Source organism: Polaribacter irgensii 23-P (assembly GCF_000153225.1).
GTDB classification, from domain to species: domain Bacteria; phylum Bacteroidota; class Bacteroidia; order Flavobacteriales; family Flavobacteriaceae; genus Polaribacter; species Polaribacter irgensii.
The window spans coordinates 833,683-949,025 of sequence record NZ_CH724148.1 but is presented as its reverse complement, the minus strand read 5'-3'; the positions used below and the strand labels follow the sequence as shown (position 1 = coordinate 949,025).

Annotated in this window: 99 protein-coding genes (2 of these 99 only partly in view); 46 read left to right on the top strand and 53 right to left on the bottom strand. The window is 34.3% G+C overall.

What is annotated here, in order from left to right:
- A protein-coding gene (gene gldD / locus PI23P_RS04195) for a gliding motility lipoprotein GldD (RefSeq protein WP_004569500.1) crosses the window boundary here: on the top strand, window positions 1-142 show its 3' end. The gene continues 419 nt to the left of window position 1, outside the view; the window shows 142 of its 561 coding nt (coding positions 420-561); its start codon lies beyond the left edge, outside the window; it ends in the stop codon at window positions 140-142.
- An 84-nt stretch (window positions 143-226) separates the two neighbouring features.
- Here the strand turns inward: gldD and PI23P_RS04190 are convergent, their stop codons facing one another.
- The 11 genes from PI23P_RS04190 to rplU all read right to left on the bottom strand — a co-directional run bounded on the left by PI23P_RS04190 (window position 227) and on the right by rplU (window position 10,288).
- Window positions 227-1,996, bottom strand: a complete 1,770-nt coding sequence (locus tag PI23P_RS04190) for a MutS-related protein (RefSeq protein ID WP_004569499.1) — start codon at window positions 1,994-1,996, stop codon at window positions 227-229.
- A 5-nt stretch (window positions 1,997-2,001) separates the two neighbouring features.
- Window positions 2,002-3,093 (bottom strand): HesA/MoeB/ThiF family protein, encoded by a 1,092-nt coding sequence (locus PI23P_RS04185; RefSeq protein ID WP_004569498.1) that lies wholly within the window; start codon window positions 3,091-3,093, stop codon window positions 2,002-2,004.
- A complete protein-coding gene (locus PI23P_RS04180; protein ID WP_004569497.1) occupies window positions 3,093-4,214 on the bottom strand; it encodes an NTP transferase domain-containing protein in 1,122 nt (373 codons plus the stop codon). The genes PI23P_RS04185 and PI23P_RS04180 overlap by 1 nt, the downstream gene beginning before the upstream one ends.
- The gene (gene moaC / locus PI23P_RS04175; protein WP_004569496.1) at window positions 4,207-4,683 is read right to left on the bottom strand and encodes a cyclic pyranopterin monophosphate synthase MoaC; all 477 of its coding nucleotides are present in this window, start codon (window positions 4,681-4,683) and stop codon (window positions 4,207-4,209) included. The genes PI23P_RS04180 and moaC overlap by 8 nt, the downstream gene beginning before the upstream one ends.
- 150 nt (window positions 4,684-4,833) lie before the next feature.
- Window positions 4,834-5,091 carry a GIY-YIG nuclease family protein gene (locus tag PI23P_RS12330; protein WP_081439180.1) on the bottom strand — a complete coding sequence of 86 codons (258 nt, stop codon included), beginning with the start codon at window positions 5,089-5,091 and terminating at the stop codon, window positions 4,834-4,836.
- A 208-nt stretch (window positions 5,092-5,299) separates the two neighbouring features.
- On the bottom strand, window positions 5,300-6,493 hold the full coding sequence (locus PI23P_RS04165) for a molybdopterin molybdotransferase MoeA (protein WP_004569494.1): 1,194 nt from the start codon (window positions 6,491-6,493) through the stop codon (window positions 5,300-5,302).
- On the bottom strand, window positions 6,490-7,026 hold the full coding sequence (locus tag PI23P_RS04160) for a GRAM domain-containing protein (protein WP_004569493.1): 537 nt from the start codon (window positions 7,024-7,026) through the stop codon (window positions 6,490-6,492). Before PI23P_RS04160 ends, PI23P_RS04165 begins: the two co-directional genes overlap by 4 nt.
- Window positions 7,027-7,121: 95 nt before the next feature.
- Window positions 7,122-8,114 (bottom strand): GTP 3',8-cyclase MoaA, encoded by a 993-nt coding sequence (gene moaA / locus PI23P_RS04155; protein WP_026288387.1) that lies wholly within the window; start codon window positions 8,112-8,114, stop codon window positions 7,122-7,124.
- Window positions 8,115-8,156: 42 nt separating this feature from the next.
- Complete coding sequence (locus PI23P_RS04150) at window positions 8,157-9,404, bottom strand: 3-deoxy-D-manno-octulosonic acid transferase (protein ID WP_004569491.1); 1,248 nt, start codon at window positions 9,402-9,404, stop codon at window positions 8,157-8,159.
- A gap of 93 nt (window positions 9,405-9,497) precedes the next feature.
- Window positions 9,498-9,758 carry a 50S ribosomal protein L27 gene (gene rpmA, locus PI23P_RS04145; RefSeq protein ID WP_004569490.1) on the bottom strand — a complete coding sequence of 87 codons (261 nt, stop codon included), beginning with the start codon at window positions 9,756-9,758 and terminating at the stop codon, window positions 9,498-9,500.
- Between the two features lie 29 nt (window positions 9,759-9,787).
- Entirely contained in the window at window positions 9,788-10,288 is a 501-nt protein-coding gene (gene rplU, locus PI23P_RS04140; RefSeq protein WP_004569489.1) for a 50S ribosomal protein L21, read from the bottom strand.
- A gap of 260 nt (window positions 10,289-10,548) precedes the next feature.
- On the opposite strand from rplU, the gene PI23P_RS04135 reads away from it, so the two are divergent.
- Window positions 10,549-11,862, top strand: coding sequence for a M16 family metallopeptidase (locus PI23P_RS04135; RefSeq protein WP_004569488.1), 1,314 nt, complete (start codon window positions 10,549-10,551; stop codon window positions 11,860-11,862).
- Between the two features lie 44 nt (window positions 11,863-11,906).
- Entirely contained in the window at window positions 11,907-13,955 is a 2,049-nt protein-coding gene (locus PI23P_RS04130; protein WP_004569487.1) for a M16 family metallopeptidase, read from the top strand.
- Between the two features lie 230 nt (window positions 13,956-14,185).
- Here PI23P_RS04130 and PI23P_RS04125 read toward each other — a convergent pair whose 3' ends face one another.
- Window positions 14,186-15,064, bottom strand: coding sequence for a DMT family transporter (locus PI23P_RS04125; protein WP_004569486.1), 879 nt, complete (start codon window positions 15,062-15,064; stop codon window positions 14,186-14,188).
- Window positions 15,065-15,156: 92 nt separating this feature from the next.
- On the opposite strand from PI23P_RS04125, the gene PI23P_RS04120 reads away from it, so the two are divergent.
- On the top strand, window positions 15,157-15,474 hold the full coding sequence (locus PI23P_RS04120) for a heavy-metal-associated domain-containing protein (RefSeq protein ID WP_004569485.1): 318 nt from the start codon (window positions 15,157-15,159) through the stop codon (window positions 15,472-15,474).
- 125 nt (window positions 15,475-15,599) lie between these two features.
- Here PI23P_RS04120 and PI23P_RS04115 read toward each other — a convergent pair whose 3' ends face one another.
- Together PI23P_RS04115 and PI23P_RS04110 are read right to left on the bottom strand one after the other, a co-directional pair.
- On the bottom strand, window positions 15,600-17,564 hold the full coding sequence (locus PI23P_RS04115; RefSeq protein ID WP_004569484.1) for a beta-helix domain-containing protein: 1,965 nt from the start codon (window positions 17,562-17,564) through the stop codon (window positions 15,600-15,602).
- A 129-nt stretch (window positions 17,565-17,693) separates the two neighbouring features.
- Window positions 17,694-20,444, bottom strand: coding sequence for a TonB-dependent receptor (locus PI23P_RS04110; RefSeq protein WP_004569483.1), 2,751 nt, complete (start codon window positions 20,442-20,444; stop codon window positions 17,694-17,696).
- Window positions 20,445-20,780: 336 nt separating this feature from the next.
- On the opposite strand from PI23P_RS04110, the gene PI23P_RS04105 reads away from it, so the two are divergent.
- Together PI23P_RS04105 and PI23P_RS04100 are read left to right on the top strand one after the other, a co-directional pair.
- Window positions 20,781-21,989 carry a porin gene (locus tag PI23P_RS04105; protein ID WP_004569482.1) on the top strand — a complete coding sequence of 403 codons (1,209 nt, stop codon included), beginning with the start codon at window positions 20,781-20,783 and terminating at the stop codon, window positions 21,987-21,989.
- Between the two features lie 80 nt (window positions 21,990-22,069).
- Window positions 22,070-24,322, top strand: coding sequence for an inorganic phosphate transporter (locus PI23P_RS04100; RefSeq protein WP_004569481.1), 2,253 nt, complete (start codon window positions 22,070-22,072; stop codon window positions 24,320-24,322).
- A 59-nt stretch (window positions 24,323-24,381) separates the two neighbouring features.
- Here PI23P_RS04100 and PI23P_RS04095 read toward each other — a convergent pair whose 3' ends face one another.
- Together PI23P_RS04095 and uvrC are read right to left on the bottom strand one after the other, a co-directional pair.
- The gene (locus PI23P_RS04095; RefSeq protein ID WP_004569480.1) at window positions 24,382-26,580 is read right to left on the bottom strand and encodes a patatin-like phospholipase family protein; all 2,199 of its coding nucleotides are present in this window, start codon (window positions 26,578-26,580) and stop codon (window positions 24,382-24,384) included.
- Window positions 26,577-28,373, bottom strand: coding sequence for an excinuclease ABC subunit UvrC (gene uvrC / locus PI23P_RS04090; protein ID WP_004569479.1), 1,797 nt, complete (start codon window positions 28,371-28,373; stop codon window positions 26,577-26,579). The genes PI23P_RS04095 and uvrC overlap by 4 nt, the downstream gene beginning before the upstream one ends.
- A gap of 807 nt (window positions 28,374-29,180) precedes the next feature.
- On the opposite strand from uvrC, the gene PI23P_RS04080 reads away from it, so the two are divergent.
- Window positions 29,181-29,837, top strand: a complete 657-nt coding sequence (locus PI23P_RS04080) for a response regulator transcription factor (RefSeq protein ID WP_004569476.1) — start codon at window positions 29,181-29,183, stop codon at window positions 29,835-29,837.
- A 41-nt stretch (window positions 29,838-29,878) separates the two neighbouring features.
- Here PI23P_RS04080 and PI23P_RS04075 read toward each other — a convergent pair whose 3' ends face one another.
- From PI23P_RS04075 to PI23P_RS04060, 5 genes are all read right to left on the bottom strand, one after another.
- Window positions 29,879-30,496, bottom strand: a complete 618-nt coding sequence (locus tag PI23P_RS04075) for a lipoprotein signal peptidase (RefSeq protein ID WP_004569475.1) — start codon at window positions 30,494-30,496, stop codon at window positions 29,879-29,881.
- A 43-nt stretch (window positions 30,497-30,539) separates the two neighbouring features.
- On the bottom strand, window positions 30,540-30,716 hold the full coding sequence (locus PI23P_RS12665) for a hypothetical protein (RefSeq protein ID WP_004569474.1): 177 nt from the start codon (window positions 30,714-30,716) through the stop codon (window positions 30,540-30,542).
- Window positions 30,717-30,763: 47 nt separating this feature from the next.
- Window positions 30,764-31,141 (bottom strand): TraR/DksA family transcriptional regulator, encoded by a 378-nt coding sequence (locus PI23P_RS04070; protein ID WP_004569473.1) that lies wholly within the window; start codon window positions 31,139-31,141, stop codon window positions 30,764-30,766.
- A 4-nt stretch (window positions 31,142-31,145) separates the two neighbouring features.
- Window positions 31,146-34,553, bottom strand: a complete 3,408-nt coding sequence (gene ileS, locus PI23P_RS04065) for an isoleucine--tRNA ligase (protein WP_004569472.1) — start codon at window positions 34,551-34,553, stop codon at window positions 31,146-31,148.
- A gap of 120 nt (window positions 34,554-34,673) precedes the next feature.
- The gene (locus tag PI23P_RS04060; protein ID WP_004569471.1) at window positions 34,674-35,432 is read right to left on the bottom strand and encodes a TerB family tellurite resistance protein; all 759 of its coding nucleotides are present in this window, start codon (window positions 35,430-35,432) and stop codon (window positions 34,674-34,676) included.
- Window positions 35,433-35,776: 344 nt separating this feature from the next.
- Here PI23P_RS04060 and PI23P_RS04055 point away from each other — a divergent pair, with 344 nt between their 5' ends.
- The 3 genes from PI23P_RS04055 to PI23P_RS04045 all read left to right on the top strand — a co-directional run bounded on the left by PI23P_RS04055 (window position 35,777) and on the right by PI23P_RS04045 (window position 37,160).
- The gene (locus tag PI23P_RS04055) at window positions 35,777-36,187 is read left to right on the top strand and encodes a BrxA/BrxB family bacilliredoxin (protein WP_004569470.1); all 411 of its coding nucleotides are present in this window, start codon (window positions 35,777-35,779) and stop codon (window positions 36,185-36,187) included.
- 119 nt (window positions 36,188-36,306) lie between these two features.
- Window positions 36,307-36,501 carry a hypothetical protein gene (locus tag PI23P_RS04050; RefSeq protein WP_238299971.1) on the top strand — a complete coding sequence of 65 codons (195 nt, stop codon included), beginning with the start codon at window positions 36,307-36,309 and terminating at the stop codon, window positions 36,499-36,501.
- Window positions 36,501-37,160 carry an HD domain-containing protein gene (locus PI23P_RS04045; RefSeq protein ID WP_004569468.1) on the top strand — a complete coding sequence of 220 codons (660 nt, stop codon included), beginning with the start codon at window positions 36,501-36,503 and terminating at the stop codon, window positions 37,158-37,160. Before PI23P_RS04050 ends, PI23P_RS04045 begins: the two co-directional genes overlap by 1 nt.
- Before the next feature lie 48 nt (window positions 37,161-37,208).
- Here the strand turns inward: PI23P_RS04045 and PI23P_RS12660 are convergent, their stop codons facing one another.
- Together PI23P_RS12660 and PI23P_RS04040 are read right to left on the bottom strand one after the other, a co-directional pair.
- Window positions 37,209-37,382, bottom strand: a complete 174-nt coding sequence (locus PI23P_RS12660; protein WP_018941880.1) for a hypothetical protein — start codon at window positions 37,380-37,382, stop codon at window positions 37,209-37,211.
- Between the two features lie 25 nt (window positions 37,383-37,407).
- On the bottom strand, window positions 37,408-38,271 hold the full coding sequence (locus PI23P_RS04040) for an AraC family transcriptional regulator (RefSeq protein ID WP_004569466.1): 864 nt from the start codon (window positions 38,269-38,271) through the stop codon (window positions 37,408-37,410).
- 208 nt (window positions 38,272-38,479) lie between these two features.
- Here PI23P_RS04040 and PI23P_RS04035 point away from each other — a divergent pair, with 208 nt between their 5' ends.
- Complete coding sequence (locus PI23P_RS04035) at window positions 38,480-39,067, top strand: hypothetical protein (RefSeq protein ID WP_004569465.1); 588 nt, start codon at window positions 38,480-38,482, stop codon at window positions 39,065-39,067.
- 78 nt (window positions 39,068-39,145) lie between these two features.
- Here the strand turns inward: PI23P_RS04035 and PI23P_RS04030 are convergent, their stop codons facing one another.
- From PI23P_RS04030 to PI23P_RS04000, 7 genes are all read right to left on the bottom strand, one after another.
- Window positions 39,146-39,928, bottom strand: coding sequence for an enoyl-CoA hydratase/isomerase family protein (locus PI23P_RS04030; RefSeq protein ID WP_004569464.1), 783 nt, complete (start codon window positions 39,926-39,928; stop codon window positions 39,146-39,148).
- 76 nt (window positions 39,929-40,004) lie between these two features.
- Window positions 40,005-41,414: a sensor histidine kinase gene (locus tag PI23P_RS04025; RefSeq protein ID WP_004569463.1), complete on the bottom strand. Its 1,410-nt coding sequence runs from the start codon at window positions 41,412-41,414 to the stop codon at window positions 40,005-40,007.
- A 413-nt stretch (window positions 41,415-41,827) separates the two neighbouring features.
- Complete coding sequence (locus PI23P_RS04020; protein ID WP_004569461.1) at window positions 41,828-45,181, bottom strand: leucine--tRNA ligase; 3,354 nt, start codon at window positions 45,179-45,181, stop codon at window positions 41,828-41,830.
- A 136-nt stretch (window positions 45,182-45,317) separates the two neighbouring features.
- Window positions 45,318-45,866 (bottom strand): DUF2911 domain-containing protein, encoded by a 549-nt coding sequence (locus tag PI23P_RS04015; RefSeq protein ID WP_004569460.1) that lies wholly within the window; start codon window positions 45,864-45,866, stop codon window positions 45,318-45,320.
- Window positions 45,867-46,054: 188 nt separating this feature from the next.
- Window positions 46,055-48,163, bottom strand: a complete 2,109-nt coding sequence (gene feoB, locus PI23P_RS04010) for a ferrous iron transport protein B (protein ID WP_004569459.1) — start codon at window positions 48,161-48,163, stop codon at window positions 46,055-46,057.
- Window positions 48,163-48,393: a FeoA family protein gene (locus PI23P_RS04005; protein WP_004569458.1), complete on the bottom strand. Its 231-nt coding sequence runs from the start codon at window positions 48,391-48,393 to the stop codon at window positions 48,163-48,165. The genes feoB and PI23P_RS04005 overlap by 1 nt, the downstream gene beginning before the upstream one ends.
- Before the next feature lie 52 nt (window positions 48,394-48,445).
- Window positions 48,446-49,126, bottom strand: coding sequence for an SCO family protein (locus tag PI23P_RS04000; protein ID WP_004569457.1), 681 nt, complete (start codon window positions 49,124-49,126; stop codon window positions 48,446-48,448).
- 169 nt (window positions 49,127-49,295) lie between these two features.
- Here PI23P_RS04000 and rseP point away from each other — a divergent pair, with 169 nt between their 5' ends.
- Window positions 49,296-50,642, top strand: coding sequence for an RIP metalloprotease RseP (rseP, locus tag PI23P_RS03995; protein ID WP_004569456.1), 1,347 nt, complete (start codon window positions 49,296-49,298; stop codon window positions 50,640-50,642).
- Window positions 50,643-50,936: 294 nt separating this feature from the next.
- Here the strand turns inward: rseP and PI23P_RS03990 are convergent, their stop codons facing one another.
- Window positions 50,937-51,776: an AraC family transcriptional regulator gene (locus PI23P_RS03990; protein WP_004569455.1), complete on the bottom strand. Its 840-nt coding sequence runs from the start codon at window positions 51,774-51,776 to the stop codon at window positions 50,937-50,939.
- Between the two features lie 75 nt (window positions 51,777-51,851).
- Window positions 51,852-53,132, bottom strand: a complete 1,281-nt coding sequence (gene brnQ, locus PI23P_RS03985) for a branched-chain amino acid transport system II carrier protein (RefSeq protein ID WP_004569454.1) — start codon at window positions 53,130-53,132, stop codon at window positions 51,852-51,854.
- A gap of 44 nt (window positions 53,133-53,176) precedes the next feature.
- On the opposite strand from brnQ, the gene PI23P_RS03980 reads away from it, so the two are divergent.
- Complete coding sequence (locus tag PI23P_RS03980) at window positions 53,177-53,962, top strand: alpha/beta fold hydrolase (RefSeq protein WP_004569453.1); 786 nt, start codon at window positions 53,177-53,179, stop codon at window positions 53,960-53,962.
- Between the two features lie 17 nt (window positions 53,963-53,979).
- On the opposite strand, the gene PI23P_RS03975 is transcribed toward PI23P_RS03980, so the two are convergent.
- Entirely contained in the window at window positions 53,980-55,140 is a 1,161-nt protein-coding gene (locus PI23P_RS03975) for an MFS transporter (protein WP_004569452.1), read from the bottom strand.
- A 37-nt stretch (window positions 55,141-55,177) separates the two neighbouring features.
- Window positions 55,178-56,227 carry a thiamine-phosphate kinase gene (gene thiL, locus PI23P_RS03970; protein WP_004569451.1) on the bottom strand — a complete coding sequence of 350 codons (1,050 nt, stop codon included), beginning with the start codon at window positions 56,225-56,227 and terminating at the stop codon, window positions 55,178-55,180.
- A gap of 429 nt (window positions 56,228-56,656) precedes the next feature.
- Here thiL and PI23P_RS03965 point away from each other — a divergent pair, with 429 nt between their 5' ends.
- From PI23P_RS03965 to sufD, 8 genes are all read left to right on the top strand, one after another.
- A complete protein-coding gene (locus PI23P_RS03965; protein WP_004569450.1) occupies window positions 56,657-57,880 on the top strand; it encodes a choice-of-anchor B family protein in 1,224 nt (407 codons plus the stop codon).
- Between the two features lie 13 nt (window positions 57,881-57,893).
- On the top strand, window positions 57,894-59,222 hold the full coding sequence (locus PI23P_RS03960) for a hypothetical protein (protein WP_004569449.1): 1,329 nt from the start codon (window positions 57,894-57,896) through the stop codon (window positions 59,220-59,222).
- Entirely contained in the window at window positions 59,219-59,950 is a 732-nt protein-coding gene (locus PI23P_RS03955; protein WP_004569448.1) for an MbnP family protein, read from the top strand. Before PI23P_RS03960 ends, PI23P_RS03955 begins: the two co-directional genes overlap by 4 nt.
- Before the next feature lie 16 nt (window positions 59,951-59,966).
- Window positions 59,967-61,025: a cytochrome-c peroxidase gene (locus tag PI23P_RS03950; RefSeq protein ID WP_026288386.1), complete on the top strand. Its 1,059-nt coding sequence runs from the start codon at window positions 59,967-59,969 to the stop codon at window positions 61,023-61,025.
- 106 nt (window positions 61,026-61,131) lie between these two features.
- Complete coding sequence (locus PI23P_RS03945) at window positions 61,132-61,461, top strand: HesB/IscA family protein (protein WP_004569446.1); 330 nt, start codon at window positions 61,132-61,134, stop codon at window positions 61,459-61,461.
- A 13-nt stretch (window positions 61,462-61,474) separates the two neighbouring features.
- Complete coding sequence (gene sufB / locus PI23P_RS03940) at window positions 61,475-62,923, top strand: Fe-S cluster assembly protein SufB (RefSeq protein ID WP_004569445.1); 1,449 nt, start codon at window positions 61,475-61,477, stop codon at window positions 62,921-62,923.
- A 104-nt stretch (window positions 62,924-63,027) separates the two neighbouring features.
- Entirely contained in the window at window positions 63,028-63,780 is a 753-nt protein-coding gene (sufC, locus tag PI23P_RS03935) for a Fe-S cluster assembly ATPase SufC (protein WP_004569444.1), read from the top strand.
- Between the two features lie 84 nt (window positions 63,781-63,864).
- Window positions 63,865-65,178 carry a Fe-S cluster assembly protein SufD gene (gene sufD, locus PI23P_RS03930; protein WP_004569443.1) on the top strand — a complete coding sequence of 438 codons (1,314 nt, stop codon included), beginning with the start codon at window positions 63,865-63,867 and terminating at the stop codon, window positions 65,176-65,178.
- Window positions 65,179-65,232: 54 nt separating this feature from the next.
- Here the strand turns inward: sufD and PI23P_RS03925 are convergent, their stop codons facing one another.
- Window positions 65,233-66,540, bottom strand: a complete 1,308-nt coding sequence (locus tag PI23P_RS03925) for a serine hydrolase domain-containing protein (RefSeq protein ID WP_004569442.1) — start codon at window positions 66,538-66,540, stop codon at window positions 65,233-65,235.
- A gap of 108 nt (window positions 66,541-66,648) precedes the next feature.
- On the opposite strand from PI23P_RS03925, the gene PI23P_RS03920 reads away from it, so the two are divergent.
- Window positions 66,649-67,863 (top strand): aminotransferase class V-fold PLP-dependent enzyme, encoded by a 1,215-nt coding sequence (locus PI23P_RS03920; RefSeq protein WP_004569441.1) that lies wholly within the window; start codon window positions 66,649-66,651, stop codon window positions 67,861-67,863.
- A gap of 77 nt (window positions 67,864-67,940) precedes the next feature.
- Here PI23P_RS03920 and PI23P_RS03915 read toward each other — a convergent pair whose 3' ends face one another.
- Window positions 67,941-70,790 carry a TonB-dependent receptor domain-containing protein gene (locus PI23P_RS03915; RefSeq protein WP_004569440.1) on the bottom strand — a complete coding sequence of 950 codons (2,850 nt, stop codon included), beginning with the start codon at window positions 70,788-70,790 and terminating at the stop codon, window positions 67,941-67,943.
- 193 nt (window positions 70,791-70,983) lie between these two features.
- Here PI23P_RS03915 and PI23P_RS03910 point away from each other — a divergent pair, with 193 nt between their 5' ends.
- From PI23P_RS03910 to mgtE, 6 genes are all read left to right on the top strand, one after another.
- Window positions 70,984-71,916 carry a bifunctional riboflavin kinase/FAD synthetase gene (locus tag PI23P_RS03910; RefSeq protein WP_026288385.1) on the top strand — a complete coding sequence of 311 codons (933 nt, stop codon included), beginning with the start codon at window positions 70,984-70,986 and terminating at the stop codon, window positions 71,914-71,916.
- Window positions 71,917-72,053: 137 nt separating this feature from the next.
- Entirely contained in the window at window positions 72,054-73,328 is a 1,275-nt protein-coding gene (gene serS / locus PI23P_RS03905; protein ID WP_004569438.1) for a serine--tRNA ligase, read from the top strand.
- A gap of 194 nt (window positions 73,329-73,522) precedes the next feature.
- The gene (locus PI23P_RS03895) at window positions 73,523-75,340 is read left to right on the top strand and encodes a tetratricopeptide repeat protein (RefSeq protein ID WP_004569436.1); all 1,818 of its coding nucleotides are present in this window, start codon (window positions 73,523-73,525) and stop codon (window positions 75,338-75,340) included.
- Window positions 75,341-75,393: 53 nt separating this feature from the next.
- Window positions 75,394-75,723 (top strand): DUF4286 family protein, encoded by a 330-nt coding sequence (locus tag PI23P_RS03890; RefSeq protein WP_004569435.1) that lies wholly within the window; start codon window positions 75,394-75,396, stop codon window positions 75,721-75,723.
- An 84-nt stretch (window positions 75,724-75,807) separates the two neighbouring features.
- Window positions 75,808-76,611 carry a 16S rRNA (adenine(1518)-N(6)/adenine(1519)-N(6))-dimethyltransferase RsmA gene (gene rsmA / locus PI23P_RS03885; RefSeq protein ID WP_004569434.1) on the top strand — a complete coding sequence of 268 codons (804 nt, stop codon included), beginning with the start codon at window positions 75,808-75,810 and terminating at the stop codon, window positions 76,609-76,611.
- Window positions 76,601-77,950, top strand: a complete 1,350-nt coding sequence (gene mgtE / locus PI23P_RS03880; protein ID WP_004569433.1) for a magnesium transporter — start codon at window positions 76,601-76,603, stop codon at window positions 77,948-77,950. Before rsmA ends, mgtE begins: the two co-directional genes overlap by 11 nt.
- 546 nt (window positions 77,951-78,496) lie before the next feature.
- Here mgtE and PI23P_RS03875 read toward each other — a convergent pair.
- The gene (locus tag PI23P_RS03875; RefSeq protein WP_004569432.1) at window positions 78,497-79,024 is read right to left on the bottom strand and encodes a TrmH family RNA methyltransferase; all 528 of its coding nucleotides are present in this window, start codon (window positions 79,022-79,024) and stop codon (window positions 78,497-78,499) included.
- A gap of 88 nt (window positions 79,025-79,112) precedes the next feature.
- Here PI23P_RS03875 and mutS point away from each other — a divergent pair, with 88 nt between their 5' ends.
- Complete coding sequence (mutS, locus tag PI23P_RS03870; RefSeq protein WP_004569431.1) at window positions 79,113-81,725, top strand: DNA mismatch repair protein MutS; 2,613 nt, start codon at window positions 79,113-79,115, stop codon at window positions 81,723-81,725.
- Window positions 81,726-81,734: 9 nt separating this feature from the next.
- Here the strand turns inward: mutS and PI23P_RS03865 are convergent, their stop codons facing one another.
- Window positions 81,735-81,998: a hypothetical protein gene (locus tag PI23P_RS03865; protein ID WP_004569430.1), complete on the bottom strand. Its 264-nt coding sequence runs from the start codon at window positions 81,996-81,998 to the stop codon at window positions 81,735-81,737.
- 69 nt (window positions 81,999-82,067) lie between these two features.
- Between PI23P_RS03865 and PI23P_RS03860 the strand changes: the two genes are divergently transcribed.
- Entirely contained in the window at window positions 82,068-82,343 is a 276-nt protein-coding gene (locus PI23P_RS03860) for a Sec-independent protein translocase subunit TatA/TatB (RefSeq protein ID WP_004569429.1), read from the top strand.
- 4 nt (window positions 82,344-82,347) lie between these two features.
- Here PI23P_RS03860 and PI23P_RS03855 read toward each other — a convergent pair whose 3' ends face one another.
- Window positions 82,348-82,989: an O-methyltransferase gene (locus PI23P_RS03855; RefSeq protein WP_004569428.1), complete on the bottom strand. Its 642-nt coding sequence runs from the start codon at window positions 82,987-82,989 to the stop codon at window positions 82,348-82,350.
- Window positions 82,990-83,372: 383 nt separating this feature from the next.
- Window positions 83,373-83,939 (bottom strand): sigma-70 family RNA polymerase sigma factor, encoded by a 567-nt coding sequence (locus tag PI23P_RS03845; protein WP_004569426.1) that lies wholly within the window; start codon window positions 83,937-83,939, stop codon window positions 83,373-83,375.
- Between the two features lie 211 nt (window positions 83,940-84,150).
- On the opposite strand from PI23P_RS03845, the gene panB reads away from it, so the two are divergent.
- From panB to PI23P_RS03830, 3 genes are all read left to right on the top strand, one after another.
- Window positions 84,151-84,969, top strand: a complete 819-nt coding sequence (gene panB / locus PI23P_RS03840; protein WP_004569425.1) for a 3-methyl-2-oxobutanoate hydroxymethyltransferase — start codon at window positions 84,151-84,153, stop codon at window positions 84,967-84,969.
- 11 nt (window positions 84,970-84,980) lie between these two features.
- Complete coding sequence (locus PI23P_RS03835) at window positions 84,981-85,922, top strand: 2-hydroxyacid dehydrogenase (RefSeq protein ID WP_004569424.1); 942 nt, start codon at window positions 84,981-84,983, stop codon at window positions 85,920-85,922.
- A gap of 103 nt (window positions 85,923-86,025) precedes the next feature.
- Window positions 86,026-86,424 carry a DoxX family membrane protein gene (locus PI23P_RS03830; RefSeq protein WP_004569423.1) on the top strand — a complete coding sequence of 133 codons (399 nt, stop codon included), beginning with the start codon at window positions 86,026-86,028 and terminating at the stop codon, window positions 86,422-86,424.
- Window positions 86,425-86,564: 140 nt separating this feature from the next.
- On the opposite strand, the gene PI23P_RS03825 is transcribed toward PI23P_RS03830, so the two are convergent.
- From PI23P_RS03825 to PI23P_RS03810, 4 genes are read right to left on the bottom strand one after another with little or no spacing between them, the layout of a single operon-like run.
- Window positions 86,565-87,416 (bottom strand): class I SAM-dependent methyltransferase, encoded by an 852-nt coding sequence (locus tag PI23P_RS03825; protein ID WP_004569422.1) that lies wholly within the window; start codon window positions 87,414-87,416, stop codon window positions 86,565-86,567.
- Between the two features lie 59 nt (window positions 87,417-87,475).
- The gene (gene mnmG / locus PI23P_RS03820) at window positions 87,476-89,353 is read right to left on the bottom strand and encodes a tRNA uridine-5-carboxymethylaminomethyl(34) synthesis enzyme MnmG (RefSeq protein ID WP_004569421.1); all 1,878 of its coding nucleotides are present in this window, start codon (window positions 89,351-89,353) and stop codon (window positions 87,476-87,478) included.
- Window positions 89,354-89,395: 42 nt separating this feature from the next.
- Window positions 89,396-89,809, bottom strand: a complete 414-nt coding sequence (gene ybeY / locus PI23P_RS03815; protein WP_004569420.1) for an rRNA maturation RNase YbeY — start codon at window positions 89,807-89,809, stop codon at window positions 89,396-89,398.
- Window positions 89,806-93,174, bottom strand: coding sequence for a DUF4175 family protein (locus PI23P_RS03810; RefSeq protein ID WP_004569419.1), 3,369 nt, complete (start codon window positions 93,172-93,174; stop codon window positions 89,806-89,808). The genes ybeY and PI23P_RS03810 overlap by 4 nt, the downstream gene beginning before the upstream one ends.
- A gap of 324 nt (window positions 93,175-93,498) precedes the next feature.
- On the opposite strand from PI23P_RS03810, the gene gltX reads away from it, so the two are divergent.
- Both gltX and PI23P_RS03800 read left to right on the top strand, forming a co-directional pair.
- Entirely contained in the window at window positions 93,499-95,019 is a 1,521-nt protein-coding gene (gene gltX / locus PI23P_RS03805; protein ID WP_004569418.1) for a glutamate--tRNA ligase, read from the top strand.
- 193 nt (window positions 95,020-95,212) lie between these two features.
- Window positions 95,213-96,139, top strand: a complete 927-nt coding sequence (locus PI23P_RS03800) for an SPFH domain-containing protein (protein WP_004569417.1) — start codon at window positions 95,213-95,215, stop codon at window positions 96,137-96,139.
- 84 nt (window positions 96,140-96,223) lie between these two features.
- On the opposite strand, the gene PI23P_RS03795 is transcribed toward PI23P_RS03800, so the two are convergent.
- From PI23P_RS03795 to rnr, 3 genes are all read right to left on the bottom strand, one after another.
- Window positions 96,224-96,415 carry a Sec-independent protein translocase subunit TatA/TatB gene (locus PI23P_RS03795; protein ID WP_004569416.1) on the bottom strand — a complete coding sequence of 64 codons (192 nt, stop codon included), beginning with the start codon at window positions 96,413-96,415 and terminating at the stop codon, window positions 96,224-96,226.
- A 66-nt stretch (window positions 96,416-96,481) separates the two neighbouring features.
- Window positions 96,482-97,174, bottom strand: a complete 693-nt coding sequence (locus PI23P_RS03790) for a head GIN domain-containing protein (RefSeq protein WP_004569415.1) — start codon at window positions 97,172-97,174, stop codon at window positions 96,482-96,484.
- A gap of 81 nt (window positions 97,175-97,255) precedes the next feature.
- The gene (rnr, locus tag PI23P_RS03785; RefSeq protein WP_004569414.1) at window positions 97,256-99,478 is read right to left on the bottom strand and encodes a ribonuclease R; all 2,223 of its coding nucleotides are present in this window, start codon (window positions 99,476-99,478) and stop codon (window positions 97,256-97,258) included.
- A gap of 234 nt (window positions 99,479-99,712) precedes the next feature.
- Here rnr and PI23P_RS12325 point away from each other — a divergent pair, with 234 nt between their 5' ends.
- From PI23P_RS12325 to PI23P_RS03775, 3 genes are all read left to right on the top strand, one after another.
- On the top strand, window positions 99,713-99,946 hold the full coding sequence (locus PI23P_RS12325; protein ID WP_081439179.1) for a diacylglycerol kinase family protein: 234 nt from the start codon (window positions 99,713-99,715) through the stop codon (window positions 99,944-99,946).
- A gap of 1,168 nt (window positions 99,947-101,114) precedes the next feature.
- Window positions 101,115-101,552, top strand: coding sequence for a ribose 5-phosphate isomerase B (gene rpiB / locus PI23P_RS03780; RefSeq protein WP_004569412.1), 438 nt, complete (start codon window positions 101,115-101,117; stop codon window positions 101,550-101,552).
- 39 nt (window positions 101,553-101,591) lie between these two features.
- Window positions 101,592-102,032 (top strand): GNAT family N-acetyltransferase, encoded by a 441-nt coding sequence (locus tag PI23P_RS03775; RefSeq protein ID WP_004569411.1) that lies wholly within the window; start codon window positions 101,592-101,594, stop codon window positions 102,030-102,032.
- Between the two features lie 2 nt (window positions 102,033-102,034).
- Here PI23P_RS03775 and PI23P_RS03770 read toward each other — a convergent pair whose 3' ends face one another.
- Genes PI23P_RS03770 through PI23P_RS03760 form a run of 3 tightly spaced genes read right to left on the bottom strand, consistent with a single transcriptional unit; the run spans window position 102,035 to window position 106,028 of the window.
- Entirely contained in the window at window positions 102,035-104,566 is a 2,532-nt protein-coding gene (locus tag PI23P_RS03770) for a TonB-dependent receptor (RefSeq protein ID WP_004569410.1), read from the bottom strand.
- On the bottom strand, window positions 104,556-105,470 hold the full coding sequence (locus tag PI23P_RS03765) for a FecR family protein (protein WP_004569409.1): 915 nt from the start codon (window positions 105,468-105,470) through the stop codon (window positions 104,556-104,558). The genes PI23P_RS03770 and PI23P_RS03765 overlap by 11 nt, the downstream gene beginning before the upstream one ends.
- Window positions 105,471-105,518: 48 nt before the next feature.
- Window positions 105,519-106,028: an RNA polymerase sigma factor gene (locus PI23P_RS03760; protein ID WP_004569408.1), complete on the bottom strand. Its 510-nt coding sequence runs from the start codon at window positions 106,026-106,028 to the stop codon at window positions 105,519-105,521.
- 180 nt (window positions 106,029-106,208) lie between these two features.
- On the opposite strand from PI23P_RS03760, the gene PI23P_RS03755 reads away from it, so the two are divergent.
- The 3 genes from PI23P_RS03755 (at window position 106,209) to PI23P_RS03745 (ending at window position 108,727) form a co-directional block, all read left to right on the top strand.
- Entirely contained in the window at window positions 106,209-107,261 is a 1,053-nt protein-coding gene (locus tag PI23P_RS03755; RefSeq protein WP_004569407.1) for a hypothetical protein, read from the top strand.
- A 79-nt stretch (window positions 107,262-107,340) separates the two neighbouring features.
- A complete protein-coding gene (locus PI23P_RS03750; protein ID WP_004569406.1) occupies window positions 107,341-108,123 on the top strand; it encodes a hypothetical protein in 783 nt (260 codons plus the stop codon).
- A 16-nt stretch (window positions 108,124-108,139) separates the two neighbouring features.
- Complete coding sequence (locus tag PI23P_RS03745) at window positions 108,140-108,727, top strand: porin family protein (RefSeq protein WP_026288384.1); 588 nt, start codon at window positions 108,140-108,142, stop codon at window positions 108,725-108,727.
- A gap of 59 nt (window positions 108,728-108,786) precedes the next feature.
- Here the strand turns inward: PI23P_RS03745 and PI23P_RS03740 are convergent, their stop codons facing one another.
- Window positions 108,787-109,332 (bottom strand): pseudouridine synthase, encoded by a 546-nt coding sequence (locus tag PI23P_RS03740; RefSeq protein WP_004569404.1) that lies wholly within the window; start codon window positions 109,330-109,332, stop codon window positions 108,787-108,789.
- Between the two features lie 25 nt (window positions 109,333-109,357).
- Window positions 109,358-110,149: an aldose 1-epimerase gene (locus PI23P_RS03735; protein ID WP_004569403.1), complete on the bottom strand. Its 792-nt coding sequence runs from the start codon at window positions 110,147-110,149 to the stop codon at window positions 109,358-109,360.
- A 112-nt stretch (window positions 110,150-110,261) separates the two neighbouring features.
- On the opposite strand from PI23P_RS03735, the gene recA reads away from it, so the two are divergent.
- Window positions 110,262-111,269 carry a recombinase RecA gene (recA, locus tag PI23P_RS03730; RefSeq protein WP_004569402.1) on the top strand — a complete coding sequence of 336 codons (1,008 nt, stop codon included), beginning with the start codon at window positions 110,262-110,264 and terminating at the stop codon, window positions 111,267-111,269.
- A 153-nt stretch (window positions 111,270-111,422) separates the two neighbouring features.
- Window positions 111,423-111,959: a GNAT family N-acetyltransferase gene (locus PI23P_RS03725; protein WP_004569401.1), complete on the top strand. Its 537-nt coding sequence runs from the start codon at window positions 111,423-111,425 to the stop codon at window positions 111,957-111,959.
- 25 nt (window positions 111,960-111,984) lie between these two features.
- Here PI23P_RS03725 and dut read toward each other — a convergent pair whose 3' ends face one another.
- On the bottom strand, window positions 111,985-112,416 hold the full coding sequence (dut, locus tag PI23P_RS03720; RefSeq protein WP_004569400.1) for a dUTP diphosphatase: 432 nt from the start codon (window positions 112,414-112,416) through the stop codon (window positions 111,985-111,987).
- Window positions 112,417-112,513: 97 nt separating this feature from the next.
- Here dut and PI23P_RS03715 point away from each other — a divergent pair, with 97 nt between their 5' ends.
- The 3 genes in view from PI23P_RS03715 to PI23P_RS03705 are tightly spaced (at most 48 nt apart) and all read left to right on the top strand, a layout consistent with a single transcriptional unit that may run on beyond the window.
- Window positions 112,514-113,509 (top strand): NAD(P)H-dependent glycerol-3-phosphate dehydrogenase, encoded by a 996-nt coding sequence (locus PI23P_RS03715; RefSeq protein WP_004569399.1) that lies wholly within the window; start codon window positions 112,514-112,516, stop codon window positions 113,507-113,509.
- Between the two features lie 43 nt (window positions 113,510-113,552).
- Window positions 113,553-114,212: a hypothetical protein gene (locus PI23P_RS03710; protein WP_004569398.1), complete on the top strand. Its 660-nt coding sequence runs from the start codon at window positions 113,553-113,555 to the stop codon at window positions 114,210-114,212.
- A gap of 48 nt (window positions 114,213-114,260) precedes the next feature.
- Window positions 114,261-115,343, top strand: partial view of an MFS transporter gene (locus PI23P_RS03705; protein ID WP_004569397.1) — the 5' portion only. The gene runs 186 nt beyond the window's last position; 1,083 of the gene's 1,269 nt are visible here — the first part of the coding sequence; the start codon lies at window positions 114,261-114,263; the stop codon falls past the right edge of the window.

Below are 115,343 nucleotides of genomic sequence, written 5' to 3'. Positions count from 1 at the left end.
CAGCACCCACCACTTCTTGAAAGGTTCTTTATATTTTTACGCAAAACCAAATTACGATTCTATTTTACCCGCTGTAAACTATATCCAAAAAGATATTCTACACTTGATAGAGACTTTCTCATGGGAAAAAGAATCCCACTAATCCACCCAGAAAAAACACAACGCTGTACCTCAGAAACGATTTAAGTTACCTGCGCGCGTCACTGCAAAATCAAGCTTGTTGCAACTATATAATCTCCATTTTCTTTAACAAAAAAGAGGCGTTCATATTTTCACAGATGCCCTTTTTTAAAGTGTAATCAAAATGCAACTCGTCATTGTTAACTTCTGCATCAAAATAATAATTCTTGATTGCTGCATCCTCTTTTTCCAATTCACATAAGCTCACATCATGAGTTGCAATAATTCCAGTAGATTTGGATTTTGATAACTTTTCTATGAACTTCTTCGATCCAATAGCCTTGTCTTTACTATTAGTTCCCTTTAATATTTCATCTAAAATAATGAAGTAATCTGTCTCTTTAATTGCCTCCACAATATACTTTAACCGTTTTAATTCTGAATAAAAATAAGATTCATCTTCCGCTAAAGAGTCTGAGGTTCGCATGCTGGTAATGAGCTTTATTGGAGCGTATTTAAAAGAGGTTGCACAGACAGGTAAACCACAATTTGCCATTACTATCGACAAAGAGATCGTTCTTAAAAAAGTGCTTTTCCCTGCCATATTTGCCCCTGTAACAATAAAAAATTCTTCTTTATTTATTTTGAAATCATTATCGATTCGCTTTTCTGTTTTTAATAAAGGATGTCCTAAAGCAACCCCACTTATAACATCTTTCTCTGCGGTAATCTCGGGAAAAATAAATTTTGGATGGTTGAAATGAAAATTTGCTAACGAGTTTTGAGTGTCAAAAAAAGCGACGACTTCAAACCACTTTTCAACAGTGTGTTTATACGTAGCAATCCACTTCTCTGTTTTGCAAACATTGTATACTTCACTTAGAAAAAGACCGTTTCCAAAAACTGCAATTACAATATTATTTCGCTGATCATATGTATCTAAAATTCGCGCAAATTCCTTGAAAATAGCGGATGCCTTTTTTGACTCTGAGTTTATAATTTCTTGTTTTTCTTTTAATCTTTTTGAGCTAAAAGAAGTGCGCTCAATCTCATTCAATAAAGGATGGTATTGTCGAAATGTTTCTCTTACGGTATTGGCCTCGACATATAAGTTATTCGTCTTTTTCACAAATCTGGTGGTTATAAAAAGTCCAATAAAAAACCATATTGTAAGGTATGTAAAGGAAATAACACCAAAAGAAACCAAACCAATTAAAAGCAAAGAGCATACTGAAAACCCCAATTGGATGGTAGCTAAATATTTTGGAAAAACAGATACATAATTAGAAATCCAAGTCACAATTGCTTTTGAACTGTCTTTCACAGCAACCGCACTTGCCAATGCAGCAAAATGCTGTCTCCAAATTACCTTTTCAGACAATTCTTTTAATGCCTTTTGTTTTCCTACAATATCTGCTATTTTATTTTCGGTTAACACCCCCGCCAACGCTACTTTTCCTTCATTTGTTGTGGTTCTATTTAAATATTGAAAAAAAGAGCCTTTTCCAAATAAATCGATATCATTACTGTAATAATGTGCAGGATTTATAAATGCCGCACCGGTCTCTAAATGATGGAAATCGCGATTTAGAACTTGAATTTCTGTGCTATTTATTTTAATTTTGGCATCGACAATACTTCTTTTAGTTTTAAGATTGATGTGTTTTACCACTAAAAAACCAAACAACAACACCCCTAAAAAAGCAATGACAAAAACCGCTAGATAGCTGCCGAAAGTGATATATATTAGAAAGCAAATCCCAAAAAAAAGGGCGAACCGAATTATACTTAAATATAAAGATTTAGTTTTTAAAATAGCAGCTTCTTGTTCTAGTGCTTTTATTTGTTGCGCGTAAAATGCAAAAGGATTTTTCATTGATTTTATTTGTAGCTGGAAATTCCGCCAGTTAAACTTAGAACTTTTAAATTTGGATACTTTGCTTTTAAACGCACTGTGGCGCTGTAACTATTCAATCCCCTTTGACAAACAAATACATAGGTTTTTTTTTCATCAATCACTATTTCCTCTGCATTAAAATCGGCTATCGGGATCACTTGTTGCACCACAAAAGGGCACTTTACCTCTTTTAAAACAGCAATAATTTCTAAGCTCCTTGCCGACACCTCAGATAATAGCTGCTCTTTTAATTCTAGTGGAGAAATCTGAAAAGCTGGATTTTGCCCTGCAAAATCTGCGTTTGAATACGTTTCTAGCGCAAATAATTTTATAATTTCTTCTTTTAAAAATCGCGGTTTTAATTGTATTTTCAACTGATTATTTTGAAGTACATTGTATATTAATAATTCATTTACTAAAGGGCTTCCAACTCCTGTAACCAGCTTTAAAACCTCGTTCACCTGCTGTGTCGCAATCATTCCTGCAATAGCATTTAATGTGCCCGCCTCTTCGCAGTTAGCCACCTCTGTGGCCATTTCTGGAAAAGCATCTCTTAAATTTGACGAATACGTTCCATCCTCCTGCGCCACATTAAATGTAGCAACATAGCCATCGAACTTATACAAAGAACCGTACACCAATGGTTTCTGTTTAAGAACACAAGCGTCATTTAATAAATATTTAGTTGGTAAAGAATCTGTTCCGTCAATAACGATATCCACCGCATCTATGCACTCCAAAACATTGTCCTTGGTAATTGCTTCGCTAGTAAAACGAATGTCTGTAAAAGGTGCTCTTTTTGTAATAAACGTATATAAAACCTCGGCTTTTGGTTTTCCAATATCATCTAAAGAAAAGAAAACTTGACGATGTAAATTAGAAATTGCCACGGTGTCAAAATCTACCAAATGGATTTTTCCAATTCCGCTAGCAGCAAGATACACTGCAATCGGACTTCCCAAACCACCACAACCTACAACCAATACAGAAGCGTTTTGTATTTTTTGTTGCCCAACTTCCCCAATTTCTTGTAAAGTTATTTGACGTTTAAAAAGTTGATTTTTTGTGGGCACCATTATCTTTTTTGAATCTCTTTTTTAGCTGCTTCAAACTCCTCTGCTGTATTTATATTTCTTATCAGATCGTCATCAATTTCTACAATTTCCACGTCAGAATTAATTAACATTTTTCGCGGGCAGGAATACCCTTGCGCTAAATACTGTAGCAAGATAGGATATGCTTTTGGTTCGTAAATTGTGATCAAAGGCTCTGGAAAATCTTTTCCTTTTCCTTTAATTGCGGTAGCTACTTTACTGGGATTTCTTTTCTCTAAGACCCGGTTTATCAATTCATCATTGACAAAAGGAAGATCTGTTGCCAAGACAAACCAAGCGGCATTTGGGTCTTTCTGAAAAGCCGAACAAATACCTCCAAAAGGACCTAAATTTAGAAATGTATCTTGAATTTCTTTCGAAATTGCTACCTCTTTTTCTGAGAATTTTTGAACAGCGTAGAAGGTTTCCACATTCCTGTTTTCCAACAATTCTTTGGCCACTTCTTTTTGAGCTTTTCCAAAATAATTCAATTCAGATTTGTCACGCCCCATTCTTGTGCTTTTCCCTCCCACTAAAACCAATCCTTTTACTGGCGCTATTTTTTTTTGAATTAGGCTATTGACATGCTTTGCAATGGCGTCAATTTCATCAATAGTATAAGAAATTATATTTTTTATCTGTGGATATTTCTCCTCTAAAAAAGAAAAATACGCAGTATCCTTGGTTAATTTTATTACGAACTCAATGTTTTCTAGCTGCGCGACTCTTTTTAAAACAGAGGCTTCTTTCGCTGGATCTAAAATTAAAATTTGTTTCGTCCCTGGATAATGATTTCCATTAATAAATACGCAATCAAATTGCGCAAAATCTAAACGCTGTTGAAACTTGTTAATAATACCAGTAGTTGTTATTTGTAAATTCCCTTGGTGATGAAATACAAACTCAGACAAGGCGTTTCCTTCAGTATTTTTTGCATGAGAGGCATCAAAATACGCCAATTTGTATCCCGTCAATTTTTGAGATACCTTAGAAACTAAATCAGAAATAGTATTGCAATTTGTACCCAAAATCGAAATTTCGTTGGGTGCAAAATTGTCATTATTTCTTCTTTCTAAATTGGTGTGTTTTGTGTGATTACCCATTTTTAATTTCAGATTTTCCTCCTGTTTTGGCTACTAACCTCACTTCTTTAATTACCATCTTTTGATTGATGCTTTTACACATGTCATAAATGGTTAAACAGGTAATGTTTACACCTGTTAGCGCTTCCATTTCTACACCTGTTTTTCCTTCGATGGTTACTTCGCAAAACACTTCTATATTTTCAGAATCGACAATTTGTATGTCGATATCGATACCATTAATTAATAATGGATGACACATCGGAATTAATTCCGAGGTCTTTTTCACCCCTTGAATTCCAGCAATTATTGCCGTTTGGAAAACAGGTCCTTTTTTGGTGATGAACTCCTCATTTTTAAAATTAGAAATTATTTCTGTTCCTAAGAACATCATTGCCTTTGCAATGGCCGTCCTTTTGGTTATTTTCTTTTCAAAAACATTGACCATTTTAGGGATTCCCTTTTTGTTGATGTGCGTAAAATTTGTCATTACTTATTTTTAATTGCGCTTCAGACAGTTTCGCCTAAAAGCGAAAACACTCAAATTAACAGCAACTCATATTTCTATTTATAAAAACAAGGTTGCTTAGAGTGAATTTTATTTTTTGTAAATTTTGCATCGAAAAACACTTTTTAAGGCTTAAAATACGTACTTAAAATTCTTCTTCGCTAAATTAGGAAGTTTTTCAGACTCCTTATTCATTAAAGCCTCTTTTTTCGTCTTAACCCACATTTTTATTTGCTTTTCAACCTCAATTGCAAAACCTAAATCAGAAAATTCTGGATAAAAAACCAATTTTAAAGACCTTTTGTAATGGATATAACTTCCTTTATATTTTCCTTCTTGATGTTTAAAAAACAGTTCTTCAAAATTTGAAGTAAATCCTACATAATCGATTTAATCAAAACATTTTGAAATATAAACCTAGCAAATTTTCACTGTATTCGCTGCGCAGTACTCGATACAAGTTTTTCGTTTCTCAAAATGCACTCGAACTGATAAAAAGCTACTTATTGATGCTCTTTTAGTGCACTCATCTAAAACGATTCCGACCGATAATATGTTATTTTCTATCTGAAAAAATTTAACTTTACGCAGTCTTAAACTAAAATTTACGGTATCTAATTATCTTAAAAATTTCTCCTTTTTTCAACTCGCTTTTATCGTCTGGAAATTGAATAAACGCATCTGTATTTACCAGACTCGCCAAGTCTCCGGAACCATTTCCTGAAATTGGAGAAGCCACAATACGACCCTTTTTATTTTCTAATTTTACTTGTAAAAAATAGGTTAAATTTGGTCTAAAATGCACGTCCTCTCCTAAAACAGCCGTTTCTTCCTCAACTTCGAATCCTACGGATTTTTGATACCAAGGATAAAAATATACCAAACAGTTTACAAATGTAGAAATGGGATTCCCAGGGAATCCGAACACGCTACACGTATTCGTCTGTCCATAGAAAAAAGGTTTTCCTGGCCTCTGTGCGACTTTGTGAAATAATTTTTCAACACCTAATTCTTCAAAAACCTCTGGCAAAAAATCATATTTACCTTTACTCACTGCACCACTAAAAAGCAACACATCATATGCTTTTAAATAGCTTTTTATTTTAGACTTTAAAATTGATTTGTCATCTGTAATATGGGCGGTTTTGGACGAAATATGGAGTCTCTCTAACAAAGAAACCAAGGTGAACACATTGCTCCGTCTAATTTGATGCTCTAACGGAATTTCAGCAACCCCCACCAATTCATCTCCAGTAGAAACAATCATTACTTTGGGTTGCTTAGCCACTTTTACAAACGATTTTCCAACCGTTGCTAAAACACCAATTTCGGCTGCAGATAATACTGTGTTTTTATGTATTAATAAATCTCCACACCTCCCATCTTTTGATCTTGCATGCACGTTCTGCCCTTCCACGATAGCCTCAATAGTTATCGTTGCTATTCCGTTTTCAAGCATTACATCTTCATATCTAATGACTGTATTCGTGTTGTTAGGAAGCACGGCACCCGTCATAACTTCCATGCAGCCTAGAGGATTTTGAAGCGTAATTTGCACACTTCCTGCAGCTTGAATTCCTGCGATCGTGAATGCTCTTTGCCCCTTCTTAAATTGAAAAAAATCAATTGCAATTCCGTCCATAGCAACCCTGTTAAATGGTGGGAAATCTCTATCTGCAAGAACCTCTTCTTTTAAAACCCTGCCTACAGATTTTAGAAACGGAATCTCTTCAACACCGAAACGTTGGGTTGAATTTAATACTATTTGCAAAGCTTTTTCTACTGAAATCATTCAACGAATTTATTTTTAATTTTTTGAATTTGAACATCTCTGTCATTTACTAGAAAAGAATACTGCTTCCCTTCTTTCGTTGTTATTTTTATTCCATTGTCAACAATTTTAATTGTTTTTCTTTTTTCAATATTCTGAATTTGAATGTACTCAATGTTCGTTTGACCTTTCTGAAAATTCAAAGAATGAGTTTTAAAAATTAATCTTTGGTTCGTGAAAAATATTTTACCTCCAACTACTTCTACTTTTCGAAATAAACTCGCAAGAATTTCCGCTTCTACTTTTTCGTTTTCAAGAAGTTTTGGAACTATATTATCAATACGTTTTCCAAGCAGTTTTTTCATAAACCAAGGAAATAATAGAACAAAAAACAGATTAAATAAAACGCCCCAAATTATAGCTTGAAAAGCGATGGTCTTTACACTTTCATCAGAACCCATTAAATACACAATTAAACCATAGGTAGCGGTTGAAAAAATTACAAGAAAAGTTATTTGTTTCCAACTAAATTCTATTTTAAACCCTTCCTTCATATTTGATTCTTCTGTTATTTAATTTTCTAAAAATAAATAGTCCTGCGCTGAAAAGAAAATAATGTTTCCTGAGGGAGGTAAAATTGAGATAAAATTTAGCCTCCAATAGTACTCATACTTTCAGAAGCACCGCCATCTTGACGGTTTGCTTCTGCGATAAAACCATTCTCTGGCTTCTCTTTTACTAAAGACAAAAAGAGTTCTTTTAAATCGTCGTTAGAAGCGCCTTTTCTAATAAAATCACGCAAATTAAAAACACCGTCATCAAACAGACAATTCTTAAAAGTTCCTGTGCTTGTGATTCTAATGCGATTGCAATTGTTGCAAATAGTCCTTGTAAACGCCGGAATAATTCCAACGGTTCCTAGATGGTTGTCAATTGCATAATTTCTTGAAGTGGAAGATTTTTCTGAGATGATGTCTTTGACATCAAATTCGGTTTTAATCTCGTTTAAAATTTTGTTAAACGTCCAATTTTCTTCCATTTTACGTTGTCCTTTTCCGTTAAAAGGCATTTCCTCTATAAAGCGTACAGCCAGTTTTTTGTCTTTCGTAAATCGAACGAAATCGACGATCTCATCCGTATTAATACCAGATTGCACGACGACATTTAATTTTAAATTTAAACTACTTTGTTCAAGCAATTCCAATGTTTTGTACACTTCAGCAAAAGCATCTCTTCTCGTAATTTTGGCAAATTTCTCTCTGTTTAAACTGTCAATACTCAAGTTGATATCTTTTACTTTTCCCAGTTTTTCAATCCGATCAATGTGCTGAGAAATCAAAGCACCGTTTGTTGTAATATTGATGGCTTCTAGCAAATCATTATGAGACAACATTTCTAAGAACCCAACAAAATCTTTCCGCACAAAAGGCTCCCCGCCAGTTAACCGTACTTTCTGAACACCCAGCTCGGTTAAAACACGAATTAAACGATACATTTCTTTAAAAGTTAACAGCTCTTGTCTTGGTACAATATCGATTCCTTGTGCAGGCATACAGTATTGACAACGCAGGTTACAACGATCTGTAACTGCTAAACGGACATATTCCATTTGTCTCCCAAAATTATCTTTTAATTTATGCATTCAGTAGGGTGATTTTAAGGTTTTACGATTTCTAAACTGTCCTTAGTTTACAACCGTTCTTATATAGTTCATTACTAATTTTGTCGCTCCGAGATGGGCTTCGATATATCTCTTATTGATGACTCCTGTTTGATTTCTAAAATGGATATCTTCTCTTAAATGAAGAAAGCTCTCCGTAAATTCATCTTGATTTTTTACAGAAATACAACCTCCTATTTTTACTAAATCCACTGCTTCTTTGAATTTGTCAAATGTATGCCCAATAACTACAGGAATCCCAAAAGTTGCGGGCTCTAGAATGTTGTGCAATCCGGTTTTTAGAGCTCCACCAACATATGCCACATCTGCAGCAGCATAAATTTTGGTTAAAAGACCAATTGTATCTATAATAAAAACTTGGTAACTCTTCAAGTCACCCACAAATTGAGCCTGCTTAAATTCTGAATATAAAATTGTCTTTGTATCAATCTGAGCACGCAAGTCTGCAATGCCGTCACTTTTAATATTGTGAGGTGCTATGATAAATTTTTCTGCTGCTGTTGCTTGGGAATTGATGTAGTGTATAAAGAATGCCTCGTCCTCTTTCCAAGTGCTTCCAGCGACAGTTGTATACCTATTATCTTTAAACTCCTGAATGAAATCCAAAAAATTGTCTTGTTTTAAAATCTCAGACACGCGATCAAATCGCGTATCTCCAGCGACGGTTACATTTTTAAATCCAATAGACTTTAACAGCGTTTTAGAAGTACTGTCTTGGACAAAGAAGTGATCAAAGGCCGTTAAAGACTTCCTCATAAAAGCACCATAACTTTTAAAGAATAAATGTTCTTTTCGCAAAATACCGGAAACCAAAATGGTTTTAATTTCTTTCTTTTTAAGCTCTTTTAAAAGGTTTGGCCAAAACTCGTATTTTATAAACACAGCCAAGTCGGGATTCACTTCTTTAATAAATTTTCTCGCATTATTACGCGCATCTAAAGGAAGATAGCAAACCACGTCTGCCAATGGATAATTCTTCCTCACTTCATAACCAGAAGGGGAGAAAAAAGTAACTAAAATTTTATGTTTTTTGTAGTGGTGTTTTAATTCCTCGATAATCGGTCTTGCCTGCTCAAACTCACCTAAAGAAGCAGCATGAAACCAAATTGTTTTTTGGTTTTTAAGTACTGCTATTTTAGTAAAAGTCTCCCTTCTTCCCGCAACAAAAAATTTAATTTTTTTACTGAACAAAGCTATTAGGGGCAAAGTGGTTGCTGCTAAAAAAACCACGAAATTATAGACAATTTTCATACGAGTAAAAGTACAAAACGGAAAGTTCTAAACGAAAAAAAGCACTGACAAATAAATGTTAGTGCTTTTTAATATTTTATAAAACTTAAATTACTAAGCTTCAAAAGGGGTGATAGAAACATAAGACCTGTTGTCTTTTTTCTTTCTAAACTCAACTAATCCATCAACTCTTGCATGTAAAGTGTGATCTTTACCCATGTAAACGTTTTCTCCTGGGTTGTGTGTTGTACCTCTTTGACGAACAATGATATTCCCTGCAATTGCAGCTTGTCCTCCAAATATTTTTACTCCTAGTCGTTTCGATTCTGATTCTCTACCATTCTTCGAACTTCCTACTCCTTTTTTATGTGCCATGATGTTATGGTTTTAAAATTTGTAAATTCTTATTTAGTTAAAGCGTCTATTAACTCGGCTTTCTTTAAAGAAGTATATCCCGCGATACCTTGTTCTTTAGCTAAAGCTTTTAACTCAGATACAGTCATTGCACTAAAATCGCTAGATGCTGCTGGTGCTGCCACCTTCACTTCTACTTTTTCTGAAGCTACTGCTTTCGAAGCCGTTTTTTTAGAGCCTGAAGCTGCAATAGATTCGATTAGAATCTCTGTTAGAGCTTGCCTATGACCATTTTTCTTAATGTACCCTTTTCTTCTTTTCTTTTTGAAAACAATTACCTTGTTTCCTTTCAGATGACTTAAAATTTGAGCTGATACTGATGCTCCTTCTATAGCTGGGGCGCCAACAGACACATTTCCATTGTCATCCAATAAGAAAACATTATCAAAAGTAACTTTTGATCCTGCCTCTCCTGGTAAACGATGAACGTATACTTTTTGGTCTTTTGCAACTTTAAACTGCTGCCCTGCTATCTCTACGATTGCGTACATACTATTTGTTTTGCTTATTATTACTAGTTATACCATTTTCTCTACTGAAAATGAGAATGCAAATATACATCTTTTTTAGAAAGCCACAACACGGTCAACAAAAACAAGTAAACAAGACTCCTATTAAAAAAAAGGCTTTCTATTATTACTTTCATTAGATTCTCACTATTTTTGGTTTGACCCTTTTTGTTAAACCTTGTAACAAATTCTATTCTAAAGCGTCAAATAAAAAATTGAATATTAATTAAAAAAATGAAAAAATGAAAAAAAGTATTTTAACACTTGCTTCAGCACTATTTGTTGCATTTTATTCTAATGCCCAAAAAGTTGATTTTCAAGAGTATGATTTAGACAACGGCATGCACGTTATTTTACACAAAGATACGGCTGCCCCGGTAGTGGTAACCTCTGTAATGTACCATGTAGGTGCAAAAGATGAACAACCAGGAAGAACAGGAATGGCACATTTCTTTGAACATTTATTGTTTGAGGGCACAAAAAACATTGGAAAAGGCGAATGGTTCAAATTGGTTTCATCGAACGGTGGAAAAAATAACGCCAATACTACAGATGATAGAACCTACTATTATGAAATATTTCCGTCGAATAAACTAGAACTAGGCCTCTGGATGGAATCTGAGCGTTTGTTGCACCCGATTATTGGACAAGATGGTGTGGATACACAAAATGAAGTTGTCAAAGAAGAAAAAAGATTGCGTGTAGACAACCAGCCTTATTCTCGTTTTTTAGAGTTTGTAAAAGAAAACATCTTTAAAAAACACCCATACAAAGGAACTACTATTGGTAAAATGGCAGATTTAGATGCCGCTACTTTAGAAGAGTTTCTTGCTTTTAACAAAAAATTCTACGTCCCAAATAATGCAACACTTGTAGTTGCGGGCGACATTGACATTGCTTCTGCAAAAATAATGATTGAAGACTATTTTGGTCCGATCCCAAGAGGTGCTGAAATCGAAAAGAGTTTTCCTCAAGAAGAGCCTATTACCGAAACAATGAATGCCAAAGGATATGATCCAAACATTCAAATTCCAGCAATCATGGCTGCCTACAGAACTCCTTCAATGAAAACAAAGGACTCCCGTGTTTTAGATATGATTTCCTCTTATTTAAGTACAGGTAAAAGTTCTGTACTTTATAAAAAACTAGTCGATACTAAAAAAATGGCAATTCAGGCAGGTGCAATCAACGCAAGCCAGGAAGACTACGGAACGTATATTTTATACGGCCTACCTCAAGGAGAAACAAAACTAGACGACCTGATCAAAGAAATTGACGAAGAGATTGGAATCATGCAAACAGAATTAATTTCTGAGCGGTCTTATCAAAAATTACAGAATCAGTTTGAAAATAATTATGTCAACTCCAATTCAAGTGTAGAAGGTGTTGCAAATTCTTTAGCGCGTTACCATGTGCTATATGGCGATACAAATTTAATTAATTCAGAAATTGACATCTACAGATCTATCACAAGAGAAGAAATTCAAGCGGTAGCAAAAAAATATCTAAATCCTAATCAGCGATTGATCTTAGAATATTTACCTGAAAAAAAATAATATAATTAAACCGTTGAAGGATTTTTTAAAATAAGATACAAATTATGAAAACAAAAATTTTAGCATTCATTGTACTTTTTGTAGCAACAATTAGTTCAAATGCACAGATCGATAGAAGTACAATACCAAAGGCAGGTCCAGATCCAGTTATAAAACTAGGAGTGCCTGTAAAGTTCAACATGTCTAATGGCTTAAAAGTAATTTTGGTAGAAAACCACAAATTACCAAGAGTTTCCGCAAACTTGTCCATTGACAATACTCCTTATTTTGAAGGTGAAATTGCAGGAGTTTCAGGTATGATGGGAAGTCTACTAGGACGCGGTACCGCGAACATAACCAAAGACGAATTCAATGAAAAAGTTGATTTTTTAGGAGCAAATATCAGTTTCTATAGCGCTGGAGGTTTTGCTTCTTCTTTAGAAAAATATTTTCCTGAAATTCTTAGTCTTATGGCAGACGGAATCAAAAATGCAACATTTACCCAAGAAGAATTTGACAAAGAGGTGCAACTTTCTTTGGATGGATTAAAATCTAACGAAAAGAGTGTTACCAGTGTTGCAAGAAGAGTAGAAAATGTTTTAACCTATGGTAGAAATCACCCTTTTGGCGAATTTACTTCAAAAGAGAGTGTGAAAAAAATCACCTTAGCTGATGTAGAAAATAATTACAATACTTACTTAAAACCGAACAACGCAATTTTAGTAGTCGAAGGAGACATCGATATTAAAGAAACAAAAAAACTTGTAAAAAGCTTGTTTGCAGATTGGAAAGCTGGAGAAATTCCTTCGTATACCATGCCTGAGATTACAACGATCGCAACTGCAGAAATTGACTTTATAAATATGGATAATGCTGTGCAGTCTGAAATTGCAATTATCAATACAGTAGACATAACTTTAGGAGATGCCGATTATTATGCTGCTTTGTTAGCTAATAAAATTTTAGGTGGCGGTGGAACAGCACGTTTGTTTATGAATCTTAGAGAAGACAAAGGATATACTTATGGGTCTTACTCTAGTCTTAGCCAAAGTAAATATGTAGGAACCTTTAGAGCAAGTGCTAGCGTTCGAAATATGGTAACAGATAGTTCTGTTGTAGAATTACAAAAAGAAATTAATAAAATTAGGTACCAAACAGTAAGTGCAGAGGAACTTGAAAACGCCAAAGAATCTTATATTGGTAGTTTTGTAATGGATGTTCAAAAGCCGAGAACCGTTGCTAATTTTGCTTTGAATATTGAACGGTATAATTTACCAGCAAACTTTTACGAAAGCTACATCCAAAAGATTAAAGCAGTCACCTTAGAAGAAGTTCAAAATGCTGCTATTACTTATTTTACAAGCGATAAAGCTCGAATTATTATTACTGGAAAAGGAATTGATGTACTTGCCAATCTAGAGAAAACAGATTATGTAATTAATTATTTTGATGTAGAAGGAAACCCAACGCAAAAGCCAGCAATGACATTGCCAATTCCAGAGGGAATGACGGCATCCTCTATTGTTGATAAATACATCGCTGCTATTGGAGGTAAGGATAAGGTGATGGCAGTTAAAACTACCATCATGACAGCAAATGCTACCATTCAAGGGACTCCTTTAGTAATGACCATGAAAGCTGCTGCGCCGAACAAAACTTCGCAAGAGATTTCTGTGATGGGTAATAGTATGCAAAAAACTGTTTTTAATGGATCTATAGGATACACCAATGCAAGAGGTCAGAAGAAAGACATGACTGAAGCGCAGGTGAACGAAGCAAAATCGGGAAATGCGATTTTCAATGACCTAGAATACAGCTCTGGAGAATTGCTCCGAATTGAACCTCTAGAAGGAAAGAATGCTATTGTTTTAAAATTTAATGATACCGAGGTGTATTATGACATGACTTCTGGGCTAAAAGTGAAAGAAGTGAAAACCGAAAAAACACCAGACGGCCAAGAAGTAAAAATACCCACTGTATTCTCAAATTATAAAGAAGTCGATGGGGTTAAGTTTCCTTACTCCATCGGTATAAAATCAGGTCCGATGAACTTAGATTTCGTTGTCAAAGAAATTAAAGTGAATGAAGGAGTTTCTGATGCAGATTTTGAATAATTAAAATAAAAATACTTTTTTAAAGTCAAGGGTCAAGACAGTACGTTTTGACCCTTTTTTTTGTTGCAATAAATTTGAATAAGAATACCACGGCTTACGAATGCTCTACTAGACGCGCTGTTTCATTCATGTAAAAAACTCGATCGGAACGATACACCATAGGGTATGTTTTAACGGTTGAAGATTCCCCGAACTACTGAAAACGAAGCACGAAAAATAGGTCATTGCTTTTACTTCTTTTTCTTATTCACCAAGTAAACACCAAGGAGAATAATAAGACCTCCAATTATTTGAAGCAGACTTAGTTTTTCACCATCTAGAACTCCCCAAAACACAGCCACTAATGGAATTACATAGGTTACAGAAGATGAAAAAACAGGATCTGAAATATGTACTAATTTATTATAAATGGTCTTTGCAATGCTGGTACCAACAATCGATAAAATTGCAATGTATCCCAAAGATTGCACAAATACCTCATTTTTTAAGTCGAAAGTACTAAAGAAATCTGTGCAACTTAGAACAATAATTGCAGGAACCAACAACAATAGAAAATTACCCGTTACAATAGAAAGCGCATTTAAATCGTTTAAATATTTTTTAATCATGTTTGCATTAAGCGCATACCCAACAGACCCTATAATTATAAACACAGCATACCAATAGTTCTGATTTGGATTTAAATCTGCACCTTTTAAGATGAGTAGTAAAGTTCCAACCAAACCAACTAATATACCGTATAACTGTCTTCTTTTAAAAGCAAATCCAAAAATTAACGCACCAAAAATCAAGGTATTAAAAGGTGTCAGTGAGTTGAGTATCGCCACAATAGAGCTGTCGATATTGGTAATGGCAAAAGCAAATAAAAACCCTGGAATAAAAGTCCCAGAAATCGCAGTGTAACAAATATATTTATAATGTTTCTTTTTAATTTTCTTTAACGAGGGAAATGCCACTAAGAGTAAAAAAACAGCAGTAAATATCATTCTTAGCGCACCTAATTGAATCGGGGTCACGCCCAATAAAGCCTTTTTCATTAAAATAAAAGAACTCCCCCAAACAAGGCAGAGTATCGTAAAATAGAGCCATTTTTCCTGCTGATCTTTCATAGATATTAATTCGAATTGCAAAAGTCTTCTATTTATTGAAATATCAACGCGATTATTAATAAATTTGTACAATCATTTAATCGTTCAAAATTATGACACTTAAAAAAATATTTTTATCAGTCGCAATTGCCTGTTTCGTCTTAACAGGTTGCAAAGAAAATAAAGTACCAAAAAAAGAAAAAGTTTCCCTAGCTATTTCGGGCATGACTTGCGAGATTGGCTGTGCAAAAACAATTCAAGCGAAACTCTCTAAAAAAGAAGGTGTTTTAGATGCAAAAGTGGTTTTTAAAGACAGCATTGCCACTATTGATTTTGATGCAAACACCACCTCTAAAAAAGAATTAATTGGATACATAAATGGAATTGCTGGCGGTGCTTTATACAAAGCAACTGAAAACCAATTGAAATAATAGCATTTCGATCTGTAGTTATTTTGTAGTACTTGTAAAATAAAACCGATTTTAAAGAGAATACAAAAGTAAAAAGCAGGCGTATCGCCTGCTTTTTACTTTTTCCTACTCAATGATGAGTGCTGTTATAAACCTGCACTTTTCCAAGTCCAAGCTGCAACAGCAACTTTAGTTCCTGTTTTATATTCTGCAGTTGTAGAAGCAGCAACACCGTCTATAATTACATTTTCTAAAGGACCTCCGTCTTTCATATCGATGTTCTTTTCATACCCTTCCAACCATATATTTGTAATGGTTGCACCTGAAGTCTTTTTAAACTGCAAGCCAGTACCACCTGCTGTAGAAATAGCTGTTAAGTTTATAAATTTTGGATTCCCATTATTCTTGTCCCCCTCAAAAGCAGTAGAAAAACCAGAAACTGTGTGAGAAATATAAGTATTCGTTACTGTTCCATTCCATCCTTCGGTCCAATCCACAGCATCATCTTCGTTATTTTCTAAATAGATATTTGTTGCAGAAACCGTGCCTCCAAAAAATTCTATACCGTCGTCAGCACCATTAATTACCGAGATATTTTCTATGGTAGTTCCAGATCCAACCCCGTATAACGAAATTCCGTTGTACTGAGAATCCGCATTAATTTGTGCGCCTGTTCCTTTAATCACTAAATAAGTAACAGATCCAGAATTGTCCGCATCATTGGTTCCTCCGTAGATAAAACCACCAACCTCTGCTACTGCATCTTCACCTGCAGTTGTTGTTGCATCTCCACAGATTGTTAGACCTCCCCAATCTCCAGAAATAGCTGAAGCCGAGGAAATTACAACAGGATTATTTTCGGTCCCTTGAATGTCAATTTTTCCACCTTTTAAAACCGCGATGAATACACCGGTGCCTCCATCTCTCGCCTCAATTTTTGTTCCTGCAGGAATGACTAATTCACCTCCAGCTTCCACAATATAAGAAGAATTCAAATTGTATTTAACAGCAGCATCTAAAGTAACTTTTCCAGTAATTGCGCCCTGTAATACCGATGTTGGAATCGCTGTACTTGAATTTACCCACATAAAATCTGCGGCACTCACTGTTTGTGCATTTGTGTAAGACAATAAAGGATTCGCAGCAGCACCGTCAATAAGAACGTTCGCTAAAGCTCCATCATCTTTCATGTCGATAGATATATCATAACCTGTCAAAGACAACCCTGTTATTGTAGCACCAGATTGTTTTTTAAACTGTAGCGCTGTACCTCCAACAGTTGACACTGCAGTAACATTGTCAAACTTGGGATTTCCATTTGCTTTATCTCCTTCAAAAACTGTTGAAAATCCTGAATTTGTGTGCGTAATGTATGTATTTGTTATGGTTCCGTTCCAGCCTTCTGTCCAATCTACAGAATCATCTTCATTATTTTCTAAGAATAAATTTGTTGCGGATACCGTTCCTCCAAAAAATTCAACACCGTCATCTGAACCGTTAATTACAGCAATGTTGCTAATTGTCGTTCCAGAACCAACTCCGTAAAAAGAAATACCATTGTACTGTGATTCTGAATTTATTTGTGCTCCTGTTCCTTTAATTATTAAATAATTAATAGCTCCAGAATTGTCTGCATCATTTGAACCTCCATAAATGAATCCACCAACTTCTGCTTCTGCATTTGCGCCTGCAGTTGTTGATGCGTCTCCACAAATGGTTAACCCTCCCCAATCTCCTGAATCTCCCGCAGCAGATGACATATTTACCGGACGAGATTCGGTTCCTTCTATGTTAATTTTAGCTCCCTTGAGAACTGCGATATAAACACTTGTTCCTCCGTTAAGAGCTTGAATTGTTGTTCCCGCAGGGATTGTTAACGTAGCTCCTGACTCCACAATAAAAGAACCATTTAAATTATAAATTTGGTTTGAATTTAATGTATAATCTTCATCGAGATTTCCATTCATAATTCCAGAATTTAAATTCCCTATTACTTCCGAAGCAGGCTCTTCTATAATAATAGAAGGCTCTTCACTACCACAATTTGTGAATGATACAATAGCTAAAGAAAAAGCTACAATGTTTAAAATTTTAGAAACTGATTTTTTCATTTTAGTTTAGTATGATTATTAATTTCAAGCAAAGTTGCTATCTTATTGTTGAATCTTCTTTATCTAAATATTAATAGTATGTTAGGTTTCAGCAACTTTACCCTCTTTTGTTAAGTAATCGTTAATTCCCTAGAATGTATATTTAATACTAAATGTCAATTGGCTTCCTTTATGATAAGCAGAAACTGTCTCGTTGGTTTCTATGTTTGTAATTAGATTTCTTACTTTTTGAGTTTGTCTTATTTCTGGGTTCAAAAGGTTTCTACCTACAAACTTTAACAATATGTTTTCTGATAGTTTTTTACGAACCACAAAATCTAAGGATACAAATCCTTTTTCTATAATCTCATCATTATACAAAGCAGCACTATTTGCAAAATCTTCGGGAGACCCTAACGCAAAAATTTTGTCTGACGAATAATTTCCCGTTACAGTTGCTGTCAACTCTTTTTGTTTTTGATTGGAATAACTTAAAGAAGTATTTGCAATAAAATCAGAAGCTCCCTGCAAGCTCGATTTTGTAATGTCTTTGTATTGAAAATCTGCTAATAAATCCTGCTCAAGCCACATCTTGGTTATATTCCCCGTAATATTAAAAATACTTTCATCTTCTGAATTTTTTAATAAATCGGTTTTTGCTTCGAACTCAACTCCATATACATTTGCTTTTTCTCCAGTATTTGAATAGATAAAATATCCCGAAGAACCCCTTGTCTGAGATAAGTTAATGGGATCATTAATTTGCTTGTAAAAACCTGCTAGAGAAAAAAGTTGTCCTCTCTGAGGAAAAAGCTCGTATTTTAAATCAAAATTATAAATTTCTGATTTTTGTAAATCTGGATTTCCTTTGGTAACACGCCCTGTTGGAGACACATATTCAAAAGGTGCTAATTCCTTAAACTCTGGCAATGTCTGCGTAATACTCGCTGCAAATCGCAAATAATTATTCTGCGCCAATTCGTATTTTAAATTTACACTCGGATAGAGACTTTCATAGGTTCTATTTAAAGTACCCAATCTCCCTACAAAATTAGCAACATCCCAGACAACATTTATTTCATCTCTCTCAAAACGAAATCCTAAAGTACCCGAAAATTTGTCCTTTATTTGGAAATCAAAATTGATAAAACTGGCCATAATATCTAATGTCGCTTCATATCTATCTGCCTCTCTCAACCTTAAAGTAAGCCCATTGTTGAAATTTGTTGCTGTAAATGTTGATGACAATTCATCTACGGAAGCTGCTCTGTAATCTTTTGACTTTACACCTACAAATAACGATTTAAACGTTCTCTCTTTATGTCTGTAGTTAACTCCATAATTTAAGGAGAACGGCTTCTCATCATTCTCGTTTTTTGCACCAAGTGCCCATTTATTTTCGAACGTAGCGTTGTATTCTGTATCCTGAATTTTCTGGCTAGATTTTCGTTGCTGAAAATCACCTACATGTGCATATTGAATTTCTGGAGCCGTAGCAACTTCTAAAATATTTACTTCATTTCTAATTCTATTTGGCTCTTCTGCCAAAACGAAATTAAAGCCTCCTGCCCAGTTTGCTGTGTTGTTTTCACTCCACTTGTGTTCTCCTAAAAGTTGATTGACAAACAAAGTTGTTTGTCTAAAATTTTGATCTCGCACAAAAGCTCCAGTCTCTTGAGGGTCTTGATCAAAAACGTATCCCAAACCGTTTCTACCTTGCTCATATAAATTATCGACACCCGTATTTACAAAAAGCGTATTGTATTTGATGTTATTAGAGTCGTTTAGCTTTAGGCGAACATTGATATACCCTGTGGTATTTGCATTGGATGCATATTGTTCTACATCTGTAAACTCCCTATCCAATACATTAGACCGATAGGCTCTAAAAACTCCTTTTTGGTACTCAAAAGTTTTAGCGTGAGAACCTGCAAAAAAAACAGCAACCTCTTTGCCAAAAAATTCAAATTTCTTTGCCGCTGAGAAAGACCCATTAAAATTTATTGGTGTTGCTAGGGTTTCCGTATCCCAACCTTGTAAAGTGATTAGATTTTGCAGTGCAAATTGTTTTTGGTGAAAACCAATCGTAACATCTTGATTTGTAATGGTTGTTCTAAAATCATCAGAAAGACCAGCAACATTTGTATTTGCTCCTCCTGACATGGAGATTGAAACTCCTTTTTTTGAATACTCTTTAGAATTTATGTTTACTTTACCCGAAGCTTGATCGGCATACCCTCCTGTGCTATACGTCTTACTAATTCCTACATTTTCTATGATGTTGGTTGAAAATAAATTTAAATTGATATTTTTATTCTCAACATCATCAGAGGGAATTGGAAGACCATTCATCGTGGTTGCTAAATAGCGGTCTCCTAAGCCCCTTATATAGATGCTCCCTGAACCTTCACTTTTGGTAACGCCCGCAATTTTAGTGGTCGCATTTGCTGCATTTGAAACCCCTACTTTTGCCAATGTTTGCGCTCCAATACTCTCAATGATAACAGATGCTTTCTTTTGCTCTAATAAAAGTGCATTTGCAGACTCCTTTCCTATCGATGTCTTTATTACAATCTCATCTAAAGCAACGCCTTCTTCAGCAGACATTATTTGATTCAGAATTATTGTTTGTCCTGAAGCGATGGTAAATGTTTTTTCAACTGTTTTGTATCCTAAAAAACTAAATGAAACTATATGGGTACCCTCGGGAACTTGAAAAGAATAATTTCCGTCAAAGTCTGTAGTTGCTCCTATATTAGTCCCTTTCACAAACACATTCGCAAAGGGCAAGGTCTCATTATTTGCTTCCTTATCAGTTAACAATCCTTTCAAGATTCCTTTATCCTGACTGATAGCTATTTGACTGAATATAATAAAAATTATAAATAAAAATTTCTTCATTATTGTTGATTATTTTCTAGTGCAAAAGTCTTGTGTTATTGTTAATTCTGTGTTAGGAGTAAATTATGATTGTATTACAGAAACATTAACTTAAGGTTAAATTGAAGAAACTGTTAACCTTTTATTAATTTAAATTCAACAAAAAAACGATAGAATACTTTCATCTTTGTAGTAATCTTTAAAGAGATAGCGTCATTATAAAAATATTAGTTTTTGTCAACTATTTTATAGGGCATTCTGCCTTCGGCCAAGGCAGTTTTTTGTTTTTTAATGTTCTCATACCGTTTATCTGACATTATTGTTATTTATTTGCTGCGACAAAAGCTAATAATAATAATGAAACCAACTACACTGCAAAAAGCAGCAGTACTGCTGTGTATTTGTGCTTTTCTAAGTGCAAACGCTCAAAAAACCAACACTCAAAAATTTGGTAAGGGGCTTTTCAATCTCATCGGAAAAGACAGCACATGGTCAATGAAAATAGGGCTGCGCTTCCAAACACTTGCAACTAGTAATTGGGAAATACACCACGGACTCTCAAATCCAGCGTCCTCTATGATGATTCGACGTTCTCGTTTGAAATTTGATGGATTTGCATATTCTCCAAAACTAAAATACAAAGTAGAACTTGGCTTGTCTAATAGAGATTTGTCCGGAGCTTCAAAATACACAGGAAATGCCCCAAGGTATATTTTAGATGCCGTTTTAAAATGGAATTTCTCTGGTAACTTTGTTGTGTGGTTTGGACAAACCAAACTTCCAGGAAATCGAGAACGAGTAATCTCATCTGCCAACTTACAACAAGTAGACCGCTCTTTATTAAACAGTCGGTTTACAATTGATAGAGATATGGGGGTGCAACTAAGACATCATTTCAAACTTACAAATCGTTTTTTGGTAAAAGAAGTATTTTCGATCTCCCAAGGTGAAGGAAGAAATATCACCACTGGAAATATTGGAGGCCATCAATATACCACAAGAATAGAACTTTTCCCTTTCGGTGACTTTGCAAATAAAGGAGACTACAAAGGAAGTGACCTAAAGTTTGAGCCTTCCCCAAAATTATCCTTAGGCTTTGTGTATGACTTCAATAACAATGCCTCTAAAACAAGAAGCAACCAAGGTTCTTATATGACCAATGACACGGGATTTTATGTAACGAACATCGCTACTTTGTTTATAGATGCCATGTACAAGCACAATGGCTTTTCTTTGATGGCAGAATTTGCAAATAGAACTGCTGGAGATGCTTTTGCAAAAAATGCTGATGGCTCTTTAACCGGAGATGTCGTGCAAGTTGGAAATGGTTTAAATCTACAAACAGGGTATTTATTATCTAAAACGCTCGAAATCTCTGGGCGGTACACAAATATTTCTTTAGACAAAGTAATTACTGGAAAAGGCGCCGAAAATCAATATACTTTAGGATTGTCTAAGTATATTTCAGGACATCAATTAAAAGTTCAAACAGATCTAAGCTATACAGACATTGGTTTTAAAACGAATCAACTGCTCTATAGATTGCAAGTAGATATTCATTTTTAGTACTAAGAAATATAACATAAACATAACATTCACCTCTAATGGTGTTTGTAGATTTGCGCAACTTAATTTAATCAACTGAAATGGGAGATCCATATATTTTAATGTTAGTCGCTTTAGCAATATTAGCTATTGTAGATTTAGTCGTAGGAGTGAGTAACGATGCTGTAAACTTTTTAAATTCAGCAATTGGCTCTAAGGCAATTTCTGTAAGAAATATTATGATCATTGCTAGTTTAGGAGTGTTCTTTGGAGCAATTACCTCTAGCGGAATGATGGAAGTTGCGCGAAAAGGGATTTTTAACCCTAGAATGTTCATGTTCCAAGACATCATGATTATTTTTATGGCAGTAATGATTACAGACATTCTTTTATTAGACATCTTTAACTCTCTAGGAATGCCGACCTCCACAACGGTCTCCATTGTATTTGAATTGTTAGGCGCTGCTGTATGTATTTCTTTGTTAAAAATATCTGCAAATGATTCGCAATCTTTTTCTGAAATCTGGAACTATATCAATCATAAAAAAGCAGTTGAAATTATAAACGGAATATTGCTATCTGTAGTCGTCGCATTTTCGGTTGGTGCAATTGTTCAGTTTGCATCTAGGATAATTTACTCATTTAATTTTGAAAAAAGAGCCGTTTATATCAACGCGCTATTTGGTGGTTTTGCAATTACTGCAATTACATATTTCATCATTATAAAAGGAATGAAAGGAACTCCTTTCTATACAGATATTAAGCACTTAATTGAAGGAAAAGCACTTTTAATTATTGCAGGAAGTTTTGTAGCTTGGAGTATCATATCGCAGGTATTGATAAAATATTTTAAAGTAAATGTTTTAAAATTAATTATTGGAATTGGTACCTTTTCTTTAGCCATGGCATTTTCAGGAAACGACCTGGTAAACTTTGTTGGTGTGCCTATCGCCGCTTGGAATTCTTATGAAGCTTGGAATGTTTCTGGGGTGAATGCAGATGCGTTCTCTATGGAGATTTTAGCCGAAAAAGTACCTTCTAATGTTTGGTTATTGTTAATCGCTGGTGCGGTAATGGTAGTGACCTTGTGGACTTCTAGTAAAGCTAAAAACGTAATTAAAACAGGGATCGACTTGTCTAGACAAGGAGATGGACATGAGAAATTTAAACCAAATCCGCTGTCTAGAGTTACCGTAAGGGCTGCAATGACCATAAACACTGGAATTCGGTTTTTAGTACCAGCGCCTACTTTAGCATACATAGATTCTAAATTTACCAAACCAGTAATTTCATTACCAAAAGACAAAACATATGAACTGCCCGCTTTTGATTTAGTAAGAGCAGCGGTAAATTTAATAGTTGCTGGTATCTTAATTTCTATTGCAACATCAATGAAACTACCACTATCTACGACCTATGTAACATTTATGGTTGCCATGGGAACTTCTTTAGCAGATAGAGCTTGGGGAAGAGAAAGTGCTGTATACAGAGTCGCTGGTGTTTTAAATGTAATTGGAGGTTGGTTTCTTACGGCTATTACCGCATTTTTAGCTGCCGCTCTGGTTGCATACTTAATTAGTTGGGACATGGTTATGATTCCTATTCTTCTCGCAGTAGTTGCTTTTTTAATCGGTAGAAATACTTTAATTCACAGAAGAAAAACAAAAGAAGAGAAAAAGCAAGTGTATATAGAAAGAGCCGAGTTGATTACTATTAACGGTGTTATTGAAGAAAGTGCTGACCATATTTCTGGAGTTGCAAATAGAGTAAACAAATTGTACACCAATGTGGTAGATGATTTGGCAAAACACGATCTGAACAAACTGCGCAAAACGGACAAACATGTTGGTAAATTAAATGATGAAATTGACTCTTTAAAAGATGGTGTTTTTTACTTTATTAAATCTTTGGATGAAACATCTGTACAAGCAAGTAGGTTCTATGTAATGGTGTTAGGACATTTACAAGATGTAGCACAATCTATTAGTTATATTTCCAGAGCAAGCTACAAACATGTAAATAACAATCATAAAAATCTAAAAAAAGGCCAATTAAATGACCTAAAACAAATAGATGAAGAATTGTCTGATCTGTTATTGAAGGTTGCGGATGTTTTTGAAAAGAGATCTTTTGATACGTTAAGTGAAATTCTAGTTGAAAAGCAAGAATTGTTGAAAAACGTCTCTCTATCTATAGAAAATCAAGTCTCAAGAATTAGAACAGATGAAACAAGTCCAAAAAATACCACGCTTTATTTTAGCTTACTGCTAGAGACCAAAGATTTAATTTCTGCTTTAATGAGTCTTTTAAATACGTATGAAGAGTTCTATCTCAGTACAAAACAAAACAATTAAAAATTTAAAGCCACACACTTTTAAAAAAAACCATGGACAACTTCATGGTTTTTTTATGCTTAAAACCAAAAGCCTAAATTGAACAACCAAAAACCTTTTTTATTATCGGGTGTCCAACTATATTTTAACTCTATAGGCCCAATAAAAGAGTTGTAACTATAACCTACCGCATACCCAGACTTTATATTGTCAAATAGCTGTAAGTCTTCAAAGACGTTGTTTTCTAACCGCGCATAGTTTGCAATGAATGAAAAATAGTGTGCAGTGCCCAACTTATATCTCAAATCAAATTGCGACTTTATAAAAGAGCTGTTAGACAATTCCGCAAACTCATATCCATAAAAAGATACAAAAGTGTTTATATAGTTCTGATTGTATCCACCGAGATAAAAATCAAATAGATTAGACGCTGGATTTTCAATAGTAAAACCTATCTCATTCGTGTTTTGAAACGTAAGCCTGTCCACGAAAGTAGTTGCAAAACCAAGCGTCCCTCGCACCTGAGAAAACATCTTAAACCTGTTATTATTCTGAGAAGATGCAGTATACCACTTAAAATTAAAATCGGCAAAATACCCTTTTGTGGGAAAATACTTTTTATCATAGGTGTCTAATTTCAAATACCCAAAAGCACTCCAATAATTATTTTCGTCTATAATTGTTACAGGTGCCGTTGTAGCGGCTAAAGTAGCGGTAGAAGCTCTAATCCATTTATGTTCTATCCCAATACCCAAAGCAAATTTCCTGCTATAGGTCGTCTGGAAAAAAGCTTGATTGGTAATGTCTGAATACCCAAGGTTGATGCTATTTACCTTTGGCAAATCAGAGACTTGATTGAACTTAGAGTTGGTTCTAAAGTGATTGTATCTCGATCTAAAGCCATAGCTGATATAAAAACCGTTGTCTACAAAATAATTTAAATTGTATCTTATATTGTCACCTAAAATCATATCTACAGATAACAAATCATTTTTTTTAAAGAGGTGTTTCTGACTGTAAGTTGCCAAAATACTAGATTTATACAATAAATCATAGCGCACTCCCAATTTCAAGTTTGCACTCTCATTGGCTTCTTTTACCTTGAAATCTAATCGGTAACTTCCATGTACGTTTTCACTTAAATAGTATTCGATACGGTTGTAGTTCCTTGTTGCGGACAGCGAATGTATTTTTGCCGTTATCTCTTTCCTAGAAAGACGATCTCCTACTTTCATTTTAAGCTTTCCTAGAATATACGCCCGCGTGTAATTTTGAATGCCTTGGACACCAATTTCAGATATCAATAATTTTTTAATGGGAAATATCTTCATTTTACGGCGCTTTTTTTCAACTTGCCGCATGGCAATTTCTTCAAAAACGGCGGTAAATTTTTTTGCTGCAACCACCCCTTTCTCTAAAATTTGAGCTTTCTTATCAAAATCGACTACTGTATACTTGTATATTTCTGGATGAATATAAACATCTAATTTTTTTATTTCCTCGTCTGTATTGCGATACATTGGATAGCTCATAATTTGATTGAGCACTGACACAACAGAATTTAATTTTTCTTTTTGAAATAACTTTCCTTCTACATTCACCCCGATTACAATATCCACCCCTTTGTCTTTCATGACACTTGCAGGTAAATTATTGGCAATTCCGCCATCTGTTAGTAGTTTGCCATCAATGGCTACTGGATTTAAAAGTGATGGAAATGACCCACTTGCCCTTAGTGCCAGAGGCAAAGAACCTTCTTCTAAGAGCACAGGAGCACCGTTTTCTAAATCAGTGGCAATACAAAAAAAAGGAATTGGAAGTTTCGAAAAGTCTTGGTAAGCTTCTGTAGTGTCAAATAATTCTAACAAAAAGTTCAATACGTTTTGTCCTGTAGAAATGGCCCTTGGAAGTCCAATTTTACCCTTATCTACCGGCAGTGTAAAAAACGTTTTCTCTCCGTACTCTTTCTCAAAAAAAGTTTCTGCTTTTCTTGGCAATTTATCCCGTAACAAAGCTAAAAAGTTGGTATTTAGCATTATCTCTTCTATCTGGTTTCCAGAATACCCGACAGCATAGAGTCCGCCAATGATAGCCCCCATGCTCGTACCTCCAATATAATCCAGTTGCAAACCTGCCTTGTCAATTTCCTTTAAAACACCAATATGCGCAAATCCTTTTGCACCACCACCACTTAAGACTAGCCCTACTTTAGGCTGCTTCTTTTGTGAAGAAGCTCCCAAAGCAAAAAGGAAAAAGAGAATGGTTATTTTAAATTTCATACGGGTTTTTTATGATAGTAATCATAGACTTTCATTGCTCTCGCGTGCCCAATTTCAACTTTTAAATCCTCTAAAGAGGCCTCTTTAACGCGCTTCGCAGACTTGAATTTACGCAATAATGTTGTAATTGTTTGCACCCCAACATTCGGAATTTCTTCTAACTCTGACTTTACGGCTGTTTTACTGCGCTTATTTCTGTGGAATGTAATTCCAAATCGGTGCGCTTCGTTTCTTAAATATTGTGTAATCTTTAAAGTTTCTGATTTTTTATCTAAATATAAAGGAATCGGATCGTCTGGGTAATAAATCTCTTCGAGTCTTTTTGCAATTCCGATAATCGCTATTTTACCTCGCAAGCCCAAAAGTTCTAAACTTTTTAAACCGGAAGACAACTGTCCTTTTCCACCGTCTACAATAATCAATTGAGGCAAGGGCTGCTTTTCCTCCAACAATCGCTTGTAACGCCTGAAAACAACTTCCTCCATAGAACCAAAATCATCTGGACCCACCACTGTTTTTATATTGTAATGTCTGTATTCTTTTTTACTCGGCTTCCCGTCTTTGAACACAACACAAGCAGCAACAGGATGCGTTCCTTGAATGTTAGAATTATCAAAACATTCAATATGTCGAGGCTCTACAGTAAGTCGTAAATCCTTTTTCATTTGTGCCATGATTCTTTTTACATGCCTGTCGGGATCTACAATTTGAACTTGTTTTAACTGTTCTAATTTATAGTATTTTGCATTTCTTTCCGAAAGTTCGACAATGCGTTTTTTGTCGCCTAATATTGGAACCGTTACTTTTAAACTTTCGCCAACATCTACTTTAAAAGGCGTATAAATCTCAGGAGAGATCGAATTAAAACGCTGCCTTACTTCAACAATGAAAAGCTCTAATAACTCCTTATCTGTTTCAGCCAATTTTTTCTTTATCTCTGTGGTATGCGACTGAATAATCGCACCATTGGAAATCTTTAAAAAATTAGCATAGCCATGGGTTTCATCGGAAATTATAGAAAAAACATCTACGTTGTTTATCGCGGGATTTATAATGGTGCTTTTTGACTGGTAATTGCCTAAAAGATTTAGTTTCTCTTTAATTTTTTGTGCTTCTTCAAATTCCATTTTTTCCGCAAAAAGAAACATCATTTCTTGAAACTTATCAAGACTCTCTTTAAAGTTACCCTTGATAATGTTCCGAATTTCTTTAATGGAATTATTATAGTGACTTTCAGTTTCTAAACCTTCACAAGCTCCTTTGCAATTTTTTAAATGATATTCTAAACATACTTTGTGTTTGCCCTCACTCACATTTTGATAACTTAAATCAAAATTACAGGTTCTTAGTGGATACAATTCCTTGATAAGATCTAACAACACTCTTACCGTCTTTATAGAAGTAAAAGGACCAAAATACTCTGAACCATCTTTGATAACCCTTCGCGTCATAAAAATTCTGGGGAAGCGTTCTTTTTTTATGCAGATCCAAGGATACGTTTTATCGTCTTTTAATAAAATATTGTATCGTGGTTTGTGCTTTTTTATAAGGTTATTTTCTAATAACAAAGCATCCGTTTCTGTCTCAACGACAATGTGTTTTATGCTGACAATTTTTGTGACTAATACTTTGGTTTTACCATTTTCATGGGTCTTAGAAAAATAGGAACCAACTCTTTTCTTTAAGTTCTTCGCTTTCCCGATGTAAATAATAACTTCATTTTTATCAAAATATTGATATACACCGGGTTCATTTGGTAAGGTTTTTATTTGGAGTTCTAAAGATGGAGTCATACTGCGAATTTAAGCAAATTGTAGCTCTTTTAAGATAGGATAGGGAATCGTTATTTTAAGCAAAAAAAATGCGATCCCTTTCTGAAGATTTTTCTGACTTTTCTTTTTTGCCTTTCTAGTTAAAAAAAGTAATTAAAATATTTTTTTGATCCCTTTTGTAGTTCCAACAAAACATCCCGCTATCCAAGTTATCAAACAGGGATTTAAATCCACCTCGTTTTTTATTAAACTTTTATCAAAAACCTAATGCATTTTAAAATATTCATGTAAGGGAGGTTTGCCTTTTTTTGATCCTAAAAAGAAGTTTGAGAAGTTTTTAATATATAGGCCTGTTGTGCGTCTAAACAAACTTTCAGTACCCAATACAAAAAAATAAAACTGCTGTCGATACTACGATATTTACTTCTTTTATAAACAGACATTAAAAGGAAAAGACAACCTGTTGTCACTTAAAATACTCACAAACAATAAAATATCTTCTTAATTCTCTAAAATCATACTATTTTTTCTATATTTGAATTGTATTTACCACCCCCAATGGAAAAACTCTTTATTAAAAAAAACCGAACAAGGTCTCTGCCTGCAATAAACACTTTGTTGCAGCTCTTTGCAGAAATTAACCGCTCTCTACCTACAGCTTTATTAAAGAATAATCACCACATTATAAGTTTTATAAACTTTAGTATAAACTTAAAACGACCAGGCCTCGCCGCAAAAAAAACGGGTTATTTTTTAAAACTAACCGTACCTTTTTAATACAAAAACATGCTATTTTAAAATCAATCGTATCATAAATCCCCCAAATCTATGAACACTATTCACATTGTTATTGCCCACCACGAAAGACTTTTTCGCAGTGGAATTCGAAGTTTACTAAATAAAGAAAGCAACTTTAATGTTATTTCTGAAGCTGAAAACGGTAAAAAGCTACTGGCTGTTTTACAAAAATCAAAAAGCATTCCAGACATTATTCTTTTGGATTTAAGAATCCCTAAAAGAGAAGGCATCACCGCAATTGAAGAAATTCACAGAACACTTCCAAATGCAAAAATAATTGCATTAACAAGCGCACTAAGTGGTACTGTTATTTCAAATATGTTAGGAGCAGGAATTTCTTCTTGCCTGCTTAAAAACACAAGTCCTGAAACACTTATTCGCACCATAAATGAAGCGTACACAAAAAGTACTTTCTGCAACGAAAAAGAAATACAAACGCAGTCTGCAACGCATAAAATCCCTAAAAGAGACCTAAATAAAATAGCACACACACAACTGTCTAAAAGAGAAATTGACGTTTTAGCGCTTATTTGTGCACAACACACCACCTCTGAAGTAGCTGACAAGCTTTTTATTAGCCCGAGAACAGTGGATGGTCATAGAAATAACTTATTACTAAAAACACAGTCTAGAAACATCGCAGGTCTCGTCCTTTACGGAATAGAAAAAAGTTTGATTAAAATTTAAAACAGGCCTTTCGTAAAAAAGATCTTTTACTGAGGTTACAACTATTCTTTTAATACTTCCTCTTCTTTAGGAAACGCTTGTTTGCTATATATAAATAGCAAGGCAACGCCAATGCTTATAAAGGCGTCTGCAGGATTAAATATATATTGAAAAAAAGTAAAGAAATCTCCTCCAATAAAAGGAATCCATTCCGGCAAATTTCCCTGCCACATTGGAAAATAGAACATATCTACTACTTTCCCGTGAAATAAAGTGCCGTAAGGAGTGTCTGAAAATAAGGTTGCAACGCTGTGATTGGATGCGTCAAAAAGAACACCATAGAAAATTGAGTCTATAATATTTCCAACTGCCCCAGAAAAAATCAAAGAGATGGCTACAATTACGGCGTTGTGTACGTTGCGTTTTAACATCCCTACAAGCCAATAAATAATAGCTGATACTGCAACCAATCTAAATAAAGTTAAAAAAAGCTTCCCTGCTTTCCCTCCAAATTCAAACCCCATTGCCATTCCATTGTTCTCAGTAAAATGGATTTGAAACCAACTAAAAACCTCAATTCCGTCTCCCAAAGCATAATGTGTCTTTACATATACTTTTATCACTTGATCTAAGAGTATTGCAGTAATTATGGTAAGAATTGCCAGCTTCTTTTTAGACATTTATTTCGAATTTATAGCGACAAAAATAGCACTATTATTGCGTTTATTCTCCAGTTAAAAATATATTCCCATTTTCCGTAAAAATTGATAATTTTTTAGATGCATAGATTTTAATCTTTCTTTCGAAAGAAATCAATACCCACTCTGGAAACAGTACCAAAATAGAGCTTCTTGGAGCTGTCTTTTTTAAAGTATTTCGGAACTGAATACCTTTTGCCATTCTTTGTTTAACGTAAAAAAGCTTCCGAATGGAAGCTTTCTAAACTGTTATTGTTTGCGCTTTGCTTCAATACTTAAAGTAGCGTGCGGAACTAAAATTAAGCGCTCTTTTTGAATTAACTTACGTGTAACTCTACAAAAGCCATATGTTTTATTTTCAATGCGCATTAGCGCATTTCTAAGGTCTCTGATAAACTTTTCTTGTCGAATTGCCAATTGTACGTTGGCCTCTTTACTCATCACGTCAGAACCTTCGTCAAAAGACTTAAAAGAAGGTGAAGTATCTTCTGTCCCGTTATTTGCATCGTTCTTATAGGCGCTTTGCAACAATGCCAAATCTGACTGTGCTCTTTCTATTTTCTTGTCTATAATTCCTTTAAACTCTTGAAGATCTTCATCCGAATATCTTAATTTGACCTCTGACATATTCTTAAACTTTTTCTATTAATATTTTGCTTTTAATGGTGTCAAATTCAATTTCTGTACCATTGCTTAATTCGTCTACAAACACCAATTCTTCGGTAAGTGTTTCACTCATAATGTATGCTTTATTCTCTGAAATAGACTGTTGTAGATTTTCAAAATTCAAGACTGTTAACTTGATTTTATCAGTTACTTCCAAGCCCGTATCTTTACGTGCATTTTGTATTCTGTTCACCAATTCTCTAGCCACTCCTTCTTTGCGTAAATCTTCTGTTATGGTCACATCTAAAGCGACCGTTATCGAACCTTCATTTGCAACCAACCAACCTTCAATATCTTTCGATGATATTTCTACATCTGAAAGTTCTAAAGTAATATTTTTCCCGTTAATATCGAGCAAAATGCTTTTATCTTTTTCAATTTTACTAATCTCTTCTGGAGTGAAATTTTTTACTGCTGCTGCAATAAAACGCATGTCTTTGCCAAACTTTGGCCCAAGTGTTTTAAAGTTTGGCTTTATTTGCTTGATTAAAATTTCTGAAGCGTCTTCTAAAATCTCAATTTCCTTAATATTTACCTCATTCTTAATTAATTCTTGCACCGCCAAGATTGCCTCTTTTTGTTCCTCGGTATCCACAGGAATCATTATTTTTTGAAGTGGCTGTCTTACTTTTATTTTTTCTTTTGCTCTTAAAGACAACACCAAAGACGCTATTGTTTGCGCGCTTTCCATTTTTCGCTCTAAATTTTTATCCACAAAACTTTCATTGTAAACAGGAAAATCAGACAAATGAATACTTTCTGACGCTTCTTTTTTTGTTACCGAGTTTAAATCTTGATACAATCGATCCATAAAAAAGGGTGCAATAGGCGCCGCTAATTTAGCAATTGTATTCATACAGATATACAATGTTTGATAGGCAGAAATTTTATCCGCTTGGTAGTCCCCTTTCCAAAACCGCCTTCTGCTCAATCGAACATACCAATTACTTAAATAATCTTGCGTAAAATCTGAAATTGCTCTTGCCGCCCTTGTGGGCTCGTATTCTGAGTAGAACGTATCTACTTTATGAATTAACGTGTGCAGTTCTGATAAAACCCAACGATCTAATTCTGGTCTTTCCTCTAGAGGAACGTCTGCTTCTTTATAAGAAAAACCATCAATATTTGTATACAAAGTAAAAAATGAATACGTATTGTATAAAGTTCCAAAAAACTTTCGTTTTACCTCTTCAATACCCTCCAAATCAAATTTTAAATTATCCCAAGGGTTTGCATTTGATATCATATACCAACGGGTAGCGTCTGCACCGTAGGTTGCTAATGTTGTAAAAGGATCCGTAGCATTTCCAAGACGTTTGGACATTTTATGCCCATTCTTATCTAAAACTAATCCATTAGAAACAACATTCTTATAAGCTACCGAATCAAAAACCATTGTTGCAATTGCATGCAAAGTATAAAACCACCCACGCGTTTGATCTACGCCCTCCGCAATAAAATCTGCAGGAAAAGATTCGTTACTATCAATTTTTTCTTTGTTTTCAAAAGGATAATGCCACTGTGCATAAGGCATAGACCCTGAGTCAAACCAAACATCAATCAAGTCATTTTCACGTTTCATTGGTTGCCCAGATGCGGATACCAAAACAATTTTATCTACAATATTTTTATGTAAATCTATTTTCGCATAATTTTCTTCAGACATATTTCCAACTTCGAAGTCTTCAAAAATATCTGCTGCTAAAACGCCAGCTTCCACTGCTTTTGACATCTCTGCTTTCAACTCTTTTACAGAACCAATACAAATTTCTTCTTTACCATCCTCTGTTCTCCATATTGGTAGAGGAATCCCCCAGTATCTAGAACGGGATAAATTCCAATCGTTCGCATTTGCTAACCAGTTTCCAAAACGTCCAGTCCCTGTAGATTCTGGTTTCCAGTTTATGGTTTTATTCAAGGAATGCATTCTGTCTTTTACCTCTGTAACTTTGATAAACCAAGAGTCTAAAGGATAGTATAAAATAGGCTTGTCTGTTCTCCAACAATTCGGATAACTGTGCTTATATTTTTCAACCTTAAAGGCTTTATTTTCTATTTTTAATTTAATGGCCAACTCAACATCTATAGACCTTTCAGGAGCCTCACCCTCATTGTAATACTCGTTCTTTACATATTTACCAGCAAATTCGCCCATTTCTGGCCTAAACTTTCCTTGTAAATTTACTAACGGAACTAAATTATCATTTTCGTCTTTCACCAGCATTGGTGGAATTTCTGGTGTTGCCTGTTTACAAACGATTGCGTCATCTGCACCAAAAGTAGGAGCTGTGTGCACAATTCCAGTTCCATCTTCCGTTGTCACAAAATCTCCAGAAATCACTCTGAAAGCGTCTTTTGGATTGTCATTCGGAAGACAATAGTCTAAGAGTTGTTCATATTTAATACCCACTAAATCTTTACCAATAAAATCTTTTACAATGTAAAAAGGAATTTTCTTATCTCCAGCCTGATAATCCTTTAAAGCGGATGCATCTTCTACTTGAAAGTTATTTTTACCTGCAAATTGTTTTCCAACTAGTTTTTTAGCTAAAATTACTTTTGAAGGTTCAAATGTATATTGATTGAAAGTGTCTACTAACGCATATTCAATTTTAGGCCCTACTGTGAGTGCTGTATTACTTGGCAAGGTCCAAGGAGTGGTTGTCCATGCAATGAAATACACAGTTCCCTCGTTTTTTAAAAATGCTGGAAGGGTGTTTTCTATCGCTTTAAATTGCGCAACAACCGTGGTATCCGTTACATCTTGATACGTTCCTGGCTGATTTAATTCGTGAGAACTCAATCCAGTTCCTGCTTTTGGCGAATACGGCTGAATTGTATAACCTTTGTAAATTAATTTTTTATTGTAAATTTCTTTTAATAGCCACCAAACAGATTCCATATATTTAGGCTCATAGGTAATATATGGGTCTTCCATATCTACCCAATAACCCATTTTCTGAGTCAAATCGTTCCAAATATCTGTATACCGCATCACTGCTTTCCTACAGGCTGCATTGTAATCTTCAACAGAAATCTTGTTCCCAATATCTTCCTTCGTAATACCCAATTCTTTTTCTACTCCCAATTCTATTGGCAAACCATGCGTGTCCCAGCCTGCTTTACGCTTTACTTGGTAACCTTTCATTGTCTTGTAGCGTGGAAAAATATCTTTTATTGCGCGTGCTAAAACGTGGTGTACTCCCGGGAGTCCGTTTGCGGAAGGAGGCCCTTCAAAGAAAACATACGGTTCTGCACCCTCTCTTGTTGTGACACTTTTTTCAAATATGTTGTTCTCTTCCCAATAATTTAGAATTTCTTCTGCAACTTTTGGTAAGTCAAGGCCTTTATATTCAGGAAATTTCGCGCTCATTATCTGTCTTTTCTTATAAGAAGGCGAAATTAATCAATTTCTTGTGATTTTTTGAGTTTGTGTTACAAGAAGTTACTGCAAGAAATAAAAAGTAGAGAAAGGAGGGCATTAAAAGGCGCTTTAAATTCCTCTTTCTTTTTTAATTCTATCGTTAGCCGTTTGAATACTTTGAAATTTTTCATTGGCTCCTTTCAAATGCTCTTCACCCAAATCTTGTAACTTATCAGGATGGTATTTTTTTACCATCTTACGGTACGCTTTTTTAACCTCTTCATTAGAAGCCTCTTTTGTGATCTCTAAAATTTGGTATGCGCTCTCAGAGGCATCGTGAAACATGGCTTTTATAGAGCTGTAATCGCGCTCATTTATATAAAGATATCCAGCTATTTTTCGTATTTCTTCAATTTCACTTTCCGCAACAAACCCATCTGCCTTAGCAATGCCAAACAAGAAGTGTAACAACTGTAAACGCGAGGCGTGTGGCATATTCGTTCGTATCTGCAAACACACCTGACGTGCTGAAATTTCTTTCTTTACAATTCCTTTAAAAAGCTTAAAGGCATTGTTCGCCCGTTCTTCTCCATACATACCTATAAATTGTATGCGCACAAAATCCAACTCTTTTTGATCTACCTTCCCATCAGACTTGATAACAATAGCGGCAAGAACCAATAAGCTCATTTCAAAATCTACCGATTGTGTGTTTGTCGCATTTGCGTCGCTACCAACTCTTTGCTGATAAGCCCGTTGTTCTTCGCTTAGATCATTATTCGATAACCCTCCTACAAAACTACCAATTGCAAAACCCAATGCTGCTCCTATTGGACCTCCAAATGTAAACCCTAATCCCGCTCCTAACCATTTTGTGAAACTTGCCATACCTCTTTATTTTTAAAGGAAACAAAGATACACGTTTTGGTATTGCAAAGCTTAAAATCGTCTGCTTTACATAAAGGATTAAAAGACTAGCTTCTAGCTTATTGTCTGTATTCATTACCAAAGAAAAATATTTCATATTCCTAGATTAAGGTTAAAGCCGTTGCGAGTTAAATTAGTCAGCTCTCAGGATCATTCTATTCAGATATAAAATTACCAAAAAAAACAAGGGTTAATAAAATCAAGATCTCTATAAGTTTTATTGATATTTCTATTGATACAAGTATTTCTATAAAGTTGACTTTTCTTGAACTTATTAGTACCTTTGTATTTTAAATTTAGAAAATATGTATCCAGAAGAATTAGTAAAACCAATGCGAGATGAGTTAATTAACGCAGGTTTTAAGGCATTATATACTAGTGAGGACGTTGATAACGCAATTGCTAAAGAAGGAACAACATTGGTAATGGTAAATTCAGTTTGTGGCTGTGCTGCTGGTACTGCAAGACCGGGAGCAATTGCTTCTTTAGGAGCTGAAAAAACACCTACAAACCTAACAACTGTTTTTGCAGGTGTAGAGAAAGAATCTACACAAAAAGCAAGAGAGTTTATGATACCATTTCCTCCATCTTCACCTGCAATTGCATTGTTCAAAGACGGGAATCTAGTTCATATGTTAGAGCGCCATCATATTGAAGGTAGATCTGCACAGATGATTGCTCAGAACCTAGCGCAAGCGTATGATGAGTTTTGTTAGTAGCATCTCAAATAAATACTTTTTAAAAAATCCACTCTAATTAGAGTGGATTTTTTATTTTTACTAAAATTAACATCATGGCTTTATCCACCTATACCAAAGTAGAATTATTAAAAAAATTGAAAAATCAAAAAATAATGTTCGCTGTAAAAAGCGTAATACTTATTTCAATGGTTGTTTTTGCCGTATTTTCTACACTGGAAAAAGGAATTTCTTTTCATACTTTTCTGCCATTATTTTTTATTCCAATGGGTGTTTACATGTTTATAGAATTAAAAAAAATAGAAAAAGAATTAGCACAAAAAAAAGAGTGATGAACAAAGAAAAAATCATTTCCGCTACCATTAACTTTGTAAAAAGAGAACTAAAGGATGCAGAAGGAGGACACGACTGGTTTCATATAGAACGTGTTTTTAAAAATGCTGTTTTAATTTCTAAAGATGAAAAAGCAGATGCTTTTATCGTTTCCTTAGGGGCACTTTTACATGACATTGCAGACCCTAAGTTTTATAATGGTGATGAAACTGTTGGTCCAAAAATAGCTACTCAATTTCTAAAAGAACAAGAGGTGGATACTTTGATTATCACCCATGTTGTAAATATTATAAAACACATCTCTTTTAAAAACTCTTTTGAAAAAGATGCTAAAAAATTTTCTTCCATAGAACTAAAGATTGTGCAAGATGCAGACAGGTTAGACGCCATCGGTGCTATTGGCATTGCACGCTGTTTTAATTATGGGGGATTCAAAAACAGAACGTTATATGATCCTGAAATACTTCCAAATTTAGAGATGACAAAAGATGCCTACAAAAAATCTACAACACCAACAATTAATCATTTTTATGAAAAGTTACTATTATTAAAAAACCAAATGAATACGACTTCTGGAACAAAGATTGCTGCGCAAAGACACGATTTCATGGAAGTATACCTCCAGCAATTTTATGGTGAATGGAATGGAGTAAAGTAAGACTAAAAACAACATTTTCTTTCCTAATGCCAAAACGGCCTCTTCTTTTTAATTATCATTCGCTGCCTCAAGCGCAGTAATTTTAAACTCAAGAGCAGAAAGCTCTGCTGCCTTCTCTACAATTTCATCTACCGTTAGATTTGTGCTTGCATTCATATAATTGTGTATTTCTGAACTTTTAAACCTATAGTAGCTCAGTGCATCCTCAATCTTATCGCTCATAGTTTTCGTTTTTTGGAATTTGTATTTATTGAACAAGGTTTAACATTTGACTTCTATACTTTGATGCGGGATTCCCTGTAAATTCTTTGAACAATTTATTAAAGTGAGAAAAATTATTAAAACCACACTCAAAACAAATATCGGTAATACTCATATTACTTTCCGTCAACAACTTAGTGGCATGCACTACCCGGTATTCATTTACCAGCTTTGTAAATGTTTTTGAAGTTGTCTTTTTAAAAAAACGACAAAAAGCCGGAACGGTCATACTTACCAAATTGGCAATTTCATCTAAACTTATATGTTGCTTAAAATTCTCATTTATATGTTTAAAAATTAAATCAATCTTACCGCTATCTTGCGGCTGAGTCTCAAAAGCAAAACCATCCGCATTTAAAATTGTATAATCATCTGTCTGTGCCAACTCCTTTAAAATGTGTAAAAAAGAGATAATCCTACTTGGGCCCTCCAACTCCACAAGCTCTTCGATTTTAGCTCCAATTCTTCGCTTTATTTCAATATTAAACCGAATGCCTTTTTTCGCCCGTTCAAAGAGGTTGCTAATTGCCAACATCTCGGGAATTTTAAAGAAATCTATCCCCAAAAACTCTGGAGTAAACTGTATTAATGTTTCAGAACCATTGGTAGTTAAGCGATCCATAAAACCTAAATGTGGCAAGTTTGAACCTATTAAAATTAATTGACTGTTGTTAAAATAACTGATATGATTGCCAATATGTCTTTTTCCTTTTCCTTTATTCACATATACAATTTCAATTTCTGGATGAAAATGCCAAAAAGCTTTATTTGTTTTTAAAAATTGAACGTGTTTCTTAACTAACAAAGAACTACCAAAACTTGGTGTAACTTTTTCTAATGTTGGTTTCATTTTCATTTGCGGAGCATTTACTGCAAAATTACAATACTACAAAGTAATAAAATATATAAAATTAACTTTATTATATGCTATTTTAACTTAACGATAATTTAACTCTAAGTAATGTGATAATTTAGCACATATACTCGTCAATTTAGGTGTTTTTATAAACTGAATTCTAGGCTAATTTTATGTTGTTGATAACCCTTAAAATAAAACCATGAAAACATCCATTAAAAAGTATCTGATAATCGCGACATTAATGTTCGGAACATTGATAGGTCATGCAAATGAAAACGATACCCGTTTTAGTCTTTTGAAAGAAAGAAAAATAAAGGTTGAATTTAAAACTGTAAAAAAAGGGGAACTTATATCTATTAAAAATGAAAAAGGAGCCATAATTTATAGTGGAGAAATTAAAAAATCTGGAAGTTTTGCACGCATCTTTGATTTGTCTTCACTAAAGGAGGGAAATTATACAACAGAACTAGAGAAAGATTTCGAAATTATTATAAAATCATTTTCTGTACTTAAGGGAGATATTACCTTTGGAAAAGAGAAAACAATTTTTAAACCCGTAATTAGAAATGAAAAAGATCTGATCTTAATTTCTAAATTAAGTTTTGAAAAGAAGACTGTTAAAATAAATCTCTATTATAACAATGATCTAATATTTTCTGAAACGATAACAAATAGTGATACTCTATTGAAAAGAGTTTATAAATTATCTAAAAAAGAAAAAGGAAACTACAGCGTTGTGATGCATTGTGATGACAAAAACTATACAAAAAACTTTAATATCTTTTAAGGATATAAAATTTTCTTATAAATCAACACAAAAAATATTTAAAAAAGCGAGCTTGTTTAGCTCGCTTTTTTTTGCGTTTTAATTTCCTGGAAAAATAGGCTTTCTTTTTTCTAAAAAAGCGCGCGTTCCTTCTTTAAAGTCCCCGGTACCAAAGCAGATCCCAAAAGCTTCAATTTCTGCGTCAAAACCATCTACACCCTCTTTAAAATTTGCATTGATTGCCATAATCGCTGCACTAATTGCGATAGCAGAATTCCTTGATATTTTACTTGCAATTTTCTCTGCCAAAGGCAATAGCTCCTCTAAAGTGGTTACATGGTTTACCAACCCACAATCTTTTGCATCTTCAGCTGAAATCATTCCTGCAGTCATAATCATCTCCATTGCTTTTCCTTTACCTACTAATTGTGGCAACCGCTGTGTGCCTCCGTACCCAGGAATTACCCCAAGAGAAACTTCTGGTAGACCCATTTTTGCATTCTCTGAAGCAACTCTAAAGTGACAAGCCATTGCTAATTCCAAACCTCCACCCAAAGCAAAACCATTAATTGCTGCAATTACGGGTGTTGCCAACTGCTCAATAAAATTAAATAATTTTTCTTGCCCTTCACGTGCTAATTGTTTTCCTTCTTCAATAGAAAAGTTTGAAAACTCGGAAATGTCTGCACCCGCAACAAAAGCTTTTTCTCCACTACCTGTTAAAATTATTGATTTTATATTCAAATCACTTTCTAAACGATCAAAAGCGATGTGCAATTCTGCAATAGTTGCCTTATTTAATGCATTTAACTTTTTTGGCCTGTTGATTGTAATTCGAGCCAATCCTGTAGTTTTTTCAACTAAAATATTCTCAAAATTCATTTTTTATTTATTTAAAATTATTCCTATAAACCAAAACCCAGCTTTATAAATTCCCAAATCTTGTACTATGATCTCCTTATTTTTTTGGTAAGACTACGGTAAAAACAGTCCCATAACCTTCTGTAGAGGTAAAATAAATTTCACCATCATACGCTTCTATAATATTTTTAATCATTGGCAAGCCTAAACCCATCCCACTCGTTTTTGTGGTAAATTTAGGCTCAAAGATTAAATCCTTTACCTCACTAGCAACCCCTTTTCCATTATCTGAAACAATTATTTTTATGGCATCCCCTTCAGAAAATACATCTACATTTACAAACGGACTTTCTTCATTTTCTGTGGCCTGAAGTGCATTCTTAACTAAATTTGTTACCACCCTAATTAATTGTGTTTTGTCTAAAAAAGCATACAATTCATGTTCCTCGGTTTGATATCGTACCGATTTATCGTTAAAAATATCCAATGCTAATTTCACAACACTTATAATTTCAATTTTCTCTTTTTTCTGAATTGGCATGATTGCGAAATCTGAGAAAGCAGAAGCAATAGAACTCATTACATCTATCTGTTGAATTAAAGTCTGGCTATACTCTGCCAGTTTACCTTTTATATTTTCGTCTGTTGGATCAAATTTTCGCTCAAAATTTTGAACCGTTAAGCGCATTGGTGTAAGCGGGTTTTTAATTTCATGCGCTACTTGTTTTGCCATTTCTCTCCAGGCCTGTTCTCGCTCACTTTTTGCCAATCTCGCAGCACTTTCTTCTAGCTGATCGATCATATTGTTATAGGCATCTACTAAAATCTTAATTTCTGAGCTGGCCTCTACTAAAATAATTTTTTCGTTTTGTTCATTTAAACGTGTCAGTTGCATTTTATCTGAAATTATTTTTATAGAACGTGTGATATAACTTGACAAAAAATAAGCAATTGAAATTGCCAACAAGAACATCAACAAATAAACCACCCCTAAACGGTACATAAATTCTTCAAGTTCTTGCTCAATTTCGGTGTTGTCTTGAGTAAATTGTAACTCTAAAATACCAATTCTTTTAAATTTAGCGTCCTTTATGTAGGAGTATGAAGTTTGATAACTCGTGCCATCAACTTGTTTGTTTTTTAAAATTCGATGGTTGGAATTTTGCAATAACTCAGAAACGATATACTCCGTTAAAGCTACTTTATCAATTTTTTCGAAAGCGTTCCCAAAAGAAGTTTTTAACAAGGTACCCTCTAAATTGTAAAGACTAATATTTAACTTATTTATAGAAGATATTTCATAAATTCTATTTTGAAAAATCTTTGCTAAATTTTCGGTATTTGCTACATATATTGTCTTATTCGCAAGCTCTAATTCAATCGTCTTTATAGAGATCGCTTCTTTACGCTCAAACCGCTGGATATTATAATCTTTTGTCTGCTCATCGTATTGATACACGGTGACCACCAGAATTAAAACAGATGCCAACAGCACCAACAATATCATGGATAAAAAAATACGAATTTTTAAGGAAATATTTTTAAAACGGCTCAAAGTAATTTTCTTCTTTTATTATTTAGCTAAAGGTACCCAAATAAGAAAGCCATTACAAGTAACGCCGCAAGTTTTACTTTTAAACGCCTTATATCTGCAATTCTCTTCTTATCAAGTCTGTTTCAAAAAAAAGAAATTTCAACACTTCCCTCTTTTGGTTTGTATGCGATTTTCACGAAAGTGTTAAGATGTAAATTTATGTATCAGGTACCTAAAGTTTCTTCACAGACATCATCCACTTTATACTCTTAGTATGAACGCCTACAAACCTATAGTACAAGGATGGAAAAAAGCTTCTCTTCTACAGAACGCTGCTTTCTCACGCCAAGTGCAAGAAAAAAAAGCACTTTGCAGTGCTATGATTCTCATGCAACAATATTTATAATTTTACCTGGAACAATAATTACCTTTTTAAGTGATGCACCCGCTAATTGCGCAATTGTTTTTTCATGTTCCAAAACCGTCTTTTCGATCTCCTCTTTTGACAAATCTAAAGAAAGTTCTAACGTAAAACGCATTTTCCCATTAAAAGAAATGGGGTAGTTTTTTGTGCTTTCTACCAGGTGTTTTGCATCAAACACAGGGAAATCTGCTGCAGAAATAGACTCCTTGTTCCCTAATTTTCGCCACAGTTCTTCTGAAATATGAGGCGCATATGGAGATAATAATAACAATAACGGCTCTAAAATAGACCGCTTATTACACTTTAAAGCAGTGAGCTCATTTACAGCTATCATAAAAGTAGACACCGATGTATTGAAAGAAAAACTCTCAATATCTTCTTGAACTTTCTTAATTGTTTTGTGTAAAACCTTAAGCTCCTCTTTTGTTGCTTTCTCTTTTGAAACCTCAAAAACAGCTTCGTTAAAATAAAGTTTCCACAACTTCTTTAAAAAAGAGTACACTCCAGAAATCCCTGAAGTTTTCCAAGGTTTCGCTTGCTCTAGTGGGCCTAAAAACATTTCGAACAAACGCAATGCATCTGCACCGTATTCGGCAACAATATCATCGGGATTTACCACATTGTATTTCGATTTAGACATTTTTTCTACCTCGCGCCCTACCTTGTAAACACCCGCTTCTAAAATAAACTCGGCATTTTTATATTCTGTATTTAAAGCATGATTTTTAAAGGCTTCAATCGCCAAGTCATCGGATGCATTTACCAAAGACACATCTACATGAATTGGAGTCTTTACCAGCATTACTAAATCTGCAAAATTTGGATTCAAAAACCCTTTATCTAATAAATAATTTTTAACAACTGCTTCAAACTCATCGTCAGAATTAAATAAATTTTTAGAAACAAGCACTGTTGGTATTTTATCCAAAACATCATCATTGGATTTTTCTGTAGAACAGCCATTTTTAACAAAAGCCGTTGCTCTGTAAACAAACGCAGAGGTTCCTAAAATCATTCCTTGATTGATCAACTTTTTAGCAAACTCGTCAACAGGCACTATCCCTTTGTCGAACAAAAACTTTTGCCAAAAACGCGCATATAATAAGTGCCCTGTTGCGTGTTCAGAACCTCCGATATATAAATCTACTTCTTTCCAATACTCTAAAGATTCTTTACTTGCAAAAGCTCCTGTATTTGTAGCATCCATGTACCTGTTAAAATACCACGAACTTCCTGCCCACCCTGGCATTGTATTCAATTCTAAAGGGTATACAGTTTTATTTTTAAGTTTCTCATTCCCCACAACTTTCTTCGCTCTAGAATCCCATGCCCAAGCAATTGCATTTCCTAAAGGTGGCTTCCCGTCTTCAGTAGGTAAGTATTTCTCTACTTCTGGCAGCACAACTGGCAAATATTTCACGTCGATCATTTGAGGCATTCCGTCTTTATAATAGACGGGAAATGGTTCTCCCCAGTACCGTTGTCTGCTAAAAACAGCATCCCGCAAACGGTAGTTTATTTTTCCATAACCAAAACCGCGCTTCTCCATTTCAAAAATGGCTAATTTTATCGCTTTCTTATATTTTAATCCACTTAAAAAATCTGAATTTGCAATTTTTGTTCCATCCTTACCTGCATGCGCAGCCTCAGAAATATCTACATTTTCAAAAATATTAGGAATTGGAATGTCAAAGTGTTTTGCAAAATCGTAATCTCGCTGATCTCCACATGGAACTGCCATCACAGCCCCTGTACCATAGTTTGCTAAAACGTAATCCCCAATCCAAATTTGGACTTTCGCTCCCGAAAAAGGATGGATTGCATAAGCCCCTGTAAAAGCACCAGAAATGGTTTTTACGTCTGCCATTCGATCGCGCTCAGATCTTTTTGCAGTTGCTTTGATATAGGTTTCAATCGCTCCTTTTTGAGCAGCGGTCGTAATTTTAGACACCAACTCGTGTTCTGGAGCTAATGTCATAAATGAAACACCAAAAATAGTATCTGGTCTTGTTGTAAATACATCTATCTTAAACGGATCCGCTACAAGTTTAACCGCTGCTATTGTAGCTGATTTTTCAATCGCCTTTGGAAATTGAATTGCTGCATTAATTTTAGAAACTACCTGAAGTACATTTTCAATAACGGCTTCGTTTGAAAAACGAACCACATTAAAACCTTCATTTGCAAAATAAGTAGTTCTTGCTGCCTCGTCTTCTTTACCAGAAAAATCAACAATAATATTCTTTGCCAAACAAACATAGTCAACAAGAAAAGAACCTATTGTGTATTTTTTTCTAAACTTTGCAGCTCCTTTTTTATTTTTTAATTCATCCCAAAGCACGGTTTCTGCCTTTGATAAATTTTGTCTCAACACTTTTAAAGACTCTAATTCTTTGTATGACAACTTTATTTCAGCAGTTGTTTTTTCAACTCCGTTCGCAACCTGAAAAGACACCATTGCTCCCTGACTTCTCCCAATCCAATTGGTTTGAGAATCCTTCAAGGGCTGCGGCCAATCAATGGTCTCTAATCCATCTAACAAACGTTGTGCATATGCAGAGATTCGCATAGACCATTGAGTCATTTTTTTACGCACCACCGGATGGCTTCCTCGCTCTGAAACTCCGTTTACAATTTCATCATTTGCTAAAACGGTTCCTAAACCAGGACACCAATTCACCTCTGTATCCGATAAATATGTCAGTCGATATTGCAGCAGAATCTCTTCTTGTGTTGTCTTTGAAAACGCCTGCCATTCTACTGCAGAAAAAAGAAGTATGCCTTCATCGGAAACTGCATTTACTGCAGTATTCCCCGAAATATTGAATGTTTTTTCTAGCGTAGCAATGTCTTCCGCCTTTTCTGTGTCTCTGTTATACCAAGAATTAAAAAGCTCAGTAAAAATCCACTGTGTCCATTTATAGTATTCAGGATTTGAAGTGCGAACTTCTCTGCTCCAATCAAAAGAAAAACCAATTTTATCTAATTGTTTTCTATACGTTGCAATATTTGCTTCCGTAGTTTTTGCTGGATGCTGACCCGTTTGAATCGCATACTGTTCTGCTGGCAAACCAAAAGAATCGTATCCTTGAGGATGCAATACATTAAAACCTTTGTGACGTTTGTAACGTGCATAAATATCGCTTGCAATATAACCCAAAGGATGCCCAACATGTAACCCCGCCCCACTTGGATAAGGAAACATATCTAACACGTAATACTTTGGCTTTTTAGAATTATTTTCAGCTTTAAAAGTTTGATTTTCTGCCCAAAATTTTTGCCATTTTTCTTCTATTTCTTGATGGTTGTATTGCATTTCTATATACTTGATTAAGCCGCAAATTTACGTTTATTCTTTCTAAGTGAAAAGTTGATTTAATTTAAAATAAGAGAGGCTTTCAAATTGTTTTGAAAGCCTCTCTTAAAAGTTAATTTCTGTGTTCTTAAAAGCGTTACTCTTTTAAACCCATTAGCGTGATCGGTACAGAAATAACAGTATTCGCCCAACCCATTTTTAAGGTCATATCCTCATCGAAAAGCATCGAAAAAGCTTCTATGTTTTCTGTTGAAGAAGAGACAGCTCCTACTACCCTTACAACATCCTCTTCTTGTTTGTAACTATAATGTCCCCAAACATTTCTCGCTGTACTTAAAATAACAATCCAGTCCTCTGCTGATGGAATTGTAAACAAAGAATAGGTTCCAGACTTTACCTCTTTCCCACCAAAAAGCACATCTTTATAAAATGTAATCTCTGCAGCTTCATTGGCTCCTGTTCTCCAAACTTTATCTAGCGGCGCAAGCTTCGTTAAGTCTCTCCCTTTCAATTGCGGGCGACCATAAACAACCTTTAAAACCTTGTCTGAAATTCTATAATTATCTGGGAAAGTTGCAGCATCCATTGGACTTGCATCCATTTTTTTCCATTTTTGTGAAAAAGTGTGGGTGGTACTTACTAGTAAAATTGTAAAAATAATAACGGCTAAATTGACTCTTTTCATTGTTTTTTGTTTTTAAAGTGCTTCTAACAATAAAATCACTGTTAGAAAATTATATTAAATTTGTGTAGACTCCTAATGACAATCACAACCTTTATTACAGCTTCCTTTTGACTTCGATGGAAACAGGTATTTCTTTACCAGAAAAAAGGAGGCAAAAGTCAATAATATATAAACGAATATTTCTTGCATTATTTAAGAATTTGAAATACTATTAATGAACAAACATAAGCCAATCCAGTCATTCCAAAAAGCTGAATTAAAGGCCATTTCCATGTTTTAGTTTCTCTTTTTACAATCGCTAAAGTTGCCATACACTGCATAGCGAACGCATAAAAAACAAGTAAAGACATCCCTGCGGGAAAATTAAATATTTTTTCACCTGTTGCTGGATTTACTTCTGAACGCATTTTTTCTTTAATTGTTGTGGTATTTTCATCATCTGATCCCACACTATAGATAGTTGCTAAGGTACCAACAAAAACCTCCCGCGCAGCAAAAGAAGTAATTAAAGCAATTCCAATTTTCCAATCATAACCAAGCGGCTTGATTACGGGCGCTATAGATTTCCCCATAATACCGATATACGAGTTCTCTAACTTTGCTGAAGCTATTTTTTGCAAAAGCTCATCAGGACTTACATTGGAATTTTCAGCTTTCGATATCGTATTTTTTTTAGCATCCTTATAGGATTCTGGACCATTAGAAGCTAAAAACCACAAAACAACAGAAAGTGCTAAAATAATTTTTCCTGCACCTAAAACAAATGCTTTTGTTTTTTCTAAAACATCAAAAAGTACATTTTTTACAGAAGGGAGTTTGTAATTAGGCATTTCTACCACAAAGAAAGAATTGCTTTCTGTTTTTAATGTTTTCTGCAGTATATACGCAGCTAAAATAGCCGTTACAAAACCTAAAGCATACAGCATTAACAGCGTAAACGCCTGCAAATTATAAAAACCAAATATTTTTGTCTCTGGAATTATCAATGAAATTAAAATCGCATATACCGGTAATCTTGCAGAGCAAGTAGTGAAAGGAACTACTAAAATAGTAATGAGCCGCTCTTTCCAACTAGAAATCGTTCTTGTTGCCATAATGGCTGGGATTGCGCAAGCTGTTCCAGAAATCAAAGGAATTACCGACTTCCCATTCATTCCAAATCGGCGCATAATCTTATCCATTAAAAAAACAACACGACTCATATATCCAGTTTCCTCTAACACCGCAATAAACAAAAACAAAATTGCAATCTGTGGAATGAAAATAATAACGCCGCCAATACCTGGAATAATTCCTTCCACAATTAAATCAGAGAGCACCCCTGCGGGTAAATTGCTTCGCGCAAAATCTGACAACTGTGCAAACGTAGTGTCAATCAAATCCATTGGCAGCGAAGACCAATCGAAAATTGCCTGAAAAATAAGTAGTAACACAAGCAAAAAAATAAAATACCCAAAAATTTTATGCGTAAATATTTTATCTAACTTTGACCGAACATCCGTTGCCTTACTTTTATCAACAATATAGGTTTTCTTTAAAACTTTATTTATTTCTTGATATCTATAAATGGTTTCTTTGTGTTGATATCTCCTTAATTTAGAAACATCTTTATTAAAAGAAAGAAGTTGCTCCTTTTCTTCTTTTGAAATCCCCTCTGGGAAGTTTTTCTGAGTGACCATTAACCACAACTCGTACAAACTATAGTTTGGGTTGATTGCTTTTAACTGATCAAAATATGCAGGATCTATCTTTTTATTGTCGCACATAGGGGACGCTTTCGCCGCAATATGACACTTTATGATTGCATCTTTTACGGCGTCAATTCCTCTATTTTTTCGAGCACTGATTAAAACAACTTCTGTATTTAACTCTTCTTTTAATGCCGTTAAATCTATAGAAATTCCTTTTCTACTCATTTGGTCTACCATATTTATAGCCAAGACAGTTGGAATTTCTAAATCTTTAATTTGAGAAAATAACAGTAAATTCCTCTTTAAGTTTTCTACATCTGCAACAACTAAAATAACATCTGGAGACTCTTTAATATCTTTTTTAAGTAATGTTTTTAAAACAATGCTCTCGTCTACAGAAGTAGGGTTGATACTATATGTTCCAGGTAAATCTGTTATAATGGCGTTTTGTGTTGCAGAAAGTCTACAGGTACCTTCTTTTTTATCTACCGTTACTCCAGGGTAATTGCCAACTTTTTGAGTTAGCCCAGTTAATTGGTTAAAGAGTGAAGTTTTCCCCGTATTTGGGTTTCCAATTAAAGCGACTTTGATATTGTTTTTAAACATTACAAATTTACTTTTAGAATTTTTATTTGTGCCGCAGTTTCCTTCCTAATCGCCAAGTGACTTCCGTTCACACAAATGTACAAAGGATCTTTTAGCGGTGCTATCTGAACCAGCCGCACTTCCGCTCCTGGCAAACACCCCATTTCTAACAACTTTAAAGGAATCACGTCTAAAGACTCTTCAGAAATATATCCCATTTCGCCAATACGTAAAGATGCAATTGTGCTCAATTTTTTTTATTTTGAAGGCCAAAGATAATCATTTAGAATGATTCTAAACAGCTTATTTAGAAGCATATTCATCCTTCAACAACGCAATATCTTTCTTCAACTTTACCATGTCCTCTTTTTCAGTACCATCATAATAACCACGGATGCGTCTCTCTTTGTCTACCAACACAAATTGTTCTGTATGAATAAAATCATCTTCATCCCCGTTTCCTTCATCTAATACCGCAAAATAACTTTTCCTTGCCAACTCATAAATATGTTTTTTAGACCCTGTAGTAACATTCCACTTGCCATCCACAACACCCTTTCTCTCGGCATAGTCCTTTAATACAGAAACACTATCCATCACAGGGGTTACAGAATGGGAAAGAAACATGATATCGGCGTCATTTTTATAAAAGTCTTGCAATTCACTCATATTATAGGCCATTGCAATACAAATGCTTTGACAGCGTGTAAAAAAGAAATCTGCGACATAAATTTTATTGGCATACGTTTTATTCGTAATAATTTCTCCGTTCTGATTGCTTAGTTTAAAATCTGCAATGGTATGGTCTTTTGTAATGTGTTTCACTGAAAAATCTACCAACCTCGGGTTTACATCTGCTGGACTGTATACTTTCAACTTGGTCTCTACTTTTAATAAATTGTAAAAAATAGGGATGACCACCGCTGAAAAAATGACTAAAAAAATAAATGTGGGAAGTGATTTTCTAAAGAACTTTGACTCCATAATCGTCTTTTTTCTACAAAAATACGACTTAATAATACCCGAGAGAAGCAAACAAAAATAATACGTACCCAAAATCTTTGTTAAAATAAAAAGCAAGGAACAATAGTTCTTTTACAACTCTCTTGAAAATTGTACATTTGTTCCTTTTTTAATTAAGATTAGACCTCGAATGGAAATATTAATAAAAGCTTCTCAGTTTATACTAAGTTTATCTTTGCTCATTGTTTTACACGAACTGGGACACTTTATCCCTGCAAAATTATTTAAAATTAAAGTAGAAAAATTCTACCTCTTTTTCGATTATAAGTTTTCAATATTTAAGAAAAAAATTGGAGACACCGTATATGGTATTGGTTGGATTCCTTTAGGAGGTTATGTGAAAATCTCTGGAATGATCGATGAAAGTATGGATACTGAGCAAATGGCTTTACCTCCACAACCTTGGGAGTTTCGCTCAAAACCAGCTTGGCAAAGGCTTATTATCATGCTTGGTGGCGTTTTTGTAAACTTCGTTTTGGGAATCTTTATTTATGTCATGTTAATGTGGGTCTATGGTGAGCGCTATTTACCCAATGAAAATGTAAAAGATGGTATTTGGGTTACCAATAAGCTTGCAGAAAATTTAGGCTTACAGACTGGAGACAAAGTATTAACCGTTGACGGTGAAAAGGTGAAAAAATTTGGAAGCCTTTCCTTAGAGTTTATCAATGGAAATAGATATCAAATTGAAAGAGATGGCCAAGTAATAGACAAAGAAATTCCAGAAGATTTTATCTCCCAATTGATGGATCGTGGAAAAGAAGCGGGTGCTTTTTTAGCTCCGAGATACCCTTTCGTCATTGCTGCAGTTTCTGAAGACTCTCCAAACAAGGGGTCCGATTTACAAACAAAAGATATCGTTGTCGCGATCAATGGAAATGCAATAAAATATTTTGATGAAGCAAAGGCGCAATTGAATATCTTTAAAAATCAAGAGATTCAGGTGACCGTAAAAAGAGGTGACAAAATAAAAGAAATTCTTGTAAAAATTACAGATGACGGAAAATTAGGTGTTGCTACTTTACAATTACCTTTTAGTGATTTAGAGAAATTAGGCTATTACAAATTAGCGGATAATGAATATTCGTTTGCAGAGGCAGTGCCTGCAGGTTTAAATAAATCTTGGAAAACCCTTACTGATTACGCAAAGCAATTAAAAAAGATCTTTAACCCCAGCACCGGAGCCTATAAAGGCCTGGGTGGCTTTATCTCTATTGGAAGTGTTTTTCCTGAAGAATGGAGCGCAGAATCTTTCTGGAACATTACTGCCTTCTTATCAATTGTACTTGGTTTTATGAACTTATTACCAATTCCAGCATTAGACGGTGGACATGTAGTTTTTACGCTTTGGGAAATGATTACCGGTAGAAAGCCAGGAGATAAGTTTCTAGAATATGCGCAGGTGGTTGGCTTTGTTCTATTAATAACCCTATTACTTTTTGCAAACGGAAATGATATTTTCAGACTTTTTAATTAAATAGGAATGCTACAAAAACTAACGGCACAAATATTAATTGTGCCGCTAGTTTTACATTTTTAAAGAACAATTGATGTAAGGAAACCAAGCATATCGTGTATTACATTTATCGCAAGCATACGCTTTTGCTCCTGGTATTAGTCTAGCAAACCCTTTTCTTATCATCCTTTTCCTCGAGAGAGATTTACATTTCGGACATGCTTTCATGGTGCATTAATGTTTTAGTTATCAGCAGTTAACAAAATTTAAAGCTACTGAAAACTTACGAAACAAAAACCCGTATATCTACCCGTTTTAATATTGCTTTTTAAACTGCAAAGGGGATTTTAAAGTTGCTTTAGTAAAGAGACGCGTAAAATAAGCAGGATCATTGAACCCAAGTTCAAAAGCAATTTCTTTCACCGATTTATCGCTATAAATAAGCAAACGCTTTGCTTCTAAAAGAATGCGGTTTTTTATAAAGCTAGAAGGCTTTACTGCTCCTAACTTTTGAAAATGTTTGGCCACTGACTTTGGCGAAATCCCCAATCTATCTGCGTAAGACGTTACCGTGTGCAACGTTTTAAAATTTTGTTCAACCAACAAACTAAAGTCCTTAAAAAGGCGTGTTTCTATGTCTTCTCGTGTGGGATATTTCTCTTTCTTCACACGCACTGCACAAATCATAAATTGCTTGAGATAAGACTGCAACATATCGTATTGGGCCGTTTCGCTTTGCTGAAACTCCTCAATAAGCTGTTCTAAAATAAAATTCAATTTTACAACATCCTTTTCACAAGGTGTTATAAAAGGTGTTTCGTAAATATTATTAAAGAGCACACCATTGCAAGCTACTTCTTTGTCATGCGTCTGTATGCAGTAAAAATCTTTTTGAAATGTCAGTTTATAAGCTGTACTTATCTGTTCTGAATCCACTGTAAAGACTTGACCTGGAGATAAAAAAAACAAGACATTATCACTAAAAGCGTGCTGTTCAAAATCGATGTTATAAACACCTTTTCCTTTCTCAATCCAATAAATAGTATATGCATTTTGTTGCTTTTCATGCGGCATAATGCAGCCTTTTTCAAAGTCTACAATACTTAACGAAAAAGATTCTTTAAATGTATATTTTACAATCTCTTGAACTGCCATTATTTGTTTGCTGTGATTTAATAGTATTGAAAGCCGTTATTAAAAGCTAAAAACGAAGGTGTTTCCGATGTGCTTTTATGCATTCTGTTTCTTGTTACGGATTCCAAAGTTAATCAAAATAAACACCAATATTGCTGGAAACACCCACCCCAAACTACTATTTGCCAAAGGAATGCTATTTTTTATACTTGTTAAATTCTCTCCTGGAACAATAAACCCTAAAAAGTCAGGAATACTGAAAATAAAAGTAACCAAAACAACCCCCCTAAAAACTAGTTTTGAAGCATAGCGGTCGGAAATATTATTCAAGACAATTAGCACGATGGTGATCGGATACAAAAACATCAGCGCTGGAACTGCCAATGTAATAATGGCCGCTACCTGATAACTTCCGATAGCAACTCCAATGACAGCAGCAACTGCCGCCGTAATTATATACGCTTTTTTAGAATTATTACAAATTCCTTTCATGTAATCAGCGGTTCCTGTAACAATACCCACAGCCGTCGTAAAACAGGCCAACGAAACTAAAATACTTAAAAAGGTGGTTCCAAAAAAGCCTAAAGTCTGCGTACTTATTCCAGACAGCACTTCTGTTCGCGTTGGGTTTTGAGCAAATATTGAAGCGAACAATGCACCACTTAAAATTAAACCTCCGTAGATGAGCAAAAGACCCGTTCCGGCAATAAAACCAGCTTTCCTGATAAGAGCTTTTTTAGCATCAAAGGTACTATCGTTGCGATAGTTTAACGAAATGAGAATTACAGCGCCAACCACCACACCCGCAATGGCATCAAAAGTCTGGTACCCTTCCAAAATACCGTCTACAAATGGATTTTTAAACGAAGAAAGGCCCACACTTGCTGGTGCTACAAAAAATGAAAGGCCTATAATTGCCAATAAAATAAAAACAATGATTGGCGTTAAAAAACTACCAATGAGACTGACAATTTTAGAACGATTTATCGCAAATAAAAAGACAAAAAGAAAATAAAAAATACTTGTTAAAATGGGAGGCGTATCAAAAAACGGCTGAATTGCCATTTCGTGGGTTACCGCCGCAGTTCTAGGAGAAGGAATTGCCACTGCAATCCCGTAGATTAAAAAACAAAATACCGTGCTAAAAGTAGGAGACACTTTTTTTCCAAAATCGTATAAAGTACCCTGCAGTTTTGCGTGTGCAAAAATTGCTAAAATTGGAATAACAACAGCTGTTACTGCAAACCCCAAAACCACAATCCACCAATCTATTCCAGCTTTAAGGCCTAATGTTGGTGGTAAAATCAGGTTTCCTGCACCAAAAAAAAGTGAAAATAATGCAAATCCTGCAACCCAAATATCTTTTTTTTTGTTCATAATAATTCTTGTCTAAGTATTAGAAATATACATATTTTTGTGTGATGCAAAAATCAATTACTTTTAAAAATGCTAACATTTTTTTTTCTGATCAAGGAAAAGGAACTGCCATTATTTTGCTGCATGGGTTTTTAGAGAATAGCACTATGTGGAAGCATATAATTCCCATCATTTCCCAGAGAAATAGAGTCATTGCAATTGATTTGTTAGGACATGGAAAAACAGACTGCCTAGGATACGTGCATTCTATGAACTTATTTGCAGAACCAATTGAAGCTGTTTTAAAACATTTACAAATTCGGAAATATGTTTTAATCGGGCATTCTTTGGGGGGATATGTTGCCTTGGCTTTTGCTGAAAAATACCCTCAAAAAATAAAAGGTCTGTGTTTGATGAACGCAACGTCTAATGCCGACGATGATGAACGCAAAGCACTGCGACTGCGAGCAAACAAAATGATTCCAAACAACTTTTTAAACATAATACGCATGTCTTTTACCAATTTGTTTAGTGCACAAAATAAAATCCTTTTTAGAGAAGCACTTGAAGAAGCTTTAACCGAAGCTTTAAAAACACCTCTTCAAGGATATATTGCAGCACAAGAAGGAATGCGAATTCGCCCAAACCGAAATCACGTATTGAAAGGAAATAGTTTTAGAAAACTACTTATCATTAGTGAAAAAGATCCTGTTTTAGATTTTAAAACAGCACTGCTAGAAGCGAAAGAAACGGATTCTAAGTTCATCATTTTCCCTGATGGACACATGAGTCACATTGAAAATTCAGCAATCCTTGTGGAAACTCTAAAAAGCTTTATAAGAACGTGTTAAATGTATTACTTAAAAAATTAAACCCTCTTTCTTGACACCAACAAAGCCAAGCAAAAAGCGACACAAATAAGCACCGCTAAAAAAACATAACTCGTCACTAAGGAACTCCATGTTGAAATTGTACCTAAGATGACGGGGCCTACTAAAAACCCAACAAAGCCAATTCCCGAAACAATAGAAATTGCAAGTGAAGTTTCTAAATCTTTTGTTTTACCTGCCACTCTATATATCTCTGGAACAATTACTGACAATCCAAATCCGAGGAATCCAAATCCTAACACCGTTAGATATAAGTTTGCTGATACCACGAACATATAGGAGATAAGTGCCACTACACACCCGTAAATAATCGTTTTCATGGACCCTATTTTGTTGCTAAGACCGTCTCCAAGAAACCTTCCAATAGTCATCGTTAAAGAAAAGATAATAAAACCAAGACCCGCCTTACTTTCTGAAACCTTCACAATCTCAAAAAGAAATAAATTACTCCAATGCTCTACAGCACCTTCATTAAACATAATAATAAAGGCAATTACAGAAATCACTAATAAGGGTTTTATCGTTTTTAAAAATCCAAGGTCATTCTTCAGTTTCTCTGCATCCGCCCCTTTTACTTTTTCATAATTTTTAGCTAAAAAAAAGGTGGTAAGAATAATAAAAGAAGACACTCCTAACATATGTATGTATGGGTTCGAAAACTGGCTAATGTATATACTCCCAATACCTGCTCCAATAAAACCACCCAAACTAAAAAAACCGTGTGCAGCAGACATAAAGTTTTGTGCTTCTTTCCGCTCTATAACTGCAGTTAAGGTATTTAAAGAAGTACTTGTAAATCCTGAAAAAACACCCACACAAAATAAGGCACCACAAAGAAACACATACGTAGGGGCAATTAATGGCAAATTATAGGCGATCGCAAGTAAAATAATGCCAATTTTTGTTGATTTTCCAACCCCTATTTTTCTATTGGTTACTGGCACAAATGGAAGTGAAATTAACAGGCCTAGCGCAACAAAAAACAACGAAAAACCAATCTCGGCGTCATTTAAATCAAATTTCGCTTTGATATAGGGCAGGTATAGAACCCAAGTTCCAATAAGAATGTTAATGGATAAAAAAACCCAAGAAGGCGCAAAATAAGTTGCTTTGGAGAGTATTAAGCGCAAAGATTTCATTAAAAAAAGTTGGTATAGGTGTTAAATTTTCGTGTTTTTACTGCTCTCTTTTTGTATTCCAGCCCTGTGCTTTTAATTCAATTTCTTGACCTGCTCTCGTAACCAAATTTAACCCTTGACTTTCTGCTGTTATATGACCAATAACAGAAAAATTAGGATTTCCTTTAATTTTATCAAAATCTGCAATTGCCACTGTAAAAAGCAATTCATAGTCTTCACCACCACTTAAAGCAACCATCGTAGAATCTAACTCAAATTCTTCACAAGCAGAAATTACTTGCGGATCTAATGGTAATTTCTCCTCATAAATTTTACATCCAACTTTAGATTGCGAACAGATATGCATAAGCTCTGACGAAAGTCCGTCAGAAATATCAATCATTGATGTAGCTTTTATTTCCATCCCCTTTAGCAAACTTGCAACATCTTTTCTTGCTTCTGGTTTTAACTGACGCTCTATTAAATAAGTATAATTTTCAAGATCTGGTTGGTTATTAGGATCTACCTGAAAAACTTGTTTTTCTCTTTCTAGAACTTGTAATCCTAAATATGCAGCTCCTAAATCTCCAGAGACAACCACTAAGTCTGTTTCTTTTGCACCACTTCTGTATACAATGTCTTCTTTCTCTACTTTTCCAATTGCCGTAATAGAAATTAACATTCCTTTCGTAGAAGAAGTTGTATCTCCCCCAACTAAATCAACTTTATAGGTTTCACAAGCCAATTGAATTCCTGCGTATAATTCTTCAATTGCCTCCAAAGAAAAACGATTAGAAACCGCAATTGAAACTGTAATTTGCTCTGCAACACCATTCATTGCGTACACATCAGACAAGTTTACCATCACTGCTTTATACCCTAAATGCTTCAACGGCATATAGCCTAGATTAAAATGCACTCCTTCAATCAACAAATCTGTAGTAACTAGTGTTTGTTTTTCGGAAGCCCCTAAAACTGCAGCATCATCTCCAATTGCTTTGATTGTAGAGCTATTTTCAATATTAAAATATTGTGTAATATGATTTATCAAACCAAATTCGCCAAGATCCGCTAAGGATGTTTTTTGTGTGTTTTTATCTTCTAACATGTTGCAAATATAAGCACATTCTTGAAGGTTACAGAATAGATTTCGCAGAGATGTATCTCACCGAACGTTTTTTTATGCGTTCTGTGAAAAACCCTAATTTATGTGTAGAAAATTCGCTTCCTTTTCTATTCTTAGCACAACCAATACTTTTGCTACTCTCAAAAAATATAAATAATATTGGAGAATGCACTTACACTGCTAAGTATTTAATATCAAGGTTACTTATATCAGTACTAACAAACATAAAGACCTATCACAACCGGGTATTTGAGAATAAACAACCTATATGACTTCGCTTTTTAAAGCGGGAGAAATCAAAAAAAAGTTTACAAAAACTTAATGGACACGGCTAAAAAAGACAAAACCACTTAAAGATCTCGCTGTGAATACTTCGTTTTTAATTTGGTATTTTTGAATAAATTTATTCTGATGTTTAAAAAGACAATTTTATTTTGCTGCTGCTTAATTATTCTTAATTGCAGCAATAACAATGATACTTTAAGTATACACTCTCAGCCAACTTACGTCCCTATTGCTGCTTGTGAAAACGGATTTGCAGGAGAGTACCCTTGCAATGACTATGATTTACTAAACCATTACAGCTTAGCAGAATTAGCAGGCCCTGGCACTGAGGGCAATGATTCTTGGGGATGGACAGATAAAGAAACGAACAAAGAATATGCCTTAATGGGCACCAACAAAGGCATTGTATTTATTGATATTACAGATACTTCAAACACTGTAATTTTAGGTATTTTAAAAACGGCCACAGTAAATAGTGCTTGGAGAGATGTAAAAGTATTTAATTCTCACGCATTTATTGTAAGTGAAGCTAGAAACCATGGTATGCAAGTTTTTGACCTGAAACGCTTAAGAGATGTTTCAAACACTCCAGTAAATTTTACAGCAGATACCCATTTCACCGAATTTGGAAGCGCTCATAATATTATAATTAACGAAGATAGTGGCTACGCATACATTGTTGGAGCTGCTAGAAACTCAACCTTTGGCGGTGGTCCTATATTTATAAATATTAAAAACCCTTTAAACCCGATAATTGAGGGAGGATTTCGCGAAGGGGGATATTCACACGATGCACAAGTACTTATATACACTGGTCCAGATAAAGCATACACCGGAAAAGAAATCTTAATTGGCAGTAATGAAAACGAGGTAGTACTTGCAGATGTTAGTGATAAAAAAAATCCGATAATAATTTCTACCATAAGTTACGCCAATGTAAAATATGCGCATCAAGGCTGGTTTACTGAAGATTTAAAATATTTTATTCTCGGAGATGAACTGGATGAATTGCAAGTGGGAAACAAAACCCGATCTATTATTTTCGACTTTACCGATTTGGACACTCCTGTTTATCATTTTGATTACCTTGGAAGTACAAATGCCATAGATCACAACGGATATGTAAAAGACAATATTTATTACCAAGCCAATTATACGGCGGGTGTGCGAATGATTGATGTATCCAACGTTGCAAACAAAGTATTTTCAGAAGTTGGTTTTTTTGACACGTACCCCGAAAATAATAATGCAAATTTTAATGGTGTTTGGAACGTCTATCCATATTTCCCAAGTGGTAATATTATCATTAGCGACATTAATAATGGTTTTTTTATAATTAGAAAAAAATAATTACGCACTACAAATGAAACAATATGTGCTCATATTTACCTTAGCTTTTTTAAGCAGTTGCTCAAAAAAAGACGTGTTTGAAATTCCTGAAATTATCCAAGTTGGTGCCAATGTTTCTCTTGTAAAAACTTTTGGAGGCTCTAAAAACGAAGCTCTTTCATCTGTGACAAAGACCACAGACGGTGGATATATTGTCGCTGGTTTTACGCAAAGTAACGACTTTGATATGACTGCAAAAACAAACGCCTCTTTTGATTTTCTAGTCTCAAAATTTTCTTCGGAAAACACTTTAGAGTGGCAAAAAACTTTTGGAGGCACAGAGGACGATAGAGCGGCAGATGTGATACAGACGCTAGATGGTAATTTCGCAGTCTTGGGGTACCGTAAAAGTTCAGACAGCAACGTTTCAGAAAATGCTGGAAATAAAGACTTTTGGTTGTTAAAAATCTCTACTGAAGGAAATCTTCTCTGGGAAAAAACCTTCGGCTTTTCTGGCGCAGATTTTGGAACTGCTTTGCTAGAAACGAAAGACGGTGGTTTTCTAATTACTGGTGTGCTAGATGTCTCTAGTTCTGGCGGCCAAGGAAATGCAAAATCTACAGCAATACAGCATGCAGGTGGAGATTATTGGGCAATAAAAACAAACCATGTGGGCACCTTAGAATGGCGTCGGTTTTTTGGTGGATCGTTTACAGAAATCCCAGCAGGCGTCATAGAAACTGACGATCATAATTTTATAATTGCTGGCTCTTCAGACAGCAACGACTTTAATATTTCTAACAATAAAGGAAGTTACGATTTTTGGGTAACAAAAATAAGTCCAATAGGAAATTTGCTTTTAGAAAAAAGTTTTGGAGGGTCTGCAATTGACCAAGCCTATGCAATTACAGCAACCAGCGATGGCAACTTCATTGTTGTTGGAGATACCAGAAGCTCAGACGTTGATGTTGCACTAAATTACGGTGCTGCAGATATTTGGATTGTAAAATTTTCGGCAGAAGGAAACGCAATTTGGGAAAAAACAATTGGAGGGTCCAATTTTGATGTTGGACGCGCTATTTTTAAAACACAAGACCCTGGTTTTTTAATTGCAGGAAGTTCCCGAAGTTTAGACAATCGCTTTGAAAATAAAGGTCAGAATGATGCCCTCATTTTAAAAATTGATGAAAACGGAAATCTTTTATGGCAAAAAACAATTGGCGGTTCCGAAATAGACTTTTTATATGATGTTGTAGAACTCAACAATAAATCGATTATCGCTGTTGGAGAGAGTAGCAGTTCCGATCAAGATATTTCTGAAAACAAAGGATTTACAGATGCCTTAATACTTCAACTTAAATGAAAAACAACATTGCTTTTTTATGTTTCTTAATGCTTCTTTTTTCGTCTTGTAGCCCTAAAGAAGAGGATATCAGTGTGGTCGTTAATTTCACTCACCATTGGAACGGCAAGGTTCTTTCCAATCAAGACCTCAACCAATTGAAATTCACGACAGAAAATGGTGAAAATATAAGTGTTGAAAAATTGCGTTATCTTATTTCCGACCTGAGTCTGACTGATTTCAAAAACTATCATTTGATAAATTTTCATGAAAACACGGGTACTTCCCTCTCTATTTCCGGACTTGCCGAAAATCGATACCACCTCACTTTTAGATTTGGTTTTTCCGATCAAGACAATACAGATGGAATTTACAAAGATTTAAATTCTGTAAGTTTTGGGGTTCCTACAATGCTAGGCGGTGGTTACCATTACATGCAGTTTGATGGAAAATACCGGAACGATAACAACGACGCACTTGGCTTTAATTACCACGCCATTAGAGCTGTTGACAATACTGACCCTGACAATTTAAAATTTGAAGATACTTCGTTTGAAGTAGATTTAGGTTCTGTACTTATTACAAATAATGCCAAGATTGAAATAAAAATGAACTTAGCAGAATGGTTTAAAAATCCAAATACTTGGAACTTAAACGAACTAAACACTGTTTTAATGCCAAATTTTCAAGCGCAAAAAATAATGCGAGACAATGGAAAAACGGTGTTTTCTTTGGGTATCGTAAACTAACACCAAAAACTTAAAAATGGTACAAAAATATGTATTCCTCTCCTGTTTTTTCCTTTTGATGCACTGCACATCAAAAGAAGACGAACGCTACGCGCCCACTCCGTATCGTTTAAAAATTCCAACCCTTTTTTCAGACAAATTAATTCCACCAATAATTCCAGCAGACAATCCATTAACCATTGAAGGAGTTGCCTTAGGTAAAAAGTTATTTTTTGACCCCATTTTGTCTGGAGACGAAACACAATCTTGTGCTTCTTGTCACAATCCACAAAAATCATTTACAGACCAACAGCCGTTTAGCACGGGAATTGAAGGTAATTTAGGATCGAGAAATGCCATGCCTTTATTTAATTTAGCTTGGAATTTTGATGAACGCTTTGCTTGGGACGGAAAAGAATTCGGCCTTGAAAGACAAGCTTTAGAACCTGTTTCAAACCCGATAGAATTGCATTCAAACTGGCAAAATATTGGAGAAAAATTGGAAAATAATGCGATATACAAAGATCTTTTTCTTAACGCGTTTGGCTCCTCAAAAATTGATTCTACTTTAATTACAAAAGCCATTGCACAATTTGAAAGAACACTGATCTCTGGCAATGCTAAATTCGATAAATATGTACGTGGCGAAACAACGCTAACAATAGAAGAACAAAATGGATTCGACGTTTTCATGGACGAATCAAAAGGAGACTGTTTTCATTGCCATGGAAGTAATAATAACCCACTTTGGACAGATAATAAATTTCACAATAACGGCTTAGATACTCATTTTAGTGATCTTGGCCTGGGAGCTGTTACAGGAGATCCTAATGACAATGGAAAATTTAAAACACCCTCTATTCGCAATTTAAATTTTACAGCACCCTACATGCATGACGGTAGATTTGCAACCTTAGAAGAAGTGATCAATCATTATTCTGAAGGCCTGAAAAAATCGCTTACAATAGACCCGCTTATGAAACAAGTGAACGAGGGAGGCGTTCAATTATCTCCTCAGGAAAAAACAAACTTAAAAGCCTTTTTACGGAGCTTATCAGACTCTGAATTTGTGCAAAATCCTGACTTTAAAAAGTGATCAATAAAACCAATTGACATATTGTGTTTCGTAATGAGGGTTCTTCGTTTTTCATCTACTTATATTGTATATTTGTAAACAATTTAGTTTTAATCTACTTAATCATATGATAAAAGTTTCAGACATAGCGAAGAAGAAGGTCGTAGAGTTGATGACTGACGATGGCTTTAACGCAGCTACAGATTATGTTAGAGTTGGCGTAAAGAGTGGCGGCTGTTCAGGCCTATCTTACGATTTAACTTTCGACAATAAAAAAGAAGAAAACGATAAAGTTTTTGAAGAGAATGACGTAAAAATTATTATCGACAAAAAAAGTTTTTTATATTTAGTTGGAACAACCTTAGAGTATTCCGGAGGATTAAACGGAAAAGGTTTTGTTTTTAATAACCCAAACGCAAGCAGAACTTGTGGTTGTGGAGAATCATTTTCACTTTAAAATTTAGAAAAAGATGTCAAAATATACCGAAGACGATTTAGAGCAAGAATTAAAAACCAAAGAATATAAGTATGGTTTTTACACAGAAATAGAAAGCGAAACCTTTGCAAAAGGGCTAAGCGAAGAAGTTGTTATTGCAATTTCTAAGAAAAAAAATGAGCCAGACTGGATGACTGACTGGCGTTTGGAAGCGTACCGCGTTTGGAAAACAATGAAAGAGCCAGAATGGGCCAATGTTCACTATGAAAAACCAAAATTTCAAGAGATCGCCTATTATTCAGCGCCAAAAGCAAAACCAAAGTTAAACTCTTTAGACGAGGTAGATCCAGAATTATTGGATACGTTTAAACGTTTAGGTATTTCCTTAGATGAACAGAAAAAATTAGCAAATGTTGCCGTAGACATTGTAATAGACTCTGTTTCTGTTGCGACTACATTTAAGAAATCTTTGGGTGAAAAAGGTATTATTTTTATGCCAATTTCTGAAGCAATTCAAGAACACCCAGAACTAGTAAGAAAATATTTAGGAACGGTAATACCTACCACAGACAACTTTTACGCAGCATTAAATTCAGCGGTCTTCTCCGATGGATCTTTTTGTTACATTCCAAAAGGAGTGCGATGTCCAATGGAATTATCTACTTATTTTAGAATTAATGAAGGTGGAACAGGACAGTTTGAAAGAACTTTAGTAGTTGCAGACAAAGGAAGTTATGTGTCATATTTGGAAGGTTGTACCGCACCAAGTAGAGATGAAAATCAGTTGCACGCAGCCGTTGTAGAATTAATTGCAATGGATGATGCAGAAATTAAATATTCTACCGTACAAAACTGGTATCCTGGAAATAAAGAAGGAAAAGGTGGTGTTTACAATTTTGTAACTAAGAGAGCTCTTTGTGAAACCAATGCAAAGGTTTCATGGACACAAGTAGAAACGGGCTCTGCTATTACTTGGAAGTATCCTTCTTGTATTTTAAAAGGAAATAACTCTGTGGGTGAATTTTACTCAATTGCAGTAACAAACAATCATCAGCAAGCAGATACTGGAACAAAAATGATTCATTTAGGAAAAAACACTAGATCTACCATTATTTCTAAAGGAATTTCTGCAGGAAAATCACAAAACTCATATCGAGGATTGGTACAAATAAGTCCAAGAGCAGAAAACGCACGTAATTTCTCTCAATGTGATTCCTTACTAATGGGAAATGATTGTGGCGCACATACTTTCCCTTATATCGAAGTGAAGAATAAAACAGCACAAATAGAACATGAGGCAACTACCAGTAAAATTGGAGAAGAGCAGCTATTTTACTGTAATCAACGTGGAATTGACACTGAAAAAGCAATTGCGTTAATTGTAAACGGATTTAGTAAAGAGGTTTTAAATAATTTACCGATGGAGTTTGCTGTAGAAGCTCAAAAACTATTGGAAATTAGTTTAGAAGGAAGTGTTGGATAAAGTTCCTAGAATTTTAACTGTATAATTGCTGAGCCAACAAAGAAAAAGTAGATAGAATATTAAAAGCGAATCGCGTAAAAACGAAGAGAAAATAGCAAAAGACAATGTTAAAAATAGAAAATTTACAAGCAAGTATAGATAATAAATTAATCTTAAAAGGATTAAATTTAGAAGTAAAAGCTGGTGAAGTTCACGCAATTATGGGACCTAACGGTGCTGGAAAAAGTACTTTAGCAAATATTATTGCTGGTAAAGATGATTACGAAATTTCATCTGGAACTATTGAGTTAAATGGCGAAGATTTAAGCGAACTGGCTCCTGAGGAAAGAGCACATAATGGCGTGTTTTTATCTTTCCAATACCCTGTAGAAATTCCTGGAGTTTCTGTAACTAACTTTATAAAAACAGCGATTAACCAAACTCGTAAAGCAAAAGGCTTAGAAGATATGCCTGCAAAAGAGATGTTAAAAATGATTCGTGAGAAATCTGAATTATTAGAAATAGATCGTAAATTCTTGTCCCGTTCTCTAAACGAAGGTTTTTCTGGAGGAGAAAAAAAACGTAACGAAATATTTCAAATGGCCATGCTAGAACCAAAACTAGCAATTCTTGACGAAACTGATTCTGGTTTGGATATTGATGCTTTGCGTATTGTTGCAAACGGCGTTAACAAACTAAAGTCTAAAGACAATGCAGTAATAGTAATCACGCATTATCAACGATTACTGGAATATATTGTACCAGATTTTGTACATGTTTTATACGATGGAAAAATCGTAAAAACTGGTGATGCCTCTCTAGCGCTTGAATTAGAAGCAAAAGGATATGATTGGATTAAAGAAGAGTTAGTTCAGTAAAGAAGTTTAACAATTGAACCAGTGATAAAGCTGCGTAAAAGCAAACTTTCAAAACTTGCGATTTTAAACTTTAAAACAAAAAAAATGGAATTAAAAGATAAATTAATAGCATCATACGTAGCGTTTGAAAACGATATAGATACAAGTTCTGATATACATGAAATCCGTTCAAAAGCCTTTCAAAATTTTGAAGGTTTAGGTTTTCCTACGAAAAAACTAGAAGCTTGGAAATACACTTCTTTAAACTCAATTTTAAAGCAAGACTACAGTCTATTTCCTAACAAAGAAAATTCAATTCAATTAGCAGACGTACAAAAGTATTTTATACACGATATAGATACCTACAAGCTCGTTTTTATTGATGGAAAATACAGTTCTTTTCTTTCGGAAACTACACACGATACTTTTGATGTTTGCTTAATGTCTTCAGCATTAGCAAAACCAAAATACAAGGCTGTTATTGAAAACTACTTCAATAAAATAGCGAGAAAAGACAATTTAACGTCTTTAAACACTGCATTTGCAAATGAAGGGGCTTACATCTATATTCCTAGAAATGTAGAGGTAGAAAAGCCTATCCAAATTATCAACTTTACTACTGGTTCTGAAGCTGCAACCATGCTGCAACCAAGAAACTTGATTGTAGTCGAACAAAATGCACATGTTCAGATTATAGAACGTCACCAAAGTTTAACGTCAAACCCTGTTTTGACAAATGCAGTTACTGAAATTTTTGCTGCAAAAGATGCTACGGTAGACATTTATAAGATTCAGAATGACCACAAAACAGCTTCATTAATAGATAATTCTTACATCGAACAAAAATCAAACAGTGTTGTTTCTGTGCATACTTTCTCTTTCGGAGGAAATATCACTAGAAACAATTTAAACTTTTATCAAAGAGGGGAGCACATTGATTCAATTTTAAAAGGAATTACTATTATTGAAGGAAAACAACATGTAGATCACCACACCATGGTACAACACATTGAGCCAAACTGCGAAAGTCACCAAGACTACAAAGGTATTTTTGACGAACGTTCTACAGGTGTTTTTAATGGAAAAGTAATTGTAAATAAAGAGGCTCAAAAAACAAATGCATACCAGAAAAATAACAATATTTTGGTAAGTGATCGTGCAACAATCAATGCAAAACCTCAGCTTGAAATTTTTGCTGATGACGTAAAATGTTCTCACGGATGTACAATTGGTCAATTAGATGATGAGGCCTTATTTTACATGCAACAGCGGGGTATTCCTGAAAAAGAAGGAAAAGCACTGTTGATGTTCGCCTTTGCCAATACCGTTTTAGAAAGTGTGAAAATACCGGAGGTAAAACAACGCATCGCTAAAATTATTGCAAACAAACTAAATGTAAAAATGGGATTCGAACTATAACAAAATAGCTTCTTTGGACATTCAGTACAAACCACGCTTCCTTGCGTGGTTTTTTTATTGAATACTTTCAAGAATACCCTTTAAGAATCTATTTTCCTCAAAACCTGCCAATCCAAAACGAACGACTACCACATCCTGATCTGGTAAAACATATACGCGCTGCCCCTGATAGCCGTCTGCAAAATACATGTTTTTTGGAACATCTTTTAACTGCTGCTGCGAATTTAACCAAAACTGAGCACCATACGTTCCGTTAGAACCTGGGGTAGGAGTCGTGATATAGGTTACCCAATCTTTCGTAAAAAGCTGCTCACCATTCCAACTTCCATTGTGTAGATATAGCAACCCAAATTTTGCCCAATCTCTAGCTGTTGCCCACGCATAAGAAGAAGCCACATAATTGCCTGACAAGTCTGCCTCTACAACCATAGAATTCATTCCAATTTTATCGATAAAATCAGAATACCAAAAGTCTAAATACGCCTGATGCGAAACAAACTGCTTTCTTAAAATTTTAGACAATAAGTTCGAAGTCCCCGAAGAATAATTCCAAGAAGCATTTGTTGTGCCGGTAAGTGGTTTCTCCTCTTGCATCTTGGTCATGTCTCTTTCTAAGAACAACATTTTTGTAGCATCAGAAATTTCGTCATAATTTTCGTCCCATTCCAAGCCCGAGTTCATTTGCAATAAATTATGAATTGTAATATTCTTGCGTACATCTTTTTGCCACGAAGCAATAGGTGCTCTGTTCGATATGTTTATCTTATTTTGATGCTGTAAAACTCCGAAAACGGTGCTCATTACACTTTTTGTCATAGACCATCCCAAAAGACGAGACTCTTTATCAAAACCATCCGCGTATTTCTCTGCGATAATTTGATCTTTATACAACACCAGAACTGCTCTTGATTGATCTACCCCAAAAATTGAACTCACCGTCTGCTTCAATTTTTCATAGTCTATATTTTTAAATACCGTATCTTTTTGCGCTGCATTTCCAAACGGAAAAGAAATGTTATGGTCTACCGCAGTTCTTTTAGGAATCAAGTAAGAGGCATTTTCATCACTTTTATTTAAAGTTAATACAGCACCTAATCCTTCCCTATAAATAGCCCTTCTCGTTAAAAGACCAAACGCAGAGGAGCTCGCAACCTTACTTTCAAAGTCAACTTTATCAGTGGCCAAGTCTACCGGTGAAAAATTATTATCTGTAGTATCCGTAAAAATTAAAGATCTACCTCCAATAAAAATAGAGGATGCTGTATTTTTTGCTGAATAACCAGCTAAAATATTCAATTTCGGATAGTTATAAATCACTAAAATTAAAATAGCTACTACTGTAATCAGTAAAAATCGTTTCATTATTTTCATAGGGAATATCATTTATTGATGTAAAAATAAGGAAATCATCTTCAGTTTGTGAAAACTTTAAGTCTTCTTGCTTTATCTTTGTATTTAAATATAATGTATATGATTAATGTTGATAAAATCCGTGAAGACTTTCCTATTTTGAAAAGGACAGTGCACGGAAAGCCACTAGTATATTTTGACAATGCTGCAACCTCTCAAACACCGCAGGCGGTGATTGATACGATTGTAGATTACTACAGCAATTACAACTCTAACATCCACAGAGGTGTGCACACTTTAAGCCAAGAGGCCACTGACAAATATGAAGAAGCAAGGATTAAGGTCCAAAAGCATTTTAATGCAAAAGAAGCTTATGAAATTATTTTAACCGCAGGTACTACTCATAGTATTAACATTGTAGCTGCTGGCTTTACATCCTTAATAAAAAAAGGAGATGAAGTAATCGTTTCTGCGCTAGAGCACCACTCTAATATTGTTCCTTGGCAAATGATGTGTGAAAAAACAGGGGCAATTTTAAAAGTAATCCCAATGTTTGAGGATGGTTCTTTAGATATGGATACCTATCATGCATTAGTCAATGAAAAAACAAAGTTAGTTTTTTGTAATCATGTCTCTAATGCCCTTGGGACTTTAAACCCTATTGAAGAAATTATTAAAAAAGCACACGAGTTCAATGCCGCTGTAATGGTGGATGGTGCACAAGCAACACCTCATATAAAACCAGATGTACAAGCATTAGATGCAGATTTTTACGTGGCATCAGCTCACAAATTATGTGGTCCAACTGGAGTTGGTTTGTTGTATGGAAAAGAAGAATGGTTACAAAAATTACCGCCATATCAAGGAGGTGGTGAGATGATTGCTACCGTTTCGTTTAAAAAAACAACCTACGCTGGATTACCTCACAAGTTTGAAGCTGGAACTCCGAATATTTGTGGAGGTATTGCTTTTGGTGCTGGTTTGGATTATATGAACGCTGTAGGCTTTGACAATATTGCAAAATATGAGCATGAATTGCTAACATATGGTACCGCAGAATTGTTAAAAATTGAAGGGCTTAAGATCTACGGAACTACCACTAAAAAAACAGCTGTAATCTCTTTTAACGTCGGTGAAATTCACCCCTATGATATTGGAGCTATTTTAGACAAGCTTGGCATAGCGGTAAGAACAGGGCATCACTGCGCGCAACCTATCATGGATTTTTACCAAATTCCAGGAACTGTAAGAGCATCTTTCTCTTTTTACAATACAAAAGAAGAAATAGATATTTTAGTAAGCGGCGTAAAAAGAGCGGTGCGCATGCTTTCTTAAAACTTAAAAAAATAGTAGTAATAAAAAAAGGTTGCGCAAATTGCGCAACCTTTTTTTATTCTAAAATTACAGAGTATTTAGTTACCAATTGTCCAAGATAGATAAAATTGAGAACCTGTAGCTCCAACACCGGGTGCACTAAAGTATTCTTTTCCGCCTAAATTAGCACCCCCTAGCTTAATCACAGAACTTAAGCTTGGAATTGTATAATTTATTTGAGCATCTACTACTGATCTTGCATCTACCATTCCATCGTAGAAAGAAGATTGCCATAGAAACTCATCTTGCCATCTATAGTTTACATTAAAACCAAAATTTTCAAAGAGATCTGTTTTTCCAAACTGCACTTTTATTTTATGCTCTGGTGTGTTAAATCCTGCCTCAAAATCTGGATCTGTTCCTCCTGCTTCTTCAAATTTAGCAAAAGAATAATTGAACCCTAGATCAAAACCATTCATTACTTTTTTAGAAAGTCCTATTCCTAAACCATAAGAACTAATATCAGAGTCCGAGTTTGAATCAAAAGCGATTCCTTTGTAATCTCCGTTAGCTACTGCAATTAAAGCAAGTGGCGTTATTCCTTGAGCACCTCCTGTTGCTGGGCCTAAATCTACAGCATCAGAAAAATTTACGTTTCCATATAATGGTGCTGCTGCATTTTTGCTTGCTATAAAGTCCTCATACTTGTTGTAATATGCATTTATATCAATTGTAACTCCAGCGAGCACACCTCTATAGCCAATATCATAAGCGGTTACGTATTCTGGTGCCACAAAATCAATATTGGATTTCTTTAAATCTGCTGGATTTCTACTAGCAGCAAACGCTTGTAAAGAGCTAACTGTCCAAGAATTATTATACGCCATATCTCCTGTTAACACTTGCGTAGCGCCAATTGTAGTGCCTGCAACTGCATTAATATATCCAGCTAACGCAGGATTGATCCCTAATTCATATGGTAAAGATCTATATCTTTCAATATTATCGGGAGCAGTACCTACTAAAATCCCTGAACCTGCATCTAAACCAATATATTGATCTTGGGCCGTTGGATTTCTAAAACCTGTTTGAAGAGAAGCTCTAAAATTATGTCTCTTGTCCTCTCCAACTGCATATGATAAAGAAATTCTTGGAGAAACGTTTCCTTTAAAGTTAATTGCTTTGTCATATCTTGCAGAAGCAGTTACTTTTAATCGATCATCCAACATTCTTTTTTGACCTTGAATATAAGCACCTGCCTCCGTATACGAAATTGGTCCATCATAATCTGTAAAAATAGTTCCTTGAGAGTTTAACCTGTATTCCCTCATAGACCCACCTATTTGTATCTCTGCAAAATTAATATAATCTCTTAAATTTAGGTTCGCGTCTCCGTGATACAATTTTGTTTGATCTTGAAACTTAGCACCAGTCAACAAATTTGGATCATTCACAACAATTTCTTTCGCCGCATTAAATTCTGGTGACCCTGGACTCAAACGAGCTCTATCAGCAAAGGCTCTTGCCGCGTCATGATTCATTCCAGGAACTCCAAAAGAAGCTGCAGCTCCTAAATATGCACCTGCATATTCCGTAAACCAATTTGAATCTGTACTCCACATTCTATTCACATTAATTGCAGCAAAACGAGTATCATAAGAGTCACCAGCATCTTCTGCCGTTGTATATGCTCTTACAAAAAAGTTTTTACCTTTTACTTCTAACCTGTGCTGTGCCAAAGTAAAGTTCTTAATGTTGTACCTATTTTGTCCTTGATAGATTGTATTTCCTGTACCAAATTTAGAATTGAAAATAACCTCAACCCTGTCATCTCCAAGTGGACGATAATTTAAAGAGGCTCCAAACTTAACACTCTTCGCCTCGTTGTTCATGAAATCGGTATCTGTATATCCTGTTCTTGTTACTCTCGTCGCTCCAAAAGTACCCACTGGTGCTCCTGAAATTGCGTCGAAATCTAAGATAGTCCCAACCTCATCTCCATAAACGTTCAGTCCGTTATAGGCAGTGTTGTTAAAGTGACTCGTTGAGCTGGCATCCACTTCATCTCTGTAGTCCGTAGCGTACCAATCTGTACCTTTTAAATATGATAAAGTCGCTTTCGCAGCAAAATAATTTGAAAAAACATAAGCCATTCTTATATTTAAATCTTTGAACTCATTATCCCCAGCAGCTTTCTGACTTGTAATCCCTGATTTCAATGAAAAGCTAACTCCTTGGTCATCAAAAGCACTTTTACTCCTCATAAACATAATTCCATTGAAGGCGTTTGCGCCATACAAAGCGGAAGAAGCTCCTGGTAAAATCTCTACAGATTTCACGTCTAACTCAGATATTCCTAATAAATTACCGACTGCAAAGTTCAACCCTGGAGCAGAATTATCCATTCCGTCTACCAATTGCATAAAACGTTCGTTTGCAAAAGTTGCAAAACCACGCGTATTTACAGACTTAAAAGTCAAACTATTCGAATTAATATCGACTCCTTTTAAATTTTCTAATCCGTCGTAAAAGGAGGGAGAAGATGTGTTTTTAATAGCTCTGGCGTCTAAGCGCTCTACTGTAACTGGAGACTCCATTATTCGTTCTGGAGTTCGAGATGCAGAAACTATAATTTCATCAAGAAATGTTTCATTTTCTGACAACAAAACAGCAATATTCTGATTATTCTTCTTGACTTCTACTTTTTCAGTTTTATACCCTAAGACCGAAATCTCTAAGACAAATGGTGGAACATCTGAGACGTTTAACGTAAATTTTCCGTCAAAATCAGTGTTCGTCCCTACGGCTTTTCTTTCCACTTTAATGTTCGCTCCAGGCAAAGTTTCGCCTGTTTTTGCGTCTTTAACTGTTCCTGTAATTATGGTTTGTGCAAGCATTGTTGCACTGCCAAAGACCAAGAACGCGAATAATAACATTTTTTTTATCATAATATAAATTAATTTGTTAACGATAATGCAAAATACAATTTTTTTTCAATAATTGAATATTTAACATTAATTTTTATATTTTTCCTAATATTTGGTCCCTTTTTTACGATATCAAAAAGCACAAAAGCTTATCGTGATTTTTAAAAAAACCAATAGTTATCGTACCTTTGCCGAGATCATTAATTTTACTTTTTTGAATACCTTTCAAAACATTTCTAATTTTTTTACAGAAGAAAAGACTTTTGTAACTATCGGCACTTTTGACGGGGTTCATTTTGGTCATCAAAAGATACTAGAAAAACTGGTTTTTGAAGCTAAACAAGCAGGTAAGAAATCCGTGTTGCTTACTTTTTTTCCACACCCAAGGATGGTTTTGCAGAAAGACGCCAAAATTGAAATGATCAATACCATTCATGAGCGTTCTGCTCTTCTAGAAAAAACAGGTTTAGATTATTTAATTATTCACCCTTTTAGCAAAGCTTTTTCAAAAACAACCGCATTAGAATTTGTAAGAGATACCTTAGTAAACAAGCTTAATATTTCGAAATTAATCATTGGATATGACCATCATTTTGGAAAAAATAGGGAAGGAAATATTACGCAATTAACAGAACACAGTCTTGTATATAATTTTACTGTGGAGGAAATACTAGCGCAAGATATTGATGATGTTTCCATAAGTTCTACTAAAATTAGGCAAGCGCTGATCTCTGGAAGTCTAAAAACAGCCAACAAATATTTAGGCTATCCTTTTATGCTCAATGGTATTGTTGTTAACGGAAAGCAATTAGGTGGAAAAATTGGATACCCAACAGCCAACATAGATATTAAAGAAACATATAAGTTAATCCCTAAAGCTGGGGTCTATGTTGTAAAATCAAATATCCAAAATAAAATAATTTTTGGAATGATGAACATTGGATGTCGTCCAACAGTGGACGGAAATCATCAGACTATTGAAGTCCATTTTTTTGATTTTAATCAAGATTTGTATGGAAAACACCTCACTGTAGAGCTCCTTTATTTTTTGCGTGATGAACACAAATTTGACGCAATACCATTGTTAATTGCGCAGCTTAAAAAAGACGAAGATACCGCACGAGACTATATTAAGGACAACTGCTAAACTCTCCTAAAGACTAAAATTACTACAGGTAGTTTTCTCTTTATTAAAGAGCATTGCTCTTTCAATTATTTATTCCTTAATTGTTGAAGTAACTACTTCACAAATTATATCTTTGCAGCTCACAATCCTTACAAGAAATGCTACAGGTTCAATTTATTAGAGAAAATAAACAAATTGTTTTAAATGGTTTGGCTAAACGAAATTTTGTCAATGCAGAAACACTCATAGACAACGTTTTAAATACAGACGAAAACAGAAGAGCAACACAGACTTCTCTTGACGCTATTCTGGCTGAATCCAATAAATTATCGAAAGAAATTGGTGCGTTTTTTCAATCTGGAGAGCGGCAAAAAGCAACTATTTTAAAAGAAAAAACAGTGCAGCTAAAAGAGCAGTCCAAACAACTCTCTGAGAACTTAAATGCACTTTCTGAAAGTTTGCAAACATTGTTATACCTCATACCTAACGTGCCGCACGAATCTGTAAAACCCGGAAAATCTGAGGACGACAACGAAAATATTTTTAGCGAAGGATCTATTCCTAACTTAGGAGAAAACGCCCTTCCCCATTGGGAATTAGCAAAAAAATATGACATTATCGATTTTGAATTAGGTACAAAAATAACAGGAGCAGGCTTTCCTGTGTACAAAGGAAAAGGGGCAAAATTACAACGTGCACTAATCAATTATTTTTTAGACAAAAATATTGAAGCAGGGTACAAAGAATTCCAAGTTCCGCATTTGGTAAATGTTGAATCTGCGACAGCGACTGGCCAGTTACCGGATAAAGAAGGGCAAATGTACCACTCGAATGAAGATGATTTGTATTTAATCCCAACAGGGGAAGTCCCAATTACCAATATGTTCCGCAATAATATAGTGCAAGAATCCGATTTTCCTATCTGCTGCACTGGATATACCCCTTGTTTTAGAAGAGAAGCAGGTAGTTACGGTGCGCATGTTAGGGGTCTAAATAGATTACATCAATTTGACAAAGTAGAAATTGTTAGAATTGAGCATCCAAAAAACTCTTACGCTGCTTTAGATGGAATGGTGGAACATATCAAAGGCATACTCCGTGAATTAGAATTGCCCTATAGAATTTTGCGCTTGTGTGGTGGTGACACTGGTTTTACTGCCGCTTTAACTTTTGATTTCGAATTGTTTTCAACAGCGCAAAACAGATGGTTAGAAATTAGCTCTGCTTCCAACTTTGAGACTTTCCAAGCGAACAGATTAAAACTTCGTTTTAAAAATAAAGAAGGAAAAAGTGAATATGCACATACTTTAAATGGAAGTTCTTTAGCCCTGCCTCGCGTTTTAGCGGGCATTCTAGAAAACTACCAAACAGCCGAAGGTATCAAAATACCTGAAGTACTGGTTCCATATTGCGGATTCGATTATATTAAATAATCGCTATTGCAACTATTTTTAAAACAAATCGAATACCCCAAAATGTCTGGAAGCTTTTAAACAAAAAGAACACGGCATTAAGTTGTCCTCTTTTTATTTTTGAGCTACCAATCATATTAATTTTTTATATATTGGAAGATTACAACCCCATTGTTAGCTGAAAATAAAAATTTACTCAAGTATCTTTGAATCCGATGATGAAACTATTTCTATTTATTTCTTTGTCCTTCAGTAATTTCATTGTTGCTCAAAATAATGCTCCACAAAGAACTATAAACGACTACCGCCTGGCAGAAGATTACTATCGAGAAGGTGCTTTTGAAAAAGCTACACAGCTTTTTCAAAAACTATATGAATCTAACACCTTTAATACAAATTATTTAGGACGCCTAATTTCTTGCTATCAAGAAACTTCCAAATTTATGATGGTTGAGAAACTACTTGTAAATAATCTCAAACAAAACAAAAATCACGCACATTTTTATGTGTATTTGGGCTATAATTATCAAAAGCAATTACAACTAGATAAAGCAAATGAAAACTATGCTCTTGCTATAAACGCTTTAGAAAAAAACGCGTCTTATGGAGGTTTGATTGGACAGCTTTTCAGAGAATATAATTTATTAGACCTTGCAATATTAGCCTACGAAAAAACCATGCTCCTTAATAAAAACACAAATTATAACTTACAAATTGCTCAAATATTTGGCGAAAAAGGAGACTATCAGAAAATGTTTGAAGCCTATATTGACTTAGTAGACAAAAATGAAAAATACCTTAATATTGTTCAAAGGTATAGTGGCAAATACATCTCAAAAGATCCTGAAAACGAGACAAATATTTTATTTAAAAAGGCGCTGTTAAAGAAATCTGCGAGCCAGCCGAAAGCGATTTGGAATGTTCTGTTAAGTTGGTTCTTTGCGCAACAAAAAGAATATACAAAGGCATTAATTCAAGAGAAAGCTTTGTTTTCTCGAGGCTCAAACAATTTAGATGCTTTTTTTATCTTGGGCAAAATAGCCTTTGATAACACCTCTTACAGTGCGTCCAAAAAATGTTTTAATTTTATAATTGAGAAATCATTGAATAAAAATGAACGGATTCAAGCTCACTTTTATTTAGCTAAAATTGCTGTCGATACTAAAGATCCAACAACTGCCGTGTTCTTCCAAAGCCTTTTTAACATCTTTGGTAAAAGTTCGGCAACAATTCAATTACAAGTAGCCTATGCAGATTACCTCACCTTTCAAAAGAACAAACCCAACATTGCGCGTGCTATTTTAGAAGAGGCACTTTCCTATGCTACTTCTAAATTTGAAGAAGCTCGCATTAAATTAAAACTTGGAGATGTTTTGGTGTTCACTGGTGAATTTAACAAAGCGCTTCTTTATTTTTCGCAAATTCAAATCCAACTAACAGACCACGTGCTGGCGCAAGAAGCGCGCTTTAAAGCAGCACAAACAAGCTATTTTAAGGGAGATTTTGATTGGGCCAAAGCACAATTAAAAGTATTGAAAGGTGCTGCCACGCAATTGATTGCAAACGATGCTGCTGCCTTGTATTTAAAAATTTTAGACAATGAACCTATAGACTCCATTCCATCGGGATTAACTGAATTCGCACATGCAGAATTACTGGAGTTTCAAAATAAAAATAAAGAAGCATTGACTTCACTCGAAAATTTATTTACTAGAAAAGATATTTTTCCAAACGGTCTGATCCCCAGTGAGGTTATCTATAGTGATGTGCTTTTTCTGCAGGCAAAACTATTGTTAAAACAAAAAAAACACGAGGAGGCCATTGCTGCTTTATCGCATATTATTCGTGGAGATTCTCAATTTTTTTTAGCAGATACAATTTATTTTATGATTGCAGAAACCTATTATAATGACTTAAAAAAGACTTCTAAAGCCCAAGAATATTATCAAAAAATAATCTTTGAATACCCCGGAAGTATCTATGTTATAGATGCTCGGGAAAAATACCGCTCTGTTAGAGGGGATAAACTTTAACATCCCTTTTTTCGAAAACAAACCATATCCGATATTTAAAACCCACAAAACCAATGTATATCTTTAACGAAACTATAAATATTGACGATGCCGCTCACAATGAATGGATCACTTGGATTGAATCTCATATCACCACAATTCTAAACACTGGACGGTTTACTTCTGCAAAATTTTCTGAAGTTTTAGTAGACGAAGAAATGGGAGGAAAGACGTATTCTATTCAATATTCAGCAAAAACAAGAGCAGACTTAGACAACTATTATCAGTTTGACGCACCTACGTTGCAGTTGGAAAGTGTAAAAAAATTCGCCGATAAAATGTTAACTTTTAGAACTGAATTAAAAATTATAAAAGAATTTTATCCACCAAACGTTCAAAATTAAAATCAACTTTTAAAACTTTCTTGAACAAAAAATGATGCAAAATTTAACTGTATCTTTGTTTTTAGAAGAATAAAATCAAAAATTGTGTTTGTAAAAGCAAAAAAACATTTAGGACAGCATTTTTTAACGGACGAAAGTATTGCAAAAAATATTGCAGATGCTTTAAGCGGCAACGGATATGACGATGTACTCGAAATCGGCCCAGGAATGGGTATTTTAACAAAATATTTACTGCCTCAAAAAGCAAAAATTACGGTGATGGAATTAGACCGAGAGTCTGTTGCCTATTTGCACGACACGTTTCCTTTAGAGCATCTAACACTAGACACTTCAGCGGCCCATTTTTCTGTTTTAGAAGGGGACTTTTTAAAAAAAAATATTCAAGACATCTTTCATAAAAAACAAGTCGCGATTATTGGTAATTTCCCTTATAATATCTCCACACAAATTGTTTTTAAAGCAATAGAAAACCGAGAATTTGTGCCAGAGTTTGCAGGAATGTTTCAAAAAGAAGTCGCTAAGAGAATTGCAGAAAAGGAAGGAAGTAAGGTCTACGGAATTATGTCTGTCTTAACACAAGCTTTTTTTGACGTAGAATATCTCTTTACAGTACCGCCAGATGTTTTCAACCCTCCGCCAAAGGTAGACTCTGGTGTGATTAGACTTGTTAGAAAAAAAGACTATTCTCTTCCCGTTGACGAAAAACTCTTTTTTAGGGTGGTTAAAACGGCCTTTAATCAGCGTAGAAAGATGTTGCGTTCAAGTTTAAAGTCACTCAATCTCTCAGATTCCTTGAAAGAGGATCCTATTTTTACAAAACGTCCAGAACAATTATCTGTAGCTGCTTTTATTGCGCTGACACAAAAAATAGCAAAAGATGACATTTGAAATTACTGAAAAGTTTTTAGAAAATCTTGTCGGTTTTATATACGAGAATAACGATTCTGAAATAAAAAAGTTATTTGAGGAAGTTCACTTTGCAGATATTGCGGAAGTTTTAGACGAAGTAAATTTTGAAGAAGCTATCTATATTATTAAACTTTTAGATAGCGAAAAAACATCCGAAATAATTACAGAATTAGACGAAGATACCCGTGAAAAAATTCTAGAAAATTTATCTGCAAAAGAAATTGCAGAAGAGGTTGGCGAAATGGACTCAGATGACGCTGCCGATATTATAGGAGAGCTTTCCATAGAACGCCAAAAGCATGTAATAAATGCTTTAAATGACAATGAATTAGCAGCAGACATAAAAGAATTACTTTCTTACGAAGAAGACACTGCAGGCGCACTAATGGCAAAGGAACTTGTAAAAGTTTATGAAACTTGGACCGTTGCTGGTTGCATGCGAAGAATTAGAGGTCAGGCCAAAGAGGTTACAAGAGTGCATTCTATTTATGTGGTAGACAAAGAAGATAAACTGGTGGGAAGGTTGTCTTTAAAAGATTTGATTATTGCCAAATCTGATCAAAAAATTGCAGATATTTCAAAAGCAAAAGTAGATGCTGTCAATGTCAACGAAAATGTTGAGGAAGTAGCAAAAATTATGGCCAAATACGATTTAGAAGCCATCCCTGTTGTAAATAATAACTCCGTTTTATTAGGGAGAATTACTATTGATGATATTGTAGATGTACTAAAAGAGGAAGCGGACAAAGATTACCAAATGGCCGCAGGTTTGTCGCAAGATGTTGACTCTGATGATAGTATTTTTGAATTGACGAGAGCGCGATTACCCTGGCTGTTTTTAGGTTTAATTGGTGGGGTCGGGGCATTTATAATTATGGAAGGTTTTCAAGATGTTTTTTCTACATATGCAACCTTGTTCTTTTTTACGCCTTTAATTGCTGCCATGGCCGGAAATGTAGGTGTGCAATCCTCTGCTATTATTGTGCAAGGTTTGGCAAATGATGATGTAAAAGGAAGTATCAACAGCCGACTTTTAAAAGAAATGCTGCTTGCTGCCTTAAACGGGATTATTTTAGCTGCTTTCTTATTTCTTTTTGTTTGGATCTATGAGAGTAGAGTAGATCTTGCGCTGGCCATCTCTATCTCTTTGGTCGTCGTTGTTATTATTGCTGGTTTAATAGGTACTTTTGTTCCTTTGTTTTTAAATAAAAGAGGCATCGACCCTGCCATTGCCACTGGGCCTTTTATTACTACCTCTAACGATATTTTTGGAATTCTGATTTACTTTATGATCGCAAAAGTAATTTTAGGAATATAAAAAACACTTCCAAAAGTGCTCCTATTCTCACCTCTTCTAAAATTATAATTTAACTACAAAAAATAGTTCTCAAAGAACAGAAGTAGTCCTTTCAACCTTTCAATGCAAGTATTTGAATTCAATAGAACTATTTTTAAAATTATAGCGCTCATAAAAAGCAGTACTTACAAACTCTTAAAACCTGTGAAAAAAATATTTAGAATACTACTGGTGGCAATATAAATGCGCGTTTTACTTGCTTCCATATTCTACTCCTTTTTAGCAGACAACAAAATATTCGCTTTAGCTTTTTTATACTTCTTTCATCTACTCACAATTTTTTACTCTCTTTTTCGGGTTAAGAAAGCATAAAAAAAGATTGCAAAAATAAAACACTTACCAATCCATTGCTGGTATATCAAAAAAAAAAATATTCGATATTACTCGATTGAATTTAATGGACCGTTCAAAAGACACTCCAAAAGGGTTGTGATAATCCAATAACTTTTAATTTTTGAAATCTCATAGACACAGACAGCTATTTAAAAAAACTACTTGCCTTTATATTTATGTAAGTTTCTGAAATAAATCCCAAATTACAACACCTGCAGTTACAGATATATTTAGCGAATGTTTAGTTCCTAATTGTGGAATTTCAATACACACATCCGCAGCATCCACAACTTCCTGCTGCACTCCTTTCACTTCATTACCCAAGACAATTGCATATTTCTCACCCTTATCAGGAAAAAAAACGTCTAATTTAGTGCTGCCTTCAGCCTGTTCAATGGCAAGCACTTTTATCTTCTCTTTCTTTAAGTTCTCAATTAAAGTTAGGGTGTCTTCTGCATATTCCCAGGTTACTGACTCCGTTGCCCCTAAGGCTGTTTTATGAATTTCTTTATTAGGTGGTATCGCACAAATACCACACAAATATATTTTTTCAATTAAAAAAGCATCCGAAGTTCTAAAGACAGCTCCAATATTATTTACACTTCGAATGTTGTCTAATATCACAATTAAAGGTGTCTTCTTTTGCTCTTTAAACTCCTCAACAGATATTCTGCCCAACTCGTTATTTTTAAGTTTTCTCATATTTTGTGGATAAGTTCACGATCACCAGCTACGAAATACTGCTTACTAATTTTTATCTTAGCAAAACTAATTTAAATATTCCAAAATCTTGGCAAAACCCACTCCTAAAAAGGTAACCCCTTTGATGAAACAATACAATGCCATCAAGACAAAATATCCTGATGCCATGTTGCTTTTTCGTGTTGGAGATTTCTATGAAACCTTTGGTGAAGACGCAAGAAAGGCGGCCAATGTTTTGGGGATTACATTGACAAAGCGCGGTGCAGGAAGTGAAACAGAAACTGCCCTCGCAGGCTTCCCACATCACTCCCTGAATACGTACTTGCCAAAATTAGTAAAAGCGGGAATGCGTGTTGCTATTTGCGATCAATTGGAAGATCCCAAAATGACTAAAAATATCGTAAAACGGGGAGTTACTGAATTAATTACTCCTGGTGTATCCTTCAATGACGAAGTACTGCAAACAAAAACAAATAACTTTTTAGCAGCTGTACACTTTGATAAAAATCAACTTGGCATTTCCTTTTTAGATATTTCTACTGGCGAATATTTAGTAGCACAAGGCACTGCAGAATACATAGATAAGTTATTACAAAACTTTAATCCAAGTGAAGTTTTAGTTCAGAAACAAAATAAACAAGAATTTTTAACACTTTTTGAAAATCGATATTATACATTCTACTTGGAGGATTGGGTTTTTCAAAAGGAATATGCCAACGAAATTTTACAAAATCATTTTGAAGTAAATACCTTAAAAGGATTTGGTGTTGAAGATCTTAAAAATGGGATTATAGCTGCAGGCGCTGTATTATACTATTTGTCAGAGACACAGCATAATCATCTAAAACACATCCAAGCTATTAGCAGAATTTCAGAGGATAATTATGTTTGGATGGACCGCTTTACCGTTCGCAACCTAGAACTCTATAATCCGAATTCTATAAACGCAATTACGCTTTTAGACGTCATTGATAAAACAATATCTCCAATGGGAGGGAGATTACTCAAGCGCTGGTTAGCACTTCCATTAAAAAATATTAAGGACATAAAAAAACGACACGAACTGGTGAAGTTTTTTATAGACTCTGATGAATTTTCAAAAACAGTTACCTATCAACTAAAACAAATTTCAGATTTAGAGCGCTTGATTTCTAAAGTTGCTACCGCAAAATCATCTCCAAGAGAAATCGTGTTATTAAAAGATTCTTTAAAAGCGATCCTTCCTATTAAATCTGCTGCGGAAAAAAGTAAAAATAGCACGGTGAAAGAACTTGGTAATCAATTACACCATGCTACTGACTTAATTGAAAAGATTACGGAAACATTATTTGAAAATGCACCCGTAAACATCAATAAAGGAAATGCCATTGCCACAGGGGTGCATGGCGAATTAGATGAGTTACGTGCCATTTCAACTTCTGGAAAAGACTATTTAGATGCGATGTTGGCGCGTGAAACAGAAATAACGGGAATTACAAGTTTAAAAATATCATTCAATAATGTGTTTGGTTATTTTATAGAAGTTAGAAATGCACATAAAGACAAAGTTCCTGAAACGTGGATTCGCAAACAAACCCTTGTAAATGCAGAGCGCTATATTACAGAAGAGCTCAAAGAATATGAGACGAAAATTTTAGGTGCCGAAGATAAAATTCAAAAACTAGAACAGGAAATATTTTCTAAACTACTACAGTACATCATTCAGTTTGTTCAAATTGTACAAGAAAATGCACAAATTATTGCTAAGATTGACTGTCTACTTTCCTTTTCTGTTTTAGCAATTGACAACAACTATGTGCGCCCTAGCATGGACGAAAGTACCGATTTAGAAATTAAGAACGGACGTCATCCTGTTATAGAAAAACAGTTACCAATAGATCAAACCTATGTTGCCAATGATGTCGTTTTAAATAGAAAACAACAACAAATAATTATGATTACTGGACCCAATATGTCTGGTAAATCGGCCATATTAAGACAAACCGCTTTGATTGTTTTGCTCGCACAAATGGGCAGTTATGTACCTGCACAAAATGCGAAGATTGGGATTGTAGATAAAATATTTACAAGAGTTGGTGCCAGTGATAATATATCAATGGGCGAGTCTACATTCATGGTAGAAATGAATGAAACAGCTTCCATTCTAAACAATCTTTCTGAACGTAGTCTGGTTTTATTAGATGAAATTGGGCGCGGTACCTCTACCTATGACGGAATTTCAATTGCGTGGGCAATTACAGAGTTTTTGCACGAACATCCATCAAAGGCAAAAACATTATTTGCCACACATTATCACGAACTCAACGAAATGACGACTACTTTTGAGCGTATTAAAAACTTTAATGTGTCTGTAAAAGAACTCAAAGACACTATCATATTCTTACGAAAATTAGTTTCTGGAGGGTCTAACCACAGTTTTGGTATTCATGTTGCAAAACTTGCTGGGATGCCAAATATGGTGATACATCGAGCGAACAAAATATTGATGCAATTAGAGAAAAATAATAAAAATGCGGAAGTAAAAAATGTGTTAAAACAAAAACAACACGAAGAAATGCAACTTAGCTTTTTTCAAATGGATGATCCACTATTGGAAAATATTAGAGAAGAAATCTTGGCAACCAATATTGACACATTAACACCTATCGAAGCACTAATGAAACTAAACGAGATTAAAAGAATGCTGCTAAACAAGCAGTAAATTATTCTCTTAAACCGTTCTTGCCTTTTTTCTGTCTAAAAGAGAACTAAGAATACATGCCACAGCCCCAACAAAGGGCACCGCTAAAATAAAAACACCCCAGACTATAAAGCCTACATTACTCTTGTTTTTAGAAGCTAAAGCGAGCGCCGTAACAACCAAGGATAATAATAAAGTTGCAAAAAGAAGAATCTCAATAGGACCAATCATTAACATATTTATTTCATTTTTAATAAAGATACACTTTTTTTTTATCTCTTTTAAATGGAGCATTCAAATTAATAATTAAGAAATAATAGGCTTTTATTTGTAAAAATAAGACTGTATCTTTGTGATATGCAGATGATATTCTTATTTATTAGCGGTCCAGAAATTATGGTGATTCTACTGATCGTGGTCATGGTTTTTGGCGCGGACAAAATACCCGAAATTGCGCGAGGTTTAGGGAAGGGAATTCGTCAGGTGAAAGATGCTACCAATGATATCAAAAGAGAAATAAAAGACAGTTCAGAAAAGATAGGAATTGATACAGATATTCGCAAAAACGTTACGAAAGAAATTGATGCTGTAAAAGATAATATTGATGACCTTACGGGCCCTATTAAAAGGCAGTTTTAAACGATTAAAGTACTCTACTTATTGTAAGTCCATCTCTAATTGGCAACAATACGGTCTCTATTCTTGGATCTTCATTCATCAACTTATTGTACTCCAAAAGCACTTGTGTATCTCTATCTTTTGGATCTAGTGCCTCCACCACTTTACCACTCCATAAAACATTGTCTGACAATATAATTCCACCAGAATTCATTTTATCAATAATCAGGTGAAAATAATTAATGTAATTAGACTTGTCGGCATCAATAAAAACCAAGTCAAACTTTTCATTGATTGTAGGTATTATTTCAATTGCCTTTCCAACAAACTGTGTTATTTGTTTTCTAAACCCCGATTTTTCAAAATACTTATTTTGAAGTGTTTCTAATTCTTCATTTTTATCTATTGTTATTATTTTACCGCCTGAAGACAAACCTTCTGCAAAACAAAGTGTTGCATATCCTGTATACGTTCCAATCTCCAAAATATTTTTCGGCTTTATTAATTTAGAAAGAATGGATAAAATTCGGCCCTGAAAAGCACCACTTAACATTCTAGGATTTAATACTTTTTGCCAAGTTTCTCTTGTCAACTCTTGCAAAATTTCAGGCTCCTTTTGTGAATGAGCAACAACATAATCGTCTATTTTTTCTGGTAAAAAGTGCATTGTTGTGATGGTTTAAAATGAGGTAAAATTAGAGGGGGTTCCAATATAGAAGAACAGCCTGTGATGAAAAAATGAGAGAAAACTTTCATTTTATTTTTCACTGCGAATACAAATCACAATTCCTTATGTTTTAATAGAACAACCTTTAACGCCTCTTTTTCCTCTAAAGAAAAACAATGTTTTACCTCTTTACAACTTTTGGCATACCCGCTATAAAAAAAACTTAGAATTGTATTCTGTTTTGTGTACATCGCACATATTTTACACCGTATAAGGTGCAGCTTTAATGGTATCAATTCTTTCATAGATGCCTCTCCATATTGACTTTTATCACAAATGGCTGTGGCTTCATCACAGGATAGCTTGAATCTTTTAAACATGTCTCAATTATTAAACCAATTATCTTCCATACATTTTCGGAGCTGAACCCTTGCTCTGTGCAAGATCACCCATAAATTTGACGCAGTAATATCTAACTCCTTACAAATTTCTGCAGTCTCAAACTCTTGTATTGTTTTCATTTTAAAAACCATTGCGTATTTCTCTGGCAATCGATCCATACAAATTTCTAATTGGCTTTTCAATTCAGTATTTTCTAATTTTTTTTCAACTGAATTGTCCCAGCTTTGTGGCACACGTTCTTCCAACCAGCTTCCTTCATTTTCTCCATTCTCATAAAAGTTCATACGAACTTCTGCCTGCCCTTTTGCAGAGTTTATCTTTCGATAATGATCAATAATTTTTCTTTTTAAAATAGAAACAAGCCAAGTCCTCTCTGTTGCTCTACCTTCAAAGTTACTCGCAGATTTTAATCCTGCAAAGAAAGTTTCTTGCACTAGATCTTTAGCTAAATCACTGTTATTTACGCGAGATATTGAATAGTTATACAAATAATCTGCATACTTATCAATCCATTTATTGCTATCTAGGGTGTTTTTTTTTGCTGACATTTCTTAAATTGAATACAAAGGTACCGCTAATTTTGAACACTTTTAGTATTACCAATCGCTCTAACTTTATTGACGCTCACTTATCCTGTTTTCCGTTAAAAAAGTTAAACAACCTCCTATATCAAAAGCACCAAATAAAGCGTTAAATCGCATAATATGTATTATATCTGTTGATATTTCTTACTTTTGCCATCTAATAAATTATGATAATATGTCTGTAGTAAAGAAACAGTATAAACGAGTTACCGTGAAGTCTTTGGTAGAAATGAAAGCAAACAAAGAGAAAATCTCAATGTTAACTGCGTATGATTTTACAATGGCAAAAATTTTAGACAGTTCTGGAATTGATGTTTTATTAGTGGGTGACTCTGCTTCTAATGTTATGGCGGGCCATGAGACCACTTTACCCATTACCCTAGACCAAATGATTTATCACGCGAGCTCAGTTGTTCGCGCTATAGAACGCTGCTTGGTTGTAGTCGATTTACCTTTCGGTAGCTACCAATCTGATCCAAAGGAAGCCTTGCGCTCTGCGATTAGAATCATGAAAGAATCTGGCGGACACTCTATAAAACTAGAGGGTGGAAAAGAAATAAAAGAATCTATAAAGCGAATTTTGAACGCAGGCATTCCTGTAATGGGGCATTTGGGCTTAACGCCACAATCCATCTATAAATTTGGAACCTACACCGTTCGAGCAAAAGAAGAAGAAGAAGCAGAACAACTTTTAGAAGATGCACTAATGCTTGAAAGAATTGGTTGCTTTGCTTTGGTTTTAGAAAAAGTTCCTGCAAACTTGGCAAAACGAGTAGCCGAAGCACTGACCATACCTGTCATTGGAATTGGAGCTGGAAACGGCGTAGATGGGCAAGTTTTAGTTACCCATGATATGATTGGAATGACCCACGAATTTAATCCTCGTTTTCTTAGGCGTTATCTAGACTTGTATAAAGACATGTCTGGTGCTTTCGAAAGCTATATTTCTGATGTTAAAAGTGGTGATTTCCCTAGTGATAAAGAACAGTATTAAATAAGAATTCTATGAAAATTCTGCACCTCGATTCAAATCATCCCCTCTTAATAGCACAACTCGATGCACACGGCTTTACAAATGACGAAGATTACACCTCTTCAAAGGCTGAAATTGAAGCTAAAATTCACAAATATGATGGATTTATAATTCGCAGTCGCTTTTCTATTGACAAAGAGTTTTTAAACAAGGCAACTGCCCTTAAGTTTATTGGTAGGGTTGGTGCGGGATTAGAAAATATAGATTGTGATCATGCCAAGCGTAGGGGAATTACTTTAATTGCTGCACCAGAAGGTAACAAAAATGCCGTTGGAGAGCACGCCCTTGGAATGTTACTTTCGCTATTTAATAAACTGAACAAAGCCGATAAAGAGATACGACAAGGGAAATGGCTCCGTGAAGAAAATCGTGGAATAGAATTAGACGGTAAAACAGTAGCCTTAATTGGATATGGAAATATGGGAAAGTCTTTTGCAAAAAAACTTCAAGGTTTCGATATTAATGTACTTTGTTATGACTTAAAGCCGAATATTTCTGATGCAAATTGTTCACAAACTACACTGGAACAAATACAAAAAGAAGCAGATGTTTTAAGTATTCACACACCTCAAACAAAAGCCACAACGCAATTTATAAATGAGGGCTTTATCAGTAAATTTAAGAAAAACTTCTGGCTCATAAATACGGCTCGTGGATCTGCAGTAAACACAAAAGATTTAGTAACTGCCTTAAAAGCTGGTAAAATCCTTGGCGCAGCTTTGGATGTTTTAGAATACGAAAAAACTTCTTTTGAAAATCTTTTTTCTAAAAACGAAGTACCAGAAGCTTTTGACTATTTAATCCATTCAGAGAATGTATTGCTCTCTCCACATATTGCTGGCTGGACTGCAGAAAGTAATGTAAAGTTAGCACAAACAATCGCAGATAAAATCAAGGTACTGTTTCCTAAATAAAAGAATCCTTTGGTCTTGATTACGTGAGCATTCATTGTGTTTCCCAACGTCAAGTGCAAACCTTAATCTCAAATGAAATAAGAATCTAAATATTATAAATCTCATGAACATCTTATCTAAATATCCCGCAGAAGTATTGATTCTATTTTTTCTAATTGTTACGTTCATTCAATCAGGAATCGATAAGCTTATAGACTGGAAAGGCAATGTCTCTTTTATTACCAGTCATTTTAAAAACTCTCCTTTAAAAAACAGTGTTCCTGCATTGCTTGGAATTATTTTAGTGGTTGAACTCGCTGCAGGCATCTTAATGATTATTGGGGTGTTTCAGCTGTATACTTCCGAAGCGAAAGAAATTGCTTTGCTTGGAACGGAGCTGTCTGCCATCGCCTTAATTTTTTTACTGATCGGTCAACGACTTGCAAAAGACTATGCAGGAGCCATGTCTTTAGCTATCTATTTTATTATCACAGTACTCGGTACATTTCTTTTGAATAGTTAAAAACTATCTCTTAAAAAAATTTATAAGTTTTTACTATTCAAAAAGCGCTTAAAATAGCTATTTTAAGCGCTTTTTGAATTTATTTAATACTACTGTGTTCTCTTTAGGAATTAATTGAATTAAAGATATTAAAAACAATTCTATTGATTCTTAATTACATAAATTAAAGAAGAATACTCAGATGTTCTTCTTGCTGTCCTATTTGAGACATATCCTCTGTAGAAGGCTGCGATCGGATTTGATTTACCGTTCTTATATTTTTCACTGAGTAGTGAAACGTAATAACTATCAAACTTCATCGGTACCGTTTTATCCACAATCATATCCACTTCAGAGAACAACTTGTGAATGGCTTTTTGACTAAAATGCCAAAGATGTCGCGGTACATCATACGCTGCCCAATGTTCTTTATAAAATTGGGCATCATTACTTTTATAATTGGGAACTGCCACCACGATCCGTCCATCGGGTTTAAGTAAACCCTTGAGTCTTTTTATGGTCTCCTCTAAATTCTCTACATGCTCTAAAACATGCCAAAGTGAAATTACATCAAACTCTTGATTTTTAATTTCTGATACGTTCGCTTTTAAATAGATTCCTTTTTTCGCTGCGGCACCTCTCGCCGCAGCACTTGGCTCTACTCCTAAAGTATCCCACGCATCCCTCTTGCAAACACTTAGAAAATCTCCCGTCCCAGCGCCAACATCTAATATCGATTTTGTTGTTGTTTTAAAAGAATTTAACAACGATAATTTTTGCTGTAATGCGTAGTTTTTAACGATTTGATACACCTTATCAAAAAAGGTTTTTCTACTATCTGTATGCGATATATAAGAAGCGCTTTTGTAATATTCTCCCAAATTAGCAGGAACAGGAGTTGTTACCAACATCTCGTATACTGCATGCTTCTGGAGTTTAAAATATTCTCCAGAAACAGTGTAATCTTTACAATTTAAGAATGGAATGGAATCTATATTACGTCCTTTGCTCATCTCCGTATTCTTTTAATTTTAGAATTGTTCCACGAGGAACATTCTTAAAACATCTTTTGTTACCTACCCATATAAACCAACAATACAGAAATATCACTTGGTGAAACACCACTTATTCGGCTTGCTTGAGAGATCGAAGTTGGCTTCACTTTGTTTAATTTTTCTGTAGCTTCAAAAGAAAGTGATTTTACTTTTTCATATATAAAACTAGATGGAATTACAACATTTTCTAACCTGTTTAATTTGTCTGCATTGTTCTTCTCTTTATCAATATATCCTGAATATTTCAAGTGAATTTGCGCCTGTTCAATAGCATCCGCTTGAATTACATGTTCATGTAAAAAATCTTTTAACTTGGTAAGGTGCATAAAATCTGACAGTGATAATTGAGGCCTTGCCGCTACTTTGAAAAGTTTCATAGACTGATTTACCAGCGCCAATCCTTTTGCCGATAGTATCGGATTTACCTCTTCTTGTTTAACACTTGTTTCATTTAAGAACTGTATTAATAAAGCTGTTTTTTTCTGCTTTTCTAACATGCGATCCATTCTTTCTTGTGAAGCCAATCCCAACTTATAACCCAAAGGAGTTAGTCTTAAATCTGCATTGTCTTGTCTTAATAAAGTTCTATACTCTGCACGCGATGTAAACATACGATAAGGCTCTTCCGTTCCCTTTGTGATTAAATCATCAATCAACACACCAATATATGCTTCATTTCGCTTTAAGATAAACGGCGCTTTGCCTTGCGTTTTCAATGCTGCATTTACACCAGCCATTAACCCCTGAGCAGCGGCCTCTTCATAGCCAGTCGTCCCATTAATTTGACCTGCAAAAAATAAATTTTCTATTAATTTTGTTTCTAAGGAATGTTTTAACTGCGTAGGTTGAAAAAAGTCATACTCAATTGCATAGCCATATCGTAAAAATTTTACGTTCTCAAAACCTTCAATTGCACGAATTGCTTTGTCTTGAATATCCTCTGGCAGTGAAGTAGAAAATCCATTCACATACATCTCTACGGTAGTCCAACCCTCTGGCTCTACAAAAATTTGATGCCTGTCTTTTGTTGCAAAACGATCAATCTTATCCTCTACAGAAGGACAATATCTTGGACCCGTAGATTTAATTCTACCATTAAACATTGGAGACCGATCAAATCCTTCACGTAACAATTCATGCACTTTAGGATTCGTATAGGTCAAATAACAAGACCGTTGTTCCGTCAATGCTTTTGTAGATGGTAAATGAGAAAACTTTTCAGTTATTTCGTCACCTGGCTGCTCAATCATTTTTGAAAAATCTAAAGATCTGCTGTCCACTCTGGGTGGTGTACCGGTCTTCATTCTTCCCGATTCAAAACCTTTTTTCACCAAAGCCTCAGTGATTCCGGTTGAAGCCCCTTCACCTGCTCTTCCTCCTCCAAAACTCTTTTCTCCAATATGAATTAAACCATTTAAAAAAGTTCCTGCCGTAATAATAACTGTCTTCGCTTTTATTTCTAAACCTAAAGCTGTCTTTACCCCAATAATCTTGTTTCCGTCAAACAGCAATTCATTCACCGAATCTTGATAAAAATCTAATTTTTCTGTTTGCTCTAACATCGTTCTCCAACACTCTGAAAACTGCATTCTATCCGATTGGACTCTTGGACTCCACATTGCGGGACCCTTTGATTTATTTAGCATTTTAAATTGAATCGCTGTCTTATCAGTAACGATTCCACTATACCCACCCAAGGCATCAATCTCTCGCACAATTTGTCCTTTCGCAATACCTCCCATTGCCGGATTACAACTCATCTGCGCAATATTCTGCAAGTTGGTCGTAATTAAAAGTGTGTGCGCACCCATGTTTGCGCTTGCTGCAGCTGCCTCACTACCCGCGTGACCACCACCCACTACTATAACATCAAATAATGTTGAAAATAAACTCATACACTTGTTCCACGTGAAACCACGTATTTAATTAATTGATTATCAATTGTTTAAAACTAATAAGGCCGTATTTTCTTGCCTTGTCATCTCTTCTTGCTCCTCCATTGTTTTGTCTTTAAACCCAACACAATGTAAAACTCCATGAATCATCACCCTTTGCAACTCTTCCTGAAAAGAGACCTTATAGTCGGTTGCATTCTCGGCAACCCGCTCTGTAGATATAAATATATCTCCACTGATTAATTTACCTATTGAATTGTCGAAACTAATAATGTCTGTAAACGTATCGTGTTGTAAAAATTCTACATTCAACTTCAACAAATAAGCATCATCGCAAAAAATATAATTCAACTCCCCTTCTTCACAATTGTGACTTCTGATAACTGAATGAATCCAAACTCCTATGTCTTTTTCACCCTCTAAGGAAAAAGCCGTTTCATAATTAAAGGTTATCATTCTATCTGCTTCTTGGAGTCCGAAAAATATTCACGGACCTTTAGTTTATAATTTTGTTGCAAAGGTAATGATTGTCTATTTAAAATTTCTATTTGATTGAAAAACCGTTTTTTAAAATCTAATGCTTTTAATTCATTTCTCTGAGCCGCTCGCATGTTGCTATTCGATTGTCGTTTCTTATCCTTTCCTTGTTCTAAAATGGCGCTGTCCAGTTTTAGTAATTCGTAGTTTAATTGTTGCATCTTCTGTATTGTCGCTTCGTTAAACCCAAACAACAAGATATCTTTTTCTAACTGTTCCATCGTTTTTAACGCTCTCTTCGCCTGTTTAATCCCGCTATCTTTTTCACTATCTGCTCCCATTATCGCCTCCTGCAATTGCTCCCTTAATCGAGACTGTTCTTTATAAATTTCAAAAAGTACTCCATCTAGATCCTCCTTATCACCCATTCCTTCGGTTCCGGTAGTCCCTACCTTTTTCTGAGATTTACTTTTAGCATCCGCATCAACCTTCCCCGAAATTCCGGAACTCCCTCCACCTTTTTCTTGCGCATCAGCACCTTTTTTTTCCCCTTTCTTTATTCCTTCTTTCATTTTATCAGAAAGGTCTGCTTGCTTCCTTATGATGTCAGGCAAACTAAATCCTCCAGGCTTTGGGCTCCCTTTCCCCATTTTCATAGCGGCATTTTTCAGATTATTCAATAAATTACTAAGATAATCAACCATACTATTCGCACCTGTTAAAACATACCGTTGATTCGACATGCCATAATCAAAGCGATTCTCTGAGAAATTTTCTAAAGCTTGATTTAAATTATAGTGTACTGTAGTGATGTCTTCTTGAATTTTTGATGAAATTTTAGGCAATCGCAAGGCAAGCACATACAAACTATCGTCGATATGCTCAAAATACGTTTTTATACTATTCTGATCGTTTAAGTCTTTACCAAAATTAGGATGTGCGGTGGAAATAAAACTAAATCTACTCAAAAGTGCTTCTTGCTTAAATGAAAAAGTAATCAAATTCTCTAAAATCATGCGTATATCCTCTATATTTTCCTCTGCTGATTCCGCCTCCATCGCCATCATTGCCCTCTGCATCTTTGTACTCATCTCTTCCATTTTCTGAGCAATCTTCTTTTGTTGTTTTTGAATAAGCTCTTTGTCTTCTTTATTTAAATTATGCTCCAACTTCTCGAGTTCTTCACTGATCAACAGCTCCTCTTCTTCTACATTTGGCAATTCCAACGGATCTTTTAATAGTTTATTATCCTTAACCAACTCTTCTAATTCGTTTTTTATAAGCTCGAAATCATCCTGAATTTCTTTCTGCTCTTTTAAAATCGCAGCACTCTCCGTTTCTAAAAGTCTTTGTTCTTTCGCTAACATCTTTATTTTATTTGCAATTTGCATTGTCTTTTGCTCCACATAAAAACGCTTCACTAGCTCTAAAACTCTTTCTAAACTTCTTTCCTGCTGCTTGTTCTGCTGTGCTAACTCTTTTACTTTTTGCACCAAACCCTCTTTATTTAATTTACTTGCCAACGCTGCGATCTCTGCCAATAACTTTTTTTGTTTATCCGTCTTTCTTATCTCCTCTATTCTCTCTTGTAAAACTTGCTTATTATTTTGTAACAATGTACTCTTCTCCTCCGCGTTCCCTAAAGATTCTTGTAACCGATCCCGTTGCTGATCCAAGTTTCTTTTTGTCTGCTCTTGACGCTTTATATACGCTTCAACTTTATTTTTGTCAAACCAGTCCACCTTATTTTTACGTTGTAATTCTTGTTGAATGATAGTAAGATCTTCCTGTCGTCTTTGCTGATTTTCAATCGTGTTTTGTAAAGCGTTAATTGTTCTTCGTTGTTCCTTCAAACGTTCCGAATCAATCTCTTCTTCTGTTTTTTGTCGGTACCTAAAAACATTACTTTTCGCTTTCTTGCTTCCATGCACAGCGTCATTATCATACACCTCAAAATACAACGCATAATTTACCCCTTTGTCCAAAGCCACTTTTTTAGGAAACTGATAAAATATCGTTTGAATATTAGATTTAGAAATTGATATGCCAAAAATATCCTTGACCAAAGGAGCATCTTCTTTGTAATAGGTTACCTGTAATTTTTTCAAACCGTAATCATCTGACACTTGCAAACCAAAATTTCCAAACCCATCATTCAACACATTCTCATCTGCTTGAACCGTAATTTTTGGGTACTCATCCTTTACAATTGCAATAGAAAATTCCAGACTCTCATAATCCTTAAAATCTGCGTTAGAAGCAGAAATTTCATACTTCAAAGGACTCTTCATTTTCTTTGTAAACTCAAAATATCCCGCTTGATTTTTTTTGAAAAAATTTCTCTTGGCCTCTTCAACAAAAACGACCTGTTCCGTTTGACGAGCAGCCACCTTCCATGTAATATTTGTGCCCTCGGGAACAGCTATATTTCCGGTACCTTTTAATATCACCGACTTTCTATTCAAATAATCTGGATAGTTTGTAATCAAAGAAACATTACTAATTGCTGGCGCCCGAACTATATCAATCTGATATGTTGATGATTGAATACCATTGGCTCCCACAAAAAAACGAGTCCTTTTCTGAATTTCTTGAAACCGATATGAAAACATGCCGTTACCATGCTTTTGTAAATAATAACTTTCACCGTCAAAAGTAACTTTTACCTCTGTAGGACGTTCTTTACCAACTACCTTAAAAAACACATTTAATGAACCCCCTTGAACTACCAATAGTTTTTTTGTTTCTAAAGAAAAGAAAAAAGGTGCAGGGGGAATAAAGGAGCTCTCATAATGCACCACTCTATTCAGACTGTCTGAAAAAATCTGATTATTTCCTGACAGGAAAACCAAAAACCAAATTAACAATGGAATCACTGCAAATTTTAGATACTTTAGATTGCTCCGAAAATTTATGCCTCTACCAAAAGAAATAGGCTGTAATTCCATTGACTTTTGATCAATACTTGCCCACAAAAGATCTGAAGAATATCCACTTTTCTCCAACTGTAATACATTGAGTAATTTATCTTTTACTTCTGGAAAATGAGTACCTATAATTTTCGCCGCACTTTCTAAAGAGATCCCCTTTCGCAACCCTGTCAACTTTAAAATAGGTACGGCAACAAATCGCATTAATAAAACGAGTTCTACCACTACAAATAAACCTGCTATTACCGCCCTTATCCCTGGCTTTAACCATAAAAAATACTCCAAAAATAATGTCAACAAAAAATATAAAAACCCAAATGAAAAAAACAAAATACCCCCTTTTATCAATTCACTTTGATAAAACTTTTTTATAAACCTCTGTAGCTTTTCGGTAATTGTTTTAAATTCATTCATAATTTGATATTAAAAATACTGTTTTTACCAGAATACACAAAGAACTTTTGAAAAGTATGTATTTCGGCCCAGTACAGAAACCTTTTTAAAACAAACCCTAATCTTTAATTAAGAAAAAAAGCCACATACAGCATTGCAGTAAATAAAACCGCCTTCTTAAATAAGGAAAACAAACGTCTAAAATTGATTGTAAAAAAGAGCACTGTTGTAAGCTAAAAAAAAGACGAATGCTATTACAGCCTTAATCTATAAACCCTTTTTTCGCTTTCTTTTTTTCGTTCTCTTTTAAGAAGAGCTATCTTTGATCTTTCAAAAAAGAAAAAAATGGAATCTAATGTTCGTGTTCGTTTTGCACCGAGTCCTACAGGACCACTTCATATTGGTGGTGTAAGAACGGCTTTATACAATTATTTATTTGCTAAGAAGCACAAGGGTACTTTTATCTTAAGAATTGAAGACACTGACCAAACACGGTATGTTAAAAATGCAGAACAATATATTGTAGATGCATTAGAATGGTGCAACATTCCTTTTGACGAAGGTCCTGGAAAAAACGAAAAATTCGGTCCTTACAGACAATCTGAACGCAAAGAATTATACAAAGAATATGCAGACATTCTAATTAACACTGGATGGGCTTACTACGCCTTTGACACTCCAGAAGAACTAGATGCACATAGAAAAGATGATGAAAACGTTGGTAAGACCTTTGTCTACAATTGGCACAACAGAGCAAAAGGAAGTTTGGTAAATTCTTTGGTATTAACTACATCCGAAGTAACGGAAAAAATAAAGGATGGAAATAATTATGTAATTCGCTTTAAAACACCCCAAGACGAAATCTTACGAATGGAAGACGAAATTCGTGGAAATATTACTATTGATACCAACACCTTAGATGATAAAATTTTATTTAAAGGAGACGGTATGCCTACCTACCATTTGGCAAATATCGTTGATGACCATTTAATGGAAATCAGCCACGTTATACGCGGTGAAGAATGGCTTCCTTCCATGCCCTTACACATTCTGTTGTACAAAGCTTTTAGCTGGAATGCTCCAAAATTCGCACACTTACCCCTGCTCTTAAAGCCCGTAGGAAAAGGAAAATTAAGTAAAAGAGATGGTGATAAACTAGGTTTTCCTGTATTTCCTTTGGCATATGTTGATGAAACGTCAGGAACAATCTCTAGCGGTTATAAAGAGGATGGTTATTTTTCAGATGCTTTTATCAATATGTTGGTTTTCTTAGGATGGAATCCAGGAACAGAGAAAGAGCTTTTTACCTTGGCAGAATTGGTACAAGAATTTGAATTAAAACGCGTTAGCAAATCAGGTGCGAAGTTCAACCCAGACAAAGCGAATTGGTTTAACCAGCAATACATGCAAACAACTGATAATAAAGTTCTAACAGACTTGTATATTCCTATTCTAGAAGAAAAAGGAGTACATGCTGAAAAGAAATTTGTTTTAAAAGTTGTTGAATCCATAAAAGAAAGAGCTGTTTTTGTAAAAGACTTTTGGCCTTTATCTGACTTCTTTTTTGAAGCTCCAACGGTATTCGATCCGAAGGCTTCTGCAAAAAACTGGAAACCTGAAACAGCATTGTTAATGACGGAAGTAATAAATATTTTACTAAAAATTGAGACGTTTTCAACAGAAAATACAGAAAAAGCCGTTAAAGAATGGATCGCAGAAAAAGAAATTAGCTTCGGTAAAGTAATGCAACCCTTACGCATAAGTTTAGTTGGCAAATTAGCAGGACCACATCTATTTGACATTATAAATTTAATTGGTAAAGAAGAAAGCATTCAACGTATCAGATATGCTATTGAAAAGCTATAATTTTCAATATTTCTAAAAAGGCCAGCCTCTCTAAAATTTAGAGAGGCTTTTTATTCTCATATACTTCCAATAAATTTTCCATTTTTAAAAACGATAAAACCCATTTTTTGTGATAATGTTCTGAACACAACTTCACACATCTCATTTTGTAATTTCGTATCTTTACGTATATAAATAATTTAAAATTAAAGCTATGCCAACAATTCCTATTATTATTATAATCCTATTAGGAGGTATTTTGTTTGCCTCATTTTTTACTGTAAAACAACAAACTGCAGCCATTTTAGAACGTTTTGGAAAATTTAAGATTGTTCGACCTTCAGGTCTACATTTAAAAATACCTATTATCGATAAAGTTGCAGGACGTTTGAGTTTAAAGATTCAACAACTGGACGTAATCATTGAAACAAAAACACTTGATGACGTTTTCGTAAAATTGAAAGTCTCTGTTCAATATAAAGTGCTCGCAGATAAAGTGTATGACGCTTTTTATAAACTAGATTATCCACATGATCAAATAACATCTTATGTCTTTGATGTTGTGCGGGCAGAAGTTCCTAAAATGAAATTAGATGATGTCTTTGTAAAGAAAGATGACATTGCACTTGCGGTAAAAGCAGAACTAAATGACGCTATGATGGACTACGGTTTTGATATTATTAGAACCTTAGTTACCGATATTGATCCTGATCCCCAAGTAAAAATAGCCATGAACAGAATCAACGCTTCAGAGAGAGAAAAAGTTGCAGCACAATACGAAGGAGATGCGCAACGTATTTTAATAGTAGAGCGCGCAAAAGCAGAAGCAGAAAGCAAGCGATTACAAGGCCAGGGTATTGCAGATCAAAGACGTGAAATTGCACGCGGTTTAGAAGAGTCTGTAGAGGTTTTAAATAAAGTTGGTATCAATTCACAAGAAGCATCCGCTTTAATTGTTGTTACACAACATTACGATACTTTACAATCTATAGGCCAACAAACAAATAGTAATTTAATATTACTTCCAAATTCGCCACAAGCAGGAAGTACAATGTTAAATGACATGGTTGCTAGCTTTACTGCAAGTAATCAAATTGGTGAAGCAATGAAAAATAATAAAACCAAAAACTTAGACGCTTAAGACAAATCAAAATAATTCTACATAACAAAAAAACTCAACCCGCTTAAGCAGGTTGAGTTTTTTATTATATACCTTACTTTAAGGCTACTTCTTTTCTTCTATTTTATCTTCTGGCTCTTCTTCCTTTGCCGCATTTTTAAACTCCTTAATTCCGCTTCCTAGACCTTTCATTAATTCTGGTATTTTCTTTCCTCCAAAAAAAAGTAAAACAACCACCACGATTATCGCGATTTGCATCCCACCAATCATTCCAAAATATATAAATAAACTATTCATATTTTATTAATTTTATTAATTACAAAGATACAAAAAAGGTTGCAATGCAGCTCTTTTGTAAGTAGACTATTCATTCTTTTGCTCTATGATACCGCCAATGACTTTTTTATCTTTTACAACTGTTGGGCTTCCCTTATAAAAAATGGTACCACCAAAACTAACGCTTGCATTTAAAGTTTCTACCGCAGAAATTTCTGCTTTTGCACCCGTCCCTGCTTTTACATGAGAATTTCCCAAAGATTCTAAATTAAAACCATGATAAATACCGTATAAATCAACATCTACTTCTTGACTTTTTGTGGTTCCGGAAGCTTTAATAATACCACCAGAAGTAGCTCTAATAACGAGATAGGTTGTCTTTACGGTTAAATTGATAAAACCTCTTTCTTGCGCATTTAATTCTACCTTATCCTGAAAAAAGTCCTTTCCTGTCAAAGTTGCTCCTTGATTTACATCAATTAAATTAATATTGCTATTGTAATACAGCTTTATTAAAACCATGCCATCTGCAAAATTATTTGCAGGCTTTAAAGAAAAAGGCAAGGATAGTTTCAATGTTTTATTTACATTCTTAATCTTTACTATTTCAGACTTTTCACCAGTAATTTCAATTTTTTGCTCCGTAGATTTGATTAATTCTACTACAATTCCGTTGTATACTTTTAAAGTTGTAAAATCTCCTATATTTTGAACTACAGTCGACTGTGCAAAAAATAGTGTGCTAAAAAATAATGCACAAACAAAACTTATCTTTTTCATATTTAACAATTTAATTTCAATGCCTAAACTAATAAATAATACTATTAAACTTCTTTCTTATTCAATTTATTATACTCAAAATTACTCCTCCTCTATTAGATTAAAATCTAAATGTTTCCGCTCTAGATCTGCTTTCTTCACTTGAATTTTTACATCATCCCCCAATTGATACATTCTTTTAGTTGATTTTCCAACAATCGCATATTGCTTTTCATCAAACATATAAAAATCACTTTTTATATCTTTAATACGAACCATACCCTCGCATTTATTAGTAGCAATTTCTACATAGATTCCCCATTCTGTCACTCCTGTTATTACACCCTCAAAGACTTCATCTTTATGATCTTGCATGTATTTTACCTGCATGTATTTAATAGATGATCTTTCTGCTTTAGATGCCAACTCTTCTCTTTTAGAAGAATGTTTACATTTTTCTTCGTAAGACAGCGCTTTCGGTGTATCTCCGCCCTCTAAATAATGCTGCAATAAACGGTGTGTCATAATGTCTGGATACCGTCTAATTGGCGATGTAAAATGACTGTAATAATCAAAAGACAAACCGTAATGTCCAATATTTTGAGTCGTATAAACAGCTTTCGACATCGTTCTTATTGTCAACGTTTCAATCATGTTAGATTCTGGCTTTCCGTGCACATCACTCAATAATTGATTTAAAGAATCTGATGTTGCTTCTTTGGTATCTGTATTTATTTTATAACCAAACTTACTGACCATGTTTTGTAAAGAAGCTAATTTCTCTACGTCAGGTTCATCGTGAACTCTGTATATAAACGTTTTATTAGTAGCTTTTCCTTTAGAAAATCCAATAAACTCTGCTACTTTCCTGTTTGCTAAAAGCATAAATTCTTCAATCAACTTGTTGGCATCTTTAGATTCTTTGAAGAAAACGCCCACGGGATTCGCTTCCTTATCAAGATCAAACTTTACCTCTACACGATCAAAAGAAATTGCTCCATCTTTCATTCTTTTTTTACGGAGAATCTTCGAAAGTTCGTTTAATTTTAAAGTTGCTGCTACAATTTCTGGAGTCACTTGATATTCTTTGTCTATAATAGAAGTATCTGCTGGCATTGTATATGGAGAAATACTGTCTGATAATTTACAATTTTCTATAATTGACTGTGCTTCTTCATACGCAAAACGTTGATCTGAATACGTAACAGTTCTTCCAAACCATTGACTAATAATTTGAGCTTTCTGATTGATTTCAAATACAGCAGAAAAAGTTAATTTTTCTTCATTGGGTCTTAAACTACAAACGCCATTACTCAACATTTCTGGTAACATTGGAACCACTCGATCTACTAAATAAACCGACGTAGCTCTCTTGTACGCCTCATCATCTAAAATTGTTTTAGGCTCTAAATAATGTGAAACATCTGCAATGTGAATTCCTATTTCGAAATTGCCATTCTCTAATTTTTTGAATGATAGTGCATCATCAAAATCTTTAGCATCTTTAGGATCTATCGTAAATGTTAAATCCTTACGCATATCTCTACGTTTAGAAATCTCTTCTTTGGTAATTTCTATGGATAAGTTTTCTGCTTCTTTTTCTACCTCAGATTCAAACTCATATGGCAAATCGTATTCTAATAAAATAGAATGCATCTCTGTATTGTGCTCACCGGGCTTTCCAAGAACAGTGATAATCTTACCAAAAGGATTTTTAGAATTTTGCGGCCAGTCAATGATTTTAGCTTGCACTTTATCTCCATGCTCGGCACCCTGCATATTATTTTCAGATATAAATATATCTGCATACATCTTGTTGTTATCAGGAATTACAAAACCAAAATTTTTGTTTTTTTGCAAAACTCCAACAAATTCAGTTTTTGCGCGCTCTAAAACTTCCACAACATCTGCTTCCATCTTTTTACCGCTTCTGTTTTTGTATACATATGCTTTTACTGTATCCTGATGCAATCCTTTTCCAAGACTGTTGTTCGGAATGAATATATCATCATCGTAATCCTCAGTAATAAAGTAGCCATTCCCATTAGAAGTGATATCTAATGTACCTATAGAATATTTTCTATCTGCATTAATTTGAAACTTGCCCCGCTCTATCTCCTTGATTTTTTTAGTACCGGTTAACTCTACTAATTTCTGGATAATTTGGTTTTTACCATCTGTATCTGAAATTTTTAATTTAGCAGCCATTTGCTTATGATTATAAGACTTGCTACTATCTTCATTTAAAATTCTAAATATATTTTTTGTCAAGTCTTTTACAACGTTGCCTTTCTTTTTATATATCTTACTCTTCTTTTTTGTCATTTTTTTACTCTTATTTATGCATCGATTTATATTCTAAAATACATCGATAACTTTTGCAAATTACAATTATTCAATAGATTTTTTGTAAAAAATATGTTATCAATCTATTTTGTAATTTTCCACATCATTTATTTATTTATTATGTCTCATATTGATATTATCAATATTAATTCTTGGATTGCTATTGCAAACCCTACTTCTATATATCAGATTTTTTAAAAACGCTGGAAAGAAATTCAGCAAGCATTAAAACAAAAAAATATAAATTACTCGTTTGCCTTTACAAAGTTTTTTAAACACGAGATTGAATTGATACAAGAAGCCATTCAAAAAGGTTTTAAAAATATTATTTCTATTGCTGAAGATGGAACGCTACATCACGTAGTTAAAGGAATAATAGCGCAAAGGTATGTAAAAAGTTCTAATATAACTATTGCAGTCCTTCCTTTAGGAACTGGTAACGATTGAGTTAAAACATCTAATATTACTAATAAAATTAAAAAACTTATGCAATATATTTGTCAAAAGTAAACATCTCTGCAATATGTTGGCTTTTTAAAAACAACAAGGACAACTATTTATTTTAATCATGTTGCTGGTGTAGAATGTAATGGTTATGTTGTAAATAAGTTTAATACACTAAAAATATTTGGCGTTATTACGTATTTATTGAGTGCTTTCTTCGGTAAGTTTTTACATAAGAGAAGCACTTTAAAACTTATTTACAAAGACAAAGTAATCGAAGTGCATTGTTTCGAGATTTTATTTGAAATCTGTAAATATCCAAGGATGGAATACAACTAATAAAAGAGGTTAGAATGAATGCGGAATTCTTGGATTTCACCGTTACTAAAAGCGCACACGTGATAAGTATTTTATTGCATATTTAAAAAAAAATTTCTAGAAAAATTGTAGACGACAAAAAACTTGTGAAACAAATTTTTTTTGTAAGTCTCTTTAAAAATGATATCATTTATTCAAGCAGATAAAAGTAAATTGGTATGAATGCAGTATACTTGACTGTTGTCAAAAATGCAATCAAATTTAAAATACCGTAAAATATTTTCAAGTAAGACTTGAGAAAAACCATTGTTGTTTTTTTAAAATTTAACACTTATTAACATTCTATACTATAATACTTTTTTCTTTTATTAAATTTTAAAAAACAATGTTGTTCATAATAGCTTGTGAATAGCTACAACAAAAATGTGTGAAAAATTTCTTTATTCTGACTTATTAAAAAACATCTACATGTTGTCAACGATATAAAAGCTTAAATATCAATATTAAAATACAGTTGTTAACAAAAGTTATAAACCTTTATGAACTCCTTTTTATCAATAACTAATAAGTGAATTATGTAAATAAAATGTAAAATTTATGTTCATAAACTTTTACCAAAAACTCATAAAAAAAGTTGTGTATGTCTAAGTCATCTGAGTATTGTAATAATATTTATAATTACCAAATAAACTTATTCTTTTTTCATTTCAACTTCTTAACAATTACTTAAAAGACTAAAGAGTTAGAAATTAAAGACTTATTAATATTGTATAAATTTAAACTGTTTATAACTGTTGATAACCGTTAGTTTCTGTATTTTTGTGGAACACAACTAAATTAAAATCAATCAATTATGAGAATTGCTATTGGAAATGACCATGCGGGAACAATATATAAATTTGAAATTATCAAACACTTAGAAAGTAAAGGATATGAAGTTTTAAATTTTGGAACAGATACAGATGCTTCCATGGATTATCCAGATGCAATTCACCCAACTGCAACTGCAGTAGAAAATGGTACAGCCGCTTTCGGTATTATTTTATGTGGTAGTGGTAATGGCGCACAAATGACCGCAAACAAGCATCAAGGAATTCGTGCGGCACTTTGTTGGAATAACGAATTAGTAGCGCTTACAAGACAGCACAATAATGCTAACATACTTACTATCCCAGCTCGATTTGTTTCTTTACAACAGGCCATTGGTTTTGTAGATATCTTTCTTACTACAGATTTTGAAGGCGGCAGGCATGGAGATAGGGTTGAGAAAATAGCATGTGCAGGTTTGTAAGAAGCAGTCTTTTTAAATATAATATTGACCCTTATTTTTATGGAATTTATAATCAAGTCTTTTAAGGAGTTTACAGTGGATGAATTGTATGAAATTTTACAGTTACGTTCTGAAATTTTTGTAGTGGAACAAGACTGTGTGTATCAAGATATTGATTTTAAAGATCAAAAGTCACTGCACGTATTTAGTAGAAAAAATAAAAAGATAGTCGCATATACTCGTATTTTTAAACCTGGCGACTATTTTGAAAATGCAAGTATTGGACGGGTTTTAGTTTCAGCCTCTGAACGTAAATTTGGATATGGTCATGATTTAATGAAAGCCACTATAAAAGCAGTACAAGATCATTTTAAAGTAAATGCCATTACAATTTCTGCTCAGGAATATTTAAAGAAATTTTACGAAACACACAACTTTATACAAGTTGGAAAAGGATATTTAGAAGACGGAATTCCTCATATAGAAATGATAAGATCGTAATTTTAAAACTGAACTCTAAAACTTAAATCCGGGGTAAAAGGCAAAGAAAAATTATTAATTCGGGATACATTATTTTCATTTGTGGTGTCTACAATATAATAAGAATCTAAAATATTCTTTTGATTCGTAATGTTTGTGAAACCTATTCGGAGTGTCGCTTCTAAATTCTTAAAAAAAGGTAAGTGATAGCTTGCAGAAAGATCCAATCTAATAAAATTTGCCAATCGTTCCTTGTTAGGACTGTCATAGTTTACAATTGTTCTATTTCCATTTTGTATGGTTTCATTCCCTACAATAGGTTTGGTATATGGTTTTCCTGAGCGTAAAATTCCTCCGAAGGATATTTTTAAATTTTTGTGAAGATCATAGTTAAAAGCAGTACTTAGAGAATGTGAAAGGTCTAGACTATTGGTAAATACTCTAGGATTAAATACATCAAACGCATATTGGTTTTTTGAATATGTATAAGTAAACCAAGTACTAAACTTCTCCGTTTGTTTATTTATTAAGAATTCTATCCCTTTTACTTCATAATTTCCTATTGAATTTAAATTTTGTGTATTGTTGTAAAAACCTTGATTGGCAGCTGTAATTCCACTTACTTTTTTGTAAAATCCAGTAAGGTCTATAAAAAAGCTATTTTGATTGTACTCTATTCCTACAGAAGCTTGTTTGCTTTTTATAATCGGCGTGTTTTTATTATCGGAAAGAATCCATCTTCTTTTTTCTATTCCTAAAAAATTATCTTCAAAATCTATTTTTTGTGCGGTCGTTTGATTTTTAAATTCCCCCTCTAAACTTAAGGATAATGCCGCATTTATTTCTTGTCTAAACGCAATTCTTGGTTCTATTATAAGTTTTTTAAATTTATCAAAGTAGTTGGCACGAATGCCAAAACGGATATACGTGTTTTTTTTATTGTATTCTATTTCGGAATACAACGCACTTTTTAATAAGATATTTTTAATTTTTTTTGAAAATGTCGGCGCATTCACTGTGGTCGTATTTTTAATGCCAATTTCATTAAATACAAATCCGTTAGAAAAAAAGAACGCTTCAGAAAGTTCATATTTTGCGTGCATCCTTATAGCGGTTTCTAAGACATTATTAAACTGCGTTTGAAATTGATCCGTATCTTTATTATAATCTGAAGAATTTATTTTATAATTTGAAAAAAAGGCACTAAAATTCGTCGAGAATTTAGAGTTCCAGTTGGCATTCCATCCTATCTTACCCCCTAAATTTTCCTGTTTTAAAGTACTGTTCTCCTCGATTGTTAGCGCATTTTCGTTATATTGTTCTACATATTCTAAACTGTTTTTTATGTGGATAAAATTGGCGCGTATTTTATGATTGTCTCCAATATCGTAGAGAAGTTTAAAAGAGTAATCATAAAAATAAAAATTGGATTCTGTATTATTTACAGTATTCGATGAAATTGAATTGTCTTGAAAACTTCGTGAAAAGTAATTTGCATATGTAGGGGTATTTACAAGGTCTGTGAAAGATCTTCTAGCAGAAACATGTATTGCCAAATCCTTTTTAATTGGAACCTCTACAAAGGCATCAGAACTTAATAAATTAAACCCTGCTCCACCAGAAAGGATGTTGGTTATTTTATCGTTAGTTTCCATATTTACAGTCGCTGAAACGCCATCTGAGAAAGCGCTACTAGTCCCATTTTTAGTAACCGAAACCTTTTTTGTTAAGTAGGGATTATACGCAGAGATGAGTCCAAAAAAATGACCTGAATGATACATTTTAATTCCATCCCAGAGCATTAGGTTTTGATCGCTTGTGCCCCCACGGACGTTAATATTAGAAATGTTTTCATTAACACTTTCTATACCAGGTAGAATTTTAATTGTTTTTAAAATATCAGGTGCAATTAAACCAGGTAGAATTCCGAATTTTTCGGTGTTTAAAACAATGCTTCCATCTGCCTTTTTTTGTAAACCAGAAGTTAAGAGTCTGGGCATAGTGATTTCAGATAGCTCTTCCACTTTTTCGATTAAGAAGAGGGGTGCACAAGTGGTATTAGAAAACAATTCTTTGGCAGTGATCTGTTTCGTTTTATAGCCAACAAAAGAGATGCTAACAGTCGATTTTATAGGGACCTCTTTTAAATAAAAAGTTCCCATTGCGTCTGATGTGGTTCCTATTTGGAAGCCGTTTACTTTTATAGAAGCTAATAATAAAGGTTGAGATAAATCGGCGTCTAAAATAGTGCCACAGATAGCAACCATTTTATTTAAAAAAGAGATGGTAACATAGCGATCACCCAAAGCAGTAAATTGTAATTGTGTTTTTTTATTTAAAAGAACTAAAAGTTCCTCTTTTGTAATTTTCTTTGGAGGTTCTGCAATAAATATATTTTCTATATCTACATCAGAAAAAGAAAACTTAATGTCGTATTTTTTTTCAAGTGCTGTTAAAATAGAAGATAAAGTTTTGTTGTTGTTGGGGTTTTGAGCGTACGTAAAACTTATACTTAGTAAAAATAAAAGTATGGTATTACGGGTTCTAGCGCACATAGTTGTAAAGGGTAATTTTTTTACCTTTTATCTCATAGGACAATTGTAAAGGAATGGTAACAGATTGTAAGGCAATATTTAGGTCACCGTGAGAAAAGCCGCCAGAGTATAGCGTACTTAAATTAATGTTTTTGGTTTCAATTGTACAATCAAATTGGTTTTCTATCTCTTCTAAAACGAACTGTAATGGGGTACTTTTAAAGTTAGATTCTTTTTGTAACCAAGTTTTTCTTTGGATATTAAAAGTGGTGTTAAGGTCAATTACACCGTTTATTACTTTAAAAACAGCCCCTTTGGGCAATTCAATAAACGTGTTTTTATAGTGCACCCGAACAAGACCCTCGTACGTTTTAACCTCAAAATAGTGTGCTCTTTTCTTTACATTAAATTGGGTACCTAAGACACTAATATCCCCTAAAGTTGTTTGTACCGTAAACTTTTCTCCTTTTTGAACTTTAAAGTAAGCTTCTCCATTTAGAGAAATATTTCTAGTGCGATTCCAATCCTCTTTAGTGTAAGAAATTTCAGAATTTGCATTTAAAATCACTTCTGAGTTGTCTGGTAGATTAAAACGTTGTCTCTGTGCAAATTCTGTTTTAAGGGTAGTTTCAGAATTTAATGTCAGATAGTATACGCTTGTAAATAAAAGAACAACGGCTGCGGCATATTTATAAAGCCGTTTGGTGCGAAATAGAATTAGCTTTCCGCTATTCACCGTTTTTTTCTTTTTGACTTCTAAGGCTTTTAAGGCGTGAGCAATGTCTATTTTCGGCGTTGCTATTTGAGAAGAATAATGAGCAATTTTTTCTAAGGTTTTAAAGTTTTCTTTTTCTTTTAAACGCACAAGTTCTTTGTCAGAGCTTTCTCCGTTGATCCACTTTAAGAAGTCGTTATTTTCTTCCATTTTTTATGCTTCTATTTATCTAACAATTAAAAAGGTGTTTACCCTACCTTAAATACCATCTATTTTAATTCTCAGTTTTTTTAATGCCGCCGACATTCTTTTTTCTACTGCTTTTTGGGATATTTCTAAGAGTACTGCAATTTCTTTATATTTTTTTCCATCAATTCTGTGCATTAGAAAAACACTGCGCTCTTTTTCAGTTAGCTCTAGAATTGCGCTTTTAAGTTTGTCTTTAAACTCTTCTTCTTCCAGTAAATATTCCGGACTTTGGTTATCAACGTCTAAATAAGGGCTGTTTTTAGCATAGGTAAAAACAACTTTTTGGTGTTTTATGGTATTTAAGAAAAGATTGTTAATAATAGTAAATAAGTAGGATTTCGCTTTTAAAATGTCAATTTTACTGCAATTTTCCCAGACCTTTATAAATCCTTCTTGTGCTAAATCCAAAGAAGCACTTTGGTCACCAGACTTGTAGTACGCAAAATTACTAGCAGCCTGTATGTGTGTAACATAGAACTCATTAAAAAAACGTTCACTACAAAGAGATTTATACGCCATATAGGGGGTTGAAAGAAAAACAATGCTTTTTCAGGTCACGAAGGTAGGGTAATTAAAAGTGTAGTTGTCTTATCTATAGAATGGCTTGTAGTGAGTTCTTCAATAACGAAATTAGGGTAAAACAACCGTTAGTTGTTTTACTTGTAGAAAAGGAAATATTAATTATAAAAATTTATCAAAATGAAAACACTAAAATTAATTACAGTAATTGCTTTAATAGCAGTATTTGGTTTTACCTCTTGTCAAAGTGAAGAAAGTTCAGAAGTAGGAACCAATCCCAATGCAAATTCAGCAGCATCTCCAACAGCATCAAATTACAAAAGAGCAGCGATGAATGACGGTTCTAATGACGATTTTTTAGATGGAAACTCTTGTACAGAATTATTATTCCCGTTGACAGCTGCAATAAACGGTCAAAGGATTGTATTAGTCACTAGCCAAGATTTATCGCTGGCTTTAAATACTATCGGAAAATTTAATGACGATAGTGATACGGTTACTTTTAATTTTCCAATCAATGTAAGAACCAGTAGTTATTCAACTATTGTGGTAAGTAATCAATCTGATTTTGACGCATTACAAAAGGACTGTGAACGGGCAGAAGCATCTGGAGAAGACGCAGTTTCTTGTGTGACCATCAATTTTCCAATGACAATACTAACGTATAATATTAGGTTAGAGCAGACTGGAAGCGTTGTGATACAGTCCGAAAAACAATTGTATGTATTTATAACAGATTTAGAGTCAGATGCATTATTTTCTGTGGACTATCCTGTGAGCGCAGTATTAAGTAATGGATCGGTATTAGAAATTAACAGTGATGCAGATTTTCAAAATGCAATTTCAGAGTGTACTCAAACAGAAGATGAGGAAGATGAAGCTGCAGACACTGCAACAGAAGTGGAAGCTGTGTTGAGTGGGGCAACTTTTCAAGTTGAAACTTTTGTTACAGGTGGTGCAGATACTGCGAGTGATTATGCGGATTACATCTTTGAATTTACGAACGATTTAGAGCTGATTGCTAAAAACAATGTAAATATAGCACTGGTAGATATATCGGGAACGTATGAAGTAAGTTCAGAAACAACGGCTTTTTTAAATATTAATTTTGGAAGCAATACAGCTGTAAGTGCATTAAATAACGACTGGATTGTAAATACTTACAGTAATACTTTAGTTACATTTACCAGTAAGACAGATGCTTCTGTAACTTTAGCTTTTCAGAAGATATAAACAATAATAGTTAGTTGATGATAACTTTGCAACGATTGCAAGAAGAGGTAATCGTTGTAAAGTTTTAAAAACAGATGATATGAAACAATGTATTTTAAAAGTAGCTTTAGCATGTAGTATTCTTTTTGCGTGTAGTTCAGAATCTGAAGAACTTGAGGATCCAAATAGTAGTACTCCCTTGAACACCTCTTCAAATAAACAAAGGACAGGTTCTTCTGCCAATGATCTGCTCTCTGCGACTACTTTTAAAAAGATGATCGTAGAAGTGGGGTATATTGAAGGTTTCAAGCCAACAGAAAAAGCGATGCGTAACTTTAAAAATTTTATTCAAAACACTACTTTTAAAACAGAAGGAATCACTTTTATTGAAAAGAAAATTTCAGCTACAGGAAATACAGTATACACCTTAGATGAAGTTGTCGTTATTGAAAAGGAGAACAGGACGAAATACAATACGAATTCAACAATTGCTATTTGGGTATTATTTATTGATGGGAAATCTTCTAAAGATACAGATCAAGGCTCAATCTTAGGAGCTGCGTACTGGAATACTTCCTTTGTTATTTATGAAGAAACAATACAGGGGCTTAGTGGTGGCGTTTTTGAGCCAGAGAAAAATTTATTAGAATCGTCTGTAATTCACCATGAGTTTGGACATATTTTAGGATTGACAAACTTAGGAACAGCTGTACAAAGCGATCACGAAGATGCAGCACATCCAAAGCATTGTGACGAAGAAAATTGTTTAATGTTTTGGGCAGCAGAAACAAGTCAAGGAATCGGGAGTTTATTTTCAGAAGGAGAGGTGCCAACTTTAGATGCACAGTGTGTAGCAGACTTAAAGGCAAATGGAGGACGATAATTTTAAAACACAAAAAATGAAAAAAGTATATATATTAGCTATAATGATGCTTATCAGTAGTACATTATTAAACGCACAGAATCAAAAGAATAAGGCGACAGCAGGAATTAAAGGGGGGTATAATTTATCTTCTGTACTTATTGATGGAGCGTCACAAACCACAAAATTACACGGGTTTCATATTGGGGTTTATGGAGAGTCCTATATTGGGAAATATTTCTCGATACAGCCAGAAATATTGTACTCGCAGCAAGGGTATAAAGTTACAGACGAAGACGGGATTTTTACTCAAAAAATAGACTATCTAAACATTCCTTTGATGTTTAAGTTTTATCCTGTGAAAAGTTTTTTTTTAGAGGCTGGACCGCAAGTAGGGTTTTCAATATCACATAAAGAAACCTATGATTCTGGACGTCTTTTTGGAGACACATCAAAAGAATTAGAGCCTAGTAGTTTTGATTGGGGTGCCAATGTAGGTGCTGGATTTAAAAGTGATGCGGGCTTAACGATCGGTGCAAGGTATCATTTGGGACAAAAGGATATTTATGACGATAATAAACCAAAAAATGAAGTTTGGCAATTGTATGTTGGTTTTGAACTTTAATTGAACTGTAGGAGATAAAAAAAAGAGAAGCAACATTGCTTCTCTTTTTTTTTACATTTTTAAGTAAATTTTTCAACTTCCACTACTGCACCAATTGCCAATTCTCCCAGTTTCATTGTACCGATTCGAACTCTCACGAGACGCAACGTAGGAAAACCGACAGCGGCCGTCATTTTTCGAACCTGCCTAAATTTACCTTCTTTAATAATGATAGAAATCCAACTTGTAGGTCCATGTCTTTCGTCTCTAATTTTTTGACTTCTCAAAGGGAATCTAGGATCTTTAAGAAGCATTGCTTTTCCTGGTTTTGTAACATACTTGGTACCTTTAAAACCAATCTCTACACCCGTTTTTAAGTTTTCTAAGGCTGCAGCTGTCATGATTCCATCTACTTGTACATAGTATTCTTTTTCATATGCATTGCTCCTAATTTCAGCAGAAACTTTGCCGTCAGTGGTCAATAAAAGCAATCCTTCTGACGGTACGTCGAGACGTCCAATTGCCATTGTTCCTTCTGGGAAACCGTACAAATCGCCTAACAGTGTTTTCTTTCGTTTGGCAGGGTTTACAAACTGTGAAATCATTCCCCAAGGTTTGTGTACCATAAAATGACGGTGACTTTTTATCAAATTATAAAACTTTGATTGTCATAGAAAAGATATTTTCCCCTTCTGATAAACGCATGTTTTTCTCTGAGAATTTCTCGTCTGTATACGAGGTGTATTGCGTAATGGGCTCTACACACAACATATTAAAAGAAGGTGTCCAAAGCATTAAATTACCAAAACCTTCCATGGAAATTTCCAAGGAATTTTTACCGGTATTTTCTAAAATAATTTTATCTGAATTTAAAAGAGGAAAGGCATTGTGTCCTGCTTTAAAAATGGCGTCTAAAGTGATTTTTTCTCCTTTACAAACAACGGTTTCCGTACCCGTGTCAGACAACAAAAATGCAGGGTGATACCCTAACATAAAGGGCATGCCTTTTTCAGAAGTAAGGACAAATGTTATTTTTAAAACATCGTTTTCTAGGTGAAACTGTTTTTCAAAATTAAAATCAAAAGGCCATGACAATTTTTCTTCAGAAGATTTTAGCGGAAATTTACTATTTTGTATTTGAGTGTTTTTTTTGTACGTTTTTACAAGTTTTGCAGTTGTATCATTTGAAGCAGTTAAAGTATACTCAAGTTCTCGTAAAAATCCGTGCTGGTCTTGAATTGCATCTCCTTTTTCGGTGTGTACTCTAAAATTATTTTTAGAGATAGGACCGATTACTGGAAACATTTCAATATCAGAATTTCCCCAACCTTTGCTTCCTTTTTGATGGATGTATTCTTTTGTGTCTTTCTGAAAACTGATCAACTCTCCTTTTTCAATAACAACCTGACAATTTTCGTTTTTTAAAATTACTAATGCGCTCATTATATTTTTTTTTCTACAAAAATACTACAAATTTGAATGTTATTTTTTATCAATTTATGCTCAGTTTTTCGTAACTTGTGGACCTTATTTAATAATAAATAAATCAAGGTTTATGGCGGGAGATAAAGAAAAACAGGCAAAATTAAAAGCACTTCAACTTACATTAGATAAGTTGGATAAAACATACGGGAAGGGCGCTGTAATGAAATTAGGTGACGTAGTTACGGAAGAAATAGATGCAATTTCGTCGGGTTCTTTAGGTTTAGATTTGGCCTTAGGCGTTGGTGGTTATCCAAGAGGAAGAGTTATTGAAATTTATGGGCCAGAATCTTCTGGTAAAACAACACTGACATTGCATGCAATTGCAGAAGCTCAAAAGGCAGGCGGAATAGCAGCATTTATCGACGCAGAGCACGCTTTTGATAAATTTTATGCGGAAAACTTAGGTGTAGATATCGATAATTTAATAATCTCTCAACCAGATCACGGAGAGCAGGCGTTGGAAATTGCGGAAAACTTAATTCGTTCTGGCGCAATTGATATTGTTGTAATTGACTCTGTTGCGGCTTTAACGCCAAAAGCTGAAATTGAAGGAGAAATGGGAGATTCTAAAATGGGTCTTCATGCACGTTTAATGTCACAAGCATTGCGGAAATTAACGGGTACAATTTCTAAGACAAAGTGTACGGTTATTTTTATCAACCAATTGAGAGAGAAGATTGGTGTAATGTTTGGAAATCCAGAAACAACAACGGGGGGAAATGCATTGAAATTTTATGCTTCTGTTCGATTGGACATCCGAAGAAGAACACAAATTAAAGATGGAGACCGAGTTATTGGAAATAGTACCAAAGTTAAAGTTGTTAAAAATAAAGTAGCACCGCCATTTCAAATTGCAGAATTTGATATTATGTATGGACAGGGAATTTCTAAAGTTGGTGAAATTTTAGACATTGGTGTAGAGTTAGGCATTGTCAAGAAAAGTGGTTCTTGGTTTAGCTACGGAGAAACAAAATTAGGGCAAGGTAGAGATGCTGTAAAGGGTTTGATTAAAGACAATCCTGAATTGGCAGATGAGCTTGAAGGAAAAATTAAGCTTGCAATAGAAAACCAAGAATAGGTTTTTAAAATTAAAAATAGTTTTAGTAAACTGCTACAGTATATATTTATCTGTAGCAGTTTTTTAATTTTAAACACACAACAGCATTCCTCTTGAAAAAAGTTAAAATAGAAGACAACTTTATTTTTAATGGGAAAATAAAACAAAAAAGTATTGATAAAAGTATCCAATAATATTGATTTAAAACCTGTTTTAAGTTCAGACGCCACCCTTCTTTTTAGTTTAATGGAAGAAGTATATGCTAGTGCATACAGTCATTTTTGGACAGATAAAGGCGCTTGGTTCGTAAATTCTCAATATTCAAAGAATACATTAATAAAAGAATTGTCTGAAGAAAACGCAGCATATTATTTTATTGTCGTGGATAAAGAAATCGTTGGTACTTTTAGGTTTGTTTGGAACGAAATATTAAAAGGGTTTGTTGAAGAAAAACAACTAAAATTGCATCGAATTTATTTGCATCCAAAAACGCAAGGAAAAGGTATTGGTAAAAAGTTACTTTTTTGGCTGGAGGAAAAGGCAATTAAAAAAGGGTATAAAATGATTTGGTTAGATGCTATGGACAAACAAATAGCTGCTTTCGAGTTTTATAAGAAAATGGGCTATCGGTACCATACACACCTTTTTTTACCTTTTGACTTGATGCACAAAGAGGTAAGGAAAATGAGTCAAATTTATAAGAAAATCTAATTTGTAACCTATAAAAATTTTTTAATTAAATTCCAGTGCTTCCAAAACCACCGGTTCCACGGTCTGTGTCACTTAATACAGTGACTTCTTCCCAATTGGCACGTGCGTGCTTTGCAATTATTAATTGTGCAATTCTTTCTCCATCATTTACGGTAAATACTTCATTAGAGAGGTTTACTAAAATTACACCAATTTCTCCGCGATAATCTGCGTCTATGGTTCCTGGGGCGTTTAAAACAGTAATTCCTTTTTTAGCTGCCAAACCACTTCTTGGCCTTACTTGTGCTTCAAACCCAATAGGCAAAGCAATAAATAAACCCGTTTTTACAATTGCTCTCTCGAGAGGTTTTAAGATAATTGAATTTTCTATATTTGCCTTTAAATCCATACCTGCAGCCCCATTAGTCTCGTAGTTTGGAGTTGTGTGTTTCGATTTATTGATGATTTGTACAGTCATTTTTTATGAGATAATTGAGTACAAATATAATAATTCATAGAAGCATTCCTCTATAGATACTTATTTTCTTACTTTTGGGGCTCAAAACGAATGAATGATGAGTGATCAGAAAAAAATAGCAGTGTTGGGTGGAGGAAGTTGGGCAACGGCTATCGTAAAGATGCTTTCAGAGAACTTAGAGACAGTTGGCTGGTATATGAGAAGCGAATCTGCCATAGAGCACATAAAGGAGAACAATCACAATCCAAAGTATTTGAGGGCTGCAGATGTATACGCACATCAATTAAATCTGTCTAGTGATATCAATAGCATTGTTCAAGAATATAATGTGCTTATTTTTGCCATCCCTTCAGCTTTCTTAATGAGCGAACTAGCGAAGTTAAATTTGCCGTTAAAAGATAAAATTATTTTTTCTGCAATTAAGGGAATTGTTCCAGAGACCGGTCTAATCGTTGGGGAGCACTTTCATGAAAAACACAATGTGCCTTTGGATAATATTGGGGTGATTACTGGACCTTGTCATGCAGAGGAGGTTGCTATGGAGCGGCTTTCGTATTTGACCATTGCATCTCAGAATGAGGAGAATGCGAAAGCAATGAGTCTTTGCTTAGATAGTTGGTATATAAAAACAAAAATATCTGATGATATTATTGGAACAGAGTATGCCGCAATGCTAAAAAATATTTATGCCGTTGCTGCAGGGATTGCACATGGTTTGGGGTATGGCGATAACTTTCAATCTGTATTGATGAGCAATGCTATTCGCGAAATGAAACGATTTATCAAAAAGGTGCATAAAATGAAAAGGAATATTAACAATTCTGCTTATTTAGGGGATCTTTTAGTAACAGGATATTCGGTGTTTAGTAGAAACAGACAGTTTGGGAATATGATTGGCAAAGGCTACACTGTAAAATCTGCTCAAATGGAAATGAGTATGATTGCAGAAGGCTATTATGCAACAAAAAGCGCTTATAAAATAAAGGAAGAGAATGGGGCAAATACTCCAATTATTACCACCGTTTACAACGTTTTATACGACAACAAAGACGCAAAAAAAGAATTTAAAAAGTTAACGGATAAATTAGATTAATTGTTTAATTTTGGACATTATTGTCTTTTATTAAACAATCAGCATGAAAACAATACAAGAAGTTGTAGAAAGTACGATTAGAAAAACACCTTTTATAGAAGAGGCATTAAACGAGAAATTAATAAATGTTTCTTCTTTAGCAAGAATTATTTTGGCAGAAGTTTCTTTAGCCTTAAAGAAAGAGGTAAAAGTAGGTGCGGTAATGATGGCAATTAACAGGTTATCTCCAGCAAGCGAGCTTCGTATTAGAAAGAATATTAAAAAGCTAGCATTAGATCTAGGAGACGTAATTGTGCGCTCAGACTTGTGTGACTTTACGTTTAAAAACACTCCTTCACTGTTAAGGGAAATTGCAAAAATTTTAACAAAATCGTCAGAAAACTCAGATTATTTTTTGACAGTTTCTCAAGGTATTTTTGAAACAAATATTGTTACTAGTAAAAACTTACAACCGTTTGTAAATGAAATTTTTGAAAAAGAAACGTTAATTGCGAACGTTCTAGAGTTGGCTTCCATTACCATAAAGCTTCCAAAAGAAAATCAAGAACAGTCTGGTGTATATTATTTTATTTTAAAACAATTAGCGTGGGCAGATATTTCATTGCAAGAGATTATTTCCACTACAAACGAAATGACAATTGTTGTGAAAGAGAAGGATATTAACCAAACTTTTGCCATTTTAATGAATATGAAACTAGGTTAATTAAAAATCAAGTAAGTTCAAGCTCCATTTTTTATACCGTATTTTTTAATGAGTAAATTAGACCCGTATGCAGCTTTAAGAATAAAGGAATTTAATATTTTTTTGTTTGTTCGATTTCTATTAGTTTTTGGTTGGTCGATGCAGTTTATTGTAATTGAGTGGCAGGTATATTCCATAACAAAAGACCCCCTGTCATTGGGTATTATTGGTTTGATGGAAATTATACCAGCATTTTCAATGGCATTATTCGCTGGTCATATTGTTGATCAAAAAGAAAAAAGAAATTTACTTGCGCTTTGCACTGCTGCATTTTCACTAATTAGTCTGGGTTTATTTTTATTAACATCAGAAAGTGTTGTAGGTCATTGGTCTACAAATGCAGTTTTGTATTCCATTTATGGATTGGTATTTTTTGGCGGATTTCTTCGTTCATTTTTTGGTCCTACAATTTTTTCTTTAGTGGCTTTGTTAGTTCCTAAAAAAATCTATCCCAATGCAGCGACATGGAGCACAAGTACTTGGAAAACAGCCTCTGTTTCTGGAGCGCTTTCGGCTGGTTTTTTAATTAGTTGGATCGGTGTTGATAATACGCTGTGTCTTGTTTTTATTTTAGTCTTACTGTCTTTGGCCTGTACTTTTTTAATTAAAAAGAAACCGATTCTAAATAAAAAAATAGGAGAGCCCGTGAGGGAAAGTTTAAAAGCAGGAGTGCAATTTGTCTTTCAGAATAAAGCCATTTTAGGGGTTTTAACACTGGATATGATTGCTGTTTTATTTGGAGGAACAGTGGCCATTTTATCAGTTTTTGCACAGGATGTTTTAGAGGTAGGTCCGGAAGGATTTGGGCTCTTAAATGCATCTATTTCTATGGGAAGTATTGTTACTATGTTTTTAACAACCTACATTCCAATAAATAAGAATACAGGAAAAAAAATGCTGATATCTGTGTTTATTTTTGGTCTTAGTATCATTGCTTTTGGTTTGTCATCCATTTTTTGGGTCAGCCTTTTGGCATTATTCATAAGTGGAGCCGCAGACGGAATTTCTATGGTCATTCGACAAACTATTTTACAATTAAAAACACCAGACGATATGCGGGGTCGAGTTTCTTCTGTAAACTCAATGTTTGTA

Bases quoted from the DNA above. Each gene is read 5' to 3' on its own strand.
- uvrC (WP_004569479.1), bottom strand. From the start codon at position 28,373: ATGACTCCATCTTTAGAACTCCAAATAAAAACCTTACCAAATGAACCC.
- panB (WP_004569425.1), top strand. From the start codon at position 84,151: ATGTCTGTAGTAAAGAAACAGTATAAACGAGTTACCGTGAAGTCTTTG.
- moaA (WP_026288387.1), bottom strand. From the start codon at position 8,114: ATGCATAAATTAAAAGATAATTTTGGGAGACAAATGGAATATGTCCGT.
- PI23P_RS03895 (WP_004569436.1), top strand. From the start codon at position 73,523: ATGATGAAACTATTTCTATTTATTTCTTTGTCCTTCAGTAATTTCATT.
- PI23P_RS04180 (WP_004569497.1), bottom strand. From the start codon at position 4,214: ATGGGTAATCACACAAAACACACCAATTTAGAAAGAAGAAATAATGAC.
- PI23P_RS04130 (WP_004569487.1), top strand. From the start codon at position 11,907: ATGAAAACAAAAATTTTAGCATTCATTGTACTTTTTGTAGCAACAATT.
- PI23P_RS04120 (WP_004569485.1), top strand. From the start codon at position 15,157: ATGACACTTAAAAAAATATTTTTATCAGTCGCAATTGCCTGTTTCGTC.
- PI23P_RS12665 (WP_004569474.1), bottom strand. From the start codon at position 30,716: ATGGCAAAAGGTATTCAGTTCCGAAATACTTTAAAAAAGACAGCTCCA.
- thiL (WP_004569451.1), bottom strand. From the start codon at position 56,227: ATGTTAGAAGATAAAAACACACAAAAAACATCCTTAGCGGATCTTGGC.
- serS (WP_004569438.1), top strand. From the start codon at position 72,054: ATGCTACAGGTTCAATTTATTAGAGAAAATAAACAAATTGTTTTAAAT.
- PI23P_RS03795 (WP_004569416.1), bottom strand. From the start codon at position 96,415: ATGAATAGTTTATTTATATATTTTGGAATGATTGGTGGGATGCAAATC.
- PI23P_RS03775 (WP_004569411.1), top strand. From the start codon at position 101,592: ATGGAATTTATAATCAAGTCTTTTAAGGAGTTTACAGTGGATGAATTG.
- recA (WP_004569402.1), top strand. From the start codon at position 110,262: ATGGCGGGAGATAAAGAAAAACAGGCAAAATTAAAAGCACTTCAACTT.
- PI23P_RS04075 (WP_004569475.1), bottom strand. From the start codon at position 30,496: ATGTCTAAAAAGAAGCTGGCAATTCTTACCATAATTACTGCAATACTC.
- sufD (WP_004569443.1), top strand. From the start codon at position 63,865: ATGGAATTAAAAGATAAATTAATAGCATCATACGTAGCGTTTGAAAAC.
- PI23P_RS04125 (WP_004569486.1), bottom strand. From the start codon at position 15,064: ATGAAAGATCAGCAGGAAAAATGGCTCTATTTTACGATACTCTGCCTT.
- PI23P_RS03825 (WP_004569422.1), bottom strand. From the start codon at position 87,416: ATGAGCAAAGGACGTAATATAGATTCCATTCCATTCTTAAATTGTAAA.
- PI23P_RS03865 (WP_004569430.1), bottom strand. From the start codon at position 81,998: ATGCTCCATTTAAAAGAGATAAAAAAAAAGTGTATCTTTATTAAAAAT.
- rnr (WP_004569414.1), bottom strand. From the start codon at position 99,478: ATGACAAAAAAGAAGAGTAAGATATATAAAAAGAAAGGCAACGTTGTA.
- PI23P_RS12660 (WP_018941880.1), bottom strand. From the start codon at position 37,382: ATGAGCGATAAGATTGAGGATGCACTGAGCTACTATAGGTTTAAAAGT.
- gltX (WP_004569418.1), top strand. From the start codon at position 93,499: ATGGAATCTAATGTTCGTGTTCGTTTTGCACCGAGTCCTACAGGACCA.
- PI23P_RS04100 (WP_004569481.1), top strand. From the start codon at position 22,070: ATGGGAGATCCATATATTTTAATGTTAGTCGCTTTAGCAATATTAGCT.
- PI23P_RS04190 (WP_004569499.1), bottom strand. From the start codon at position 1,996: ATGAAAAATCCTTTTGCATTTTACGCGCAACAAATAAAAGCACTAGAA.
- mgtE (WP_004569433.1), top strand. From the start codon at position 76,601: ATGACATTTGAAATTACTGAAAAGTTTTTAGAAAATCTTGTCGGTTTT.
- dut (WP_004569400.1), bottom strand. From the start codon at position 112,416: ATGACTGTACAAATCATCAATAAATCGAAACACACAACTCCAAACTAC.
- sufB (WP_004569445.1), top strand. From the start codon at position 61,475: ATGTCAAAATATACCGAAGACGATTTAGAGCAAGAATTAAAAACCAAA.
- PI23P_RS03890 (WP_004569435.1), top strand. From the start codon at position 75,394: ATGTATATCTTTAACGAAACTATAAATATTGACGATGCCGCTCACAAT.
- PI23P_RS04055 (WP_004569470.1), top strand. From the start codon at position 35,777: ATGTATCCAGAAGAATTAGTAAAACCAATGCGAGATGAGTTAATTAAC.
- PI23P_RS03975 (WP_004569452.1), bottom strand. From the start codon at position 55,140: ATGAAATCTTTGCGCTTAATACTCTCCAAAGCAACTTATTTTGCGCCT.
- brnQ (WP_004569454.1), bottom strand. From the start codon at position 53,132: ATGAACAAAAAAAAAGATATTTGGGTTGCAGGATTTGCATTATTTTCA.
- rseP (WP_004569456.1), top strand. From the start codon at position 49,296: ATGGAAATATTAATAAAAGCTTCTCAGTTTATACTAAGTTTATCTTTG.
- PI23P_RS03765 (WP_004569409.1), bottom strand. From the start codon at position 105,470: ATGGAAGAAAATAACGACTTCTTAAAGTGGATCAACGGAGAAAGCTCT.
- PI23P_RS03990 (WP_004569455.1), bottom strand. From the start codon at position 51,776: ATGGCAGTTCAAGAGATTGTAAAATATACATTTAAAGAATCTTTTTCG.
- PI23P_RS03735 (WP_004569403.1), bottom strand. From the start codon at position 110,149: ATGAGCGCATTAGTAATTTTAAAAAACGAAAATTGTCAGGTTGTTATT.
- PI23P_RS03965 (WP_004569450.1), top strand. From the start codon at position 56,657: ATGTTTAAAAAGACAATTTTATTTTGCTGCTGCTTAATTATTCTTAAT.
- PI23P_RS03740 (WP_004569404.1), bottom strand. From the start codon at position 109,332: ATGGTACACAAACCTTGGGGAATGATTTCACAGTTTGTAAACCCTGCC.
- PI23P_RS04060 (WP_004569471.1), bottom strand. From the start codon at position 35,432: ATGGCAAGTTTCACAAAATGGTTAGGAGCGGGATTAGGGTTTACATTT.
- PI23P_RS04080 (WP_004569476.1), top strand. From the start codon at position 29,181: ATGAACACTATTCACATTGTTATTGCCCACCACGAAAGACTTTTTCGC.
- PI23P_RS04095 (WP_004569480.1), bottom strand. From the start codon at position 26,580: ATGAAATTTAAAATAACCATTCTCTTTTTCCTTTTTGCTTTGGGAGCT.
- PI23P_RS04165 (WP_004569494.1), bottom strand. From the start codon at position 6,493: ATGATTTCAGTAGAAAAAGCTTTGCAAATAGTATTAAATTCAACCCAA.
- rpmA (WP_004569490.1), bottom strand. From the start codon at position 9,758: ATGGCACATAAAAAAGGAGTAGGAAGTTCGAAGAATGGTAGAGAATCA.
- moaC (WP_004569496.1), bottom strand. From the start codon at position 4,683: ATGACAAATTTTACGCACATCAACAAAAAGGGAATCCCTAAAATGGTC.
- PI23P_RS03920 (WP_004569441.1), top strand. From the start codon at position 66,649: ATGATTAATGTTGATAAAATCCGTGAAGACTTTCCTATTTTGAAAAGG.
- rpiB (WP_004569412.1), top strand. From the start codon at position 101,115: ATGAGAATTGCTATTGGAAATGACCATGCGGGAACAATATATAAATTT.
- PI23P_RS04135 (WP_004569488.1), top strand. From the start codon at position 10,549: ATGAAAAAAAGTATTTTAACACTTGCTTCAGCACTATTTGTTGCATTT.
- PI23P_RS03745 (WP_026288384.1), top strand. From the start codon at position 108,140: ATGAAAAAAGTATATATATTAGCTATAATGATGCTTATCAGTAGTACA.
- PI23P_RS04020 (WP_004569461.1), bottom strand. From the start codon at position 45,181: ATGCAATACAACCATCAAGAAATAGAAGAAAAATGGCAAAAATTTTGG.
- sufC (WP_004569444.1), top strand. From the start codon at position 63,028: ATGTTAAAAATAGAAAATTTACAAGCAAGTATAGATAATAAATTAATC.
- PI23P_RS03810 (WP_004569419.1), bottom strand. From the start codon at position 93,174: ATGAATGAATTTAAAACAATTACCGAAAAGCTACAGAGGTTTATAAAA.
- PI23P_RS04070 (WP_004569473.1), bottom strand. From the start codon at position 31,141: ATGTCAGAGGTCAAATTAAGATATTCGGATGAAGATCTTCAAGAGTTT.
- PI23P_RS03875 (WP_004569432.1), bottom strand. From the start codon at position 79,024: ATGAGAAAACTTAAAAATAACGAGTTGGGCAGAATATCTGTTGAGGAG.
- PI23P_RS04015 (WP_004569460.1), bottom strand. From the start codon at position 45,866: ATGAAAAGAGTCAATTTAGCCGTTATTATTTTTACAATTTTACTAGTA.
- PI23P_RS03860 (WP_004569429.1), top strand. From the start codon at position 82,068: ATGATATTCTTATTTATTAGCGGTCCAGAAATTATGGTGATTCTACTG.
- PI23P_RS03955 (WP_004569448.1), top strand. From the start codon at position 59,219: ATGAAAAACAACATTGCTTTTTTATGTTTCTTAATGCTTCTTTTTTCG.
- PI23P_RS03755 (WP_004569407.1), top strand. From the start codon at position 106,209: ATGAAAACACTAAAATTAATTACAGTAATTGCTTTAATAGCAGTATTT.
- PI23P_RS03915 (WP_004569440.1), bottom strand. From the start codon at position 70,790: ATGATAAAAAAAATGTTATTATTCGCGTTCTTGGTCTTTGGCAGTGCA.
- PI23P_RS04105 (WP_004569482.1), top strand. From the start codon at position 20,781: ATGAAACCAACTACACTGCAAAAAGCAGCAGTACTGCTGTGTATTTGT.
- PI23P_RS04000 (WP_004569457.1), bottom strand. From the start codon at position 49,126: ATGGAGTCAAAGTTCTTTAGAAAATCACTTCCCACATTTATTTTTTTA.
- rplU (WP_004569489.1), bottom strand. From the start codon at position 10,288: ATGTACGCAATCGTAGAGATAGCAGGGCAGCAGTTTAAAGTTGCAAAA.
- PI23P_RS04030 (WP_004569464.1), bottom strand. From the start codon at position 39,928: ATGAATTTTGAGAATATTTTAGTTGAAAAAACTACAGGATTGGCTCGA.
- PI23P_RS04110 (WP_004569483.1), bottom strand. From the start codon at position 20,444: ATGAAGAAATTTTTATTTATAATTTTTATTATATTCAGTCAAATAGCT.
- PI23P_RS04025 (WP_004569463.1), bottom strand. From the start codon at position 41,414: ATGATATTGTTGGTGCTGTTGGCATCTGTTTTAATTCTGGTGGTCACC.
- PI23P_RS03750 (WP_004569406.1), top strand. From the start codon at position 107,341: ATGAAACAATGTATTTTAAAAGTAGCTTTAGCATGTAGTATTCTTTTT.
- PI23P_RS03960 (WP_004569449.1), top strand. From the start codon at position 57,894: ATGAAACAATATGTGCTCATATTTACCTTAGCTTTTTTAAGCAGTTGC.
- mnmG (WP_004569421.1), bottom strand. From the start codon at position 89,353: ATGAGTTTATTTTCAACATTATTTGATGTTATAGTAGTGGGTGGTGGT.
- PI23P_RS03790 (WP_004569415.1), bottom strand. From the start codon at position 97,174: ATGAAAAAGATAAGTTTTGTTTGTGCATTATTTTTTAGCACACTATTT.
- PI23P_RS04035 (WP_004569465.1), top strand. From the start codon at position 38,480: ATGAAAACATCCATTAAAAAGTATCTGATAATCGCGACATTAATGTTC.
- PI23P_RS03845 (WP_004569426.1), bottom strand. From the start codon at position 83,939: ATGTCAGCAAAAAAAAACACCCTAGATAGCAATAAATGGATTGATAAG.
- PI23P_RS03760 (WP_004569408.1), bottom strand. From the start codon at position 106,028: ATGGCGTATAAATCTCTTTGTAGTGAACGTTTTTTTAATGAGTTCTAT.
- ybeY (WP_004569420.1), bottom strand. From the start codon at position 89,809: ATGATAACCTTTAATTATGAAACGGCTTTTTCCTTAGAGGGTGAAAAA.
- PI23P_RS03980 (WP_004569453.1), top strand. From the start codon at position 53,177: ATGCAAAAATCAATTACTTTTAAAAATGCTAACATTTTTTTTTCTGAT.
- PI23P_RS04045 (WP_004569468.1), top strand. From the start codon at position 36,501: ATGAACAAAGAAAAAATCATTTCCGCTACCATTAACTTTGTAAAAAGA.
- PI23P_RS03830 (WP_004569423.1), top strand. From the start codon at position 86,026: ATGAACATCTTATCTAAATATCCCGCAGAAGTATTGATTCTATTTTTT.
- PI23P_RS04185 (WP_004569498.1), bottom strand. From the start codon at position 3,093: ATGGTGCCCACAAAAAATCAACTTTTTAAACGTCAAATAACTTTACAA.
- PI23P_RS03925 (WP_004569442.1), bottom strand. From the start codon at position 66,540: ATGAAACGATTTTTACTGATTACAGTAGTAGCTATTTTAATTTTAGTG.
- PI23P_RS04115 (WP_004569484.1), bottom strand. From the start codon at position 17,564: ATGAAAAAATCAGTTTCTAAAATTTTAAACATTGTAGCTTTTTCTTTA.
- PI23P_RS03945 (WP_004569446.1), top strand. From the start codon at position 61,132: ATGATAAAAGTTTCAGACATAGCGAAGAAGAAGGTCGTAGAGTTGATG.
- PI23P_RS04160 (WP_004569493.1), bottom strand. From the start codon at position 7,026: ATGAAGGAAGGGTTTAAAATAGAATTTAGTTGGAAACAAATAACTTTT.
- ileS (WP_004569472.1), bottom strand. From the start codon at position 34,553: ATGAGCGCGAAATTTCCTGAATATAAAGGCCTTGACTTACCAAAAGTT.
- PI23P_RS03950 (WP_026288386.1), top strand. From the start codon at position 59,967: ATGGTACAAAAATATGTATTCCTCTCCTGTTTTTTCCTTTTGATGCAC.
- PI23P_RS04150 (WP_004569491.1), bottom strand. From the start codon at position 9,404: ATGAAAATTGTCTATAATTTCGTGGTTTTTTTAGCAGCAACCACTTTG.
- PI23P_RS04040 (WP_004569466.1), bottom strand. From the start codon at position 38,271: ATGAAACCAACATTAGAAAAAGTTACACCAAGTTTTGGTAGTTCTTTG.
- PI23P_RS03855 (WP_004569428.1), bottom strand. From the start codon at position 82,989: ATGCACTTTTTACCAGAAAAAATAGACGATTATGTTGTTGCTCATTCA.
- feoB (WP_004569459.1), bottom strand. From the start codon at position 48,163: ATGTTTAAAAACAATATCAAAGTCGCTTTAATTGGAAACCCAAATACG.
- PI23P_RS03715 (WP_004569399.1), top strand. From the start codon at position 112,514: ATGAGTGATCAGAAAAAAATAGCAGTGTTGGGTGGAGGAAGTTGGGCA.
- PI23P_RS03800 (WP_004569417.1), top strand. From the start codon at position 95,213: ATGCCAACAATTCCTATTATTATTATAATCCTATTAGGAGGTATTTTG.
- PI23P_RS03835 (WP_004569424.1), top strand. From the start codon at position 84,981: ATGAAAATTCTGCACCTCGATTCAAATCATCCCCTCTTAATAGCACAA.
- PI23P_RS03710 (WP_004569398.1), top strand. From the start codon at position 113,553: ATGAAAACAATACAAGAAGTTGTAGAAAGTACGATTAGAAAAACACCT.
- PI23P_RS03770 (WP_004569410.1), bottom strand. From the start codon at position 104,566: ATGTGCGCTAGAACCCGTAATACCATACTTTTATTTTTACTAAGTATA.